Origin of the sequence: Pseudoalteromonas sp. PAST1 (genome assembly GCF_021532515.1) — a bacterium.
Classification (GTDB): Bacteria; Pseudomonadota; Gammaproteobacteria; order Enterobacterales; family Alteromonadaceae; genus Pseudoalteromonas; species Pseudoalteromonas simplex.
Map to the genome: position 1 here is coordinate 1 of NZ_JAKGBH010000022.1, position 83848 is coordinate 83848.

82 protein-coding genes, 4 tRNA genes and 1 riboswitch are annotated in these 83848 nt (G+C 42.0%); of the genes, 34 read left to right on the forward strand and 52 right to left on the reverse strand.

From position 1 onward, the window contains the following. Positions 1-313 precede the first annotated feature (313 nt). The 3 genes from rpsI to zapE form a co-directional block, all read right to left on the reverse strand. Positions 314-706 (reverse strand): 30S ribosomal protein S9, encoded by a 393-nt coding sequence (gene rpsI / locus L1272_RS12115; protein ID WP_095209788.1) that lies wholly within the window; start codon positions 704-706, stop codon positions 314-316. A gap of 8 nt (positions 707-714) precedes the next feature. Then, positions 715-1143: a 50S ribosomal protein L13 gene (rplM, locus tag L1272_RS12120; protein ID WP_054554177.1), complete on the reverse strand. Its 429-nt coding sequence runs from the start codon at positions 1141-1143 to the stop codon at positions 715-717. A gap of 335 nt (positions 1144-1478) precedes the next feature. Further along, positions 1479-2567 carry a cell division protein ZapE gene (gene zapE / locus L1272_RS12125; protein WP_054554176.1) on the reverse strand — a complete coding sequence of 363 codons (1089 nt, stop codon included), beginning with the start codon at positions 2565-2567 and terminating at the stop codon, positions 1479-1481. A 178-nt stretch (positions 2568-2745) separates the two neighbouring features. Between zapE and L1272_RS12130 the strand changes: the two genes are divergently transcribed. From L1272_RS12130 to L1272_RS12140, 3 genes are all read left to right on the forward strand, one after another. Further along, positions 2746-3189 (forward strand): YhcB family protein, encoded by a 444-nt coding sequence (locus L1272_RS12130; protein ID WP_055020791.1) that lies wholly within the window; start codon positions 2746-2748, stop codon positions 3187-3189. 123 nt (positions 3190-3312) lie between these two features. After that, positions 3313-4665 (forward strand): Do family serine endopeptidase, encoded by a 1353-nt coding sequence (locus tag L1272_RS12135; protein WP_138602010.1) that lies wholly within the window; start codon positions 3313-3315, stop codon positions 4663-4665. 98 nt (positions 4666-4763) lie between these two features. Then, entirely contained in the window at positions 4764-5846 is a 1083-nt protein-coding gene (locus L1272_RS12140) for a trypsin-like peptidase domain-containing protein (protein WP_235373530.1), read from the forward strand. Between the two features lie 67 nt (positions 5847-5913). Here the strand turns inward: L1272_RS12140 and murA are convergent, their stop codons facing one another. From murA to L1272_RS12175, 7 genes are read right to left on the reverse strand one after another with little or no spacing between them, the layout of a single operon-like run. After that, positions 5914-7173: a UDP-N-acetylglucosamine 1-carboxyvinyltransferase gene (gene murA, locus L1272_RS12145; RefSeq protein ID WP_138602006.1), complete on the reverse strand. Its 1260-nt coding sequence runs from the start codon at positions 7171-7173 to the stop codon at positions 5914-5916. A 15-nt stretch (positions 7174-7188) separates the two neighbouring features. Further along, entirely contained in the window at positions 7189-7446 is a 258-nt protein-coding gene (locus L1272_RS12150; protein ID WP_054554171.1) for a BolA family protein, read from the reverse strand. Positions 7447-7451: 5 nt separating this feature from the next. Then, positions 7452-7745 (reverse strand): STAS domain-containing protein, encoded by a 294-nt coding sequence (locus L1272_RS12155; protein ID WP_054554170.1) that lies wholly within the window; start codon positions 7743-7745, stop codon positions 7452-7454. Beyond that, a complete protein-coding gene (locus tag L1272_RS12160; RefSeq protein WP_442961835.1) occupies positions 7738-8385 on the reverse strand; it encodes an MlaC/ttg2D family ABC transporter substrate-binding protein in 648 nt (215 codons plus the stop codon). Before L1272_RS12160 ends, L1272_RS12155 begins: the two co-directional genes overlap by 8 nt. Positions 8386-8417: 32 nt before the next feature. Further along, positions 8418-8966, reverse strand: a complete 549-nt coding sequence (mlaD, locus tag L1272_RS12165; protein ID WP_054554168.1) for an outer membrane lipid asymmetry maintenance protein MlaD — start codon at positions 8964-8966, stop codon at positions 8418-8420. Between the two features lie 13 nt (positions 8967-8979). Beyond that, positions 8980-9759 (reverse strand): lipid asymmetry maintenance ABC transporter permease subunit MlaE, encoded by a 780-nt coding sequence (gene mlaE / locus L1272_RS12170; protein ID WP_054554167.1) that lies wholly within the window; start codon positions 9757-9759, stop codon positions 8980-8982. Further along, entirely contained in the window at positions 9752-10570 is an 819-nt protein-coding gene (locus L1272_RS12175; RefSeq protein WP_235373555.1) for an ATP-binding cassette domain-containing protein, read from the reverse strand. Before L1272_RS12175 ends, mlaE begins: the two co-directional genes overlap by 8 nt. A 248-nt stretch (positions 10571-10818) precedes the next feature. Here L1272_RS12175 and L1272_RS12180 point away from each other — a divergent pair, with 248 nt between their 5' ends. From L1272_RS12180 to mgtE, 12 genes are all read left to right on the forward strand, one after another. Next, positions 10819-11787: a calcium/sodium antiporter gene (locus L1272_RS12180; RefSeq protein WP_054554165.1), complete on the forward strand. Its 969-nt coding sequence runs from the start codon at positions 10819-10821 to the stop codon at positions 11785-11787. Positions 11788-11790: 3 nt separating this feature from the next. Continuing rightward, on the forward strand, positions 11791-12762 hold the full coding sequence (locus L1272_RS12185; RefSeq protein ID WP_054554164.1) for a KpsF/GutQ family sugar-phosphate isomerase: 972 nt from the start codon (positions 11791-11793) through the stop codon (positions 12760-12762). A gap of 3 nt (positions 12763-12765) precedes the next feature. Next, positions 12766-13317 (forward strand): 3-deoxy-manno-octulosonate-8-phosphatase KdsC, encoded by a 552-nt coding sequence (gene kdsC, locus L1272_RS12190; protein ID WP_235373532.1) that lies wholly within the window; start codon positions 12766-12768, stop codon positions 13315-13317. Further along, positions 13314-13868 (forward strand): LPS export ABC transporter periplasmic protein LptC, encoded by a 555-nt coding sequence (gene lptC, locus L1272_RS12195; protein WP_054554162.1) that lies wholly within the window; start codon positions 13314-13316, stop codon positions 13866-13868. Before kdsC ends, lptC begins: the two co-directional genes overlap by 4 nt. Continuing rightward, positions 13858-14379 (forward strand): lipopolysaccharide transport periplasmic protein LptA, encoded by a 522-nt coding sequence (gene lptA / locus L1272_RS12200; protein WP_054554161.1) that lies wholly within the window; start codon positions 13858-13860, stop codon positions 14377-14379. The genes lptC and lptA overlap by 11 nt, the downstream gene beginning before the upstream one ends. Further along, positions 14376-15101 carry an LPS export ABC transporter ATP-binding protein gene (gene lptB, locus L1272_RS12205; protein ID WP_054554160.1) on the forward strand — a complete coding sequence of 242 codons (726 nt, stop codon included), beginning with the start codon at positions 14376-14378 and terminating at the stop codon, positions 15099-15101. The genes lptA and lptB overlap by 4 nt, the downstream gene beginning before the upstream one ends. A gap of 106 nt (positions 15102-15207) precedes the next feature. After that, the gene (locus L1272_RS12210) at positions 15208-16704 is read left to right on the forward strand and encodes an RNA polymerase factor sigma-54 (RefSeq protein ID WP_054554159.1); all 1497 of its coding nucleotides are present in this window, start codon (positions 15208-15210) and stop codon (positions 16702-16704) included. 26 nt (positions 16705-16730) lie between these two features. Continuing rightward, positions 16731-17018 carry a ribosome hibernation promoting factor gene (gene hpf / locus L1272_RS12215; RefSeq protein ID WP_054554158.1) on the forward strand — a complete coding sequence of 96 codons (288 nt, stop codon included), beginning with the start codon at positions 16731-16733 and terminating at the stop codon, positions 17016-17018. 3 nt (positions 17019-17021) lie between these two features. Further along, positions 17022-17474: a PTS IIA-like nitrogen regulatory protein PtsN gene (gene ptsN / locus L1272_RS12220; RefSeq protein ID WP_235373533.1), complete on the forward strand. Its 453-nt coding sequence runs from the start codon at positions 17022-17024 to the stop codon at positions 17472-17474. Continuing rightward, positions 17475-18320: an RNase adapter RapZ gene (gene rapZ, locus L1272_RS12225; protein ID WP_138601999.1), complete on the forward strand. Its 846-nt coding sequence runs from the start codon at positions 17475-17477 to the stop codon at positions 18318-18320. Between the two features lie 13 nt (positions 18321-18333). Then, positions 18334-18606, forward strand: a complete 273-nt coding sequence (locus tag L1272_RS12230; RefSeq protein ID WP_054554155.1) for an HPr family phosphocarrier protein — start codon at positions 18334-18336, stop codon at positions 18604-18606. A gap of 211 nt (positions 18607-18817) precedes the next feature. After that, entirely contained in the window at positions 18818-20176 is a 1359-nt protein-coding gene (gene mgtE, locus L1272_RS12235) for a magnesium transporter (RefSeq protein WP_054561109.1), read from the forward strand. Between the two features lie 77 nt (positions 20177-20253). Here the strand turns inward: mgtE and L1272_RS12240 are convergent, their stop codons facing one another. Further along, positions 20254-22431: a YgiQ family radical SAM protein gene (locus tag L1272_RS12240; RefSeq protein WP_187491003.1), complete on the reverse strand. Its 2178-nt coding sequence runs from the start codon at positions 22429-22431 to the stop codon at positions 20254-20256. 121 nt (positions 22432-22552) lie between these two features. Further along, entirely contained in the window at positions 22553-24748 is a 2196-nt protein-coding gene (locus tag L1272_RS12245; RefSeq protein WP_054554152.1) for a bifunctional diguanylate cyclase/phosphodiesterase, read from the reverse strand. A 177-nt stretch (positions 24749-24925) separates the two neighbouring features. On the opposite strand from L1272_RS12245, the gene L1272_RS12250 reads away from it, so the two are divergent. Together L1272_RS12250 and L1272_RS12255 are read left to right on the forward strand one after the other, a co-directional pair. Further along, the gene (locus L1272_RS12250; RefSeq protein ID WP_235373534.1) at positions 24926-25504 is read left to right on the forward strand and encodes an SRPBCC family protein; all 579 of its coding nucleotides are present in this window, start codon (positions 24926-24928) and stop codon (positions 25502-25504) included. Next, on the forward strand, positions 25473-26360 hold the full coding sequence (locus L1272_RS12255) for a TIGR03899 family protein (RefSeq protein ID WP_194442953.1): 888 nt from the start codon (positions 25473-25475) through the stop codon (positions 26358-26360). Before L1272_RS12250 ends, L1272_RS12255 begins: the two co-directional genes overlap by 32 nt. 33 nt (positions 26361-26393) lie before the next feature. On the opposite strand, the gene L1272_RS12260 is transcribed toward L1272_RS12255, so the two are convergent. The 9 genes from L1272_RS12260 to L1272_RS12300 all read right to left on the reverse strand — a co-directional run bounded on the left by L1272_RS12260 (position 26394) and on the right by L1272_RS12300 (position 32635). Further along, positions 26394-27161: a TIGR04219 family outer membrane beta-barrel protein gene (locus L1272_RS12260; RefSeq protein ID WP_138601926.1), complete on the reverse strand. Its 768-nt coding sequence runs from the start codon at positions 27159-27161 to the stop codon at positions 26394-26396. A gap of 4 nt (positions 27162-27165) precedes the next feature. Continuing rightward, a complete protein-coding gene (locus L1272_RS12265; RefSeq protein WP_054554148.1) occupies positions 27166-28152 on the reverse strand; it encodes a DUF2333 family protein in 987 nt (328 codons plus the stop codon). Between the two features lie 8 nt (positions 28153-28160). Beyond that, positions 28161-28667, reverse strand: coding sequence for a copper chaperone PCu(A)C (locus tag L1272_RS12270; RefSeq protein ID WP_235373535.1), 507 nt, complete (start codon positions 28665-28667; stop codon positions 28161-28163). 80 nt (positions 28668-28747) lie between these two features. Continuing rightward, the gene (locus L1272_RS12275) at positions 28748-29074 is read right to left on the reverse strand and encodes a hypothetical protein (RefSeq protein WP_235373536.1); all 327 of its coding nucleotides are present in this window, start codon (positions 29072-29074) and stop codon (positions 28748-28750) included. Between the two features lie 9 nt (positions 29075-29083). Beyond that, positions 29084-29290, reverse strand: coding sequence for a PspC domain-containing protein (locus tag L1272_RS12280; protein WP_054554145.1), 207 nt, complete (start codon positions 29288-29290; stop codon positions 29084-29086). 10 nt (positions 29291-29300) lie between these two features. Next, positions 29301-29975 carry a PspA/IM30 family protein gene (locus tag L1272_RS12285; protein ID WP_054554144.1) on the reverse strand — a complete coding sequence of 225 codons (675 nt, stop codon included), beginning with the start codon at positions 29973-29975 and terminating at the stop codon, positions 29301-29303. A 249-nt stretch (positions 29976-30224) separates the two neighbouring features. Continuing rightward, entirely contained in the window at positions 30225-31202 is a 978-nt protein-coding gene (gene dusA / locus L1272_RS12290; protein WP_235373537.1) for a tRNA dihydrouridine(20/20a) synthase DusA, read from the reverse strand. Positions 31203-31437: 235 nt separating this feature from the next. Next, positions 31438-31917 (reverse strand): hypothetical protein, encoded by a 480-nt coding sequence (locus L1272_RS12295; protein WP_138601919.1) that lies wholly within the window; start codon positions 31915-31917, stop codon positions 31438-31440. Between the two features lie 97 nt (positions 31918-32014). After that, on the reverse strand, positions 32015-32635 hold the full coding sequence (locus L1272_RS12300) for a MarC family protein (protein WP_138601917.1): 621 nt from the start codon (positions 32633-32635) through the stop codon (positions 32015-32017). A gap of 94 nt (positions 32636-32729) precedes the next feature. Between L1272_RS12300 and L1272_RS12305 the strand changes: the two genes are divergently transcribed. The 3 genes from L1272_RS12305 (at position 32730) to L1272_RS12315 (ending at position 34127) form a co-directional block, all read left to right on the forward strand. Next, on the forward strand, positions 32730-33164 hold the full coding sequence (locus tag L1272_RS12305) for a transcriptional repressor (protein WP_054554141.1): 435 nt from the start codon (positions 32730-32732) through the stop codon (positions 33162-33164). Between the two features lie 73 nt (positions 33165-33237). Further along, positions 33238-33705, forward strand: a complete 468-nt coding sequence (locus L1272_RS12310; protein ID WP_054554140.1) for a chemotaxis protein CheX — start codon at positions 33238-33240, stop codon at positions 33703-33705. Next, the gene (locus tag L1272_RS12315; protein WP_235373538.1) at positions 33702-34127 is read left to right on the forward strand and encodes a secondary thiamine-phosphate synthase enzyme YjbQ; all 426 of its coding nucleotides are present in this window, start codon (positions 33702-33704) and stop codon (positions 34125-34127) included. The genes L1272_RS12310 and L1272_RS12315 overlap by 4 nt, the downstream gene beginning before the upstream one ends. A gap of 105 nt (positions 34128-34232) precedes the next feature. Here L1272_RS12315 and L1272_RS12320 read toward each other — a convergent pair. The 5 genes from L1272_RS12320 to orn all read right to left on the reverse strand — a co-directional run bounded on the left by L1272_RS12320 (position 34233) and on the right by orn (position 35799). Beyond that, positions 34233-34308: transfer RNA gene (locus L1272_RS12320), tRNA-Gly, on the reverse strand. Between the two features lie 92 nt (positions 34309-34400). Continuing rightward, a tRNA-Gly gene (locus tag L1272_RS12325) sits at positions 34401-34476 on the reverse strand. 334 nt (positions 34477-34810) lie between these two features. Beyond that, positions 34811-34886 (reverse strand) — tRNA-Gly (locus L1272_RS12330). Between the two features lie 185 nt (positions 34887-35071). Continuing rightward, positions 35072-35147 (reverse strand) — tRNA-Gly (locus tag L1272_RS12335). 106 nt (positions 35148-35253) lie between these two features. Continuing rightward, positions 35254-35799, reverse strand: a complete 546-nt coding sequence (gene orn / locus L1272_RS12340; protein WP_054554138.1) for an oligoribonuclease — start codon at positions 35797-35799, stop codon at positions 35254-35256. Positions 35800-35921: 122 nt separating this feature from the next. Between orn and rsgA the strand changes: the two genes are divergently transcribed. Beyond that, entirely contained in the window at positions 35922-36980 is a 1059-nt protein-coding gene (rsgA, locus tag L1272_RS12345; protein WP_235373539.1) for a small ribosomal subunit biogenesis GTPase RsgA, read from the forward strand. 18 nt (positions 36981-36998) lie between these two features. After that, entirely contained in the window at positions 36999-37865 is an 867-nt protein-coding gene (gene asd, locus L1272_RS12350; protein ID WP_175083551.1) for an archaetidylserine decarboxylase, read from the forward strand. 51 nt (positions 37866-37916) lie between these two features. On the opposite strand, the gene L1272_RS12355 is transcribed toward asd, so the two are convergent. The 8 genes from L1272_RS12355 to L1272_RS12390 form a co-directional block, all read right to left on the reverse strand. Then, positions 37917-38684, reverse strand: coding sequence for a HesA/MoeB/ThiF family protein (locus tag L1272_RS12355; RefSeq protein ID WP_138619826.1), 768 nt, complete (start codon positions 38682-38684; stop codon positions 37917-37919). A gap of 1 nt (position 38685) precedes the next feature. Continuing rightward, positions 38686-40209, reverse strand: coding sequence for a thiamine phosphate synthase (gene thiE, locus L1272_RS12360; RefSeq protein WP_235373540.1), 1524 nt, complete (start codon positions 40207-40209; stop codon positions 38686-38688). A 15-nt stretch (positions 40210-40224) separates the two neighbouring features. Beyond that, positions 40225-41007, reverse strand: coding sequence for a thiazole synthase (locus tag L1272_RS12365; protein WP_235373541.1), 783 nt, complete (start codon positions 41005-41007; stop codon positions 40225-40227). Position 41008: 1 nt separating this feature from the next. Then, complete coding sequence (gene thiS / locus L1272_RS12370) at positions 41009-41206, reverse strand: sulfur carrier protein ThiS (RefSeq protein ID WP_054554133.1); 198 nt, start codon at positions 41204-41206, stop codon at positions 41009-41011. A gap of 8 nt (positions 41207-41214) precedes the next feature. Then, positions 41215-42219 (reverse strand): FAD-dependent oxidoreductase, encoded by a 1005-nt coding sequence (locus tag L1272_RS12375; RefSeq protein WP_235373542.1) that lies wholly within the window; start codon positions 42217-42219, stop codon positions 41215-41217. Positions 42220-42292: 73 nt separating this feature from the next. Next, entirely contained in the window at positions 42293-44245 is a 1953-nt protein-coding gene (gene thiC, locus L1272_RS12380) for a phosphomethylpyrimidine synthase ThiC (protein ID WP_054554131.1), read from the reverse strand. A 145-nt stretch (positions 44246-44390) separates the two neighbouring features. Beyond that, positions 44391-44492, reverse strand: a riboswitch (TPP riboswitch). 63 nt (positions 44493-44555) lie between these two features. Then, complete coding sequence (locus L1272_RS12385; RefSeq protein ID WP_054554130.1) at positions 44556-44957, reverse strand: META domain-containing protein; 402 nt, start codon at positions 44955-44957, stop codon at positions 44556-44558. Between the two features lie 124 nt (positions 44958-45081). Further along, positions 45082-45471, reverse strand: coding sequence for an acyl-CoA thioesterase (locus tag L1272_RS12390; protein WP_138619831.1), 390 nt, complete (start codon positions 45469-45471; stop codon positions 45082-45084). 123 nt (positions 45472-45594) lie between these two features. Between L1272_RS12390 and L1272_RS12395 the strand changes: the two genes are divergently transcribed. Continuing rightward, positions 45595-47694 (forward strand): TonB-dependent receptor, encoded by a 2100-nt coding sequence (locus L1272_RS12395; RefSeq protein ID WP_235373543.1) that lies wholly within the window; start codon positions 45595-45597, stop codon positions 47692-47694. Between the two features lie 68 nt (positions 47695-47762). Here L1272_RS12395 and epmA read toward each other — a convergent pair whose 3' ends face one another. Together epmA and efp are read right to left on the reverse strand one after the other, a co-directional pair. After that, the gene (gene epmA, locus L1272_RS12400; protein WP_138619833.1) at positions 47763-48737 is read right to left on the reverse strand and encodes an elongation factor P--(R)-beta-lysine ligase; all 975 of its coding nucleotides are present in this window, start codon (positions 48735-48737) and stop codon (positions 47763-47765) included. Positions 48738-48804: 67 nt separating this feature from the next. After that, entirely contained in the window at positions 48805-49371 is a 567-nt protein-coding gene (efp, locus tag L1272_RS12405) for an elongation factor P (protein WP_054554126.1), read from the reverse strand. 41 nt (positions 49372-49412) lie between these two features. Between efp and epmB the strand changes: the two genes are divergently transcribed. Further along, the gene (gene epmB / locus L1272_RS12410) at positions 49413-50426 is read left to right on the forward strand and encodes an EF-P beta-lysylation protein EpmB (protein WP_235373544.1); all 1014 of its coding nucleotides are present in this window, start codon (positions 49413-49415) and stop codon (positions 50424-50426) included. Here the strand turns inward: epmB and L1272_RS12415 are convergent, their stop codons facing one another. Continuing rightward, on the reverse strand, positions 50427-50639 hold the full coding sequence (locus L1272_RS12415) for a hypothetical protein (RefSeq protein WP_054554124.1): 213 nt from the start codon (positions 50637-50639) through the stop codon (positions 50427-50429). A 72-nt stretch (positions 50640-50711) separates the two neighbouring features. Between L1272_RS12415 and L1272_RS12420 the strand changes: the two genes are divergently transcribed. From L1272_RS12420 to L1272_RS12430, 3 genes are all read left to right on the forward strand, one after another. After that, a complete protein-coding gene (locus L1272_RS12420; protein WP_054554123.1) occupies positions 50712-51002 on the forward strand; it encodes a hypothetical protein in 291 nt (96 codons plus the stop codon). 177 nt (positions 51003-51179) lie between these two features. Further along, a complete protein-coding gene (locus L1272_RS12425; protein WP_235373545.1) occupies positions 51180-52067 on the forward strand; it encodes an NTP transferase domain-containing protein in 888 nt (295 codons plus the stop codon). 37 nt (positions 52068-52104) lie between these two features. After that, positions 52105-53181 (forward strand): phosphotransferase enzyme family protein, encoded by a 1077-nt coding sequence (locus L1272_RS12430; protein ID WP_235373546.1) that lies wholly within the window; start codon positions 52105-52107, stop codon positions 53179-53181. A 141-nt stretch (positions 53182-53322) separates the two neighbouring features. Here the strand turns inward: L1272_RS12430 and polA are convergent, their stop codons facing one another. Further along, positions 53323-56058 carry a DNA polymerase I gene (gene polA, locus L1272_RS12435; RefSeq protein ID WP_235373547.1) on the reverse strand — a complete coding sequence of 912 codons (2736 nt, stop codon included), beginning with the start codon at positions 56056-56058 and terminating at the stop codon, positions 53323-53325. Positions 56059-56569: 511 nt separating this feature from the next. On the opposite strand from polA, the gene elbB reads away from it, so the two are divergent. From elbB to L1272_RS12450, 3 genes are all read left to right on the forward strand, one after another. Beyond that, positions 56570-57220: an isoprenoid biosynthesis glyoxalase ElbB gene (gene elbB / locus L1272_RS12440; protein ID WP_235373548.1), complete on the forward strand. Its 651-nt coding sequence runs from the start codon at positions 56570-56572 to the stop codon at positions 57218-57220. A gap of 184 nt (positions 57221-57404) precedes the next feature. Next, a complete protein-coding gene (locus L1272_RS12445; RefSeq protein WP_199529998.1) occupies positions 57405-57797 on the forward strand; it encodes a c-type cytochrome in 393 nt (130 codons plus the stop codon). 183 nt (positions 57798-57980) lie between these two features. Next, on the forward strand, positions 57981-60560 hold the full coding sequence (locus L1272_RS12450) for a bifunctional diguanylate cyclase/phosphodiesterase (protein WP_054554117.1): 2580 nt from the start codon (positions 57981-57983) through the stop codon (positions 60558-60560). Here L1272_RS12450 and rep read toward each other — a convergent pair. After that, positions 60550-62562: a DNA helicase Rep gene (gene rep / locus L1272_RS12455; RefSeq protein ID WP_054554116.1), complete on the reverse strand. Its 2013-nt coding sequence runs from the start codon at positions 62560-62562 to the stop codon at positions 60550-60552. The two genes, L1272_RS12450 and rep, sit on opposite strands and share 11 nt — an antisense overlap. A 111-nt stretch (positions 62563-62673) precedes the next feature. On the opposite strand from rep, the gene ubiK reads away from it, so the two are divergent. Beyond that, positions 62674-62937 (forward strand): ubiquinone biosynthesis accessory factor UbiK, encoded by a 264-nt coding sequence (gene ubiK, locus L1272_RS12460; RefSeq protein WP_054561163.1) that lies wholly within the window; start codon positions 62674-62676, stop codon positions 62935-62937. Positions 62938-62987: 50 nt separating this feature from the next. Here the strand turns inward: ubiK and can are convergent, their stop codons facing one another. The 7 genes from can to ilvG all read right to left on the reverse strand — a co-directional run bounded on the left by can (position 62988) and on the right by ilvG (position 71440). Continuing rightward, complete coding sequence (gene can, locus L1272_RS12465) at positions 62988-63650, reverse strand: carbonate dehydratase (protein ID WP_054554114.1); 663 nt, start codon at positions 63648-63650, stop codon at positions 62988-62990. 18 nt (positions 63651-63668) lie between these two features. Beyond that, positions 63669-64847, reverse strand: coding sequence for a methyltransferase (locus L1272_RS12470; RefSeq protein ID WP_054554113.1), 1179 nt, complete (start codon positions 64845-64847; stop codon positions 63669-63671). A gap of 50 nt (positions 64848-64897) precedes the next feature. Beyond that, positions 64898-65893 (reverse strand): ABC transporter substrate-binding protein, encoded by a 996-nt coding sequence (locus L1272_RS12475; protein WP_228482690.1) that lies wholly within the window; start codon positions 65891-65893, stop codon positions 64898-64900. A gap of 141 nt (positions 65894-66034) precedes the next feature. Continuing rightward, complete coding sequence (gene ilvA, locus L1272_RS12480) at positions 66035-67585, reverse strand: threonine ammonia-lyase, biosynthetic (protein WP_235373549.1); 1551 nt, start codon at positions 67583-67585, stop codon at positions 66035-66037. A gap of 2 nt (positions 67586-67587) precedes the next feature. Then, on the reverse strand, positions 67588-69444 hold the full coding sequence (gene ilvD, locus L1272_RS12485; protein ID WP_054554111.1) for a dihydroxy-acid dehydratase: 1857 nt from the start codon (positions 69442-69444) through the stop codon (positions 67588-67590). A gap of 104 nt (positions 69445-69548) precedes the next feature. Continuing rightward, a complete protein-coding gene (gene ilvM / locus L1272_RS12490; RefSeq protein WP_235373550.1) occupies positions 69549-69794 on the reverse strand; it encodes an acetolactate synthase 2 small subunit in 246 nt (81 codons plus the stop codon). Then, positions 69791-71440 carry an acetolactate synthase 2 catalytic subunit gene (gene ilvG / locus L1272_RS12495; protein ID WP_054554109.1) on the reverse strand — a complete coding sequence of 550 codons (1650 nt, stop codon included), beginning with the start codon at positions 71438-71440 and terminating at the stop codon, positions 69791-69793. The genes ilvM and ilvG overlap by 4 nt, the downstream gene beginning before the upstream one ends. A gap of 537 nt (positions 71441-71977) precedes the next feature. Here ilvG and L1272_RS12500 point away from each other — a divergent pair. Beyond that, on the forward strand, positions 71978-72856 hold the full coding sequence (locus tag L1272_RS12500) for a TraB/GumN family protein (RefSeq protein ID WP_138619838.1): 879 nt from the start codon (positions 71978-71980) through the stop codon (positions 72854-72856). On the opposite strand, the gene modF is transcribed toward L1272_RS12500, so the two are convergent. Continuing rightward, positions 72843-74339 carry a molybdate ABC transporter ATP-binding protein ModF gene (modF, locus tag L1272_RS12505; RefSeq protein WP_235373551.1) on the reverse strand — a complete coding sequence of 499 codons (1497 nt, stop codon included), beginning with the start codon at positions 74337-74339 and terminating at the stop codon, positions 72843-72845. The two genes, L1272_RS12500 and modF, sit on opposite strands and share 14 nt — an antisense overlap. 129 nt (positions 74340-74468) lie before the next feature. Between modF and L1272_RS12510 the strand changes: the two genes are divergently transcribed. Further along, positions 74469-75092 carry a hypothetical protein gene (locus L1272_RS12510; protein ID WP_235373552.1) on the forward strand — a complete coding sequence of 208 codons (624 nt, stop codon included), beginning with the start codon at positions 74469-74471 and terminating at the stop codon, positions 75090-75092. 13 nt (positions 75093-75105) lie between these two features. Here L1272_RS12510 and L1272_RS12515 read toward each other — a convergent pair whose 3' ends face one another. The 5 genes from L1272_RS12515 to L1272_RS12535 all read right to left on the reverse strand — a co-directional run bounded on the left by L1272_RS12515 (position 75106) and on the right by L1272_RS12535 (position 81381). Then, entirely contained in the window at positions 75106-76857 is a 1752-nt protein-coding gene (locus L1272_RS12515; RefSeq protein WP_235373553.1) for a hybrid sensor histidine kinase/response regulator, read from the reverse strand. A 98-nt stretch (positions 76858-76955) separates the two neighbouring features. Further along, positions 76956-79292 carry a fatty acid cis/trans isomerase gene (locus L1272_RS12520; RefSeq protein ID WP_235373554.1) on the reverse strand — a complete coding sequence of 779 codons (2337 nt, stop codon included), beginning with the start codon at positions 79290-79292 and terminating at the stop codon, positions 76956-76958. Further along, the gene (locus L1272_RS12525; protein ID WP_054554103.1) at positions 79289-79669 is read right to left on the reverse strand and encodes a hypothetical protein; all 381 of its coding nucleotides are present in this window, start codon (positions 79667-79669) and stop codon (positions 79289-79291) included. The genes L1272_RS12520 and L1272_RS12525 overlap by 4 nt, the downstream gene beginning before the upstream one ends. 138 nt (positions 79670-79807) lie before the next feature. Continuing rightward, a complete protein-coding gene (locus L1272_RS12530; RefSeq protein ID WP_054554102.1) occupies positions 79808-80473 on the reverse strand; it encodes an SDR family oxidoreductase in 666 nt (221 codons plus the stop codon). 113 nt (positions 80474-80586) lie between these two features. Then, positions 80587-81381: a VOC family protein gene (locus tag L1272_RS12535; protein ID WP_138601202.1), complete on the reverse strand. Its 795-nt coding sequence runs from the start codon at positions 81379-81381 to the stop codon at positions 80587-80589. A gap of 231 nt (positions 81382-81612) precedes the next feature. Between L1272_RS12535 and L1272_RS12540 the strand changes: the two genes are divergently transcribed. Then, positions 81613-83679: a TonB-dependent receptor gene (locus L1272_RS12540; protein ID WP_166339642.1), complete on the forward strand. Its 2067-nt coding sequence runs from the start codon at positions 81613-81615 to the stop codon at positions 83677-83679. The last annotated feature ends 169 nt before the right edge of the window (positions 83680-83848 follow it).

The following is an 83848-nucleotide window of genomic DNA, read 5'->3' on the forward strand; positions in this document are numbered from 1 at the left end:
GACCATCTTAACTGTATCTGTGGTGTCTAACGACTCTTGAACGACTTTTATTTTAAATTCGAGGGAATATCTACGCTGTGACTTTACTTTCATGATTACTGACTCCAAAAAGGTGTCTACTTTTATGGAGTCAGATCAATCAGCTATCAAAAATATAAAACCTGAGAGATCAATGTAAAGCTATTATTGTTAAAAAACATAAATAACTAAGCCCTCTCTCGATCAGCTAAAAACTGACGTCTGAAAGCTGACAGCTCCAAAAACAAAAAACCCAGCCGGAGCTGGGTTTTTGGTATTCTGATAAACGTAAATATTAACGTTTTGAGAATTGTGGACGCTTACGTGCTTTCTTAAGACCCACTTTCTTACGCTCAACTTTACGTGCATCACGTGTAACGAAACCTGCTTTACGAAGTGTAGGACGTAGAGACTCGTCAAACTCCATAAGTGCACGAGTGATACCGTGACGGATAGCACCAGCTTGACCAGTTGTACCACCACCTGAAACAGTGATGTGTAGGTCAAACTTTTCAGTCATTTCTACGTGCTCTAGTGCTTGACGAACAACCATGCGAGCAGTCTCACGACCGAAGTACTCTTCTAGAGAGCGCTTGTTGATTACGATGTTACCAGTGCCTGGGCGTAAGAATACGCGAGCACTTGAACTTTTACGACGACCTGTACCGTAGTATTGATTTGCCATGATAGTGCTCCTTAAATGTCTAGAACCTGAGGCTGTTGTGCAGCATGGTTGTGCTCAGTACCTGAGTAAACTTTAAGTTTACGGTACATTGCGCGGCCTAAAGGACCACGTGGCAACATGCCTTTAACAGCTTTTTCGATGATCATTTCAGGCTTTGCAGCTTGAAGCTTGTCGAAAGTAGTAGACTTAAGACCACCTGGGAAACCAGTGTGTGCGTGGTACATTTTGTCTTTTGCTTTATTACCAGTAACAGTAACTTTCTCAGCGTTGATAACGATGATGTAATCACCAGTATCTACGTGAGGAGTGTATTCAGCTTTATGCTTACCGCGTAGGCGACGAGCGATTTCAGTAGCGATGCGACCTAAAGTTTTACCTTCAGCGTCAACTACGTACCAGTCACGTTTTACTGTTTCTGGCTTAGCAACAAACGTTTTCATTTATTAAAATCCAATGTTTTTTAATTAAAACCACAGGTAATTATTATTAATTACCGCTCTAAGTTGAATGCTTTAACCCCTTCGAGTTTAAGACTTTGAGCCATCAATTAGAGGCTAAACTAATATCTGGCAATAGAACGCAACGTGGCAGACGCGGGAGTATACCAGCACTTGAACCACATTGCTATATGATGGTTGTTTTTTATTCGAGAAAATCAGCTATCAAAAGCTTAAAAATCGAAAAATGAATGTAAAGCTACTTCAGTTCATTAACACAAATAACTAAACCACTATCTCGATCAGCTAAAAACTGACGGCTGAAAGCTGACAGCTCACTAAGCTAGATGCTCTTTTGCTAAATACTCTAGCGATTGCATTTCTTGTAGTCGGCTAATACAGCGCTTAAATTCAAAATTTAAGTTACCTTCGCTATATAGCTCGGTTATTGGCTTTTCAGCAGAGATAATCAGCGTTACATGACGCTCGTAGAATTCATCCACTAACGCGATAAAACGACGTGCCGCATCATCATTGGCTTGCCCAAGAGCTTTTACGTTCGACAAAATCACCGTGTTATAAAGTCGGCTTATTTCCATGTAATCAACTTGGCTGCGGGCTGTTTCGCATAGTTCACTAAACTCAAACATAGCAATACAGTCAGACACTTTACGGGTTTTGATCATCCGCCCTTCAATTTCAATTTCTTTATCGAGCACACCCGGCTCAGGTGACAACTTATCGAAGTATTCAAATAAATTATCATCAGCTTGCTTATCAAGCGGACTATGGAAAATTTCGGCTTGCTCAAGGGTACGTAAGCGATAATCAACCCCCGAGTCTACATTTACGATTTCGGTGTTGGCTTTTACCAACTCAATTGCTGGTAAGAAACGTGCACGCTGCAAACCGTTTCGATACAGCTCATCAGGCACGATGTTTGACGTAGCTACCAGCACAATGCCGCGCTCAAATAAGGCTTCCATCAAACCACCTAGCAGCATTGCATCAGTGATATCTTGCACAAAAAATTCATCAAAACAGATAATATCTGTTTCTGATTTAAAGATATCTGCAACCACATTTAATGGATTACTGGTATTTTTTAACTTTTTCAGCTCATCATGCACGCGATGCATAAAACGGTGAAAGTGCACACGCATCTTACGATCAGTAGGTAAAGCTTCGTAGAACGTATCAACTAAATAGGTCTTACCTCTACCTACTCCGCCCCAAAAATACAGCCCTTTTATACTTGGCGTGCTATCTTTAGAGAATAGTTTGGCAAACCACCCCTTCGCGGCTGGTTTGTCTGCCGTTAGGTCATCATAGAGTCTTTGCAAATGGCGCACTGCATTTTCTTGCGCTGCATCATGTACAAAGTCTTCACGTTGTAAATCTTGTTGGTATTTCTGCCAAGGAGTCATAGGTCGTTACAATAAAACACAGTTAAATTTGCACAGTATATTAACACGCATCGTATCTCAGGGTATATTAGCCCGCAGTATGATTTCACAATCAAATTAAGCATATTTTAATAATGATTGGACTATAAATGTTTTTAAAGCATTTGTTTTTGTTATTTTTTCCCAAAGGGGTAGATTTATGGGCACAATTACCTGGATAGGTATTCTAATCATCGTTGCAATTTCAGCATTCTTCATTGGTGCTTTTGTAACCAAAAAACAATTTAAGCAAGACGAACTAGAACAACAAGTCGAGCAAGCTAACAATGCACTTGAACAATATCGTCAAGATGTAGCTGATCATCTAGCGAGCACAGGTAAGCTAGTATCTAAAATGAAAGATAACTACGACCAGCTACTGAACCATGTAGAAGAAACAAATAAACTGCTACTTGCTGATAAAAAACAGCACCCAAATGAGCCGTTCTTTTCTAAAGAAACAACTGAGCAATTACAAAACTCATTACAAGACCGCAGAGGCGATCGTTCAAGTGCTGAAGCTCAGCCTGCTGACTATGTTGTTGGTGAAACGGGCTTGTTCACTGGCTCAGAGAAAGTTTCAGAACATTCTAAAGCCTCTTGATGAACTTTTTTTTGACCCCATAGTCATTAGATATAACAGCTTTATATCTAAACCAAGAAAAGGGCTGCTTATGCAGCCCTTTTTAGTTTTTGCTTTATCTCTGAAGTGGAGTAAACCCAGACTATGAAAATGAAATTATCTGTTATCAGTGCTGCTATTTTATCTTCTAGCTTATTATTAAGCCCTGCAATTTCAATGGCAAAACTTCCTGTTGCTGTAAATGGTCAACAATTGCCAACCCTCGCACCTATGCTTGAGCAAATCACACCGGGCGTGGTGAGCATTCAAGTATCAGGCTCCAAAGAAGTTCGCCGCCGTGCGACTCCATTTGATGACTTTTTTGGTGTTCCTCGTGGTGGCAGTCAAAAGCGTGAATTTAGTGGCCTAGGCTCAGGTGTGATCATTGATGCAGACGAAGGATACGTGGTTACTAATAACCATGTTATCGAAGATGCCGAAAAAATGGTGGTGACCTTAGAAGATGGCCGCGAATATGACGCGACCAAAATTGGTAGTGATAAAGAGTCAGATATTGCCTTGCTGCAAATTGATGCTGAAGACTTAACAGCGCTTAAAATTGCCGATTCAGATCAGTTACGTGTAGGAGACTTCGCAGTTGCCATTGGTAATCCATTTGGTCTAAGTCACACAGTAACATCAGGTATCGTCAGTGCCCTTGGCCGTAGCGGTTTAAATATAGAGGGCTATGAAGACTTTATTCAAACCGATGCAGCTATCAACCAAGGCAACTCAGGCGGCGCGTTAGTGAACCTTAATGGTGAACTGATTGGTATCAACACTGCTATCTTAGGTGCATCAGGTGGTAATGTGGGGATTGGTTTTGCCATTCCATCTACCATGATGAAAAACCTTGTTGACCAGATCATCGAGCACGGTGAAGTGCGTCGTGGCTCGCTGGGTATTTCAGGTCGACCACTTGATGCAGGCCTCGCTAAAGCACAACAGTTAGACGTAAAACAAGGCGCTTACGTTATGCAAGTAATGGATGATACAGCAGCAAGTAAAGCGGGTATCAAAGCGGGTGATGTAATCATTAGCGTTGATGGTACTGAAATTAGTGGTTTCCATGAATTACGCAGTAAAATTGCTACCCTTGGCGAAGGCAAAAAAGTAAAACTGGGCATTTACCGAGATGGCAAAATCAAAACCGTTAATGTCACATTAGATGGTGCATCAGCAACGACTGCTGCTGGCGAAGAAACGCACCCAGCTTTCCAAGGAGCGACATTAGAAAATACCCAGAAGAGTGATGGTAAGGGTGTTGAAGTAACCGGCGTACAAGCGCGTTCTCCAGCTGCTCGTGTCGGCCTTGAAGAAGGTGATGTGATCATGCAAGTGAACCGTCAACGCGTTGAAACAATCCGCGACATGAATAAGATCATTGAAAATACCAAAGGTAACATCGTACTAGGTGTTAAACGAGGTAGAGAGCTTATTTTCGTACTTATTCAGTAAACCTAGTTGATAAATCATGAAAAAATAACAGCGGTGCTTGCCGCTGTTATTTTTTTTGTGCCATCATTAAGGGATTGCTCACTGATAATAAGAATACTGTGCTGAAACTTTTAAAATTTATCCTTCCACCGCTTTTCACTGGTTTAGGCATTGCCTTTTTAGTGGTTTTATTTAGCCCAAGCCTTCGTAGCACACTGTTACCAGATATGAATTTACCTGCAGCGATATCCTCTGAACATATGAGCTTTGCTGATGCAGTACAAAAAGCAGCGCCGTCGGTTGTTACTATTTTTTCAGAAAGCATTTCCAATCAACCGCGCTATAAACGTCAAAACACCGTTCAAGCTCTTGGCTCTGGTGTGATCATGACCCAAGACGGCTATATCTTGACTAACTACCATGTAATCAAAAATGCCGATCTCATTATCGTTACACTCGCTGATGGCCGTCGTTTTTATGATGTACAAGTGATTGGTTTTGATACTCAAACAGATTTAGCACTGTTAAAGATCAGCGCTGAGCATTTACCAAAGATTCCAGTGAACGATAAATTTAAACCACGTGTAGGTGATGTTGTTTTAGCGATAGGTAACCCGCTTAACTTAGGTCAAACCATTACCCAAGGTATTATCAGTGCGACGGGTAAACAAAACTTAATCGATAGCCCTTACAGCAGCCTATTACAGATGGATGCTGCGATTAACGTGGGCAACTCAGGTGGCGCGTTAGTCAATTCAAGAGGTGACTTAGTCGGTATTACCTCGGCACAATTTAAAACTCATGAAAATCTCGATATTCAGGGTATTTTCTTTGCGGTGCCTTACTCGATTGCCAAAGATGTGATGGATAAACTAATAAAGCATGGCCGTGTCGTACGTGGCTATTTAGGCTTTAGTGGCACCGGCATTGATAGTACAGGTAAAGATGTTAGCGATAACTTTACGCCTGTTGCAGGTATGCGTATTTCTCAACTTGATCCATTTGGCCCAGCCTGGAAAGCAGGTATTAGAGAAACAGATATTGTAGTTAAAATTGGCGGTATTGCAGTAGCAAACCCACAACAAGTGCTCGAGAAACTGGCCAATACAGAGCCAGGAAAAGAACTTGAGTTTGAAGTATATCGCAATGGCAAAATCTTAAAAGTAATGGTGACTGTTGCAGAACTCGAAGACGATCAGTAGTTACTTAGGTAATACAGATACAAAAAAGGCCTAACAAGTGTTAGGCCTTTTTTGGAAGTCTTAGCGATTAGCTTGAACGGCGCTTGATATTAGCACCTAGCGCACTCAGCTTATCTTCAATGCGTTGATAACCACGGTCTACGTGATAGATGCGGTCAACAATAGTCTCACCTTGAGCAACGATCCCTGTCAAAATAAGGCTCGCTGAAGCACGTAAATCAGTTGCCATCACTTGCGCGCCTGATAGGCTTTCTGTATCCCCACAAATTGCCGTATTACCTTCTAAGCGAATGTTTGCGCCCATACGCTGTAACTCTGGTACGTGCATAAAACGGTTTTCAAAAATCGTTTCTGTGATGGTTGCACTGCCTTTCGCTACCACATTTAAAGCTGTAAACTGCGCTTGCATATCGGTAGGGAAACCCGGGTGTGGCATAGTCTTAATATTAACTGCTTTTAATTCGCGGCCACGCATATCAAGATAAATGCTGTTATCAGTGACTTCAACCAAGGCATTGGTAGCGCGTAGTTTTTCAATCACAGGATCAAGACTATGGTGGTCTGTATTTTTACAAAGCACTTCACCGCCAGCCATTGCCGCCGCAACCAAGAAGGTACCTGTTTCAATGCGATCAGGAAGAATGCTGTACTCACAACCCGATAGTGACTCAACCCCTTCAATTTCGATACGGCTAGTGCCTGCACCGCTGATCTTCGCACCCATCGCAATTAAGCAATTAGCAAGATCGGTAATTTCAGGTTCGCGAGCGGCATTTTCAAGTACAGTTTTACCATCAGCCAGCGTTGCTGCCATTAGTAAGTTTTCTGTTGCGCCAACACTGACCATCTCCATAAAGATTTCAGCACCTTTTAAGCGACCATCAACCTTAGCGTTGATATAACCATTTTCAACCTTGATGATAGCGCCCATGCGCTCGAGGCCTTGAATATGGATATCAACTGGGCGGGCACCAATCGCACAACCACCTGGCAGTGATACTTGCGCTTGGCCAAAACGGGCAACTAAAGGGCCTAATGCAAGCACAGAGGCACGCATTTGCTTTACCAGCTCGTACGGTGCAAGCGTTTTATCAACCGTCGCACCATCAATGATTAGTTTGTCTTGCTGCCATTCGACATTTGCACCCAGCGTTTTTAACAAGGCTTCTGTGGTGCCGATATCGCGTAAACGAGGAACATTACTAAAGGTACTTTTGCCCTGCCCTAAAAGCGCAGCAAAAAGAATTGGAAGAGCGGCATTTTTAGCGCCAGAAATAGTGACTTCACCTGCCAGCGAGGTGCCACCTTGAATAACAAATTGATCCATTAGGAGGCCCTGCGACTATTGAGGTAAAATAAATTTTTGTTCGCGTTTCCATTCAGTCGGTGTGAACGCTTTGATAGATACAGCGTGGATTGTACCGTCTGAGATTGTTGACATTAACGGAGCATAAACCAACTGTTGCTTCTTCACGCGAGATAAACCATCAAAACACTCACCAACAGCAATCACTTCGTAGTGGCTACCATTTGCTTTAACAATCACTTCATCTAGTTTTAATTCGTCGCGTAATAACGTTTCGACTTGGCTCGTTTCCATAAATCTCACTCAAATAAGTTTGTGACCTGACCCAACTGCATTAAGTTTTGCAATTGCTCAGGGCTATTTTGCAGTTCAAGGTGAATGCCTTGCTGCTTTAATTCTGCGAAAGAGTGAATTAACCAAGCTAAGCCCGCCGTGTCAACCCTAGAAAGCCCAGAAAGGTCAAAATACCATGTTTTATGCTTAGTATCTGGCTTAACGTTCAGAAGCCGTTCACGACCAATTGAATTTCGAGTCAGTTCGCCACTGACTCGAAACTGGTTCTCTTCAAGTTGAGTAATCTCGACTTTACTCATTGCCACCTTCACCTCTGAACTGAACTGGCAACTGGCTCTTCTGCTCCAATAAATCACTCACATATTCTATACCTTGTTGGCGTAAAATACCTTGTAATTCACTTTGTTTAGCATCTAATAAGCTAATACCTTCCGCAATCATGTCATAGGCTCGCCAATCACCATCACGATCCTCGCGTACCTTAAAATCGATTTTAATATCTGGCTTACCCGGCTCAACAATTTTTGTTTTCACTACTACGACATCTTGGCCTTTGAAAGACTGCGCAGGTGCGAACTCAACGCTTTGATTAGTGTACTGTGTAAACACGCCAGCGTAAGTGGCGATTAAATATTTTTGAAATACATCAATAAAGCGCTGCAACTCTTTAATTGCTTTCGCTTTTTCTTCTTTATCTTCGATAGCGCGCACCTTTGATACATGATTACCTAATACGCGCAGTGCAGCATATTTGTAGTCTATGTAAGGCATCAGCTCTTCTTCAACGATAACGCGTAAATGCTCTTTATCTTTCGCAATTAGAGGCTGATCTTTAGAAATACGCGCAAACGTATGATCAGATACTTTACGCACCATTTTATAAGGATCTTTTAAATCAATATTTGCATCAGCTGCATTGACATTTAATGTCAACAGCATGCCCAAACATACTAAAAACTTCTTAAACATAATTATTCACTTCCTTGGTTGAATAAGAACTGACCTATCAATTCTTCTAAAACTAATGCTGATTTTGTGTCGGTAATGTAGTCACCATTGGCAAGAGCCTTACTTTCAACACCAAACAGCTCATCTAAGCCAGCATCTTGTTCATTAACTGTCACTTCATTGCCCATACAACGCTGTTCAGCAGATTCTGGGGCAATAACAGGGTTAATACCTAAATACTGTTCACCTAAAATACCTGACGTTAAAATAGAGATTGATGTGGTGTCTGAAAACTTACATAAGTAATTAGCATCAATCGCCATATTAACCACCGGCACAAACTCTTTTGGATGGATAAAAATAGATTCAACTCGACCAACAACCACACCACCTACTTTGATAGGCGCTCTTGCTTTTAAAGAACCAATATTCTCAAACTTTGCGTTAAGTTGGTAAGTTTCACCACTCCCACTAATGCCAGCATTCGCAACTTTAAATGCTAATAATGCAAATGCAGCGATACCAAGGGCTACAAAAAAGCCAACTAATATTTCTAATTTCCGTGAATTCATCTTAATACCCTAATTAGCTGGTAAACATTACCGCTGTTAAAATAAAGTCAAAACCTAATACTGCCAATGACGAGTGCACAACGGTTTCTGTTGTGGCCTTACTGATCCCCTCAGATGTAGGAACACAGTCATAGCCTTTGTAAAGTGCAATCCAAGTCACAATCATGGCGAATACAAAACTCTTAATCATGCCGTTCACAATATCTTGTTGAAACGACACTTGCGCTTGCATGATTGACCAGAAGCTTCCTGAGTCAACACCAAGCCAATCAACACCCACTAAATGAGCGCCAATAATAGCAACCGCAGAAAATATTAGTGCAAGCAATGGCATACTGATAAAACCAGCCCAAAAACGCGGTGCAATAATGCGTTTAAGTGGATCGATCGCCATCATTTCTAAACTTGATAATTGTTCAGTCGCTTTCATTAACCCAATTTCAGCAGTAAGCGCACTACCCGCGCGACCAGCAAACAGTAATGCTGTTACTACAGGGCCTAACTCACGTAATAAGCTCAATGCCACTAAGGGTCCTAAGCTATCTTCAGCACCATAGCCTACTAATACGGTGTAACCTTGCAGAGCGAGCACCATACCGATAAATAGGCCTGACACCATGATGATCAAAAGAGATTGCGAGCCCACCATATATAATTGGCGAACAAGTAAAGGTGTGCCTTTTTTAAAGTTTGGCACATTAACGAGTGCACCAAACAGCATTTGAGTAGAACGACCAAGCGCGGCAAAGCGCCCTAGCGTTTTGTGACCTAACTTCTGGAATAGATCAAGCATTATGCACTCCTAGTAATTCATCATCATACGCAGGAGCTGGGAAATGGAATGGCACAGGGCCATCCGATAAACCATTTAAGAACTGTTGCACAAGCTCAGATTCATGGTTTTGCATTTGCTCAGGTGACCCTTCGCCTATCACTCCTTGATCAGCAATGATGATCACGTGGTCGGCAATACTCATTACTTCTGTTACATCATGAGTTACGATCAGTGATGATAAACCTAACACCTCATTCAGTGACTTAATAAGTTTAACAAGCACACCCATGGAAATAGGATCTTGACCAGCAAAAGGCTCATCATACATGATAAGTTCTGGATCAAGGGCAATTGAACGCGCTAAAGCAGCACGACGAGCCATACCACCCGAAAGCTCAGACGGCATTAAATCTTGTGCACCACGCAGACCAACAGCTTGTAATTTCATTAAAACAACAAGGCGGATTAAATCTTCGCTAAGCTGAGTATGTTCGCGCAAAGAAAAGGCGATATTGTCAAACACTGACATATCGGTAAATAAAGCGCCGCTTTGAAACAGCATGCTCATTTTGGTACGGGCGGCGTAAAGTTCCTTGCGAGTCATGCTAGGAATGCTTTTGCCTTCAAATAAAATGTCACCAGAGTCAGGCTTCAGCTGACCGCCAATTAAGCGTAACATGGTGGTTTTACCAATGCCGCTCGGTCCCATGATAGCGGTAATCTTGCCTTTCGGAATGTTAAAACTCATATTTTTATATATGATTCTATCGCCCCGTGAAAAGGTTACATCCTTGATTTCTACTATTGATTGCGACAAGTCGCTCTCCATAACGTTTTTCACTAGTTTTGCCATTTTAAGGGTTTTTTAGTCAAGATGGAAAAAACAAATCGTAAAATTTTGTAATATTTTCTATCAATAAATTCTAAAGCTAGCTGTAAAGAGCTTAACGACACCTGAAATTTAGTTTCCTTACCAAGCACGCTTTATGCTTGCCAGCCCATTCTTTTACTTATACTTTCAGGCTCGCTTTTGTTACTATTTGCAGTCATCTGTATAAGTAATGTTGGCGTATCACAATGGTGACTTCTTTTGTCATTTTAATTATTGGCTTTGCTGCACTCGTTTGGAGTGCCGATCGGTTTGTTTATGGGGCGGCTGCACTGGCAAAAAATATGGGGATCCCCACCCTAATCATTGGTTTAACTGTTGTTGCTATGGGCTCATCTGCGCCTGAAATGATGGTATCTGCATCGGCAGCACTTGCTGATAAAACAGATACTGCGGTAGGAAATGCGGTCGGCTCTAACATTACTAACATCTTACTTGTACTTGGTGTCACAGCTTTACTGCGCCCCCTTTCAGTATCTTCAATGACACTTAAACGCGAAATGCCGCTGGTACTATTAATCTCTGTAGCCGCTTGGTATGTGTTCTCTGATAACTATTTTTCGTTCGCTGAAGGCATTGCATTGATGATTGCCTTTGCGGTGTTCATTGGTGGCTTAGTTATTGTGTCTCTGCGTGCTAAAAACCAAGATGACCCATTTGTCAGCGAAGCATGTGAAGATGTTCCGAACGATGTCAGCACTAAATCAGCCATATTTTGGTTAATCATCGGCATGATTTTATTACCAGTCAGTTCACACTTTTTAGTTGAATCAGCCGTTGATATCGCAAAATATTTTGGTCTATCAGACCTTGTAATAGGCTTAACCATAATTGCTATTGGCACCAGCTTACCAGAGCTGGCAGCCTGTATTGCAGGGGTATTAAAAAACGAAGACGATTTAGCGCTTGGTAATATCGTTGGCTCAAACATTTTCAATTTACTCGCCGTATTACCACTTGCGGGTATTATCAACCCATCAATTATTGACCCTTCTGCGGCAAACCGCGATGCACTTATCATGATTGCAGCAACCGTTGTATTGATTGCCATGTCATTGAACTTTAAAGGTGCTCGTCGTATCAATAGAGTAGAAGGTGGCTTACTGTTAGTCGCATTTATTGCATATCAGGGCTATATTTTCAGCCAAGTAGGATAATTAATGACACAACCTAGCTTTATCGCGCAGGGCAAGCGCGTACTCGAAATTGAAGCACAAGCTTTACAAGAAATTGAGCAATATATAAATCAAGATTTCGATAATGCTTGCCAATTAATGTTCCAATGTACAGGTCGTATTATTGTGATTGGTATGGGCAAGTCTGGCCATGTAGGTAATAAAATTGCTGCAACCCTTGCAAGTACTGGCACTCCGGCATTTTTTGTTCATCCTGGCGAAGCTAGCCACGGTGATTTAGGAATGATCACCCGCGACGATGTGGTGATGTGTATTTCAAATTCAGGTGAGACCAGCGAAGTACTCAGTATTATCCCTGTTATTAAGCGCATTGGCGCAAAAATGATTTCATTAACAGGCAACCCAGACTCAACAATGGCAAAACTGTCTGATGTTCATGTGTGCATCAAAGTTAGCCAAGAAGCGTGTCCGTTAGGCCTTGCCCCAACGGCAAGCACCACTGCAACCTTGGTTATGGGCGATGCAATGGCGGTTGCGCTACTAGAAACCCGAGGTTTCACTGCCGACGATTTTGCACTTTCGCACCCTGGTGGCAGCTTAGGTAAACGTTTATTACTTACATTAGATGATGTGATGCACGCAGGCGACGCAACGCCAATCGTTAGCGAAACCCAAAGCATCAAAGATGCATTGATTGAAATGTCAGCCAAAGGCCTTGGTATGACCGCAGTGATTGGTGCAGATGAAAAGTTAGCCGGGTTATTCACTGATGGTGACTTACGCCGTATTTTAGAACAGCGCATCGATATCCATAACACGGCAATTAGCCAAGTGATGACCCGTTCATGCACAACGGCTCGCCCTGACATGCTTGCGGCTGAAGCTTTAAATATTATGGAGCATAAACGTATTAATGGTTTAATTGTGGTGGATCAAAGCAACACACCAATTGGTGCCCTTAATATGCAAGACTTATTAAAAGCAGGAGTTCTCTAAGCAATGACATTCGCCGAACTATACCAGCCCCTGAGCCCTGATGTGAGTCAGCGTGCTCAAAAAATAAAACTATTAATCTGTGATATTGATGGTGTTTTTTCTGATGGTCGAATTTATTTGGGTAATAATGGCGAAGAGCTTAAAGCATTCAATACTAAAGATGGTTTTGGTATTAAAGCACTCACTAATAGTGGCTTTGAAGTGGCAGTGATTACTGGCCGCCATTCACAAATAGTTCAGCAGCGAATGACTAGCCTAACAGTTCAGCACATTTATCAGGGACAAGAAGATAAGCTGATTGCTTATCAAGAGTTAAAGGATAAACTGGGGCTGACAGATGAACAGATTGCCTATATTGGTGATGATGGTCCAGACTTACCAGTTATGGAAAAAGTTGGCTTTGCTGTCGCAGTAAACGATGCACACCCGCTTATCAAGAAGCTGGCTCATTACACCACATTATTACCGGGTGGCTTTGGAGCCGTGCGTGAATTAACTGATTTACTGATGTTAGAAAACGGCAAGCCGTTAACTAGCGATGGAACCAGCGCATGAATATAGCCCGTATTTTACTGAGTATTGTTTTTGTCTGTTGCATGGTGTGGTTATGGTACCCGTACTTTAACCAGTCAACTGATACAATAACTAGTGAAGACGAGATCATCGCAACGCCTGATTACACTGCCGTTGCTCTAAAGCAAACAGCTTATGACGAGCAAGGTAAAATTAGTCATAAAGTGGCAGCTGCAAAAATGGAGTTGTATCAACAATTAGGGTTTACCTTTTTTGAACAACCTATTTTTACTATTTATAGCGATCAGCAAGTTTGGCAAGTAAGAGCCAAAGAAGCTACTTTATACGAAAATGATCAGCTGATTTTTGAAGGGGATGTAGTTGCTAAAAACTTAACCCATAACGGTATGATCGAAGATATAAAAGCAGAAAATATTAATGTCGACATTGATAAAATGACGATGTTTTCAAAGCAACCTGTAACACTAACAGGACCGAATTTAAAAATTACCGGTAAAGGCTTAAAAGCCGATTTAAAAGCCGAAATTGTTGAGTTAACTAACCATACACGAACCATATACTATGACCAATAAACTGAAGAAATTACTCCTGATCCCAAGCTTATTGATTGCCTTTTCGGGCGCAGCTGCCGAGCAAACAGGCGCTCAAATTAGCATTAGCTCAGATCGCCAAGTCGGTAAACTAAAAGATGGCGTTGGCATATTCGAAGGTAACGTAGAGATCGTGCATGGTGATCGTCGCATTACAGCAGAGCGACTTGAGGCACATGGCGGTGACACCGAAGGTACAGTCGAATTAATTATCGCTACAGGCAAACCAGCTTACTTCGAAGAAAAGCAAGCTGATGGTACCGTGATGAGCGCCAGCGCCGAAGAAGTTCGTTATGATGTTGCGAAACGCTTCTTAACACTCAATGGCGAAGCTGAAGTCACTCAAGCGGGTCAAAAAGTAACGGCAAAAAGCATTACCTATGATATGGCTCAACAGCTGATCAGCGCAGAAAAAGACGAAAACTCAACAGATCGTGTACACACTATTTTAGTGCCTGTAGAAAATAAAAAAGACGATAAAGGCCAACCATGAGCACATTAAAAGCAGAGCTTTTAGCTAAAAGCTACAAAGGCCGCCAAGTGGTTAAAAATGTCGGTCTTGAAGTTGAAGCGGGCAGTATTGTTGGCTTGTTAGGGCCAAATGGTGCTGGTAAAACAACGACCTTCTATATGATTGTAGGCCTCGTACCAAGCGACAAAGGAAAAATAAGCATCGATGATAACGATATCACGCTTTTGCCAATGCACAGCCGTGCGCGCTTAGGTATTGGTTATCTACCACAAGAGTCGTCTATTTTTCGAAAATTAACAGTTTACCAAAACTTGATGGCCATATTAGAGACCCGCAAAGATCTTAACAAAACAACGCGCGAAGAGACGCTTAACAACTTATTAGATGAATTTAGCATTCAACATATTCGCGATAGCCAAGGTATGGCACTGTCAGGTGGTGAACGACGCCGCGTTGAAATTGCACGTGCATTAGCCGCTAATCCTAAATTTATCCTTTTAGATGAGCCTTTTGCTGGTGTTGATCCTATTTCAGTGTTAGATATAAAGAAAATTATTGAGCACCTAAAAAATCGTGGTATTGGTGTACTTATTACTGACCATAATGTTCGAGAAACCCTTGATGTTTGTGAAAAAGCCTACATTGTTTCTCATGGGGAGCTAATTGCATCAGGCACACCTGAGCACGTATTAGCTGACCAAACTGTACGTGATGTTTATCTAGGCGAGCAATTCAGGCTGTAACCATTACGCCACCGACTAGAGCATCTGCTAGACTTATACAATGACAATAAATCGATAACAGTGTCCTCACCGTTACCGATAACTTAAAAAGGATTGTTAGGGATACATGAGGCAATCATTACAGCTGCGCATGGGCCAGCAACTTACAATGACTCCACAACTGCAACAAGCCATTCGCTTGTTGCAGCTCAGTACATTGGATCTCCAGCAAGAAATTCAAGAAGCGCTTGATAGTAATCCTCTGCTTGAAGTGGAAGAAGCGGATTACAACGAAGAAAGCATCGGTAAGAATGAGCAAAAAGCGGAGTCTGACGATGTACAAGTCAGCGCGTCTGCCGACGAAGCACCTAGCGAATTCGAGCAAGAAAGCAGTGATGCTCTGAGTAAGGATACGGTTAGCGATGACTTAGCTATGGATGTTACGTGGGATGAGTACATGAGTGCCGCCCCATCAACATCGTCTGGGCCAATGCCTGAAGACGAGTCTATTTACCAAGGTGCTTCAACAGAAACACTGCAAGAATATTTAATGTGGCAACTACAGCTCACACCATTTAGTCCTACCGATGAAGCGATTGCCGTTGCCATCGTTGAAGCTATCGATGACTCAGGTATTTTAACGGTTAGCTGCGAAGATATTGTCGAAAGCTTTAATCAAAATAATGATGAAGAAGAAATCGAACTCGATGAAGTTGAAGCTGTCTTAAAAAGAATACAGTTATTCGATCCAGTTGGTATCGGCGCCCGAAGTTTACAAGAGTGCCTGTGTATACAACTTCGTCAATTCGATGCCAATACGCCATATTTAGCTGAAACTAAAATGGTTTTATCTGAGCATATCGAATTATTAGCAAGTCGCGACTATCGCACTTTAATGAAAAAGACTAAGCTTAAAGAAAACGAGCTTAAAGAAGTGATGACGCTCATTCACAGCTTAAATCCTAAGCCTGCGGATAGCATAGTACGCGAAGAATCTGAGTACGTCATACCCGATGTATCAGTGAAAAAAGTGAAAGGCCGCTGGGTAGTCGAGTTAAACCCAGATTGTATGCCAAAAATTAGAGTGAATAGCCAATATGCAGCGATGTCTCGCTCTGTTAAATCAAGTAGCGACAGCCAATTTATTCGTTCTCACTTACAAGAAGCAAAGTGGTTTATTAAGAGCTTAGAAAGCCGTAACGATACTTTACTAAAAGTGACCAACTGTATCGTGCAACAACAGCAAGCTTTCTTTGAACATGGCCCAGAAGCAATGAAGCCAATGGTGCTAAACGATGTCGCTGAAATGGTCGAAATGCATGAATCGACGATTTCTCGGGTTACAACACAAAAATATATGCATACCCCAAGGGGAATTTTTGAGTTGAAATATTTCTTCTCAAGCCATGTCAGCACCGAAAATGGTGGTGAGTGTTCTTCTACAGCAATTCGCGCTTTAATCAAGAAGTTAGTTGCTGCAGAAAACTCGGTTAAACCATTGAGTGATAGCAAAATTGCAGATATATTGGCTGAGCAAGGAATTAAAGTAGCTAGACGTACAATTGCAAAATATCGTGAGTCTCTAGCAATACCTCCGTCTAATCAGCGTAAAAGTCTGATTTAGACGTTTTACATAGAAGGAAAATGCTTATGCAACTAAATTTAACTGGTCGTCACGTAGAAGTCACTGATTCATTAAGAGACTATGTAAACACTAAGTTCGCAAAACTAGAAAGGCATTTTGATCATATTAATAATGTTCATGTCATTTTAGATGTAGAAAAATTAAGCCAAAAAGCAGAAGCAACTTTACATGTAAACGGAGGCGAGTTGTTCGCTTCTACAGAACATCAAGATATGTACGCAGCAATTGACTCATTGATCGATAAACTTGATCGCCAAGTCATTAAGCATAAAGAGAAATTAGCTCGACATTAAATTATGAAACTTAGTTCACTTACTAATCAGGACTGCAGCAAAGCTGCGGTCCTTTTTAATAGCAAAAAAAGAATTCTTGAGTATATTAGCGAGTTAGCTCACCAGCAGTTTCCTCATTTATCTCAACAAGATATCCTAGATGCTTTTCTGAACAGGGAAAAGTTAGGTAGTACAGGTATCGGCCGAGGAATAGCTATTCCCCACGGTCGAATGAGTGGTGCTGATGAACCTCATGCATTTATTATTGTCAGTGAATCTCCCATCAATTTTGATGCGATAGACAATCGTCCCGTTGATATTTTTGTGGCACTCATCGTACCAGAGGGCGATTGCCAGTTGCACTTGAAGACCTTGTCAACAATTGCTGATAGACTTAAAGATAAAGATTTTTGTAAACAGTTGCGAAGTGCTACAAGCGATCAGCAACTATTTCAAGTAATTGCATCAGAGGCATAAATGGAATTAATAATTATCAGCGGTCGCTCAGGCTCGGGGAAATCGGTCGCTTTACGAGTTCTTGAAGACTTAGGCTACTACTGTGTTGATAATATTCCTGTCAACCTACTGCCTTCGCTCGTGCGAAGTGTTTCTGATAATTATGACAAAATTGCCGTCAGTATCGACGTACGTAACTTACCGAAAGAGCAGCAAGAGTTTAATGATATTCTTGAGTACCTGCCAGGTTTTGCAAACCCAACACTATTCTACCTAGATAGTGATGATCAAACCCTAATTAAGCGTTTTTCTGAAACTCGCCGTTTGCATCCATTATCGATTGATTCTTTACCGCTTGATCTTGCCATTAAACAAGAAAAAATCCTGCTTGATGTGCTGATCACCCGCGCTGACTTTATGATTGATACCACTGATTTGAGTGTTCATCAGTTAGCAGAATCAATTCGTGAAAAGATTTTAGGTAAGAAAGATAAAAAACTGATTATTACGTTTATGTCGTTTGGTTTTAAGCATGGCATTCCAAAAGAAGCTGACTACGTTTTTGATGCACGCTTTTTACCGAACCCACACTGGGAACCTGATTTGAAGCCACTAACCGGTCTCGATCAGCCTGTCAGGGATTATTTAGCTAGCCACAGCATAGTGCAAAAGTTCACTTGGCAGATTCAAACCTTTGTACAGACTTGGTTGCCACATCTAGAGCGCAATAACCGCAGTTACCTAACCATTGCAATTGGTTGTACAGGAGGCCAACACCGTTCTGTTTACTTAGCGCAAACAATTGGTGAAAGCTTTTCTAAAACTCATGCTAATGTAAAAATTCGCCACCGCGAACAAGATATCTAACTAGGCACCAACAATGCACGCTGAAGATACCTTTTTAATTCAAAACAAACTTGGCTTACATGCTCGCGCTGCGACTGTTTTAGCGCAACTAGCACTGCAATTTGATGCCAAAATTACACTTTTTCAAGATGAGAAAGAAGCTGAAGGCGACAGCGTGTTAGCGTTAATGCTCCTTGAAAGTAGTCAAGGAAAAGAGGTTCGTGTTGTATGCGAAGGTCCTGACGCTGACGCTGCATTAACGGCAATCGGCGAATTAATTGCGCAACGCTTTCACGAGCAAGAATAGCATTTGCTAAGACTTCAAGGTTTACGGTAAACTTACTTCGGATATTTAAAATTCCCTTTAAATATCCTACTTTTATATCGCTCGCTTTTCTAAATTACAAAACTCTTAATAAATTTATCGCAGTGCGACGATATCTCTGCAAATACACTACAAAGCAACTATGCTGTATTTGCATAGCCTATTTAAACTTTTTTCAGTTGTAAGGACGCCAATGCCAGAAGCCTTTGAACAAGATTACCCACTACAACAACTCAAACAAGTGACCAAGTCACTCAATAGTGGTCAATTTGTTCAAGTGCGCGGCATGTTAGCCAAAACGGCACCTTGTGATACAGCCCTTTTACTTGAGTCTTCTCCCCATAAAATTCGTCGTATGCTTTGGCAGCTGGTTGACCCAGATGTCCGTGGTGATGTTCTAGAGGAACTCTCTGAAGATGTACGTCTTGGCATTATTGCCCAGATGGAGCCTGAGCACATTGCTGCTGCTACAGAAGATATGGACGACGATGACTTAGGTGAGGTTTTACGTAGTCTTCCTGATACCGTATATCAAGACGTTGTTAGCGCGATGGACTCGCAAGATAGAGAAAGGGCAACTCAAGCGCTTTCTTATCAAGAGCGCTCAGCCGGTGCCCTGATGAACAGCGATACGGTAACCATTCGTCCTGACGTTACTCTCGATGTTGTACTGCGCTATTTACGCTTACGAGGTGAGCTACCAGAGGGTACCGATGACTTATATGTAGTTGATAAGCATAACTGCTTTTTAGGCGCGCTTTCATTAACTACATTGCTGACCAGTCCTTCAGATAAAATTGTTCGTGATTTAATGGATGAAGACTGTGAGTCAATCCTAATCTCTATGGATGAAAGTGATGTAGCGCAACTGTTCGAGCGTCACAACTGGATTTCAGCCCCTGTTGTAGATGATAACGCTCACTTGCTTGGTCGTATTACCATCGATGATATCGTTGACGTAATCCGTGAAGATGCTGAACACAGCATGCTAAGCCTTGCTGGTCTTGACGACGAAGAAGATACCTTTGCGCCAGTACTCAAAAGCTCGCAGCGTCGCTCTATTTGGCTTGGGGTTAACTTATTAACCGCATTGCTAGCAGCAATTGTGGCAAGCTTTTTCGAAAACACCTTAGCAATCTTACCTATTTTAGCGGTACTCAATGGTATCGTACCTTCAATGGGTGGGGTTGCAGGTAGCCAAACCTTAACCCTGGTTATTCGTGGTATAGCGGTTGGCCATATCAACCAAACCAACCAACGCTTCTTATTACTCAAAGAGCTGGCGATTGGCGCACTGAATGGTATTATTTGGTCGATATTAATTGCTGGTGTGGTTGCCCTATGGCAATGGGACTTTAAGCTCGGCGCAGTGCTGGCCTTTGCAATGTTTATGAACCTTGTTGCCGCAGGTATTGCAGGTGCAAGCATTCCATTAATTCTTAAGAAAATGAAAATTGACCCTGCCCTCGCCGGCAGTGTGGTACTGACAACAGTAACGGATATTGTCGGTATCTTTGCCTTTTTAGGCACCGCAACCTGGCTATTGATCTGATACCAATTCACAATAATACTTAATTAAGCGAATTGGTATAAATAAAAACGGCCCTTTATGGGCCGTATTTATATCTTTTACTTTGCACGCTGCTTATTTTTACCTACTCTAGGTTTGGTATTGGCCTTTTTAAACTGGCTAAAACCGGTATGACGAGTCAGAGCTGCACGGCCTTTACCGCCCTTACCTTTAGCAGTTTTCTCGTTTCGACCTTCTTCAGGAACCAAACAATTCGGCCCTTTACCAATTAAATTCGCTTTGCCCATTTTTCTTAGTGCTTCACGGATCATCGGCCAACCAGCAGGATCGTGGTATCGTAAAATCGCTTTGTGTAAGCGACGCTGGCGTGCGCCTTTTGGAACAGGCACTTGCTCAGTATTGTTCTTAATATTGCGCAGCGAGTTCATCTCAGTGTGATAAATTGTGGTTGCATTGGCCATCGGCGATGGATAAAAGTTTTGTACTTGATCAAGCTTAAAGTCATGAGCCTTTAACCATAGCGCCATATTCACCATGTCTTCGTCTTTCGTTCCTGGGTGAGCAGAAATAAAATACGGGATCAAATACTGCTTTTTACCCGCTTCTTTTGAGTATTTATCAAATAGCTCTTTAAACTTATCGTAAGCTCCCATGCCCGGCTTCATCATCTTAGATAATGGACCATCTTCAGTGTGCTCAGGGGCAATTTTTAAGTACCCGCCTACGTGATGGGTAACCAACTCTTTTACGTAGCGAGGGTCTTCTACGGCTAAGTCATAACGTACGCCAGACGCGATCAAGATTTTCTTCACACCTTTTACATCTCGAGCTTTTTTATAAAGCTCAATCGTTGGGGTGTGATCCGTGTCCATGTGCTTACAAATATCAGGATAAACACATGATAAACGACGACACGTGCTCTCTGCCTTTTTGCTCTTACAGCGCAACTTATACATATTCGCGGTCGGTCCGCCTAAGTCAGAAATAACCCCAGTGAAGCCCGGTACTCTGTCACGAATTTGCTCAATTTCATCAATAATTGATTGCTCAGAACGGCTTTGAATAATACGTCCTTCATGTTCTGTTATTGAACAGAAAGAACAACCACCAAAGCAGCCTCGCATGATGTTCACCGAGGTTTTAATCATTTCATAAGCTGGGATTTTTTCATCGCCGTAGCTTGGGTGCGGAATACGCTGATATGGCAAACCAAATACGCCATCCATTTCTTCAGTTTCAAGCGGAAATGCAGGCGGATTTACCCAAATAGAGCGGTCGCCATGGCGTTGAAATAACGCACGCGCACAACCTGGGTTTGTTTCTTGGTGCAAAATACGCGAGGCGTGAGCATAAAGCGGTTTATTCACACTTACTTGCTCATACGCAGGCAGCTTAACGTAGGTCTTTTCCCATGGCTTAGGGCGAGCAGGCTGAATCGTGATTGGTTTAGCCGCCTCGGCACTTAAATCGATCCCCGCTTGCTTAAATTCAGACTTACTACAACCCACATCATCTGCGCCATACGGGTTTGGAATTGGATCAATCTTACCGATTTTATCAATTGCAGTTGAGTCACTACCGCGCCAACCCGGTAATGGTTCTTTACGAATAACCGCAGTACCACGAATATCTTGAATTGTCTCAACCGACTCACCCGCAGCAATACGGTGGGCAACTTCAACAAGTGGGCGCTCAGCGTTACCGTAAATTAAAATGTCAGCTTTAGCATCAAACAATACACTACGGCGTACTTTTTCTTGCCAATAATCATAATGAGCAATACGGCGTAAACTCGCCTCAATACCACCAATGATCAACGGCACATCTTTATAAGCTTCGCGACAGCGTTGGCTGTATACAACTACCGCACGGTCAGGACGTTTACCGCCTATGTTACCCGGCGTATAAGCGTCATCATGACGCATACGCTTTTCAGCAGTATAACGGTTGATCATCGAGTCCATATTACCCGCTGTAACACCAAAGAATAAGTTAGGCTTTCCTAACGCCATAAAGGCATCTTTTGAGTTCCAGTCAGGCTGCGCAATAATACCCACACGAAAACCCTGTGACTCAAGCATACGCCCAATCACAGCCATACCGAAACTTGGGTGATCTACATACGCATCACCACTGACAATGATCACGTCACAGCTATCCCAGCCTAACGCGTCCATTTCTGCACGAGTGGTTGGTAAAAATGGCGCCGTGCCATAGCATTCAGCCCAATACTTAGGGTAAGAAAACAGGCCTCGCTCGGCTTTTAATGCGCTCATAAAGTGTACTCTGCTAACAAAAGGGGCGAATTATACCTCAGTCTTATAGATTATTATAGAAAACAAAACGCCCTTCACATTGGAGGGCGCTGTTTAATTTGTATGCACTGACTGGAACTGGCTATTGCTTAGCTTGCAGGTAAGTAATTAACTCTTTTTCTGGCATAGGCTTAGCGTACATGAAGCCTTGCACTTCATCACAGCCAAGCTGAGCTAAATAATCTGCTTGCGCTTGTGTTTCAACCCCTTCTGCAATGGTTTTTAAGCCTAACCTTGCGCCAAGAGAAATAATTAACGCAGCAATCGCCTGACAATCTTGACCAGGTAAATCTTTGATAAAGTCGCGATCAATTTTTAGTCTATCTAATGGTAGTTTTTGCAAATAGCTTAACGACGAGAAGCCAGTACCAAAGTCATCAATTGCAATCTCAATACCAAACTCTTTAAGTTCTTTTAATGTGGTGATCACATTAGCTAGCTCATCCATAACCACGCTTTCGGTCACTTCGAGTTCAATAAACTGCGGTTTTACATCGTATTTAATAAGCGTGTCTTTTACTTGCTGAGCATAGCCTTTAACTTTAAACTGCGGTACTGAAACATTTACGGCAATACTGATTGCAAAGCCCATTGCTTCAAGGCGCTTTTGCTGCATACATGCTTGTTCTAACACCCATTGCCCTATATCAACAATTAAACCGGCATCTTCAGCCATCGGAACGAAAATCGCTGGTGAAATATACTGACCATTACCTGATGGCCAACGCAGTAGCGCTTCACAACCTATGATTTCTAGAGTATTTAAATCAAGTTGCGGCTGAAACCAAACCTCTAATTTACGTTGTTCGAAGTCTTGACGAAGCTGTCTAATGATCCCTAAACGCCAAGCCATTTTCTCTTCCATGTCTGGGGTATAAGTCACCACCGTTTCAGCAGATTGTTTTTTAGCTTGGTTTAAAGCAATGTAACCTAGTTTTAAAGTCTCGATCCCTGCTTGCTGAAAGTCACCTTGATAACATAAGCCAATGTTAAAGTTGATTGGCAAAATATGCTCTCCAGCATTAAATGGTAAACTTAAATGCTCACGAAGTAACTCAATATCGCATTTATCAGCAGCCAACAACAAACCGAAAACATCTGCACCAATGCGCGAGATAAGCTCTGCATTAGGGTATTCTTGTTGTAGCCTATCAACAATTGCATTTAGTAATAAATTACCGATTTCTTGCCCTAAGCCATTGTTGATATCAGAGAATTGCGAAACATCAATTAGTAAAAAGACAAAGTCATTTTTGCCCGGCTGGTAATAGCGCTCCACCTTATTCATAAAATCGTTACGATTCGATAAACCAGTTAATACATCTTTATAAGCTGCATCACGTAAACGGTTGAATAATCGAACATTATCAAGACCTACACTGACGTTCGTTAAGAATATCTCTGCAAATTGCAGTTGTGAAGGACTTGGCGTGTGCTCAGTTTCAAGGTAAATAGCTGCTTGGCGGTTTTTGCTTTTTAATAAATACGTACTGTCTACATCTGTATGCTGATGTTCACCTTGGGCTAGGCAGTTATTGACTTGCATGATAATACGGCCATCATCAAGTTGTTCAATGCCTTGACCTATAAACTCATTGTATTCAGCGCAGCCACCTAGCACATAAACCTGATTGTCATCTTCAATTGAGCCGCACAATAGCCCTTGTGGTTCGCAATCTAAAATAATCGAAAGCTGTTTAATAACCGCCATCGAAAACGCTTTAATATCAGTAAAACCAAGAATTGCCTTAGATGCATACAAAATATTATTTAAAGCACGGCTTTGAAATTCGAGCTGACAAACTTGTTCATAAGAGCGAATTGCTGTTACTAGGGCTGTGATAAGTTTACTACGAGTAAGTTCTGTTTTTGTTTTGTAGTCGTTGATATCGTATTCACGGATCACTTTTTCTTCAGGTGCATAGCCTGGTTGACCGGTACGTAAAATAATCCGCACATTGTGATTATTGAGGCACTCTCGTACCTGCTTTACAACTTGCAGGCCAGCATCATCTGATTCCATAACCACATCAAGTAAAATTACCGAAATGGAATGGTTACTTTTAAGTAATTCGAGCGCTTCTGAACCTGAATAGGCGTGGTGGAATCGTAAGCCTTTATCCCAGAACTCAACGCCAGAAAGCGCTAACTTAGTCACTGAATGTATCTCAGGATCGTCGTCGACTATTAATACGTCCCAAAACTCAGAGACAGTCTCTTCAACAAGCTGCTCCTCATCTTGGTCACTAAACAAAAAGTCGTTACTTTCTGATGCCATTAATAATTCCTTAGAGCAACCCTAGTAAAAATACCAACATTTTACAGTGATGCATAAAATTCTCTCAGTCACTTAACTATGATACATTTATCAGAACATATATAGTCATATCAGATAAATTATAGCCTAGGTTACGTATAATGTTATGAAAGATATAAAACTATTGCCCGAGGTAAAATGATAAAATTTTTTGTTTTAACTCTAAAAGCCCTATTTCTCAGTGCGCTAGTTATGCTTGTCGTTGGGCTATTACTTTCTCAACGCTATACGGTTCATAAATCAATACAGGTCACTGCTAGCAGCTCAGAAATAGCGAAACTAGTAGGTGACTTTAATCAATGGCATAAATGGCAACCATGGAAAAGCGTAGATCCCAGCATCAAGTTTACGGTTTTAGAGCCAAGCCAAGGCGTTGGGGCACACCAATTTTGGCAAAGCCGCTTCGGCGATGGCGAAATGACAATAACACAACAGAATAATGAACAACTTACTTTTAATATTTTATTTAATAAAGAGCATATAGCCCAAGGAACGATCCTATTTACAGGTGCTGGTAATGAAATAAATATTGAGTGCTCGTTACAAGGTGAAGTAAATACTCCTATCATTGGTGGCTACCTTGCATTATTAAGCCAGTATATTCTCAACAACACAGTTAAACTGGCGCTCAATAACATCAAAACCCATGCGCAGTTAGCAACAACAAACAAGGCTATTGCTCCCAATGACAGTGAAAGCGGCTCAAGCGAGAGTTAATCTTGCTAATATTATAGAAAATCAACTTGGCTACCCGATTCATAAGGCATCATCGGCTAGGATTAACCATGCGAGCGATGATAGCTACTCAGCACAAGGTCAGCAGCAATTAGCCTATCAGATTAAAGCGCAAGCAAGCTTATTGGAGCGCGCTCACACTCGCCAAGAAATTCAATTTATTAAACGCCAAGAAAACATTGAAACCATCATGGCGATGGCTATGGCGTTTTGCCCGGATGTCACGGGTCAACAACAGCCCGATTTTGATTGGATAGAGCGATTTATAAGTTTATGTGAAGACACAGCTAATTCCTCAATGCAAAAGCTGTGGGCAAAAATTTTAGCAGGTGAAACAGTATCGCCAGGCACCTTTTCGATTAAAAGCCTACAAACCCTTAAACACATGACTCAACGTGAAGCAGATGCCCTTCAGCGCTGTACATCATTGTGTGGATTCAACGAAAAAGACAACAGCCACTTAATTTTACTCGGCTTTTACAAGAAACCCTCGCTGTTTGATTTACTTAGAAAAGGTAATAAGGTGTCATTTAACTTAGGGAAAACCCCTGTTAGTTTTCCTGACATTCTGACCCTAATGGATATTAACTTACTGTATCGAAAAGAAATCGAATCGGCGGTTTTAAAAGCTGGTCAAGAACTAATACTGAGCTTTATGAATCAACGCTTGGTTTTAAAAGCAAAAAGTAATGACTTAGTACTCAGTTACTATAAATTTACCCAGACTGGTGACGAGTTAAGAAAGCTAATCGCATCACCAATAAACAAAGCTTATAAGCAAATACTGGCAACATCATTAGAAGATGAATTTGAAGTTAGCTGGCAAGCTTTAAAGTAAAGCCGCCAGCTAAAAATAAATCGAAAAATTCGATTAGAAATGAACTTGAATACCTGCAAACGGGCCCGATGCATCTAAATCTGTGTAGATATCATCAATATCATCAAGCTCTAACGTCATTGAGCGGTAACCCGCTTTAATATCCATATCGATTGCTAAGTTATCAAGTAAAGCGTATGCAATACCCGCTTGGTAATCTTGGACTTTACTATCGTCGATAGCCAGTAGGCTACCTTCAAAGAAAACGCTTAAACCCGTTAATGGTAAACCAACTTCAGCACGGCCATACACTAAAGGTACGAAACCAGAAAAATCAACACGCTCAGTCGTGTTTTGGCCACCTTCTTGAGATGTACCAGTCACAACAATTTCACCATCAAATTGTTTAGCATTTACACCTAAATCAATTGAAACCAAATCATTATCAAAGATTTCGTAGTATAGAATGTAGTCGACATGCGATAAATCACTCACAGTGCCTACTTGTGTGCCTACAACGTAATCAGAACCACCAAAACTAAACGTTTCATCAAGTGTTGTATCACCATTTAACTCAAGTTCAGTGTATTTTAGTTTAATGTTTGGTATTAACGGCACTGGGTGCTCAAGTGCTGCGTAGTAGCTCGTGAACGTTTCATCATCAAATTTAAAGCTTTGTAGATTTCCATCTTGAGCAAAACTACCACTGTTATCTGATTGCCAACCATCAACACCTAGGTATAAACCTAATAATGTATCAGCTTGTGCTGTTGGAGCTAAACAGGCCATTGAAAGGGCAGCTGCTAAACAGTACTTTTTCATCATTTTATCCTTGCGCTAAAAGTTCGCTAAGTTCAATTAGAGCCGCATTGGCTCGAGAAATATAATTCGCCATGACCAGTGAGTGGTTAGCTACAAAGCCAAAGCCACTGCCATTTAAGATCATTGGGCTCCACACTGTTTCTTGCGTAGCCTCTAATTCACGAATAATTTGTTGCAGACTAACACGAGCGTTTTTCTTTTCTAAGACATCGGCAAAATCATATTCAACCGCTTGCAAAAAGTGTAGTAATGCCCACGTTGCACCACGCGATTCATAAAACACATCATCAATTTGCCACCAAGATGTTTTCACTTGGTTCTGTAAAGGAGCATAAGTTGCTTGATGAGCCGCGGTATCACCTGCTAAATCTGTATTCAAACGATCTTGACCAACACTTGCACTTAAACGCTGGCTCAAGCTGCCAAGACGTTTTTCTGCTTCTTTTAGCCAGCCACGTAAGTTATCTGCACGCGCATAAAATTGACTATCACGATCGTTCTGATCGGCAATTTGAGTGCGGTACACAACGAGTAAATCAATGCCTTTTTGATACTCAGTTTCAGCACTTGGCCATGCCCATGCTACCGAGCTAATATTAAATTGCGGTTGTGCTTTTTTTAACGCTTCGTGTTCAGTTGATTGAGACTGCGAACGGCTGAAATCTTTACGCATCGACAAGACTAAATCGCGGGTCATTTCAAGCGCGCCATATTCCCACGCAGGCATGTTATCCATCATTACGCTCGGTGGCATCATATCGTTAGATAAATAGCCGCCAGGCTTATTTAATAATGTACTTGCTACATTGATCAACGTTGTGGTTGTTGTATAGCCTGTTACAAACTTTTCACCACGCATCTGCGCTTCTTGTTTAGCCTTACTTACAACATCCATACGAGCTGGTTCACTACTCCAGTAAACAGCAATCGCGTAAAAAATAATTAATATAATAAGTAATGCACTGGCTATTTTTCCTTTATGCTCAGACATAATATCTCCTAGTGATGTGAGTGCCCTTTACTTTTTTGTGATGCCTGTTCAGACATTTCTTGTAAAGACACAACTTTAGCTTGAGTAAAAACTCGATTGCCGTCATTAAAATATAGCGTGAGTTTGCGCTCTTGCCCTGCTTTTAGCTGCTCTTCAGGTTCAAACACCATTAAGTGATAACCACCTGGTTTAAATTCAACACTGCTGTGGCCATCAATTTTTAATGATAAAACCTGTTCCATTTTCATCATGCCATCAACATGAGTATGTTGATGAATTTCAACACGACCTAAACCATCAAGCTCTGCTTTAGTTAACACTGCTGCGTGTTCACTTGGGTTAGTAATGGTCAAATAAGCAACACTTGCTTTACTGGCTGGTAAAAATTCACGTACCTGCGCGTTACTTACAGTAACTTCGGCAACATCGCTGTGGTCATGACCACTATGGGCAGATGAAAAAGCACTAAAGAATAAGCTTGCGGTAAGAAAAGAGAGTGCGGGCCACAGTTTCATTATGTTTTAATCCTTGTTAAGACATTAACTTACCCGCTAAATTTAGCATATTTTATGTATTAAGGCAGTTTATTCGTACCTTAAGCTGGCGATTTTTTGTTATCGGCAATCAACCAGCATAATGCCGCGATAAGTAAAAGTGGCCATGCAATCATTACTGAGCCAAACAAAAACGCAAGTACAACACCAATCAAAGCAACAACACCTGCGCCAAGTAGGCCAATAGTAAATAACGCCACACCTGCAACGACGGCAATGACTGCCACTATTGCACCGATGACTTCAAGCCCAGCCCAACTCATGTCAGCAATTGACAATGGTAATTGCCATGAGTCAAAGGATACAAATGAAACTGCATCAGTGCATAGTAATAACATTGCCAAAATGATGATAACTAACGTTTTCATGCTCTACTCCTAGTAACCTTTCACTGGTAAAGTGCAATGAGCCACTAAATAACCCACGCCGATTAACAGCGGCATTTGAATAAGTAATATGATCATGACCAAGCGTGTTGACCATACCGGGAATCCCAAGCGCGCAGCGAGTCCGCTACACACACCCGAGATCTTTTTGTTACTTAGATCACGGTACCAACGTGTCGATGTGTGATAAGTATTCATCATTAACCTCCTAAGCCGACTGCTTCATCGTTGCTTTTAAATCTGCAAGCTCTTTATCGATAGCTTCATCTTTCTCAAGGGCTGCGATTTGTGCTGCTGTTGAATTTGCAGCATCACCTTGTGTAAGTTCATACGCTTCAACTTGCGACTCAATGTTTTCAACGCGCTGCTCTAAGTAGTCAAAACGTGCTAATGCATCTTCAACTTTACTGCTATGCAGCTGCTCTTTTACTTTTAAGCGTGCTGTAACAACGCGTTCTTTTTGCATGTAAGTCAGCTGTTTGGCTTTTGCATCTGCAAGCTTGTTTTGTAAACGCTGACAATCTTCTGTCAATTTAGCGAGTGACTCTGCCACTTTATCCATTTCAGCTTGTTGTGCTTCGATTTCTGTCGTTAAACGCTGCTTTTCAACTAATGCTGCTTTGGCAAGATCATCACGATCTTTACTCAACGCTTTTTCTGCTTTCGCTTGCCAGTCTGCTACTTTCGCTTGTTTCGCTGCAATTTCACGTTTCATTTGTTTTTCTTGCGTTAAAAATGTCGCAGCAGTTGCACGGCATTCAGTCAGGGCATCCTGCATTTCTTGCACGAGTAGATTAAGTAACTTTTCAGGATCTTCAGCTTTGTCTAATGCTGCAGAAAGGTTTGCCTGAATAATGTCATTTACGCGATTTAATACACCCATGTGACTCTCCTGTTGATTATTGGGTTAATACAGCTAGGAGATTCCAATTCTTGTGCCAACTAACGAATAAAATAAATTTATTATTTATATACAATGAGTTAGATTAATTAAATTTAGATTCAGGCTGACTAGTGACTGAATGAAAAATAACTAATTTGACTAAATAATTAACTTTTTCACTAAATTTTAGGATCAAAAAAAGCCACAAAATGTGGCTTTTTAATAGGCTATTTTTAATAGGCTTTGTGATTAGGCTTCTGGGACAAAACTTAAAGCTTTATCCATAACAGATAAATCGGCCGCTTTACCATGGCCTTTTTCTGAAAGATGGCGTCTGAAACCACGCGCACCAGGTTGGCCTTGGAAAATCCCCAACATATGGCGAGCAATATGCCAAAAGTTAGCGCCTTTGCTCATTTCATCTTCAATATAGTCATACATCGAGCGTACAACCTGATGACGACTTAGCGTAAAGGCTTCATCACCATAAATATTTTCGTCGACCTCAGACAAAATAAACGGATTACTATACGCCTCACGACCAATCATGATGCCATCAACATAATCAAGGTGAGCCACACTATCAGCAATTGTTTTCACGCCACCATTTAAGCTTAAGTGCAGTTGCGGATAATCTTTCTTCAACTGATAAACGCGCGGGTAATCCAGAGGTGGGATCTCACGATTCTCTTTTGGGCTTAAGCCATTTAACCACGCTTTACGCGCATGAATAATAAAGTCATCACAACCAACATCATGACTCGCTTCAATTAAAGCACATAAAAACTCATACGAGTCTTGCTCATCAATACCAATGCGCGTTTTAACTGTAACAGGAATAGTCACTTCGGCCTTCATTGCAGCAACGCAGTCAGCAACCAGTTTAGGCTCAGCCATTAAACAAGCACCAAAACGACCATTTTGCACACGGTCAGACGGACAGCCAACATTTAAATTTACTTCATGATAACCGCGCTCTGCTGCTAACTTTGCACACTTAGCCAACGCTTCAGGATCTGAGCCACCAAGTTGCAATGCCACTGGCCCTTCATGCTCATTAAAGTGTAAGTAATCGCCCCGACCAAATAATATAGCGCCGGTTGTCACCATCTCGGTGTAAAGCACAGCATGCTTAGTCATTTTGCGGTGAAAGGTTCGACAGTGACGATCAGTCCAATCTAACATGGGTGCCACGGAAAAACGGCGGTTTAATGTCGTTGTGCTCATAACATGGCCCCTTTAAAGATCAATGCATTTACTTGCAACTTAAATTACCTAATACGATTAACGCTTAATATAGCGATGACACATACCTTTAGGCATGCACCGAAATGAAAAATTGCAGCCATTATACCACCGAAGCTAACTCCCGGCATGGCTTAATCGAAGATCAGATGATGAAAAGAGACGAAGAAGTGTACTGCAATCTCACTTCTTTGAAGAATAAGCAAAAATGGAAAGGTTACATCTTCACTTCATTTAGAAGATGTTCAAGATTTTGGCCCGTAAGCTCTAAAACAGTAATTTCGAGCTCTTTGTAATCCTCATTTTTCAGGTTAACTAACTTAGCACCCACTGCAATTCGTGCGATTTTCTCAACGGGGTCTATTTCTACAATTTCAATTGATGCTCGCGTGTCGTGATCTTTTGATTGCACATAATACTCGCTAAAGAAGGTACCATCAGCACGGACATTTGGATTACTGTCAGACACAGACTGCAGGAGCGTGCCTTTCTTTAAATCACTTTTACGAAGTGAGAAGCTATATTCTGCCACATTGGCATGACCAACAATTACAGTTACGGCGCTTTCACCATTAATTTTAAAATCATGGTCTGTTACTTCGATGACTTTTAGCTTACCACTATCATAGGTCGGCTCCATGCAAGCACCTAAACTAAAAATCAGAAAGACAGATAAAACAACGTTTTTGATTAGCATTCTTTGTTCCTTAAAATTTATATTGCCTTCTTTAAAGTTAGATAAAAGAAGGCAATTATTCAAAATTTAAATCACTGAAAATGCACTTTAAATTAAACTACGCGACGACACTTAAACCAAAATAGTGAGCAATACCACCTAAGATATTAGTCACCGCCACTGACGATAGAATTAAACCCATCACCCGGCTAATGATACTTGCGCCACTATCGCCTATTAACTTATGAACATGCGTAGCAAGTAGTAGTAAAACCAACACAATTACTAATACCAAAAGCATGATTGAGGAAGTTATAAGCTGTTCATACCAAGTGTATTCGGTATTTCGGGTCATTAGTACTGCACCAAGCATGGCACCCGGACTGGCAATAGAAGGAATCGCCAAAGGAAAAATAGCGGTTTCAGTGCTATCACGAACGCTTTTTATCTCGGTTTCAGGTTTACTTTCACCAAATATCATCGACAGTGCAAAAAGTAATAGTACAATTCCTCCGGCAATCTGAAACGCCGAAAGAGGAATGTTAATCGCGTTTAAGAGTAGCTCACCTGCAACAACAAAAAATAATAAAACCAGCGCCGAAACGCCAACCGCCTTTAAAGCAACTTTACGTTTGAACTTAGCATCATCCCAGCGCGTAACAGCAATAAAAACGGGAACTGTGCCTATTGGATCGATTACCGCAAAAAAGAAAATGAATGCCGCTAGCAATTCACTCATTAATCAAACTCCCTAAAAACGTGTTAGCGAATAAAAACACTGCAACTACAATACAGTATGTTAGTATATCACGGTAGCGTAAGGATAAGAGAAGATGAATATAGAATCACTCGTCAGTAAAGCAAAACAAGTATGCGATAATCGTGGTGCTCGTTTCACACCCATCCGTGAAAAAGTATTCCGCCTATTAGCTAGTGCGCAAGGTGGTGTGGGTGCTTATGACCTATTAGAACAACTTAAATTAACTGAATCAGGCGCAAAACCAGCCACTATTTATCGAGCGCTCGATTTCTTATCGGAACTTGGCTTTATTCATAAAATTGAAAGCACCAACTCATTTATGCTGTGCCATCATTTTGATCACATTCACCCTGTACAATTATTAATTTGTGATAGCTGTGGTTATGTAAAAGAATTACATTCAACAGTAATTTCTCATGAACTTAATAACTTAGCTGCAGAAAGTGGATTTATTGTCTCTGGACAAACAATCGAAGCGCATGGTAAATGCGAAAAATGCAAAGAATAAGTGCGGTGTTTGAAACAACCACTACACTTAAAGTATGATTAACGGCATTTCGAAACCTAAGGGAAAATAAATAATGAATGTGGAGTTCATCAACCCTTTTTTATCATCATTATTAAATGTATTGAGCACTATGGCTCAAACAGAATTAAAGCCGGGTAAACCTAGTTTAAAGAAAGACGAACTAGCCCGTGGAGATGTATCAGGTTTGATTGGTATGGTTGGCCCACAAACTAAAGGTTCACTTTCAATCACCTTTGATGAAAATCTAGCTCTGACCATTATGGAAAGAATGCTAGGTGAACGCCCTGATACGGTAAATGAAGAAGTAACCGACATGGTAGGTGAAATTACTAACATGGTAACAGGTGGCGCAAAAAATCTACTTGGCGAAAAAGGCTATGAGTTTGATATGGCAACGCCAGTTGTAGTGTCTGGTAAGGGACATACAATTGCTCATAAATGTGAAGGTGCCAAGGTATTAATTCCATTCACGTCAGCTGATGGTAACGCCAATATTGAAGTTAGCTTTGATAAACTATGAGCTGGCAGCAAAAAACCATTCAATTGAAGCCTCGCTCACGAGGCTTTCACATCATTGATGACGAGCTACTTCGGCAACTTCCAGAGATAACACAATACAAAGTCGGCTTATTACATCTATTCATTCAACATACGTCTGCAAGCTTAACTATTAACGAAAATGCAGATCCTACAGTAAGAATGGATATGGAAAGTCACTTCAATCATTTTGTGCCAGAACGACAAAGTTATTACCGCCATGATTATGAAGGCGATGACGACATGCCTGCCCACATAAAAAGCAGTACATTAGGTGCTGAACTCACTATTCCAATTAACCAAGGCCGTTTAATGCTTGGTACCTGGCAAAGTATCTATTTAGGCGAACACCGAGATCATGGCGGTGTAAGACGCATTGTCGCGACGATTCAAGGTCAGATCTAAAACTAGCTGTAAGCTGTAAGCTGTAAGCTGTAAGCTGTAAGCTGTAATCAAATCTTGCTATTAACTAAATTATTTAAGAAAGTGTTTTTGGGATTTTTTAGAGATTGGAGCGGCACACGAGGCTCGAACTCGTGACCTCAACCTTGGCAAGGTTGCGCTCTACCAACTGAGCTAGTGCCGCATAAATAAGTTGTAAGCTGCAAGTTTCTAGTTTCAAGCTAATGCTTTCAACTTTCCCCTTGAAACTTAAGCCAATTTCTTTTGGTGAGAAATTGGAGCGGCACACGAGGCTCGAACTCGTGACCTCAACCTTGGCAAGGTTGCGCTCTACCAACTGAGCTAGTGCCGCATTCAAAAGTAGTCAGTAATTTGTCCGTTGTCGCACAACCTGAAGGTTGCGGTAAAACGTTCTGGCAACTGAGCTAGTGCCGCATTCAAAAGTAGTCAGTAATTTGTCCGTTGTCGCACAACCTGAAGGTTGCGGTAAAACGTTCTGGCAACTGAGCTAGTGCCGCATTCAAAAGTAGTCAGTAATTTGTCCGTTGTCGCACAACCTGAAGGTTGCGGTGAAACGTTCTGGCAACTGAGCTAGTGCCGCACAATAAGTTACTAGTTTTAAGTTACAAGCTTCAAGTTAGTTACTTTCCCCTTGAAACTTATATCAATTTCTTTTGGTGAGAAATTGGAGCGGCACACGAGGCTCGAACTCGTGACCTCAACCTTGGCAAGGTTGCGCTCTACCAACTGAGCTAGTGCCGCATTCAAAAGTAGTCAGTAATTTGTCCGTTGTCGCACAACCTGAAGGTTGCGGTGAAACGTTCTGGCAACTGAGCTAGTGCCGCATCAAATAGTTTCTAGTTACAAGATTCAAGTTACAAGTTTGAATAGCTTGGAGCTTTCAATTTTATTCTTGAAACTTAGGCCAATTTCTTTTGGTGAGAAATTGGAGCGGCACACGAGGCTCGAACTCGTGACCTCAACCTTGGCAAGGTTGCGCTCTACCAACTGAGCTAGTGCCGCAAATTTCAACTATAAAAGTTTAGCTAAAGACATACCAACCCCGCGGGGGTTAACGTCTTAAGCGGGGCAGGATTCTACAATAATCCGATGTGTTTGCAAATGTTTTTTACAAATTAAAGAATTTTTCTTGGTAAACCTTTAATTCCATGATCGAATCTTTGATATCGTCGAGGGCTAGATGTGAACCTTTTTTGTTCACTTGCGCTAATACGTCAGGTTTCCAACGACGTGCAAGTTCTTTAACGGTACTCACATCAAGGTTACGGTAGTGAAAGTAGTCTTCCAATTCAGGCATGTACTTATTCATAAAACGGCGGTCTTGGCCGATAGAATTACCACACATAGGTGAAGCACCCGCAGGTACCCATTGCTTTAAAAATGCCAATGTTTGATCAATAGCATCTTGTTCAGTGAATGTGCTTGCTTTACAACGAGCTGTTAAACCAGATTGACCGTGCTGAGTCGTGCACCACTCGTCCATGCCATCAAGCAGTTCATCGCTTTGATGAATAGCAATAACAGGGCCTTCGGCCAAGATGTTTAAATCACTGTCGGTGACAACAGTGGCAATTTCGAGTATTTTATCTGTTGCTGGTTCGAGGCCTGTCATTTCTAGGTCGAGCCAGATAAGATTTGATTTATGAAAAGACATAGTTACCTTAGCGGTGCTTTCCTTTAGATCCAACGCATTTAGATATATCATATTAGTATCATCAGTCGACCTAAAGCTTTTTTTTCAAAAAGCCCGACATTTACTCAAGTTATAGGCCAAAAGTGGCAAAACAAAAGAAATTAAGTAAAGGCCAATCGCGTCGAATTAAGGCCAATCATCAAAAACGCCTCTCTAATGCAGACAAAAAGCAACAGAAAGGGGCAACTGTGCAATGGCAAAATGATAATTTAGGCCCTACCGAAAATGCGGTTGTGATCAGTCGTTTTGGCCAACACGCCGATATCGAAACCGAATCAGGCGAAGTGCTACGCTGTAATATACGTAGAACAGTATCGAGCCTTGTGTGTGGTGATGAAGTTATTTTTCGCCGTGCAAAAGTTAGCGAAGGCGACTTAGCGGGGGTTATTGAAGCAACCCATGAGCGTCGCTCACAACTAACACGACCTGATTTTTATGACGGCGTGAAAGTCGTCGCTGCCAATATCGACCAAATTTTAATGGTCTCTGCGGTATTGCCTGAGTTTACACCAAACATTATCGACCGCTATTTAGTTGCCTGTGAAGACATGGGGATTGAGCCTATTTTAGTGCTTAACAAAATAGATTTAATAGACGATGAAGGCCTTGCTTTTATTGATGAAATTCTCGATATCTATCGTGAGCTAGGTTATCAAATACTGTTAGTCAGTAATAAAACCGGTCAAGGCATTGCTGAGCTTAAACAAAAACTAGTTGATAAAAACAGCATTTTTGTTGGTCAAAGCGGTGTGGGTAAATCAACCTTAGTGAACACTGTACTGCCAGATGCAGATATCTTAACCCAAGAAGTCTCTGAGAACAGCGGCCTTGGTCAACACACAACAACCGTATCGCGATTACACCATTTACCAAGTGGTGGTAACCTAATCGACTCACCGGGAATTCGTGAGTTTGGCTTATGGCATTTAGATGTTGAGCGCGTTACATGGTGCTTTAAAGAGTTCCGTGATTTTATTGGTGGCTGTCGTTTTCGCGATTGTAAACATTTAAACGATCCTGGCTGTATAATCCGCCAAGCTGTTGATGATGGTGAAATTTCAGAACTTCGCTTTGACAGTTACCACCGAATTTTAGAAACTATGGCCGACGGCCGTGCTGGTGCACGCGCTCCTCGCGTATAACTATTTAGGAAATAACAAGTGAGTTTAGATAAATTCAAAATTGCTATGCAATATGCCATGCCAAAACATTTCATTTCGCGCATGGTTGGCAAGTTAGCAGCAGCAAAAGCGGGTGGCTTAACAACGGCCTTAATTAAATTGTTTATCAAGCAATACAAAATTGATATGAGTGAGGCTAAATACCCAGATCCAGCTCATTACAAAACTTTTAATGAGTTTTTCACTCGCCCATTAAAAGAAGGTATTCGTCCACTTGCTGAAGAAAGCGACATTATCGCTCACCCAGTTGATGGTGCAATTAGCCAATTAGGCGATGTAGTCGACGGTCAAATCATCCAAGCAAAAGGCCATGACTACAGCTTACAAGCACTCCTTGGTGGCAAAGAAGAAGACACAGCGCCGTTTTTAGGCGGTAAATTTGCGACTATTTATTTAGCGCCGAAAGATTACCACCGTATTCACATGCCTGTTGATGGTACGCTGAGCAAAATGATCTACGTACCGGGTGATTTATTTTCGGTAAACCCGTTAACAGCACAAAATGTACCTAACCTATTTGCTCGTAACGAGCGTGTTGTGGCTATCTTTGAAACTGAAATTGGCCCGCTAGCCATGGTACTTGTAGGTGCAACAATTGTTGCTAGCATCGAGACTATTTGGGCAGGCACAGTAACGCCACCAGCAGGTAAAGATGTATTTAGTTGGAATTACCCAACCACAGGTGACAACGCGATTACTCTGAAGAAGGGTGAAGAAATGGGTCGCTTTAAATTAGGCTCTACCGTTATTTTAGCCTGGGGTGCAAATCAGGCTGAGTTCTTATCAGATCAACACCCAGAAACAGTGACCCGCATGGGCACACCATTTGCGAAAATTAACGACTAATAAGTTCAATTAAGCAAACCACTTGAGCAAAAGTGGTTTGCTTAAAATTCACTATAAACCGCGCCTACCCCCACGATTACACTCCGAGCACTCACTGTCTTTTTGAATATTAAAGCGCTGCTGCATTAGTGTTAGCCCATCAAATTGAATAAACTCGCTGCCCGTTTTATGGCCAAGCAATATATTGATAGCCAATAAACTTTGCATGCTCCCCATAACACCCAGCAATGGGCTCAATACCCCTGCATTGTCACAATTAAGCGCTGTTTGCTCCTCCGTTTGCGGGAATATACAGCCATAACAAGGACTCTGTTCATCACGAAAATCAAAACTCATCACCTGCCCCTGCGTTGCAATAGCGGCAGCTGATACAAGTGGGATAGATTTAGCTAGACAATAGCGATTAACCAAATAGCGGGTAGCAAAGTTATCACTGCAATCGAGAATGATGTCAGCACCTTCAAGTAGCTCAGCACAGTTACTTTCATCAAGCTTTTGGCATAGAGGTTTAACCGTTATTTGATTATTTAAACTGCTTAACACCTTGGCAGCCGCCTGTGTTTTTGCCTGCCCCATGTGGTTTACTTTATAGAGTATTTGTCGCTGTAGATTTGAAAGCTCAACTTTATCGTCGTCAATCAAAGTGAGCGTACCGATTCCTGCAGCCGCTAAATAAAAAAGTGCTGGGGAGCCAAGTCCACCCGCTCCGACAACCACAATATGAGCAGCCTTTAACTTTTGCTGACCCGCAAGCCCCACCTCTTTTAATAGCAAATGTCGGCTATAACGAATTTGCTCTTTGTCGCTTAGCGCGCTCATATTATGGCTGACCTTCGACCAGCTGTTTTAACTTGGCAATGGCGGCTTGGTAGTCTTCGGCTTCAGTAATCGCACGTACTACGGCAACACTGCCAACACCTGTGCTCGCAACTTGCTCAGCACGCGATAAGTCAATGCCTCCAATCGCAACCGTTGGATAATCGGCCATTAACGGCACAAATTTTTCGAGCTTTTCTAAGCCCTGAATTTGCCCAGTCATGTCTTTAGTGGTGGTTGGATAAATAGCACCAAACGCCATATAACTTGGTCTGTAATTATGTGCACGCAGCATCTCATAAAAGCCATGAGTCGAAACACCTAAGCGTAACCCCGCCTCTTTTATGGCAATTAAATTAGCGGTTTGTAAGTCTTCTTGCCCTAAATGCACACCATAAGCGCCGTGCTTAATCGCCAATTGCCAATAATCATTGATATACACCTGCGCATCGTACTTCTGCCCCAGCATAACCGCACTTGCAATCGACTCATCAAGTGCTGCATCGTCTGCATTTTTCATTCTTAATTGAACGGTTTTAACCCCTTCGGCTAAACACTTCTCTAACCAATCAACCGTATCAACAACGGCATATAGCCCAAGCTGTTTAGAGTCGCACTCAGCAAAGCCTGCTGCCATGGTAAAATCAACCGGGCAGTCAAAGTCGAGTTCATCACCTAGCCAACTTCCCGCTTCGATGACTTGTGGGTAATCAGCTAGATTTGTTGGAAAGCAAGTGTGTGCAACGGGGCCAATCCCCTCACCATATCGAATGGCTGCTTTTAATCCTTGGTTGATATAGGCTTTCGCTAAAATAAAGGCATCTTTGAGAGGATACTGTTTGGTTAAACACGCAGCAATCACAGAGGCCATACTGCATCCAGTACCATGACTATGCGGAGTTTGAATTTTTTCGTTACCAAGCCAATATTCCTGCTCACCTTGCACGCAGTAATCAATGCAATAGCCACTTGGGTAATCCCAGTGACCCCCTTTGATAATCACCGCTTTTGCACCATAGCCTTTTAACTTCTCTGCGGCCTCTTTCACTGCGCTTGGGCCAATCAAATAAACACCGGTTAATAGCTGTGTTTCGTGGGTGTTCGGTGTTACTACATCGACTAGTGGCAATAAACACTCTTTGATGGCACTAACTGTATCTTCTTCTGTTAATAAATCACCACTTGAGGCAATGGCAACCGGATCATAAACAACCAAAGGCGGCTCTGCCCAAGTTGCTTTGTAATGTTTTAAATGCTCACTAATAAGCTGTATTTGCTGCACATTGGCAAGCATGCCAATTTTAATCACGCTGGCAGGCATATCACTGGCTAAGGCTAATAGTTGCGACTCAATCACTTCTGTTGATATCGGGTTAAGCGCTTCTACACCTAAACTATTTTGTGCCGTTAAAGCAGTAATAACCGTACAGCCATGTACATTAAAACTTTGCATTGCCTTGATGTCGGCTTGAATTCCTGCACCGCCGCCCGAATCTGAGCCAGCTATGGTCCATACAACCTGATTCATGTTATTCCTCACATTTTATTCTTGATGCCAAAATGGCATACCGAGCGTCGGCGTTGATGGGCTTGCTACGTCTTTTTCTGGCATCGCTTTAGCCAAATAGCTATATCGCCCCGCCTCAACCGCACTTTTAAACGCTTTACTCATCGTTACTGGGCAACCTGCACCTGCAATTGCCGAATTTAATAATACGGCATCATACCCTAATTCAAGCGCTTGGCAGGCATGAGATGGTAAACCTAAGCCCGCATCAACAATTAACGTATGGTTTGGCAAGCGCTCACGGATCATTTTTAAGTTGTAAGGATTCAGCAAGCCTTTACCCGTGCCAATCGGTGCGCCCCAAGGCATTAGTACTTCGCAGCCTAAATCAGCGAGGCGCTGACACAGCACTAAATCATCTGTGCAATAAGGTAAAACTTTAAAGCCATCGGCCAATAAAATTTTAGTGGCTTCGAGCAGTGCGATAGGATCGGGCTGTAAATTATATTCATCACCAATCAACTCTAACTTGATCCAATCAGTGGCAAACACTTCGCGGCACATTTGTGCCAAGGTCACTGCTTCTTTCACGCTATGACAACCCGCCGTATTTGGCAGCACCTTTAACCCGGTATTTTTTATCAATTGCCAAAAATCATCACCCGCAGCAGCGTTTTGCTGACGTCTTAATGAAACGGTGACAATTTCAGCCTGTGAGGCCGCTATCGAATCCTGCATAACACTTGGTGAAGGGTACAGTGCTGAGCCAATCAGTAAACGACTCGTAAATTGCTCACCATAAACCGAAAAACTATCCATCTTAGCCTCCTTGAATTGGCGACAATAGCTCAATGCTGTCGCCTTCGTTGAGGGGTTTAGCATCGCATTGGCTGCGCGGTACAAAGTCGCCATTAACGGCAACGGCAAATGGAGGTCTTGCGCCAAACTGGCTCAACGCCTGAGTGAGCGATGTATTGTCGTTCACTGTAACTGACTGACCATTAATTAAAATATTCATTTTTATCCTTAAGCAATTAAGCTCACTGCATCATCGACCACCTGAGGCGCAAGTAAATAGCCATGACGGTACAAGCCATTAATACTGATCACTCGACCTTGCTTTGTGACTTTCGGACGGTTGTCTGCAAACGCTGGACGAAGCCCTGATTGCAAGCTCTCGATACGCCCTTCAGCAAAGCCGCTATGCACGGTATAAGCAGCAGACAATAGCTCCAGCGCCGAGCGCACGGTGACTTTACCGCGGTCTTGCGATTCGATTTCAGTCGCACCAATCACAAATTGATGATTTGGCTTAGGAGCAATATAAATTGGGTAACGCGGATGCATCAGCCGTATCGGTCTGGTTAGGTTCACCTCTGGTGCATATAAACGCGCCACCTCCCCTCTTACTCCGCGAAGTAAGGGTTCAGCCTGTTTAGCACCTAAGCCGCGGCAATCAAATACATAATCAAAGCTTTGGCCATTCACTTGATGGGCGTTCAATTCAACTTTACTGCCAAAGTTAAATTGCACTCCTTGCGAGGTAAGCTTTTTAAAACTGGAACTATAAAATGCCTGATTATCGAGTTGCCCTTCACAAGGTAAATACACACCTTGATGGAACCGTCCAGCTAGTTCTGGCTCAAGCTCAGCGATTTGAGTGCCAACCAATGCCTGCGCCTGATAGCTTTCAAGCGGTTTTAAGCGCCTCACAAAACTTTGTAAATCGCCCTTATCTTGCTGATGAGCAACCACTAAGCTGCCTGTTTGTTGAAAATACACAGCGTCATCGAGCTCACTTAAAATTTGCTGCCAACGAGTGATGCTATTAAGCCCTTGTAGAGCTAAATCCTGTTCACACAAGACTGATTCAGCAAGGGGGGCTAACATCGCTGCAGCAACGCTGCCAGCACTGTTGCTAGCATGTTCATCATCTTGCTCAAACACACTTAACTGATGCTCTTTAGCAAGTGCTAATGCAGTTAAACGACCAGTTAAACCAAAACCCAGTATCGCTATCTTTAATGACATAAACTTTCTAGGCCCTAGGCTCTAGGCCCTAGGTAAATACCCAGAGCCTATCGCTGATGCCTAGCTCCATCAATTAAACGGCTTTGTGGTAAATCTCAGAGCCTGTTTTTTTGAACTCGTCTGATTTCGCTTTCATTTCGGCTTCAACATCGACCATTTTGATTTCGATAGCATCGCCTACGTTATTTGGATCAATGCCTCTTGCTTCAAGATCTTTGGCGTAATCACGCACTTCTTGAGTGATCTTCATCGAACAAAACTTAGGGCCACACATAGAGCAGAAATGTGCAATCTTGCCAGATTCTTGTGGCAGTGTTTCGTCGTGATATTCGCGGGCGCGTTCTGGGTCTAAACCTAGGTTAAATTGGTCGTGCCAACGGAACTCAAAGCGCGCTTTTGATAATGCATTGTCACGTTCTTGCGCACCTGGGTGGCCTTTTGCCAAATCGGCAGCATGAGCAGCAATTTTGTAAGTGATTAAACCTTCTTTAACGTCTTCTTTGTTTGGTAAACCTAAATGCTCTTTAGGGGTTACATAACAAAGCATAGCGCAGCCGTACCAAGCAATTTGCGCAGCGCCAATACCTGATGTGAAATGATCGTACCCCGGTGCAATATCCGTGGTTAATGGACCAAGAGTATAAAACGGTGCTTCTTCACAGTGTTTTAGCTGCTCTTCCATGTTCTCTTTGATCATATGCATTGGCACATGGCCTGGGCCTTCGATGAACACTTGCACATCATGTTTCCAAGCAAGTTTTGTCAACTCACCTAAAGTACGTAATTCGCTGAACTGAGCTTCGTCATTAGCATCAGCAATAGAGCCCGGGCGCAAGCCATCACCTAATGAAAAACACACATCGTACTGTTTTAAAATTTCACAAATTTCTTCAAAGTGCGTGTATAAGAAGTTTTCTTTATGGTGCGCTAAACACCATTTCGCCATGATTGAGCCACCACGCGAAACAATACCGGTAACACGCTTTGCCGTCATTGGCACGTAACGCAGCAATACCCCAGCATGAATAGTAAAGTAATCAACACCTTGTTCTGCTTGTTCAATCAAGGTATCGCGGAAAATCTCCCACGTTAGGTCTTCAGCCACACCGTTTACTTTTTCAAGCGCTTGATAGATTGGTACGGTACCAATTGGTACTGGCGAATTACGTACCACCCACTCACGGGTTTCGTGAATATAACGACCCGTTGATAAGTCCATTACCGTGTCGGCGCCCCAACGAGTCGACCACACCATTTTTTCTACTTCTTCTTCGATTGATGAAGTCACCGACGAATTACCAATATTCGCGTTCACCTTAACTAAGAAATTTCGGCCGATGATCATCGGCTCAGTTTCCGGGTGGTTGATGTTGTTAGGAAGTACAGCGCGACCACGGGCAATTTCATCACGCACAAATTCAGGGGTAATAAAATCAGGAATACTAGCGCCAAACGATTCGCCTTTGTGCTGGGCTGCAAGTAACTCTTCACGAATTTTAGCGCGTCCCATGTTTTCACGAATTGCCACATATTCCATTTCAGGCGTCACAATACCTTGTCGCGCATAATGCATTTGCGTTACGTTTTTGCCTGCTTTTGCACGGCGGATCTTTGGTAGATGTTCAAAGCGGATATGATCTAACCCTTCATCTGCCATTCGTTGTTGAGAAAACTGCGAAGTCACTGAGTCTAAAATTTCAGTGTCGCCGCGGCTTTCAATCCACTTTTCACGGTATTTCTCAAGGCCTTTGCGCACATCAAGTTTAAAATCTGGGTCAGTGTATGGGCCCGAGGTATCGTAAACACGAATTGGTGCGTTAGATTCAAATACAGGGTTCTCTTCAGTGCCACCGATAAAGGTATCGCTTAGGGTGATTTCACGCATCCCTACTCGTACATTGTCTTGTGTACCTTCTACATAAACTTTATGAGAATTAGGAAAGGGTTGACCCGTTAAGTTATAAATATAATCTGATGCTGCCGCACGAACTTCGCGGCGAGATGGTTTAGTTGTTGTGTTTGACATGACTTACCTCATTGCTTTAAGGGTTGTCTTGTCAGATATTGCAAATGCAATAGAGAGTGGCAAACGCCATTGGATCGTTAATAAGCTAAATGCTTACTAGTGCAGCCTGCGCCGCTTATGCCCCATAAATTTGGCGCACAAGCGCCCAGTGAGGCAGCTTGTTCCCTACGCAGGTGTTAGCCTGATCAGGTTCACGGATCCCGCTTTCGCGATCTCAGCCTTGTTAAAGGCACTCCGACAAGTATAAATTCGTTTCTTTAAAACGCCCTGAGTGTACGCCAGTTAAAAAATTGCTGCAAGCTAAGCCACTTTAGTTTTTTGCAATGAAGGTAAAGTGATGCTCGCCTTGCAGAGTTAGTTTCTCACCTGTTAGCGTAATTGCCGCACCTTCTTTTAGCGCTGACAATAATTGCTGCTCAAGCTCATTAACTTGCTCGCCACATGATTTACGAGTCATACCTAACTTATTTACCGTTAGCGTATCTTCGCTGAGCGCACCTTCACCAAAAAATTTATTACAGCCAGCAAAGCCGTTAACCTGCATCGCTTCTATAAAGCGTATAGAGGCTTTTTGAGATACAGGAATAGCTAAACCATTCACTTTTGATAATTGCCACTGTGTATATTTTAATTGCTCACTAGTGACTGTCCCTGTCGATGAGCAGCCCATGCAAAATAATACAAAAAGAAGAGGCAAGGCTACTAACTTCATATTTTTTAACTATTCAAATTTCAATGTAGTAATAATAACAACATTTAACGCAATTGATCGTTAAAAAAACATGTTTTATCTGTAAAAAATTGTTCTAAGTTAGCTTATCAAAGAACAACGCAGACTATTTGAATAAGTTATCGACTTCTTCTGGTAAAAAAGGACGACCTTTTTTATTTACTGACGTGCCAATCACCAAAGCTTGCAACATCACTTTATGATCATGTTTGCGATACACTGTTTGCCTAAAAGCAAACTTTAATCGGCTGATACGCTCAGGCTCAACGGCAACGTAAAATTCATCACCCGGCATAAGTGATGCCTTGTAATCCATTTCGCTACGCAGTACGACAAGGTTTACTTTTTCTCTTGCGAGCTTTGCAAAATCGATACCTTGGGCATGTAAAAACTCATGGCGTGCATGTTCTAAATAATTAAAATAAACACTGTTGTTTACAATTCCTTGCAAATCACACTCATAATCACGCACTTTAAAGTCTACTTTAAAGGTCATAGTCGTATTCCTAATCAATTTACGTATAATTGCCTGCGTTTATATCATAAAAATTGATTTTATAGCCATTTGGCTAGCTAGGTTGCTAGAATAGCAGTCCCGAAAATGGAGTTAAGAATCCGCATGAAACGACGTTTATCATTATTATCTGCTGCCATCCTGCCTTTATTCGCAGCATCTTCGATTGCTTACGCTGAAGACGGTGAGCTTGAAAAAATTGAAGTTACCGGTGATTTCAAAAGAGAAAGCATTCAAACCCTTAGTGCCAGCGCAAGCTTGTTTTCAGACCATGAAATCAATCAACGCGGTGCAAAGTTTTTAGATGAGATGCTTGCTAGTGCAGCGAATGTAAACTTTACCTCAGGGGCATCTCGTGGTCGTTTCGTGCAAATTCGTGGTGTTGGTTTACGCTCACAGTTTGTTGACCCTATTAATCCTTCGGTTGGCTTAGTGATCGACGGTATTAACTACTCTGGTTTAGGCGGCAGTTCACTGTTATTTGATATCGACCAAGTTGAAATTTATCGCGGCCCACAAGGAACTCGCTTTGGTGCAGATGCCTTAGCTGGCATGATTCAAATGGAATCTGCAACACCCACTCTTGACCCAAGTGTGAAAATACAATTAGGTGCGGGCAACTACAACAGCTATGAAGCAGGTATAGCCGCAGGTACCGGTATTACCGACGACACAGCAGTACGCGCCAGCATTTATCAACGTGAGTCTGATGGGTATGTAGAAAACCGTTATTTAGGTGAAGATACCCAGCAACAAGATGAGCTTGTCTCTCGCTTTAAGTTACACAGCCAATTGACCGAGCATTTACGTACTGAACTGAATGTACATTACATCGATATAAATAACGGCTATGACGCATTCACATTAGATAACAGCCGTTACAGTGTTGCTGATGAACCAGGCCAAGACAACCAAGAAAGCATTGCGGTTGGCCTAGCAAACATATACACCGGCTTTGACTTTTTTGATGTTAGCCTAAACCTATCTGGTATCGACAGCGAGCTGTTATACAGCTATGACGAAGACTGGGTGTGTAATGATGAAGCCCAACCTGAGTTATGTGCTGCTGGCTTGCATGATTGGGGCTATAGCTCAACAGATGCTTACTTTCGCGATCGCCAAGATCAAGCGGCTGAGCTGCAATTTAGTGGTAAATCTGGCGAGTGGGTCGCAGGCATTTACTATCAAGGCCGCGAAGTTGACTTAGAACGTCAATACACTTGGCTGGCACAACCATTTGCATCTAATTATGAAACCAGCAATATTGCTGCATATGGTCAATTAGCAACACCTATCGGCCCAAAAACAACCTTAATTACGGGTTTGCGTCTTGAGCAGTATCAGGGCGACTACACCGACAACAACGGTTTTATTGAAGAAACGGATGATGTCATGGTGGGCGGTAAACTTGCACTTGAATACCAAGTGATAGATCGCACTATGATCTACACCAGCATTACTCGTGGCTATAAAGCTGGCGGTATTAACTCTGAAGCTTTAGCAAAAGCAAAAGACGAAGGCTTAAACCTAGATGCTGATTTCTTTGCTAATCACACATCATTTGCCCCTGAATACCTATGGAGCGGTGAGTTTGGTGTTAAAGGCAGCTCACTAGACGATAAGTTTGTGTTACGTCTTGCCGCTTTCTACATGTACCGTGAAGATATGCAGCTAAAATCGTGGCAAGTTGAAGGCCAAAAATTCACAGGCTATATCGATAACGCCAGCTCTGGTGAAAACTACGGTTTAGAAATTGAAGGCAGCTTCCAAGCAACTGACAATTTACTACTAACAGGTAGTGCTGGTTATCTAAATACAGAAATCAATGACTTTGTTGCGCAATCAGGCCTAGATCAAGATGGTCGAGATCAAGCACAAGCACCTAAATACCAATACGCACTCACTGCGCGTTATAACTTTACGCCAGCACTTTATGCATCAATTGGAGTAGAAGGCAAAGACGATTACTACTTCTCTGATAGCCATAACTCAAAAGCACCTAGCAGCAACTTAGTGAATGCTTCATTTGGTTATGAAAGTGATAATTGGAGCATTAATGCGTGGGCACGTAACTTATTTGATGAAGACGAACCAACCCGTGGTTTTGAGTTTGGTAACGACCCATTAGATGGTTACACCACTCATACATACACACAACTTGGCGAACCTATGGTTGCCGGTGTGACATTTATTTACGAGCTATAAGCAATTAGGTGCTAGGTTTTTTACCTAGCACCCAAACACCTAGAGCCTAGAGCCTAGAGCCAAATAAGTTAAGCCCTTTCAACATCAAAGGCGAGTACGTCTTTAATCTTTTGCTTATTCGTTGCCAGCATAATGAGTCGATCTATACCCAGTGCGACACCCGCACATTGTGGTAAGCCATGCTCTAGTGCAGCTATTAAACGCTCATCCATTGGCACTTGCTTTAAGCCATTTGCTTCACGGTACTGATTATCTTCACTAAAACGAGCTGCTTGCTCTTTGCCATTGGTCAGTTCATTAAAGCCGTTTGCCAGTTCCATATTTTTAAAATATAACTCAAAGCGCCCAGCTACTCGCTCATCGTGCTGGCAAATTTGGGCAAGAGCGGCTTGCGATGCAGGAAAATGATAAACGAAACAAGGCTTTTCTTGGCCAATCGTTGGCTCTACCTTCATACAAAATAATAGCTGCAACAAGGTATCGCGATGCGTTTCATTCGCGGCAATATCGGCAAAGCCCTGCGCTGTTGCTAGTTGCTGTAATGTGCTAATATCAGCAGTTAAAGGGTCTACACCTAAGGCGTTCATAAAGGCTTGCTGATAAGTGAGTCGCTCAGCGCTTTCTACGCCAAGCACCAATTGCATAAGCTCATCCATTTCATCCATAAGCGCAAATTCATCAAAACCCGGACGATACCACTCAAGCATTGTAAATTCAGGATTATGATGACTACCCGCCTCTTCATTACGAAAAGCTTTGCATAGCTGGAAAATAGCCCCAGAGCCTGCAGCAAGTAAACGCTTCATGGCAAACTCAGGTGACGTTTGCAAATAAAGTGGTAAGCCACCAGCATGACCTGGGCCAACAAACTCGGTACTAAATGTCGCTAAATGCACATCGGTTACACTGGCCGCGCTTAAGCTTGGCGTTTCAACCTCCATAACATCACGTGCATAAAAGAACTCGCGAATACGACGGATGATAGCGGCACGCTCTCGTAAAGTTTCAATATCGGCGCTTGGTTGCCAAAGGCCATTAGACATAAAGTGTTTCCCAAAAAAAATCCCAGCAGAAGCTGGGATTTTATAATAAATTGCTTAACAATGCCTATTACTTAACACGGCTCACGTATTCACCGCTACGAGTATCAACTTTGATCACTTCGCCGATTTGTACGAATAGAGGAACACGAACAACAGCACCTGTGCTTAATGTTGCTGGTTTACCGCCAGTACCCGCTGTATCACCTTTTAGACCTGGATCTGTTTCAGTGATTTCTAATTCAACGAAGTTTGGTGGAGTCACGGCGATTGGGCTACCGTTCCAAAGCGTGATAGTACAAACGTCATTTTCAACTAACCATTTTGCATTGTCGCCAAGCGCTTTTTCGTCAGCAGCGATTTGCTCAAATGTTTCGTTGTTCATGAAGTGCCAGAACTCACCGTCAGTGTATAGATACGCTAAATCTGTATCCATTACGTCTGCACCTTCAACTGATTCACCTGACTTGAATGTTTTTTCTAGTACTTTACCTGTGATAAGTTTACGAATACGAACACGGTTAAACGCTTGGCCTTTACCTGGTTTTACCATTTCATTTTCTAAGATGCTGCAAGGTTCGCCGTCTAACATAATTTTTAGGCCGCCCTTGAACTCATTGGTGCTATAATTCGCCATCGTTTCCTCTGTCTAAATAATTTCGAGTAATCTACGTGTCAATGATACAAAGAAATGAAGTAAATTTGCATAAAAACTGGCAAAAAGAATTGGCAAATGTTGTCACTTGTCCTGAACGCTTGCTAGAAATGCTAGGATTATCAAGCAAAGTAGACGAAAAAGACCTCAAAGCACGCAGTCTTTTTCCTGTCCGCGTGCCGCTGCCATTTATCAAAAAAATGCGTTATGGCGACATAAACGACCCTCTTTTGCTACAAGTGATGCCAAGGCACCAAGAGTTTTTAGCAAAAACAGGTTACGACAAAGACCCTCTAAAAGAGCAAGATAACAACCAACCTGGCTTGTTACACAAGTATCGCTCTCGCGTTTTAGTGATGTTTAAAACCGGTTGTGCCGTAAATTGCCGTTATTGCTTTAGACGCCATTTTCCTTATCAAGAAAACCAATTAAACAAACGCAGTTTAATTGATGCACTGGCTTACATTAAAGCCGACAGCAACATCAACGAAGTCATTTTAAGTGGTGGCGATCCATTGATGGCCAAAGACGATGCTGTGAGTTGGTTTATGGATGAGTTAGAGCAACTTCCGCAAATTAAACGCATGCGTATTCACAGCCGCTTACCTGTGGTGATCCCTGCAAGAATTACCGATGAGCTATGTGCACGCTTTGCTGCATCGCCCTTAAAGGTGGTGTTTATAAATCATATCAATCACGCTAACGAAATTGATGATGACTTTAAAGCGGCCATGCAAAAGTTAAAAGCTGCAGGGGTGACGTTACTAAATCAGGCGGTGTTACTAAAAGATGTGAATGATTCTGTCGAGTCGCAAGTTGCATTAAGTGAAGCGCTTTTTGAGGCAGATATACTTCCTTACTACTTACATCTACTAGATAAAGTTGAGGGTGCTAGCCATTTTGATATAGCTGAGAGTCAGGCACGAGAAATCGTAACGGCTATGCTGGCAGCATTGCCGGGGTTCTTGGTTCCTAAGCTGGTGCGTGAGATCGGCGGCGAAAAAAGTAAAACGCCTATCGATCTCAATATACTGTAGTTAAACGTATACGTTTACGTTGTTACCTAGTGTCGCAGTTACCGACTTAGCAGGTGTTTGTGCAGCACTGGTGTTCATTGCTGCGCCTTCGATAAGTGCAAGTGCCGCAGCACCATCAGCCTTTTGCTGTTTTTTAGCAAGTGATGCGCTGTAAACTTCTGCGCTTTCGCCACCGCCACTCATCGCTGGTAAGCTTGATCCTGATATATTCATAGTTCATTACCTGACTTTTTATGACAATCCACGTACTATATCGGCATTGCAGTCTAAAGCTTTAGGAAAAAAATGGATTCAATTATTGAACAACTCAATGCTAACCTAAAAATCGTTTATCGTCAGGCACTTGATGCTGATAAAAAATTAGATGATTTACAGCAGCAAGGCCATGGCAAATTCAAAGCCTTATTTGCAAAAGATGCTGGCTTTGATTTTGAAGCGAAACGCTTTAAACCTTACGTTCTCGATGTTGCAGCTGATGTAGAAAGCTTAAGCAACGACGGTATGGACGAAGAGAAGCTGAAAAAAACCGTTATTAAACTGCAACAGTTATTACAGTTGCTAGCAACCTTCAAATAAGCACTTAATCACTACAACGTGCTGATGATTTTTGAGGAGCACTGAGCTCTACTTTGTGCCCTCTTAAATCTCTCTTAACATGGTGCTTTTTAACACTTACAATCCTTATTAACAGCCGTTGCTCGAATATCAAAGGTTCTGGTACACTTTTCCTTTGTTCATCTTATTACTCGCGCAATGACTCATCATTCTCTAACCTTAATCGTATTAGCTGGCGGACTCGGTAGTCGCTTTGGTGGAAACAAACAAATTGCTGATATTCCAGGTCTTAACAGCACTATTATGGAACTAAGTATTCGAGATGCTGTTCAAGTAGGTGTAACTCAAGCTGTTATCATCATAAATGCTAATATTCGAGCCGAATTTGAAGCAAGAATTTTACCCCGTTTGCCTAAATCACTTGAAGTTATCTTAGTTAATCAAGAAATCACTGCAATTCCAGAAAAGTATCTTTCTTTAGCTAAAGAGCGGCAAAAGCCTTGGGGAACAGGCCACGCTCTTTTATGTGCAAAACCCTATGTAAAGAACCCTGCAATTGTAATTACAGCCGATGATTATTATGGGGCCTCTTCGTTTAAAATTATCGCCGAACATTTTAAGCGTAGTAATGATTGGGCTATGGTTGGTTACCCTATAGTTGATACTTTATCGACTCAAGGAGGGGTCAATCGCGGAGTGTGTAGCATCGATGAGCAACAACATTTAATCGATGTTGTTGAATATCTTGATATCAAGCTAGAGCAAGATATTTTGTTAGGTAATAACTCTCTAGGTGAGCGTCAGGGTATTGCTAAGGAAGCTCTTGGTTCAATGAGTTTTTGGGGGATTACAGATGATTTATTCATGGTTCTAGAAAAGGGCTTTGTACAGTTTTTAGAAAATACTGACAACGGTGTCACGAAAGAGTATTATTTACCAAATCAGATACAACTTGCGATTAAAGATTACAATCAAACTGTCGCCGTTTATACCGCACAAGAGCCATGGTACGGCGTAACCTACAAAGCTGAATTGGATGCAATAGCAAGTACATTACGTCAGTTACGCCTCGGGCTTAATGAATAAATCTACACCTCTTCTTACAAAAAGTAATGGAAAATTAATGAAGTCGAATCCTGTTGCAACTTATCTTTCTGAGCATTTTGGCTTAAGTTCAGATCACGTGACACTGAAACCTATTGGCAACGGCCATATAAACACAACGATGCTTCTTAAGTCACAAGATAATGCTGTCGTTGTGCAAAAACTAAATACTGATGTATTTCCTAACCCTGAGCAGCTTGTAGAGAATGCAAGGCTTATCGAAAAGCACCTAAACGACAAACATGTGAAAGGTGAATATAGTCTCGAGATTATTCGTCATGTACCGACAATAAAAAATGATTTTTTGGTGGAATGTGACCAAGGCGTGTGGCGTGCACTCGAATTTATTGGCGGCAGTTACAGTGAGGATGTTGTAGCAAACATCTCTCAAGCACAAACTGCGGCCAATGCATTTGGTCAATTTGCGCTTGCTTTACAAGACTTTCAGGCTGAGCAACTACATCATGTTATCCCAGATTTTCATAATTTAGCAATGCGTTTTGATGCTTTCAAAAAAGCAATCGAAAATGACCCTGTAAATCGTATCGAGCTTTGCCAACCAGATATCGAGTTCTGTTTAAATCAGCAATCGCTAATTGATGAACTACAGAAACTGGAAGGTAAGATCCCATTAAGACCCTGTCATAATGATACAAAAATCAATAACATGCTTTTTTGTAAAGATTCTGATGATGCAAAAGCAGTTATCGATTTAGATACCTGTATGCCTGGCTATTGGTTATTTGATTTTGGTGACATGGTGCGCACTTTCTGTTCACCTGAGCAAGAGGACTCAACTAACCTGAAAAATGTAACAGTTCGCGAAGAAATTTTTGCAGCTATTGTTAAGGGCTATGTAGAACCATTAAAAAATGTAATCACTGATGCAGAAAAAGAGAGCTTTTGGCTTGGCACAAAAGTAATGACATTTATGATTGGCTTGCGCTTTCTTACTGATTTTATTGATGGTGACAATTACTTTGCGACTAAACATGCTCACCATAATCTCGAACGAGCCCGAAACCAGTTCGCACTGTATCGCGATATTCTTGAAAAAGAGAATACCCTAAAAGCTATTTTAGAAATAAATAAGTAACGAGCTTACAATTAAAGTTTGGGGTTAAACTTTTGGAGCAATTTCACATCAAGCTATGGGGATGATAGGAGCTACCGACCACTCCTTAACTAATCAGACCGAGCCACTCGAATTGTTATATCGTGGCTCTTAGTTTAGATATTAGTGAGCTTGTTGCCAGTTGTCACCGCTGTCGGCTTCAACAATCAGAGGCACATCAAGAGTAGCGGCTTCTGACATTAACTTACAAATTTCAGCTTTATAGTCGTCCACAGATTCTTCTTTAATTTCGAACACTAATTCATCGTGCACTTGCATGAGCAGCTTAACTGAACCTGCAGCTTGTGCGTTCACCCATTGATGAACTTTTAGCATCGCTTTTTTGATGATATCTGCAGCAGTCCCTTGCATTGGTGCGTTGATCGCAGCACGCTCAGCGGCTTTACGACGAGCACCGTTACGGGCATTGATTTCAGGTAAATGTAAGCGGCGGCCAAAAATCGTTTCTACATACCCTTTATCAGCTGCTTTTTCACGGGTTGTTTCCATGTACTCAAGTACGCCAGGGAAACGCTCGAAGTATTTATCAATATAATGCTGTGCTTCATGACGTGGTACATCTAATTGACGTGATAAACCAAACGCCGACATGCCATAAATTAAACCGAAGTTAACCGCTTTAGCTTTACGGCGCATATCGCTGGTAACCTCTTCAAGGCTAACCCCGAAGACTTCTGCCGCTGTTGCACTGTGAACATCTAAACCATTCGCAAAGGCAGTTAATAGGCCTTTATCTTGAGATAAATGCGCCATGATACGTAATTCAATTTGGCTGTAATCGGCAGCCACAATTTTATGGCCTGGTGCAGCAATAAAGGCTTCACGAATTCGACGGCCTTCTTCTGAACGAATTGGAATATTCTGCAAGTTAGGATCCGTTGAACTTAAACGACCTGTTGCTGTTACAGCTTGATGGTAAGAGGTATGCACTCGCTTAGTGCGCTCATCAACCATTAGCGGAAGTTTATCTGTGTAGGTTGATTTAAGTTTAGATAAACCACGGTGCTCAATAATCACTTTTGGTAACGGATAATCATGAGCAAGTTCTTGTAACACCTCTTCTGCTGTCGAAGGTGCACCCTTAGGTGTTTTCTTGATAACAGGCAGCTCAAGTTTTTCAAACAAAATAGCTTGCAGTTGCTTAGGTGAGCCTAAGTTAAATTTTTCACCCGCAATATCATAAGCTTCTTGCTCAAGCTCTAACAGGCGTTCACCTAAACGTTGGCTATGAGCTGCTAGCATGTTGCTATCAATTGCAACACCAGTACGCTCAATATCAGAAAGCACTGTGACAAGTGGTAACTCAATCTCTTCGAATACCGATTTTAAGTGGCTATCAGCATCAATTTTTGGCCATAATACTTGATGAAGACGTAGCGTTATATCGGCATCTTCAGCAGCATAAGGCGCCGCTTTTTCTAGCTCAATTTGATTAAACGTTAACTGCTTCTTACCTTTACCGGCAATATCTTCAAAGCTGATATTTTTGTGACCAAGGTATTTCAGTGCCAACGAGTCCATATCATGGCGGCTGCCTACACTATTAAATACATACGACTCCAGCATGGTGTCGTATTTAATGCCTTTTAATTCAAAACCTGCGTTAGCTAACACGCTTTTATCATACTTAAGGTTTTGCCCCACTTTCGCTTTGTTTTCGTCAGCTAAGATTGGGCCAATTTTTGCCATTACGGTTTCTAAGCTTAATTGCTCAGGCGCATCTGGGTAATCGTGACCAACCGGAAGGTAAGCCGCTTCACCGGCTTTAACCGCAAAGCTCATACCAACCAATTGCGCTTGCATATAATCAAGGCTGGTTGTTTCAGTATCAAAAGCAAACAATTCGGCGTCATTTAACTGCGCCACTAAGGTATCAAGTTGCTCTTCAGTTAAGATTGTTTCGTAGTGTGCATCAGCAACTTTTGGTAGTTCGTTAGCTTCAGTTGGCACATCTAAATGCGTGTCAGCGTCTTTAGGGTTATCAAGTAGCTCAGCTAACCAACGGCGGAACTCACACTCACCATAAAGTGCAATCAATTCGTCACGATTAGGCTCTTGCAGCTTAAAGCTTTCAAGATCTGACTCAACCTCAACATCACACTTAATTGTTGCTAACTCATAGCTAAGTGGCAAATGATCAAGTGCTGTAGCAAGCTTTTCACCAATCTTGCCTTTTATTTCACCTGCATGATCAATGACACCTTGTAATGATCCATATTTTTGCAGCCACTTCACCGCTGTTTTTGGACCACAGCCATCAACACCTGGGATGTTATCGACTTTGTCACCCATTAGGGCAAGGTAATCAATGATCAATTCTGGACCAACGCCAAACTTCTCAACCACGGTTTCTGGATCTGAAATGCTATCTGTCATGGTATTGATCAGCGTAACATGCTCATTAACAAGCTGCGCCATATCTTTATCGCCAGTCGAGATCAGCACATGACGCTGCTGCTCTGAGGCTATTCGCGCAAACGTACCGATAACATCGTCAGCTTCAACACCTTCAATACTAATCAGTGGAAAACCCATTGCTTTAATAATGTTATGCAGTGGTGCGATCTGTGTGCGTAAATCATCCGGCATTGGCGGACGATTCGCTTTATATTCGCTGTACATATCATTTCTGAAGGTTTTACCCTTGGCATCAAATACCACCACCATGTGCGATGGATCATATTGCTTGATCAAACTCTTAAGCATATTAACTACGCCATAGATTGCGCCTGTCGCTTCACCTTTTGAGTTAGTAAGGTGCGGTGGCGAATGGTATGCACGGAATAAATAAGAAGAACCATCTACAAGAATAAGTGGATTTTCAGGGATCTGAGCCATGGTGAAATTGGATCCTAATTGAATAACATTAAATTGTTTGTAAGCATGCCATAAGGTCATGAAGAAAACGACTGTGAATTATTAACCAATAAAGCTTTATGACAGAGCAAGCTGTGGATAACTTTGTAGATAACAGACACAGTTAATTCTCCCAAAATGAAAAAACATTTAGGAAAATTAGATAAGCTTATGTTTTTATTTAAAAAAGATATTACGGCGTTCTTTTTTTATTATTTTTGTCCGATGTGGAAAACGGTTTTAGTAGCGATAACCTTTTGCTTATTCGATACCGAATTAACATCCCTTTTCATAACCGGAGGAGTATTCTAGCATAATGGATCAAAGATCATAGCGATCCTTTATACTTTTTTTTTCGTTAGTAATTTATAAAATGGCATAAACAGCTATTCATCATGCTTTGCGAGTTATCAAGCGACGAAAATTTTTTATTTTGTCGCCATGCTCGTATCCTTGTTAAACTTAAGCTAGTCGCATTAAGGAGAGTTCAAAAATGAAAAAAGTTGCTGTAATTTTAGCTGGTTGCGGTGTTTACGACGGCGCAGAAATCAATGAAGCCGTATTAACCTTATTACATATCGCTAAAGCAGGCGCGAGCTATGAATGCTTCGCACCCGATATCGAACAAATGCACACCGTTAATCACGTAACAGGTGAAGAAATGACACCTAATCGTAATGTGCTAGTTGAAGCTGCACGTATTGCCCGCGGTGAAATAAAAGCGCTCACTGAGCTAAATGTAGATGAGTTCGATGCCTTGATCGTACCGGGTGGTTTTGGTGCCGCGAAAAACCTATCCGACTTTGCTGTGAAAGGTGCTGATGCACAAGTTCAAGGTGATGTACTGACAACAGCGAAGGCTTTTGTCGATGCCAACAAAGCAGCTGGTTATATATGTATTGCGCCTGCCATGCTGCCGCTTATTTATGGTAAAGGTGTAAAAACAACCATTGGGAGCGATGCAGAGACCGCCGCAGCTATAGAACAACTTGGTGGAGCACACCAAAGCTGTGCTGTGAACGATATCGTTGTTGATCAACAACATAAAGTGGTCACTACCCCAGCCTATATGTTGGCCCAAAGTATTTTAGATGCAGATGCGGGTATCGAAAAATTAGTTAACAAAGTATTAGAGCTTGCTTAAGCATCAAGCTAAGAGCCAGTATTTTATGCTGGCTTTTCTTGCGCTAACGCAAAAAAATGACGGTTTTTCTCAAGAAAAAGCCTTTTAGATCATTTTATAAATTGTGGCTTAGCGTTATAATCGTTCTAATTTCCGTCATATATATCGTGATTGATCACGTTCAAATCGAAGTGAGCAAGGCAAAATGAAAAAACTATCAGCTGCATTATTACTGCTAGCAACAACGGCATATGCACAAGCGTATGACAACTCTTTGACTGAAGATGCTATCAAAAAGCGTCTAGCGCCAATTGGTTCTGTCTATCTAGAAGGTGATAAAGCTGCAGCCGCTGCTGAACCTACAGGCCCTCGTTCTGGTGAACAAGTTTACCAAGCAGCATGCTTTGCTTGTCACGGCACTGGTGCACTAGGCGCACCTAAATCAGCTGATGATTGGGCTCCTCGTATTGCTAAAGGCATGGACACTTTACTTGACCATGCAATCAATGGTTTCAACGCGATGCCTCCTAAAGGTACGTGTATGGACTGTTCTGATGAAGAGATCAGCGCTGCTATCGATTTCATGACTAGCAAGTAACAGTTTCAAATCTAATACTAAGGGCTTATTTTTATAAGCCCTTTTTTTATGCCTTTATCAGGGCGCGAGGCTAGCTCTGTAGCCAAATATGACCATAATAAATTACTATTTTGTTAACAGCTGTTACTTGACGATCTAATAAAAAAGTGGAACTATTAAGGACGATATTTAAACAATAATAAAATGAGTTCTAAATCATTGGAAGATTCAGCAACACACTTTGATAAGCTTGCACGTAAAAATGTTCGCTTAAAATCGCTTTTACAAAAGTATAAGCAATCACATCACTTGCAACATGCTCTTTTACAATTATCAGAGCAAGCGAGTACTGTTGCCGAATTAACCTTGCTTTACCCTGCTATCCACAACATCCTGCAAGACTATATTCCAAGTAAAAACTTCTTCGTGGTTTTGCATAACCCTGTTTACGATAACCTTGAGTTATCTTATTTTGCCGACGAAAAAGATGGCCTCTCTGTGCCATTGAAGTATGAGCAGTACTTTAAAGAAGGCCTGACAGGTTACGTATTTAAGCAAGGTAAAACCAGCTACTTTACCAAACAACAAACAGAGCTAGCGGTTGAACAGGGCTTACTCAAATGCTTTGGCACACCTGCCGAGCATTGGGTTGGAGTTCCTGTATACCGCGATAAGTCAATAATTGGAGTGATGGTCGCGCAAAGCTATGAAAAAGACCTGAGTTATTCTGAGCAACAAATTGAGTTGCTAGAAGTAATGTCACTTTATTTGGCAACGGCCATCGAACGAGTTAAGAAACGTGAACTGCTCGAATCAGAAGTTAAAATTCGCACTCGTGCACTGACACAAAGTAATCAAGCTCTCAATGAAGAAATACAGCAACGTAAAAAAGCGTTAGAGCGTCAACAGATCCTTTTTAAAATATCAGAGCTGGCAACCTTAAGTGAAAATCTTGACGACGTTTATAAACATGTTCACGAAATTATTAAAACCATTACCTATGCAGACAACCTATATATTGCCCTTTATGATGAGCAAACTCACTGGTTAAGTTTTCCGTACTGTGTCGATGAATACAATGACACAGGCAGGCCGAGACCTTTTGCAAAAGGTTTTAGTGAACTTGTTTTAAGCTCCGAAGAATGCCAAGTCATCGATATTGATAAAGCAAATAATCTAATTAAGTTAGGCGTTGTTGAAAGGCCCGTAGACGTCCCGGCTGAACGAACAGCAACTAGCTGGTTAGGTGCACCACTTAAAACATCGCAAGGTGTCATTGGTCTAATAGTTTGCCAAGCGTATAATAATAAACACGAATTCACGCAAGATGACTGTGAGTTAATTACCTTTGTATCGCATCAAATAGCCAACGTCATTCAAACCCATTTAGCAAATCAAGAGTTAAAGCTAAATCATCAAAAGCTGGAAAACAGAGTTGCAGAGAAAACGAAAGAGTTACGCCAAGCAAACCTGCACTTACAGATGCAAATTGAAGAGCGTAAAAAAATAGAACAACAGCTGTACCACGATGCACACCATGACTCATTAACCAGTTTACCTAATCGCAGTTTATTCCTAACACAGTTAGAAAAAACATTGCAGCATTATCAGCGCTATCCAGAGCAGCAGTTTGCAGTGTTATTTATTGACCTTGATAAATTTAAAGACATCAACGATCACCTTGGTCACCAAGCAGGCGATCAATTTTTAATTGGTGTTGCTGAATCTTTCTCGCATTGTATCCGTGAGCATGATTTACTTGCACGTTTAGGTGGTGATGAGTTTGTGGTATTGCTCACTCACTTAACTGAGCAACAGCAAGCTCAAGATGTTGCCAAACGTATCATCGAAATAATGAGAAAACCTTTCTGTATGAAGGGTCAATGCATTCAAAGTGGTGCCAGTATTGGTATTACTTACTCAAAACCAAGCTACAAGCACACCGATGAAATTATACGTGATGCCGACGCCGCCATGTATTACGCTAAAAATGCAGGCCGTAATCGCTTTGAATGTTTCCATCCGCTGCTTAATGCCAGTAATGTGCAACATGATGCTGACAATATGCATCACTTAGATGACTTGCCTATGCACTTTAGAAGTGCCGAAATCATTACCTTGGATGAGCAAACTCGCGCAGAGTCTTTACTCGAAGCATTTGGTGAACACCCTGTACTTGGCAGCACCAGCTTTGAAGTACTTAAGAAGTTTGCGACCGATAGAGTACAGCACTTTGAGGTTGAACTTAACTTACTAAAACAAGCATTCAGCTTAGTAAGTGACAGTAAGAAAGAAAAAGTATTGTTCCCTTGCTCTGGCTTAGTCCTTGAACGTATTAATTTTCAAGCACTATGTAAGCTATTAAAAGCCCACGATGCGAATAGAATGTGTCTGTTATTCAACGAACAAGAAATTCGTTACGCATCAGCGGTACAAATTGAAAATTTAAAAAACTTGGTCGCACAAGGATTTTCGATTGGGTTGAATGAATTTGCTAAAGATCGCTGTGAGTTAAACTTACTGACTGAGTTTCAATTCGATTACTTGTTATTAAGTTCAACATTTAGCAAGCGCGTATTACAGCAAGAAAACTATCACTTACAACTGCAAGGTGTACTGGCGATTACTAAGCTGCAAAATATCAAAGTAATCGCGAAAGGACCGTCGATTTTTAACTACCGCACGTTACTCGATAAGCACGGGTTGTCGTTGTTTATTGGTAAACAGCATGCGCTGGCGCCCTTCGAATACGAAACACCAAGCGCACAAATAATTACTTCTTAAGCATCGCTCTTAGATTAGCTACACGGGCTTGGCCTTTTTCCATACGCTCAGCCTGTGAAGACGGTGGCTTTTTCGCTTCAAAGGCTAAGTCATCTTGTGGTAACTCCTGCACAAAGCGACTGAGCTCAGTATCTGACGTTTCACCAAATTGACGACGTAACTTAGCATAAGTCATTACCAACTCTTGTTGAGCACGGGTTATACCTACATAAGCAAGACGACGCTCTTCTTCAACGTTATCTTCATCGATACTTACTTGGTGTGGTAGTAACCCCTCTTCCATGCCAACCATGAACACATACGGATACTCCAAACCTTTTGAAGCATGCAGTGTCAGTAATTGTACCGCATCAGATTCGTCTTCCTCTTCGTTACGTTCAAGCATGTCACGTAAAGTCAGTTTACTAACCACCTCAGCAAGGTTCAGCGGCGGGTTGTCTGCGTCCCCTGTTAGCATGTCGGTGATCCAACGATAAAGCTCTGAAACGTTCTTCATGCGCATTTCAGCAGCTTTTGCACTCGGTGATGACTCATAAAGGTATGCTTCGTAGTTAATTTGCCTAACTAACTCTTTCACAGCTTCAAGGGTATCGCCGCGTACCGCATTATCAGAAAGCTCAACCACCCAGCGGGCAAAACCAGCTAAGGCATTAAAACCACGGCCTTTTAAGCGGTGTGCAAGTTCAGGTTCAAAACAGGCTGCAAATAAGCTGATATGCTTTTCATTAGCAAGGGTGCCAAGTTTTTCGAGTGTGACCGTACCAATCTCACGGCGTGGCGTATTTACAATACGTAAAAAGGCATTGTCATCATCTTGGTTCACCAATAAGCGTAAATACGCCATGATATCTTTAATCTCTGAACGCGAGAAAAACGACATGCCACCGCTTATCTTATAAGGAATACGGTTGCTCATAAGTGCTTTTTCAAACACGCGCGCTTGATGGTTACCACGGTATAAAATCGCGTAATCTTTGTAGCTGGTACGCTTCATGAATTTATGAGAAATGATCTCTGCCACCACTCGCTCTGATTCATGCTCTTCATCACGACAACCAATCACTTTGATTGGCTCACCATAACCAAGTTCACTGAATAGCTTTTTATCAAACTCGTGAGGGTTATTGGCGATCAAAATATTCGCCGCTTTTAGAATTCGCCCTGCGCTTCGGTAGTTTTGTTCAAGCTTAATTAAACGTAAGCCCGGAAAATCTTTACTCAATAGTACAAGGTTTTGAGGCTTAGCACCGCGCCATGAGTAAATTGATTGGTCATCATCACCTACCACTGTAAAACGAGCTCGTTCACCCACCAATAACTTAACCAACTGATACTGACTGGTGTTGGTATCTTGATACTCATCCACCAGTAGGTAACGAAAACGCTGCTGCCAACGCTCACGCGCAGTAGCATTTTGGCCTAACAATAAAGTAGGGATCATGATCAGATCATCAAAATCAAGGGCATTATAAGCACGTAGTTGATTTTGATAACGCGCATACAGCTGAGCAAATAAGGCTTTTTGTGGCTCACGGGCTTCGCGAACAGCACGCTCTGGCAGAATCAATTCGTTCTTCCAGTTACCTATTTGCATTTTTAGTAGGTTGAGTAAGTCTTTGTCTTTTTTTAGTTCTTCTTCGGTCAGCTCGGCTAGTAACTGGTTGGTATCTTGATCATCAAACAACGAAAAACCGGGTTTAAACCCTAGCGTCGTTAACTCTTTTTTGATGATCTCAAGCCCAAGGGTATGAAACGTTGAAACCCATAAGCCTTTCGACTCTTGTTTACCCAGTGTTTGCGTTACACGCTCGCGCATTTCTTTTGCCGCTTTATTGGTAAAAGTTACCGCCGCAATATTGCGCGCTTGATACTCACACTTTTGCACCAAGTAAGCGATTTTATTAGTAATAACACGCGTTTTACCAGAGCCCGCACCGGCTAATACCAGACACGGTCCACTGATATACTTTACCGCTTCATCTTGTTTTGGGTTGAGTTTCATAAGCCCCTAAAGAAATTATCCAAAGACAGGACGGGCAATTTTACCGTAATCACTACACTACGCCTAGCCAATAAGGTAAGATTGTTTTTTTACGTGACTCAAGGGACGAAGATGATCAACCCAGCAAAACTTGAAGAAATCGCTAAGCAAATTACTGACAACATGCCGCAAGGCGTGAAAAACCTTGCCGAAACAGTTGAAGGCAAAACAAAGCAAGCTATTCAAAACAAACTTGCTGAGATGGACTTTGTAAGCCGTGATGAGTTTGATATTCAAAGCCAAGTACTTATTCGTACTCGTGAAAAACTCACTGAGCTTGAAGAGAAAGTTGCATTACTCGAGCAGCAACTTGCTAGCAAACAAGACGAACAATAAAAAAGGAGAGCGAATTAGCTCTCCTTTTTTGTACCTAACTAGTTTAGGTTTTAGCTTTTTTCTGCCACGCGTTCGAATACACGCTTAACGGCGATACCGTAGGTATCACTAGCTTCTTCAGCACAGGTCACAACCGACTCAAGATCATTAAGGTGACCATTCGCTAAGCCATACACCCAACCATGAATTGTTAAATCTTGGCCTTTCGCCCAAGCATCTTGCACAATGTTAGTACGGCACACGTTACGTACTTGTTCGATAACGTTTAGTTCAATTAAGCTATTTAAACGCTCTTGCTCAGGTAATGCATTGAGTTGTTCGATGTGTTTTTCTTTTACATCACCTACATGGCGTAGCCAGTTATCAATTAAGCCAAAACGCGCTTCGTTTAATACTGCTTGAACACCACCACAGCCATAGTGACCAACGACCATGATGTGCTTCACTTTCAGCACTTCAACAGCGTATTGCATTACCGAAAGACAGTTATGGTCAGTATGCACAACGACATTTGCTACGTTACGGTGAACAAATAGCTCACCCGGTAATAAGTCTACAATTTCGTTTGCAGGTACACGCGAGTCAGAACAACCGATCCACAAATACTCTGGATTTTGCTGCATTGATAGAATTTTAAAAAACTCAGGATCATTTTCACTCGTACGCGCTGCCCAACGTCTATTATTTTCGAATAAATTTTTTAACTTTCTCATTGCGCCTCTTTACGGTTTTTAATAATTAGCTTGGATCAAGATATTCCTTGGTGTCAGCTGCTTTTCGCAAAACGTACTAACTGTTACTTGATACCCTTGTTGTTGCAAATATAAAGCACGATCGAGCACGAGCCAAACTTCAATTGCCCTTCTGAACACATGTCGGACGAGTTCAACTCGCTCGGTGACCCTTTTGCGCTTTTTACCTATCTCTAAAAACTTATTGTAATCAATACCTTCAGGTAAATGTAATGATTTTTTCTCAGCAGCCCATAAACAAAATGAGTTAAACGAATCAGAGAAGATCGCTTTGTTCACTGATGGCACACTCACATAGTGCATTTCACCGGTCAGTGATTTACGTAACGCATCAAATCCAAGACGCCATTCAACCTCTGTTTTTCTGACCTTATCAACTCGGCTCGGTGCGGTTACCGTTTCTTGCAGCGCCAGTTTTAAATCGCGATGAGTAAGCGCAAGTTGGCTTTTTTTTACGGGCTCGCTCATTGCTTGATAAGCGTTATCAGTGAATAAATGATAACAGCACGGTGAAAAACTAATTTGCTGGGTTTTCGCTTTACTTGCTTGCTGCATAAATGTTTGATGCAAACGACCACAGGCATGCAATGCAACTGCATGCTGCTGGCTTTCAAAAAAGCCATCTGTGTCATCGGTTAATACATCAGCCTGTGAAAACTGCATCGCCAATTGCTGTTGCTTAGCACTGTGTTGACCTTGATCGCACAAGTGTTGTTGTAGCTCAATGCTATGGACACGTGGTGCCCCATTAAATGCCAACATACGACCTAAATGCCCTTTACCTGCACACCATTCTAAAACAGGCTGGTTTAATGACTGCTGACTAATGGCCGCGACAAAGTCTTGTAGTTGTTCAAACTTACGGCCCTTAATGCCATTACTTATCCAAAATGGAAATTCATTACGGGCAGCACTTATAGCAGGCAAATTACACAACTCAGCCAACTGGTCGATACCCTCTATTGCCTCAGTAAAATAACGATATAAAGCTTGCTGATCGGCATCAAGTTCACTCACTTGTTGGTCATCAAGCGCCCATAATAAGTTGGCTAATTCAGGCCAAGGAAGATCATCAAAATCAAATGCGGTACATTGCCAGTATTGGCGGGTTGAAAATAGCAGTGCATCTAAAGCTGCAAAGTGCTCGGCAAGTGTCATAACTACTTAGCGACAAGAAATAAAGAGCAGTATAACAGCTTTTAGCTTATTTAACGTCGGTTACTGCTGATCAAGCGACTGTACAATGGCACACACGCAATACTTAAAATGATGGCGAGGATCAACATCCACGACAGCTCAATAGCTTCAGCTTGCTGCTGATCATACATAAAGCCATCAAAAGCCTGATCAAAATCAGCTTGCTCGATGCCATATAGATCTGCAATTAAACGCCATTTTGCCATCGACATATTGCCTAACTTAATCCCTGGAGGTTGAATATAGCTTGCCAAAACATGTGCTTCATAAGCCAGCTCCTGTACGCTTTTATGTTTAGCATAGTGCTGCTTGGTCACATCGATGCTTTCTTCTAAGTGCAATAAAGCATATCGCCACCCTTTTAGGCTCGCGCGGTAAAAACGCTCTACAACCTCTGGCTTCTTCGCTAAAAACTGCTCAGAGGTATATAAAATATCACCATACACATTCAAGCCGAACTTTTGCGGGCAAATGAGTCGATAGCCAACCCCTCTAAGAGTCATGCTGTAAGGCTCATTGGTGACATACACTTGCACCGCATCTAAATCACCGGCAAGCCACTCTTTAACGCCGCCTTCATGGCTAGCTGCCATCAAGCTTTCTTGGCTCAATCCAGCACGCTGTAACATGACCAAGAGTTCTGCATTTTCTAGTGAGCTAACTTTGCTGAGTTTCTTTCCAACAAAGTCTCTGGGCTGAAAAATATCGGAGTTATTCTTTACCATCCAGCAGTAAGGCGAAAACTGCAGAATGGCTCCAAGGGCAACAACCGATGCGCCTTGCTGGCGTTTTTGTAATATGCCTGAGTGAGTAATGGCAAAGTCGGCTTGGCCGTTTAACACTTTAGGAAAGGTATCAGGGTCATTTGGGTCGGCAGGTATAATAGCAACATTAAGGCCCGCTTCCTTGTAAAAGCCTTTTTCTGCAGCCATATAATAACCTGCAAATTGAAACTGGTGAGTCCATTTTAATTGTAAGCTAACGTTATCAACGCTCTGTGCGCTCATAGAGAGCATTAGACAGATTAACCCTAGTAGACTTTTCATTCCTTGCACGCATCATCCTTGATTGAGAACCGTGCAATAACTATAGGAAAAATAGACAAAAAAACAAGGCTACTAATTAGCAGCCTTGATTATATTAAGCTACTAATTAGCCACTTTCACTGCGCTCAACTCCTGACCTTGGCTGGTTAGGAACTGGGTGAAACATGGATTGTTCGTTTCATCTTGAACGTTGTATCCCAAACGGTTCAAATGCTCATTGAATACCTCATAATCACTCGGTTCAATAGCAAAGGCCGCCAGCACATTACCAATCGCTCCACCATGATTACGATAATGGAATAAAGTGATATTCCAATTACTACCAAGGGTATCTAAGAATCGTGCCAGTGCACCTGGGTATTCAGGAAACTCAAAGCGTAATAAACGCTCATGAAGTTGAGCTGGCGCTTTACCACCCACCATATAACGAACATGCAATTTAGCCAGCTCGTTATCTGATAGATCGCAAAACGTGTAGTCGTTTTCTGTCAGTGCCGCTTTTAACTCTTCAAGCTCTTGCTGCCCTTGCCTTAATGCAATACCAACAAAAATTTGTGCTTCGCCGGGGCCTGCATAACGGTAATTAAACTCGGTGATAGCTCTGCCACCTAATGAGTTACAAAACTGCTTAAAGCTACCCTTTTCTTCTTTTATGGTCACGGCAAGCAGTGCTTCGTTCTTTTCACCGAGAGCCGTTCGCTCTGCAACATAACGTAAGCGGTCAAAGTTTAAGTTTGCACCCGATAAAATCGCAGCTACATTTAAGCCTTTAACACCATTTTGTTGGCACCATTTTTTCAGCCCTGCTGTTGATAGCGCCCCTGAAGGTTCTGCTATCGCACGAGTCGAAACAAAGATATCTTGCATTGCGGCGCAGATTTCATCGCCCGTTACAGTGACCACTTCATCACAAAACTTTTGCGCTAAACGAAATGTTTCTGTGCCGATGACTTTTACGGCTACACCATCTGCAAAGCTGCCAACACGGTCAAGCTCAACGGGCTTGCCCGCTTCAAGCGCTGCTTTTAGGCAAGCACTCTCGTCAGCTTCAACACCAATGACTTTGATATCAGGACGTAACGACTTAATGTACACCGCCATGCCTGCAAGTAAACCACCACCGCCAACAGGAATAAAAACAGCATCGAGGTCGTTCAATTGCTGCATTAATTCACGGGCAACGGTACCTTGGCCAACAATCACATCAGGATCATCAAACGGTGGCACAAACACCCCGTTACGCTGCTCTGTCAGTTCTAAAGCATGGGCTTTTGCCGCATCAAAATGATGGCCGTGTAATACCACTTCACCACCGAGTGAACGTACTGCATTCACTTTAATTTCTGGTGTTGTAACTGGCATCACAATCGTTGCGTTATGCCCTAAAAATGAGGCACTGAGTGCAACCCCTTGCGCATGGTTACCCGCTGAGGCTGTGATCACATCAGACCCTTTTGGCAACTTGCTCAGTTTATGAAATGCACCACGAAGCTTAAATGAATAAACCGGTTGTTGGTCTTCACGCTTTAACCACACATGGTTGCCTAACCGAGCACTAAGATCAGCCATTTCGCTGACCTCAGTGACTTTTGCAAGCGGCTCCATGTTCGCTTGGATGATAGCGCGAAAATAATCGAGCTCTTGAGAAACCATAATTAACTAAGCTCCTCAAGTTTTGCTAAATCGCGAACAGCTCCTTTGTCTGCACTGGTTGCAAGTAATGCATAGGCTTTAAGTGCAGATGAAACATAGCGGTCACGATCAAGTGGTTTATAAGCATCTTTACCGCGTGCTAGTTGCTTTTGTTTACGCGCTTCAAGCTCTTCATCAGACAACGCCAAAGTGATTTCACGGGTTGCGATATCAATTACTATTTTATCGCCATTTTCAACATAAGCGATTGCACCACCGCTTGCTGCTTCTGGTGAAACGTGACCAATTGATAAACCTGATGTACCACCCGAGAAACGACCATCGGTGATAAGCGCACACTTTTCACCTAAGCCCATTGATTTTAAGTAACTCGTTGGATACAGCATTTCTTGCATGCCTGGGCCGCCTTTTGGCCCTTCGTAACGAATTACAACAACATCGCCTGCTTTTACTTCACCATTAAGGATGCCTTCAACCGAATCATCTTGTGATTCGTATACAACAGCAGGGCCTTCAAAGTGCAGCATTTCTTCAACTACGCCAGCACTTTTAACAATACAGCCATCAAGGGCTAAGTTACCTGAAAGTACAGCTAGGCCACCATCTTGACGAAAGGCATTTTCAACACTGCGGATACAGCCGTTTTCACGGTCATTATCAAGTTCTGGCCAGCGACATTCTTGGCTCATTGCTTTTGTAGTACGGATACCGGCTGGGCCTGCTTTATAGAATTTTTGCGCTACTTCATTATTCGGATCGGTGGCATCCCATTTAGCCACCATTTCAGCCATACTGTGGCCTGCAACGTGATCAACAGATAAATCAACAAGGCCTGCTTTACCTAACTCACGGATAATTGCCATCATGCCACCAGCGCGGTGCACATCTTCAATGTGATATTTATTGGTTGCGGGTGCCACTTTACAAAGGAAAGGAGTTTTACGGGAAAGCTCATCGATGTGCGACATGTCAAAATCGACACCCGCTTCTTGCGCGGCAGCTAATAAGTGTAAAACCGTATTTGATGAACCACCCATAGCAATATCAACTACCATTGCATTCATAAAGGCAGTGCGATTAGCAATCGCACGTGGTAATACTGCTGCATTATCTTTTTGATAATACTCACGGCATAAATCAACAATGCGCGCACCTGCTTCAACGTAAAGTTGTTTACGGTCTTTATGCGTAGCAAGTGTGGTACCGTTACCCGGCAGCGCTAAACCAATCGCTTCTAATAAGCAGTTCATTGAGTTGGCAGTAAACATACCCGAACACGAACCACAAGTAGGACACGCAGAACGCTCGACTTTTTCAGAGTCTTCATCGCTTACTGTGGTATCAGCGCCTTTCACCATGGCATCCACTAAATCAAGTTTAATGTCGATATCAGCAAGGCGTGTTTTACCCGCTTCCATTGGACCACCTGATACGAAAATAACCGGAATATTTAAACGCAGTGCAGCTAGCATCATCCCTGGGGTGATTTTGTCGCAGTTAGAAATACAGATCATGGCATCAGCACAGTGTGCATTAACCATGTATTCCACTGAGTCAGCAATTAAGTCACGCGATGGTAGTGAATACAGCATGCCGCCGTGACCCATTGCGATACCATCGTCGATTGCAATAGTATTAAATTCTTTTGGTACACCACCGGCTTCGGTGATGGTTTCAGCCATCAGCTCACTAAGTTGGTTAAGGTGAACATGACCCGGTACAAACTGAGTATATGAGTTAACAACAGCGATAATTGGCTTACCGAAGTCTTTATCTGTCATCCCTGTTGCACGCCACAAAGCACGCGCCCCTGCACGTTTGCGACCTTCTGTTGTTGTTGCACTTCTTAATTTAGCCATAATTACCTCAGTTGTTGCAGTGGCATGCCACTGACTTCCTCATTCCTAATTTATTTCTCACTCAAGCATCACTCTGACTGCTCTAGTTACCTGTTGATTTTTTACTAGATTGCTTGTTGTTGAAATTGGTTTTCAACATTAACTTGTTTAACATCAACCAATTTATTCAATTGTGATGTTAGTAGATAAATTGGCTTATCGCTGTCTACCGTCATAGTGACGTGAAACGCTTCATCAGCCATTTCTAAATTCATGGTTGTTAGGTCAAAGCCGCGATGACGTGCAACGCGTAAAAAGCGCTCTACAGCGACACTTTGATTCTTTAGTGCAATCGTTAGGGTGTGTTTCATTTTACTGTCTCCGTCATCATTTCATCATTAGCTGCACCCGGTGGTACAAGCGGCCATACATTTTCTTTATCATCAATACAGGCATGCAGAATGTATGGACCTTCACTATTAACTAACGCATCAACCGCAGCATCGACTTCATCTGCTTTAGTGATGGTTTGACCTGGAATGCCAAACACCGCTGCTAACTGCACGAAATCAGGATTATCTGAAAGGTTTGTTTCAGAATAACGACCTTCAAAAAATAGCTGCTGCCATTGACGTACCATGCCTAAGCGCTGGTTATCTAAGATTAGAATTTTAACTGGCAGATTGTTACGGCGAATTGTAGCCAGTTCTTGAATGTTCATCATGATTGAGCCATCACCCGACACCGTGATCACAAAATCATTTGGACGAGCAACCTGGGCGCCGATAGCGGCCGGTAAACCAAAGCCCATGGTACCTGCACCACCACTACTTAAATGATTGCTTGGGTGGCTAAACTTCATGTGCTGCGCCACCCACATTTGGTGCTGACCCACATCACAGCACACAACACCCGTTGCTGGCATTTTTTGGCTTAGTTGGTTTAATAAATATGGGGCAAATACTTTCTCGCCTGGATAGTCATAACGCCATGCATGCTCTTTCATCATGCTTTCGATATGCGTTAACCATTCATCAGGCGTTACAAAACAATCAAGTTGCGGTAATGACGTTTTTAAATCTGCGACTAATGACGCTTTTGCAGGCTTACGCTTACCAACCTCTGCTGCGTCGATATCAAGGTGTATCACTTTTGCTTTTGCGGCAAACTTGCTTAAATTGCCAGTAACACGGTCGTCAAAACGGGCACCGATACAAACCAAAACATCACACTCTTGCACTGCTAAGTTAGCTGCTTTACCGCCATGCATACCTAGCATACCCAAATCATATTCATAATCAGGTAATACACTGCCTAACGCTTTCAACGTTGATACCGCAGGCATATGTGTTTTTTCTAAAAACTGCATAAGCTCATTTTGTGCATCAGCAGCTTGTACACCACCACCGATATACGCCACAGGGCGCTGTGCTTCACTTAAGATTTGATTAGCTATTGCAACTTGGTTCGGGTCTAATTTTGGTAAATGATCTTCGGCGGCTAACCAAGGGTGGAATGGCACTTGTGCCATTTGGATGTCTTTCGGGATATCAACTAACACAGGACCTGGGCGGCCGCTTTGCGCTAAGTGGATGGCTTCTTGTAGGATTTCGGCTAAATCTTCTGCTCTTTCAACCATGTAACTATGTTTAGTACATGATAACGACATACCTAACACGTCCACTTCCTGAAAGGCGTCGGAGCCTATTGCGGCGGTAGGTACTTGCCCTGTGATGGCAAGTAACGGCACTGAATCCATCATTGCATCAGCAAGAGCGGTTATTAAGTTGGTTGCACCAGGGCCTGATGTTGCAAAACACACACCTAACTTACCTGTGCTGCGGGCAAACCCCACTGCTGCAAAACCCGCTCCTTGTTCATGACGCGTCAAATAATGTTTGACTGGCGCACCGTACAAGGCGTCGTAAATAGGCATGATGGCACCGCCTGGGTAACCAAAAACATCCTTAACGCCATGTTTGGCTAATAAATCGATTGTTAACTCTGCGCCTGTCATCGTAAATCCTCATTCCTCAGTGACATTGTGTATTTGCTGCGACTCAAACCTTAAAACAAAAAAGCCCCCCGGACTGTTAAGTGCGGGGGGCTTTTTAAATGCTTCACTTTTCTCTAAGCACTAACTAGCCCCCGCGGTAATAATAATCACCACGACGTTAATTAGAATTAGAGAAAGTTTGTTTGTAAGCATTTATCTGTAACCAAATTCTGTTCATTTGTAGCGGAAATCTAGCCATCCCGCTGTCTTTTTCTATTAGTACCGCGCTGGGGGCGTTAAGTCAACATAAAATTCAATTCAAAAAATAAGCAAAAAAACGACTTTATAGAAATAAATATCTAAACTTTACCATTAATAAGATTTATTTTTCGCCATTTGCTAAATATTGAAATTTCATACCTCTTTATCTGCCATTCTATGATTGATTAATTTTTGGCAATTAAATGTAATTTTTTCTGCTTAAAGCCGATTTAATTTAACGCCTCTTTAAAAAATTAGTTTAGTATTGAAAATAACCACGTAATGAAAAGGAAAGTTATGAAATTCGTCCAACGTATAAATGCCCTGTTTTTTATGGTGCTACTGCTTGGTTTTAGCCAACATGCACTTGCCGAGCCGGGATTATGGAAAGTAGAAAAAAACGGCGTTGCCTCATATTTATTTGGTACCGTACATGTTGGCGATGACAGCATGAAAGGCTTACCGAGCAAGGTAAAAAAAGCACTCGATAACTCAGATAAAGTCATTGTTGAGGTGGATATCAGCGCTATTTCACCGATGGAAATGCAGCGTCGCTCATTACCATTTATGATGCTGAAAAATGGCAAAACCTTACAATCAGAATTATCACCAGAAAACTATGCAAAACTGCAAAAGTACTTTGCGGATAAATCAATTGATATTGCGATGTTTAAGAACTTAGCACCGTGGGCGGTGATGGTCACCATGATGCAAATGGAGTTCCAAAGCGTTGGTTTTTCAGATCAATACGGCATAGACAAGCAAGTACTTGCTTATGCTCAAGAACATAAAATTTCTGTTGGTGAGCTAGAAACTCTTGAACGACAAATGGAAATGTTTGAGCACTTAGCAATCATGAATGACAAAATGATCGAAGAAACGTTCGACCAACTTGCAGATGTAGACACCTACTTTTTTGGCCTGATCAAGGCTTGGAAATCAGGTGACATGAAAACACTTACACAGTTTTATAACGAAAGCTTTGATGACTCTCAGTATGGCCAGCTAAGCGAGCAAGTGATGTTGATAGACCGTAACAACGATTGGGTTAATCAACTATCTACTCGCATCGGTAAAGAAAAGCTGTTCATTGCAGTGGGCGCTTTGCACTTACCAGAGCAACACGGCTTATTGAAGCAATTAACAGATAAGGGTTTTACCGTTACCCGTATTTAAATGATTTCAATCGTTTAAAAAGCGCCTTATGGCGCTTTTTTGTGAAATAAGCCATCTCTAAATAATTGTTGATACCGACTATTTTGTCACTCGCGTGGTGATTAACATACACCACGGTGCTGGTGCCTGCAGCACAGATTTTTTCTATTAGTAATAACACGCGCTGCCTATTCGCTTCATCAAGACCTAAGCAAGGCTCATCAAGAATCAATAAGTTAGGGTGTTTAACCATAGCCCGAGCAATCAACAATAAGCGCTGATCACCAAAAGACAGTTGGCTAAATGAACTGCTTTGTTTATCACTTAAACCTAATAACGCTAACCACTTTTTGGCAATGGCAAGTTGCTTATCAGTGGCTTTTTGGTAAAGACCAATGCTGTCATAAAAGCCCGAAACAACCGTATTGAGTGCGGTGATACTCACTCGATAATCCATATGCAGCGCGTTAGAAATATAACCAATGTGCTGTTTAATTTGCCAAATACTCTCACCACTGCCGCGCTGGTAGCCAAACACCTTGATATCGTTGTTGTAACACTGCGGGTTATCACCCGTGATAAGGTTCAGCAAACAGGTTTTACCTGAACCATTTTTACCTGTTAACTGCCAATGTTCGCCTTGGTTAATTTGCCAGTTTAGTTTTTCAAATATAGCCTCGCCGCCATAACTGACTGATGCGTTGTTTAATCTTACCAGCATAGAGTCTGTGAGCGGAGGCGCTTGATGGTCAATATCTGCCTCAGGTATTTGTAGCTGAGTATGAGTAAGGTGCAATAGCTTAAGTAAATCATCGCGCTGCTCGGCTGTAGGCTTTGCTAATTGCTGAGCCACATGACCCTCTTTAACGTAGGCGTAATGATCCACAAAGTCAGGGATCTCAGTTAAGCGATTGAGCACAAAAATAAGGGTCGTTGTTTTACTAAGCTCAGTGAGTAGCTGATTAAGTTCAGCCATTGCCGTAACATCTAAACCATCAAAAGGCTCATCAAGCACAAGTAAATCTGGTCGACCGATTATGGCTTGAATCAACATTAGTTTGCGGGTTTCGCCGGTCGATAAATCGCGAAATGCTTTGCTAAGTTTGTCACTAAAATCAAATAGGCTTATTAGTTGCTGTAGCAAATCACTATCAAGCTGTTGCTCGTCTCGACCTGCAATAATCAGCTCATAAACTGTACTCGTAGCCGTAACACCCTCAATAATATCATCTTGATCTTTAGTTAACTCGGCCGCGAGGAGCTGCTTTTGGCTGTCTGGCGATACCAATGCTATACGCTCAAAGCTATTCTCATACTGGCCTTGCTCTATTTTCGCAAAACCAGCAATGGCAGCGGCCACAGCCGATTTACCCGACCCATTAGCGCCAAGTAAAACCCATTGCTGCAATGGCGATACATTGATATTGAGCTCATCTAAATAATAAACGTCATTGCCTTGGCCCTTCAGGCTGGCTCGAACATTAACCAACTGCACTTGTTGCACTTTGAATCCTCATTCTAAGTTACCGTTAGCTTGACGTTACCGCATTCGATAAAAAATTAAAAATCGTTTAAACCTTTTTTAAACACGGCTGCGACTAAGGTATAAAAGGTCATTAACAGGAATCAGACAATGAAAAAATTACTTTGTGTAGCAGCAATAGGCCTAGCACTTACAACAACATACGCAATGGCAAAAGACTCACGTGAGCTAAGTCATAACTTTACAGTGAATGGCGCAAGCCAGCTTGATATTGATTTTCCGGTGGGCAGCTTAGAAGTCGAAAGTTATGACGGCAGTGAAGTCGTGGTTACGGTTCGCATTGAACCAATAAATGACAATAGCTGGTTCAGCTCTGATGTTGATTTATCAAATATTGAATTAAGCCACTCGCAAAGTGCCAGCTCACTTAGCTTAAAATTAGATAACGATGACATTCAACAAAACTGGCATGTAAAAATGCCTAAATCAATGGCAATTGATGTTGAGCTAGGTGTAGGTGATATTGAGATTAACGACGCAAGTAATTCAGTTGAGATTGAACTTGGTGTGGGCGCAGTAAGAATTGATAGTGCGCTTGACGATTACAGACGCATCGAACTAGATACCGGTGTGGGCGACACCAAGATTCGCGGCTTGAAAAAAGAGGCTAACACCAGCCGCAAAGTCGTTAGCTCTCACTCAAGCTACCGAGGCAATGGGCTGCATGATATTGACGTTGAAGTAGGTGTTGGCGACATCAAAGTAACAAACTAATTTAACGCTTTGGTTATCCCTGTGAGCTCTCGGTAAATAAAATACTGAGAGCTTTTTGCACTGAATCTAGCGAGATCGGTTTGTATACATGTAGGTTAGCCCCAAGTTCATACACACGTTGTAAATCATCATTTGATGTATTGGCCGTCACCACCAAAATTGGCACCTGTTGCCCCTGCTCATTACGAATAATATCAATCGCTTTAAAGCCATCCATAACTGGCATATTCAAATCCATAAAGATTAAATCATACTGCTTATCTGACGCTTTATCTGTGGCGATTAAGCCATTTTCAGCGATATCAAAGCTGTAATTTAACTGCCCTAAAATACGACCTAATATAGTGGCATTCAACTGATTATCTTCCACAATTAAGCAGTGTAACTTATTGGGTAATAAAACCTCTGCGTCATCACCAGCGGCATTACTTATCTCTAAGCTAAGCACTACTTTAACACCTTGCGGTTGAGCACTTAAAAACTCAATATTCCCCTGCAAAGCTTTAACAATATGCACCACCCTCAACAAACCAGTTTTAAGGCCTTGAAAATGTTGCTCGCTATCATTTTCCAAGCTGAGTATATCGGTCGGTGGCTTTTCAAATCCTTTGCCGTTATCTTGCACTTCAATAATATAGTTTTGTTCGCCTTGGCTTCTTGCTGTGATCGCAATTCGACCTTGTTCAGCAGTAAACTTTACTGCATTGTTGATGAGTTCAGCCAAAACTTGCTGTAAACGAGCATGATCAGTAAGTACATCTTTGTTAAGAGATTCTGGAATATCGATACTAAGCAGAATATTCTTTTCGTCGCAAACATATTCAAATGGGATGATCGCGTGTTTTAGAGTCGACTTTAAATTTCCACGACTCGGGTTTAATTGCCAATTTCCTGTTGTGAGCTGTTGTAAATCAACAAGTTCATCTAACATTGCGACTAATCTATTCACACAATAAACAGCTTGTTTTTTAGTTGCGAGCTGTTGTTCATTGATATCAAGCGCTTCAATAGAGGCTGTAAGGCCTTGTATTGGTGTTCGAAATTCATGACTTGCGCGAGCTATAAAGCGCTCTTTATTTTTGCTTATTTGCTCCGCATATTCTTTTTGAGTTTGATACTTATTAATTGTTTTAGCGATTAATGATTCCATTGGCTTAAAGACAAAAAATAGTTCAATCAATAACAACAGCAAAGCCGTTAACCAAAAAATTAATTCAACTGTTGCAATAAATGTGACTTTTTTTACAGACTCTTGCTCAAGCAACTCAACAGCTACATCTAATTCATTTAATAAGACTTCAACTTGTTGAGTTTCGAAAACAGGCCCGTCAAAATCTGTGTAGTCGTCACGGCTATTTAATAGCTTCTGTGCTTTACTTACATAGCGCTTAACACGCGCATCAAGCTTATTTGGAGCAGCAAAGTAATGTGCCTCTAACTCCTGATTTAAATGACGAAACGTATTTGGACCATCGCGAGCAACCAAAAACTGGTGACCTGCAATAAACTGCTCAACGGTGTCTTGTAGCAGCTTGCGATGCTGTTGCTTTACAGGCAGAGACTTGTCATAAATTAATGCGTTACCATGCAAAGCAATCTTTTGAGAGAGCATTCGTTGCTTGCCGGCAATATTGATCACCTCGGCATCACCCTTTTGGATATACAACAAAGATTGAATCAAGGCCGCTGAAAAGGATATTAGAAGCGCTATCGCTAATAACCCCCAGCGATATCTTTTACGGATATCAATAACTAGGTTTAACATGCATTTCTCTGATCTTTTTTATTTTATTCTAGTCTAAATTAAGCAGTAAAGCCCACTATTAAGTGGGCTTTATCAACAAACAAAGCTGTACTTAAAGACTACCTATTTTCGAGGCGGTTATAATCAAATAACCCAAATTCGACACCTCGGTATTCTTTAGCTACACGATGCAAAATATCGCTGTATTGCCAAAACTGAGGATGCGTTCGACGAATAGCAAATTCGCTTTTCAGGTCTCTATATGCCGTCTCATCAGTCACTTTAGCAAGCCCAGCTGCAAATGCAGCAACCTGTTGTTCGTTATGTAGATACCAAATTGCTTCTGGGTAATCACCAATAAACCCCGGTACAATTGTTACAGTATCTTCGTCATAAGCTCGCTGCCCTTCTTCATTCAATAAACTCGAAATATTGTAATGAGCATTGTGATGAATAAGAGTATAGGCTTTGTGCTGTTCATCGCCCTCTTTGACTAACACAAACGAAATTTGCGGCAGTAGATTAATTGCTTTGACAGGCAAATCATTTATTTGTGCAAGCGGTTCTGGCACTTTGGTGTAGTCATAACGAGGACTCAAAATTGGTTTGAGCTTCTCTTTAAGCATGTTATACAGCTCAGACTGCTGATCTGCTGTTTTGAATTCAATGCCAGTAGGTTGACTAAATGACAGTTCATCTTCAAAGAAACTGGTTAAACTAGGTGGTGATTTACGATACCACTGAGCTTTAACTTCTTTACGTTTAGCTTCTGGTAATAACGCCAGATAATTTGCTTCGCCTTCTAAGCGTAAAAAGTCCATATACAAACGAGTTAAAAGCTGATGACCTATATTGCCGTACACATCAAACCCCGCCACCAGCAAGTAATGAATACGTTCAAATAAGGCATAATCGAGTATCCAAGCAGTCTTTGGTTGCTGGCCTATCCAACCTTTTACAACCGTTGCACTATCGAAATGACGGAACACCGTCAGCGCTGCATTTTGGTTATGACCTTCACCTTGCCAAAGTAAATCGGTGGTAAGGTGCTGACCGTTCTCAAACATCTTATTTGCCAGTGCAACTTTTGCTGATAAGTATTTGTTTTGGCGTTTTGAGTACTTTACCCAACTAGAAATCGGTAAAGCGTTACTTTCTTCTTCTGCAGGTAAAGCTAGCGCATCTTCATGTTGTAACAACATTTCACCGACTTTAGGTGTCGCCGCCATTTCAGGCTTAGCAAAACCAACCCAAAACTGATCGTTAATCACGTTTAACGCGATTTGACCACGACAAACAGGACCTTTAATAAAGCCCATGATTATAAGCTCTGCTTCATCAAGCATAAATTGATAACGCGAGTTTACTGGAATTGCTGCAAAAGCTTTAAACGGATTTGATGCTACTTCAGGCTTATAGCTTGGCAATTTATTTACTTGATAATCAGCTTCAATAAATTGCGAATGGATGCGGGCAAGTTTTTCATCATTTAATGCTAAAGGTAAATGTGTTTTAGCTAAAATAGTCGAGCGGTCATGCATTAAACGATAGTAAACTCGTTCAACTTTAGGGTCTTCATAAGGGCGACGCGTGCTAATATGCTTGATCTCTTCTCCCGGCGGAGTCGAAGAGCGAACTAGTTTAAAGTAGCTGTGTTTATCGCCATGCTCAGGGAAGTAAATATGCGCTAAATACCAGTGCTCATAAATATAGCGAGCAGCCAACTGATGCTTTAAACCATCTTGATTTAAAAATGCTTCCCAACGTTCGACTTGTTTGAGTACACCCTTTTCAGGAGGCTCGATATGAGCTAAATAACCGCCTTTTCGGAGCCACTTAGCAAGGTGCTGAAACTCTTCGCTTGAGATCCCCGGTAAACCATATGGCATACCACTGTGTGGATTATCTTTAGCAAATGAATCAAACTCATTCATTGTGGTGCATGTTTGTTCACGATCGAGTGAAAAATCAAACTCATCGCCTAAAATAGCTTGCTTAGGCAGAGGGCTGCTTTGCTTAAGCACCAAAGAGTTATAAAGCACGCTACCCGCTAGGTTCGCTTCTTCGGTTTGTACTCGCTCGTTAAGCACTGGCGTAAAGCCTTTTTCACGCCACTGAGCTGTGGTTGTCGCATCAAATAGTAAACGACTTGGCTCTTGTGCAAGCAAACGTGTGCCATCATAGACACGCTCTTTACTTAAACCTCGGTCAATTCCTTCCACAGAAGATAACTTAAGCTGACAAGGTGCATCATAACAGCCGTGACAAACCACACAACGAGTGTCAAGAATAGGTTTTACGTCACTTAAAAACTCGGCGCCTTCAAGTGTTGATGCAGCAACAACACGCTCTCTAGGTTGCTCTTCACCAAACAATTCATCGTAATGAGCAGCGCCTAAATATGCACAGCCACTTAAAAGAATAAGGCCGAATACGGTCGTGAGGGTTTTTCTCATCCTTCCTCCTCGATATCTTCAACGTCATCACCTAAATCGAAGGTTGGCATCATATCTACTTGCGGCGACACAAAAGTTTGATCATTGTCACAGCTAAGCATTGCGCTCAATAATGGCCCGCGAACTAAAGTTAACTGCGCGTCGTGCTCACTATTAATCAATACTTGATAATCATCATTTAACGCTTCAAGACGATATTCATTAATAGCAATAGCGACACTGCTATCAGCAGCTGGGTTTTGACAAAGCTGCGCGAGTAACTCTTCGCTTAACGTTACATGTAATAATAGATCTGGAGATTCAATATCGCGGCTATGAAGGTTTTCATCGAAATAAAAAAGAGGAAGGGTTAATTCGCTATTTTGCTCTAATTCCATGTGCTGTTCTCTACATCAAAATGACTTTTAATTGTACGAGTATAGCAAACTATAAGTTCAAAAATTAGCGAAACTTATCAGCAGTTAGCAGCTTTTTAGCTACTAACTAACCGAGTTATAAAAACAGTGAAAAAAGTATTACCAAGGTAGCGTTTCACCATTTGAATGCCAAAACCCACCTGTGTTGCTAAGGTTTAGTTCATCAATACGTTTGATGAGACGCTCTGCTGCAGTTTCAGGGCTGATATCGCCAGCAAAATTAACCATTTGCGTTTGTACAAAGCCTGGGTGAAATAAGCCAACAGCAATTTTTTTATCTTTTAACTCATAGGCTAAACTAACACTCGCAGCATTAAGGGCCGCCTTTGACATGCGATAACCAATGTAACCGCCCGAGCCGTTATCAGCAATTGAGCCCATGCGCGATGTAATCATCGCCACTTTAGCATCAATACCTAAACTTTGCTGTAATGCATGCGTAATACGAATAGGCGCGATACTGTTCACGCTAATTTGCTTTTCGATGGCAGCAAAGTCCATATCAGCGAATGTTTCGTTGTGAAAAATACCGGCGTTATTAACCAAAATATCAATTTTGTCGCCGTGTAAGTAATTGGCAAGTGTTGCAACATCATCGGCGTTAGATACATCAATGTCGCTAATAATTTTCACATCGAGTGCTTGAAGTTCTTCGCTTGGGGTGCGAACCACCGCGGTAACACGGTAACCTTTGGCTGAATATTGTTTACATAAATTAAGACCAATCCCTTTATTGGCCCCTGTAACCACCACATGCTTAGTCATCAATCTGCTCCTTAGTTGGGGGATTTATACCTAAACCACCTCAAGGTGCGAGTTTCTGCATCTTGATGAGGCTTAGGTGTATACTTTGGGACAGATTGGCAAAAACCAAGAGCTTAAGTTAATTCATCAATGGTTGACTTAAGAATAGAAAAAACGGCCCCTTGTGGGTCGGTAATCACACTAAAACGCCCAACATCTGGAATGTCTGTTGCTGGCACACAAATAGCGCCATTAAGCTGCGTTGCTTTGGCAACCGCCTGATCGCAATCTGCTACCGCAAAATACGGCATCCAATGCGGTGGAATATCATCTGGCCATTCATCGGTCATTTCGAGCATGCCTGCTATCGGTTGCTCATCAATAGTGAATAAGGTGTAGTCCATACCTTCCATGGGTTTCACCTCAAACTGCCATCCGAATAACTGACAATAAAAGTCGCGACTTTTTTGCATATCTTTCGACACAAGCTCAAACCAATAAGGTAGGTTAAGCTCTTGCACTCTTTTAGCCCCGATATGCTCACCCGCTTGCCACAAGGCAAATGTTGCGCCGCCAGGTTCTTGCAGCATCACCATTCGACCTGCCGTCATGACATCATGTGGTCCTGCCAAAACCGTTGCCCCCAATGATTTTGCCAGCTCAGTGCTTTGGTCAACATCATCAACAGCAATATATAATAACCAATGGGTTGGCATCTCACTCATACTTGCTGGCAGTTGATACATAGCGGCAATATCATCACCTTGCTTTTGCAGCATGGTGTAATACATGTCTTCACCTATTGGCTGATCATCAAAACCCCAGTCAAAAAGTTGCGTGTAAAATTGCTTTGCAGCTTGCCAGTCTTTTGCGCATAACTCGGCCCAACAGAAAGTACCCGCAGGGTGTTTTGTATTTATTTTTGTCATGGCTGTTCCTCCTTCATTAACGGTAATCAACAAGCGGCTTTTTTACCAATTATTTTTTAAATTAATTAAATAACCGTTTAGAAAAATTAAATAATCATTATCAGTCACTTACAGAAAAACCAAAGTAAACCAAGTTTTTATAGCCTTTACACAATATTGATTGCAGCAATAAACACATGTATAAATACGAACAATTTTTAATAACAATTATATAGCGATTTAACGATGTCAATGAAATTTGCGCTTCCTTTTTTACTTACTCCTATCGCTGCGTTAGCAAATCAGGCTCAAGATATTGAGCGTATTACTGTTTCTACAACGCGTAGTACTGCACCTGTTAGTACTGTACCTGCAACTATCAGCGTTATTACCAGTGAAGACATTGCTGAGCAACTTGCTCACACTCAAGATCTATCGCAAATTTTAGGTAATTTATTACCGAGCTTTTCACCAAGTCGTCAAAAAATGACCAGTGCAGGTGAAACACTACGTGGCCGTGAACCGCTATACATGATTGATGGTGTACCTCAGTCGAACCCGTTGCGTAATGGTTCTCGTGACGGCAATACAATTGATCCTGCCATGATCGAACGCATCGAAGTGATCAGTGGTGCTAATGCAATCCAAGGCATGGGCGCAAGCGGCGGTATTATTAATATCATCACAAAATCAGCAGGCGATTTTAATCACCAAATGAGCGCGGGGTTTAGCACTCCGACAGACGGTGGCAGCGACAGCCAAAGCTATAAAGCCAGCTACTTATTCAGCCAACAGCTAGATGATATTAGCTTTATTGGTGGTGTATCGGCTCGTAGTACAGGTATGTATCGCGATGGTAACGGAGACTTTGTTGGGTTAGATGGCACACAAGGTGATACGCAAGACTCAACCAGCCTAGACCTATTTTTAAAAGTTAAATATCAGCTTGATAATGAACAAAGTATTCAAGCGATGCTGAACCACTACAAAATTGAGGGTAATGGAGATTTTGTTGCTATTAATGGTGACCCAACAACAGGCCTTGCCACATCAGCTGAAAAAGGCGATATAGAAGGTGATGCACCACGCAACCGTGTAACAACTTTCACCCTTGATTACAACCACACTAATATCGCTGGCGGCAACCTTGCAGTTCAGTTATTCACGCAAGATTTTGCGGCAATGTATGGCGGCGGTACATTTGGTACTTTCCAAGATCCTGAATTTGGTGAAAACCTTTACGACCAATCTCAAAACAAGTCACAAAAGTTTGGAAGTCGCGTTACTTATAATAAAGATAACCTATTAAGCAGCCAGTTTGATATTGCGACCGGTATCGATTTACTTTCTGACGAAACATACCAAGAGCTTGCGCAAACAGGTCGTCATTGGGTGCCAAAAACCAAGTTTAATAACATCGCACCATTCGCTCAGCTACGTTATGACGGCTTAGAAGATTGGACTTTCAATGCCGGTGTTCGTTACGAGTACGGCAAATTAAAAGTAGATGACTTTACTACCCTAGCATCTTACAACAGCAGCTTTGTAGAAGGCGGTGAGCCAAGCTTTAACGAATTATTAGAGAACTTAGGTGTTGTCTACCAAGTGACTGATGACCTTCGTTTCTACGCAAGCTACAGCGAAGGCTTTAGCATGGCCGATGTGGGGCGTGTACTGCGTGGTATAAACCAAGCTGGCTTATCGGTTGAAAGTTTCTTAAACCTAGAACCTGTGATTTCTGATAACCGCGAATTAGGTTTTGAATATGCAAGCGATAGCTTCAATATTAAAGCCAGCTACTTTGAATCTGACTCAGACTTAGGCTCTCGTTTACAAGCTGATGCTGATGGTATTTACAGTGTAAAACGTGAACGCACTGAGATCTCAGGTTTTGAAGCCAATGCACAGTATTACCTAACTAACAGCACAACATTCGGTGCAAGTTACGCTGATACAGAAGGCCAATATGACGGTGATGGCGACAATAAAGTAGAGAGCGACTTAGGCGGCAGCAATATTTCACCGACACGGTTAAACCTTTACTGGCAGCAACAATGGCCAGCAAGTTTGTCTAGCCGCTTACAAGTTAATAAAGTGTTTGATCGCGACTTTAATACTGGTGAAGAATTTGACGGCTACACAACCGTTGATTTATCAGTGCAATATCAAAGTGCTGAGTATGGTGCATTTAGCCTAGGTATCGATAACCTGCTAGATAAGTACTACATCACTTATTATGGCCAAACAAACCCATCGGCAACTCGCTATTTTGCAGGCACTGGCCGAACTGTAAATCTAACTTGGAACTATGCATTTTAGATTTAAGCTAAAGTAATTAAACAACAAAAAAGGCACCAAGGTGTAATGCTGATCAGTTAAGAATATTTTTATGATCACTTGACTGATCTTTTCATAGCTTCAAAATCCGATATTAGAAATAATATCGGATTTTTTATGTCTCTAATTCAGCACTTCGATGATATGTCCT

What these genes read in the sequence shown, in the direction of transcription:
- rplM (WP_054554177.1), bottom strand. Translation starts at nt 1,143, where the DNA reads ATGAAAACGTTTGTTGCTAAGCCAGAAACAGTAAAACGTGACTGGTAC.
- zapE (WP_054554176.1), bottom strand. Translation starts at nt 2,567, where the DNA reads ATGACTCCTTGGCAGAAATACCAACAAGATTTACAACGTGAAGACTTT.
- L1272_RS12130 (WP_055020791.1), top strand. Translation starts at nt 2,746, where the DNA reads ATGGGCACAATTACCTGGATAGGTATTCTAATCATCGTTGCAATTTCA.
- L1272_RS12135 (WP_138602010.1), top strand. Translation starts at nt 3,313, where the DNA reads ATGAAAATGAAATTATCTGTTATCAGTGCTGCTATTTTATCTTCTAGC.
- murA (WP_138602006.1), bottom strand. Translation starts at nt 7,173, where the DNA reads ATGGATCAATTTGTTATTCAAGGTGGCACCTCGCTGGCAGGTGAAGTC.
- L1272_RS12150 (WP_054554171.1), bottom strand. Translation starts at nt 7,446, where the DNA reads ATGGAAACGAGCCAAGTCGAAACGTTATTACGCGACGAATTAAAACTA.
- L1272_RS12155 (WP_054554170.1), bottom strand. Translation starts at nt 7,745, where the DNA reads ATGAGTAAAGTCGAGATTACTCAACTTGAAGAGAACCAGTTTCGAGTC.
- L1272_RS12160 (WP_442961835.1), bottom strand. Translation starts at nt 8,385, where the DNA reads ATGCTGTTGACATTAAATGTCAATGCAGCTGATGCAAATATTGATTTA.
- mlaD (WP_054554168.1), bottom strand. Translation starts at nt 8,966, where the DNA reads ATGAATTCACGGAAATTAGAAATATTAGTTGGCTTTTTTGTAGCCCTT.
- mlaE (WP_054554167.1), bottom strand. Translation starts at nt 9,759, where the DNA reads ATGCTTGATCTATTCCAGAAGTTAGGTCACAAAACGCTAGGGCGCTTT.
- L1272_RS12175 (WP_235373555.1), bottom strand. Translation starts at nt 10,570, where the DNA reads ATGGAGAGCGACTTGTCGCAATCAATAGTAGAAATCAAGGATGTAACC.
- L1272_RS12180 (WP_054554165.1), top strand. Translation starts at nt 10,819, where the DNA reads ATGGTGACTTCTTTTGTCATTTTAATTATTGGCTTTGCTGCACTCGTT.
- L1272_RS12185 (WP_054554164.1), top strand. Translation starts at nt 11,791, where the DNA reads ATGACACAACCTAGCTTTATCGCGCAGGGCAAGCGCGTACTCGAAATT.
- kdsC (WP_235373532.1), top strand. Translation starts at nt 12,766, where the DNA reads ATGACATTCGCCGAACTATACCAGCCCCTGAGCCCTGATGTGAGTCAG.
- lptC (WP_054554162.1), top strand. Translation starts at nt 13,314, where the DNA reads ATGAATATAGCCCGTATTTTACTGAGTATTGTTTTTGTCTGTTGCATG.
- lptA (WP_054554161.1), top strand. Translation starts at nt 13,858, where the DNA reads ATGACCAATAAACTGAAGAAATTACTCCTGATCCCAAGCTTATTGATT.
- lptB (WP_054554160.1), top strand. Translation starts at nt 14,376, where the DNA reads ATGAGCACATTAAAAGCAGAGCTTTTAGCTAAAAGCTACAAAGGCCGC.
- L1272_RS12210 (WP_054554159.1), top strand. Translation starts at nt 15,208, where the DNA reads ATGAGGCAATCATTACAGCTGCGCATGGGCCAGCAACTTACAATGACT.
- hpf (WP_054554158.1), top strand. Translation starts at nt 16,731, where the DNA reads ATGCAACTAAATTTAACTGGTCGTCACGTAGAAGTCACTGATTCATTA.
- ptsN (WP_235373533.1), top strand. Translation starts at nt 17,022, where the DNA reads ATGAAACTTAGTTCACTTACTAATCAGGACTGCAGCAAAGCTGCGGTC.
- rapZ (WP_138601999.1), top strand. Translation starts at nt 17,475, where the DNA reads ATGGAATTAATAATTATCAGCGGTCGCTCAGGCTCGGGGAAATCGGTC.
- L1272_RS12230 (WP_054554155.1), top strand. Translation starts at nt 18,334, where the DNA reads ATGCACGCTGAAGATACCTTTTTAATTCAAAACAAACTTGGCTTACAT.
- mgtE (WP_054561109.1), top strand. Translation starts at nt 18,818, where the DNA reads ATGCCAGAAGCCTTTGAACAAGATTACCCACTACAACAACTCAAACAA.
- L1272_RS12240 (WP_187491003.1), bottom strand. Translation starts at nt 22,431, where the DNA reads ATGAGCGCATTAAAAGCCGAGCGAGGCCTGTTTTCTTACCCTAAGTAT.
- L1272_RS12245 (WP_054554152.1), bottom strand. Translation starts at nt 24,748, where the DNA reads ATGGCATCAGAAAGTAACGACTTTTTGTTTAGTGACCAAGATGAGGAG.
- L1272_RS12250 (WP_235373534.1), top strand. Translation starts at nt 24,926, where the DNA reads ATGATAAAATTTTTTGTTTTAACTCTAAAAGCCCTATTTCTCAGTGCG.
- L1272_RS12255 (WP_194442953.1), top strand. Translation starts at nt 25,473, where the DNA reads ATGACAGTGAAAGCGGCTCAAGCGAGAGTTAATCTTGCTAATATTATA.
- L1272_RS12260 (WP_138601926.1), bottom strand. Translation starts at nt 27,161, where the DNA reads ATGAAAAAGTACTGTTTAGCAGCTGCCCTTTCAATGGCCTGTTTAGCT.
- L1272_RS12265 (WP_054554148.1), bottom strand. Translation starts at nt 28,152, where the DNA reads ATGTCTGAGCATAAAGGAAAAATAGCCAGTGCATTACTTATTATATTA.
- L1272_RS12270 (WP_235373535.1), bottom strand. Translation starts at nt 28,667, where the DNA reads ATGAAACTGTGGCCCGCACTCTCTTTTCTTACCGCAAGCTTATTCTTT.
- L1272_RS12275 (WP_235373536.1), bottom strand. Translation starts at nt 29,074, where the DNA reads ATGAAAACGTTAGTTATCATCATTTTGGCAATGTTATTACTATGCACT.
- L1272_RS12280 (WP_054554145.1), bottom strand. Translation starts at nt 29,290, where the DNA reads ATGAATACTTATCACACATCGACACGTTGGTACCGTGATCTAAGTAAC.
- L1272_RS12285 (WP_054554144.1), bottom strand. Translation starts at nt 29,975, where the DNA reads ATGGGTGTATTAAATCGCGTAAATGACATTATTCAGGCAAACCTTTCT.
- dusA (WP_235373537.1), bottom strand. Translation starts at nt 31,202, where the DNA reads ATGAGCACAACGACATTAAACCGCCGTTTTTCCGTGGCACCCATGTTA.
- L1272_RS12295 (WP_138601919.1), bottom strand. Translation starts at nt 31,917, where the DNA reads ATGCTAATCAAAAACGTTGTTTTATCTGTCTTTCTGATTTTTAGTTTA.
- L1272_RS12300 (WP_138601917.1), bottom strand. Translation starts at nt 32,635, where the DNA reads ATGAGTGAATTGCTAGCGGCATTCATTTTCTTTTTTGCGGTAATCGAT.
- L1272_RS12305 (WP_054554141.1), top strand. Translation starts at nt 32,730, where the DNA reads ATGAATATAGAATCACTCGTCAGTAAAGCAAAACAAGTATGCGATAAT.
- L1272_RS12310 (WP_054554140.1), top strand. Translation starts at nt 33,238, where the DNA reads ATGAATGTGGAGTTCATCAACCCTTTTTTATCATCATTATTAAATGTA.
- L1272_RS12315 (WP_235373538.1), top strand. Translation starts at nt 33,702, where the DNA reads ATGAGCTGGCAGCAAAAAACCATTCAATTGAAGCCTCGCTCACGAGGC.
- orn (WP_054554138.1), bottom strand. Translation starts at nt 35,799, where the DNA reads ATGTCTTTTCATAAATCAAATCTTATCTGGCTCGACCTAGAAATGACA.
- L1272_RS12355 (WP_138619826.1), bottom strand. Translation starts at nt 38,684, where the DNA reads ATGAGCGCGCTAAGCGACAAAGAGCAAATTCGTTATAGCCGACATTTG.
- thiE (WP_235373540.1), bottom strand. Translation starts at nt 40,209, where the DNA reads ATGAATCAGGTTGTATGGACCATAGCTGGCTCAGATTCGGGCGGCGGT.
- L1272_RS12365 (WP_235373541.1), bottom strand. Translation starts at nt 41,007, where the DNA reads ATGGATAGTTTTTCGGTTTATGGTGAGCAATTTACGAGTCGTTTACTG.
- thiS (WP_054554133.1), bottom strand. Translation starts at nt 41,206, where the DNA reads ATGAATATTTTAATTAATGGTCAGTCAGTTACAGTGAACGACAATACA.
- L1272_RS12375 (WP_235373542.1), bottom strand. Translation starts at nt 42,219, where the DNA reads ATGTCATTAAAGATAGCGATACTGGGTTTTGGTTTAACTGGTCGTTTA.
- thiC (WP_054554131.1), bottom strand. Translation starts at nt 44,245, where the DNA reads ATGTCAAACACAACAACTAAACCATCTCGCCGCGAAGTTCGTGCGGCA.
- L1272_RS12385 (WP_054554130.1), bottom strand. Translation starts at nt 44,957, where the DNA reads ATGAAGTTAGTAGCCTTGCCTCTTCTTTTTGTATTATTTTGCATGGGC.
- L1272_RS12390 (WP_138619831.1), bottom strand. Translation starts at nt 45,471, where the DNA reads ATGACCTTTAAAGTAGACTTTAAAGTGCGTGATTATGAGTGTGATTTG.
- L1272_RS12395 (WP_235373543.1), top strand. Translation starts at nt 45,595, where the DNA reads ATGAAACGACGTTTATCATTATTATCTGCTGCCATCCTGCCTTTATTC.
- epmA (WP_138619833.1), bottom strand. Translation starts at nt 48,737, where the DNA reads ATGTCTAATGGCCTTTGGCAACCAAGCGCCGATATTGAAACTTTACGA.
- efp (WP_054554126.1), bottom strand. Translation starts at nt 49,371, where the DNA reads ATGGCGAATTATAGCACCAATGAGTTCAAGGGCGGCCTAAAAATTATG.
- epmB (WP_235373544.1), top strand. Translation starts at nt 49,413, where the DNA reads ATGATACAAAGAAATGAAGTAAATTTGCATAAAAACTGGCAAAAAGAA.
- L1272_RS12415 (WP_054554124.1), bottom strand. Translation starts at nt 50,639, where the DNA reads ATGAATATATCAGGATCAAGCTTACCAGCGATGAGTGGCGGTGGCGAA.
- L1272_RS12420 (WP_054554123.1), top strand. Translation starts at nt 50,712, where the DNA reads ATGGATTCAATTATTGAACAACTCAATGCTAACCTAAAAATCGTTTAT.
- L1272_RS12425 (WP_235373545.1), top strand. Translation starts at nt 51,180, where the DNA reads ATGACTCATCATTCTCTAACCTTAATCGTATTAGCTGGCGGACTCGGT.
- L1272_RS12430 (WP_235373546.1), top strand. Translation starts at nt 52,105, where the DNA reads ATGAAGTCGAATCCTGTTGCAACTTATCTTTCTGAGCATTTTGGCTTA.
- polA (WP_235373547.1), bottom strand. Translation starts at nt 56,058, where the DNA reads ATGGCTCAGATCCCTGAAAATCCACTTATTCTTGTAGATGGTTCTTCT.
- elbB (WP_235373548.1), top strand. Translation starts at nt 56,570, where the DNA reads ATGAAAAAAGTTGCTGTAATTTTAGCTGGTTGCGGTGTTTACGACGGC.
- L1272_RS12445 (WP_199529998.1), top strand. Translation starts at nt 57,405, where the DNA reads ATGAAAAAACTATCAGCTGCATTATTACTGCTAGCAACAACGGCATAT.
- L1272_RS12450 (WP_054554117.1), top strand. Translation starts at nt 57,981, where the DNA reads ATGAGTTCTAAATCATTGGAAGATTCAGCAACACACTTTGATAAGCTT.
- rep (WP_054554116.1), bottom strand. Translation starts at nt 62,562, where the DNA reads ATGAAACTCAACCCAAAACAAGATGAAGCGGTAAAGTATATCAGTGGA.
- ubiK (WP_054561163.1), top strand. Translation starts at nt 62,674, where the DNA reads ATGATCAACCCAGCAAAACTTGAAGAAATCGCTAAGCAAATTACTGAC.
- can (WP_054554114.1), bottom strand. Translation starts at nt 63,650, where the DNA reads ATGAGAAAGTTAAAAAATTTATTCGAAAATAATAGACGTTGGGCAGCG.
- L1272_RS12470 (WP_054554113.1), bottom strand. Translation starts at nt 64,847, where the DNA reads ATGACACTTGCCGAGCACTTTGCAGCTTTAGATGCACTGCTATTTTCA.
- L1272_RS12475 (WP_228482690.1), bottom strand. Translation starts at nt 65,893, where the DNA reads ATGAGCGCACAGAGCGTTGATAACGTTAGCTTACAATTAAAATGGACT.
- ilvA (WP_235373549.1), bottom strand. Translation starts at nt 67,585, where the DNA reads ATGGTTTCTCAAGAGCTCGATTATTTTCGCGCTATCATCCAAGCGAAC.
- ilvD (WP_054554111.1), bottom strand. Translation starts at nt 69,444, where the DNA reads ATGGCTAAATTAAGAAGTGCAACAACAACAGAAGGTCGCAAACGTGCA.
- ilvM (WP_235373550.1), bottom strand. Translation starts at nt 69,794, where the DNA reads ATGAAACACACCCTAACGATTGCACTAAAGAATCAAAGTGTCGCTGTA.
- ilvG (WP_054554109.1), bottom strand. Translation starts at nt 71,440, where the DNA reads ATGACAGGCGCAGAGTTAACAATCGATTTATTAGCCAAACATGGCGTT.
- L1272_RS12500 (WP_138619838.1), top strand. Translation starts at nt 71,978, where the DNA reads ATGAAATTCGTCCAACGTATAAATGCCCTGTTTTTTATGGTGCTACTG.
- L1272_RS12510 (WP_235373552.1), top strand. Translation starts at nt 74,469, where the DNA reads ATGAAAAAATTACTTTGTGTAGCAGCAATAGGCCTAGCACTTACAACA.
- L1272_RS12515 (WP_235373553.1), bottom strand. Translation starts at nt 76,857, where the DNA reads ATGTTAAACCTAGTTATTGATATCCGTAAAAGATATCGCTGGGGGTTA.
- L1272_RS12520 (WP_235373554.1), bottom strand. Translation starts at nt 79,292, where the DNA reads ATGAGAAAAACCCTCACGACCGTATTCGGCCTTATTCTTTTAAGTGGC.
- L1272_RS12525 (WP_054554103.1), bottom strand. Translation starts at nt 79,669, where the DNA reads ATGGAATTAGAGCAAAATAGCGAATTAACCCTTCCTCTTTTTTATTTC.
- L1272_RS12530 (WP_054554102.1), bottom strand. Translation starts at nt 80,473, where the DNA reads ATGACTAAGCATGTGGTGGTTACAGGGGCCAATAAAGGGATTGGTCTT.
- L1272_RS12535 (WP_138601202.1), bottom strand. Translation starts at nt 81,381, where the DNA reads ATGACAAAAATAAATACAAAACACCCTGCGGGTACTTTCTGTTGGGCC.
- L1272_RS12540 (WP_166339642.1), top strand. Translation starts at nt 81,613, where the DNA reads ATGAAATTTGCGCTTCCTTTTTTACTTACTCCTATCGCTGCGTTAGCA.